At 54.2% G+C, this 115,343-nt stretch carries 101 protein-coding genes, 2 rRNA genes and 1 pseudogene; 55 read left to right on the top strand and 49 right to left on the bottom strand.

Features of this window, described 5'->3' with window-relative positions:
• Positions 1–28 precede the first annotated feature (28 nt).
• The 6 genes from WC7_RS00615 (at position 29) to aceK (ending at position 9,458) form a co-directional block, all read left to right on the top strand.
• A 23S ribosomal RNA gene (locus WC7_RS00615) occupies positions 29–2,935 on the top strand.
• Between the two features lie 97 nt (positions 2,936–3,032).
• A 5S ribosomal RNA gene (gene rrf / locus WC7_RS00610) occupies positions 3,033–3,148 on the top strand.
• 340 nt (positions 3,149–3,488) lie between these two features.
• Entirely contained in the window at positions 3,489–4,418 is a 930-nt protein-coding gene (gene metA / locus WC7_RS00605) for a homoserine O-acetyltransferase MetA (protein WP_016155321.1), read from the top strand.
• A gap of 268 nt (positions 4,419–4,686) precedes the next feature.
• Complete coding sequence (gene aceB / locus WC7_RS00600) at positions 4,687–6,288, top strand: malate synthase A (protein ID WP_016155322.1); 1,602 nt, start codon at positions 4,687–4,689, stop codon at positions 6,286–6,288.
• A 35-nt stretch (positions 6,289–6,323) separates the two neighbouring features.
• Positions 6,324–7,628, top strand: coding sequence for an isocitrate lyase (gene aceA, locus WC7_RS00595; protein WP_016155323.1), 1,305 nt, complete (start codon positions 6,324–6,326; stop codon positions 7,626–7,628).
• Between the two features lie 102 nt (positions 7,629–7,730).
• A complete protein-coding gene (gene aceK, locus WC7_RS00590) occupies positions 7,731–9,458 on the top strand; it encodes a bifunctional isocitrate dehydrogenase kinase/phosphatase (RefSeq protein WP_016155324.1) in 1,728 nt (575 codons plus the stop codon).
• Positions 9,459–9,475: 17 nt separating this feature from the next.
• Here aceK and iclR read toward each other — a convergent pair whose 3' ends face one another.
• On the bottom strand, positions 9,476–10,300 hold the full coding sequence (gene iclR / locus WC7_RS00585) for a glyoxylate bypass operon transcriptional repressor IclR (RefSeq protein WP_016155325.1): 825 nt from the start codon (positions 10,298–10,300) through the stop codon (positions 9,476–9,478).
• 195 nt (positions 10,301–10,495) lie between these two features.
• Between iclR and metH the strand changes: the two genes are divergently transcribed.
• Entirely contained in the window at positions 10,496–14,179 is a 3,684-nt protein-coding gene (gene metH / locus WC7_RS00580; RefSeq protein WP_016155326.1) for a methionine synthase, read from the top strand.
• Between the two features lie 241 nt (positions 14,180–14,420).
• On the top strand, positions 14,421–16,052 hold the full coding sequence (locus tag WC7_RS00575) for a Na/Pi cotransporter family protein (protein WP_016155327.1): 1,632 nt from the start codon (positions 14,421–14,423) through the stop codon (positions 16,050–16,052).
• Positions 16,053–16,108: 56 nt separating this feature from the next.
• Here WC7_RS00575 and pepE read toward each other — a convergent pair whose 3' ends face one another.
• Complete coding sequence (gene pepE, locus WC7_RS00570; RefSeq protein ID WP_016155328.1) at positions 16,109–16,798, bottom strand: dipeptidase PepE; 690 nt, start codon at positions 16,796–16,798, stop codon at positions 16,109–16,111.
• A gap of 156 nt (positions 16,799–16,954) precedes the next feature.
• A complete protein-coding gene (locus WC7_RS00565) occupies positions 16,955–17,374 on the bottom strand; it encodes a rhodanese-like domain-containing protein (RefSeq protein WP_016155329.1) in 420 nt (139 codons plus the stop codon).
• A gap of 84 nt (positions 17,375–17,458) precedes the next feature.
• Here WC7_RS00565 and ftrA point away from each other — a divergent pair, with 84 nt between their 5' ends.
• Together ftrA and rluF are read left to right on the top strand one after the other, a co-directional pair.
• On the top strand, positions 17,459–18,439 hold the full coding sequence (gene ftrA, locus WC7_RS00560) for a transcriptional regulator FtrA (protein ID WP_016155330.1): 981 nt from the start codon (positions 17,459–17,461) through the stop codon (positions 18,437–18,439).
• A gap of 68 nt (positions 18,440–18,507) precedes the next feature.
• Positions 18,508–19,383: a 23S rRNA pseudouridine(2604) synthase RluF gene (rluF, locus tag WC7_RS00555; RefSeq protein WP_016155331.1), complete on the top strand. Its 876-nt coding sequence runs from the start codon at positions 18,508–18,510 to the stop codon at positions 19,381–19,383.
• Here rluF and WC7_RS00550 read toward each other — a convergent pair.
• The 3 genes from WC7_RS00550 to lysC all read right to left on the bottom strand — a co-directional run bounded on the left by WC7_RS00550 (position 19,380) and on the right by lysC (position 22,122).
• Positions 19,380–19,652 (bottom strand): YjbD family protein, encoded by a 273-nt coding sequence (locus tag WC7_RS00550; protein WP_003826541.1) that lies wholly within the window; start codon positions 19,650–19,652, stop codon positions 19,380–19,382. The genes rluF and WC7_RS00550 overlap by 4 nt on opposite strands.
• A 101-nt stretch (positions 19,653–19,753) precedes the next feature.
• Positions 19,754–20,680: a ketopantoate/pantoate/pantothenate transporter PanS gene (panS, locus tag WC7_RS00545; protein WP_016155332.1), complete on the bottom strand. Its 927-nt coding sequence runs from the start codon at positions 20,678–20,680 to the stop codon at positions 19,754–19,756.
• Positions 20,681–20,772: 92 nt separating this feature from the next.
• Positions 20,773–22,122: a lysine-sensitive aspartokinase 3 gene (gene lysC / locus WC7_RS00540; RefSeq protein WP_016155333.1), complete on the bottom strand. Its 1,350-nt coding sequence runs from the start codon at positions 22,120–22,122 to the stop codon at positions 20,773–20,775.
• A 302-nt stretch (positions 22,123–22,424) separates the two neighbouring features.
• Between lysC and pgi the strand changes: the two genes are divergently transcribed.
• The 5 genes from pgi to WC7_RS00515 all read left to right on the top strand — a co-directional run bounded on the left by pgi (position 22,425) and on the right by WC7_RS00515 (position 28,315).
• Positions 22,425–24,071 (top strand): glucose-6-phosphate isomerase, encoded by a 1,647-nt coding sequence (pgi, locus tag WC7_RS00535; RefSeq protein ID WP_016155334.1) that lies wholly within the window; start codon positions 22,425–22,427, stop codon positions 24,069–24,071.
• 469 nt (positions 24,072–24,540) lie between these two features.
• The gene (gene yjbE, locus WC7_RS00530) at positions 24,541–24,783 is read left to right on the top strand and encodes an exopolysaccharide production protein YjbE (RefSeq protein WP_003826562.1); all 243 of its coding nucleotides are present in this window, start codon (positions 24,541–24,543) and stop codon (positions 24,781–24,783) included.
• Positions 24,784–24,846: 63 nt separating this feature from the next.
• The gene (locus WC7_RS00525) at positions 24,847–25,485 is read left to right on the top strand and encodes a YjbF family lipoprotein (RefSeq protein WP_016155335.1); all 639 of its coding nucleotides are present in this window, start codon (positions 24,847–24,849) and stop codon (positions 25,483–25,485) included.
• Positions 25,482–26,219, top strand: coding sequence for a capsule biosynthesis GfcC family protein (locus tag WC7_RS00520; protein ID WP_016155336.1), 738 nt, complete (start codon positions 25,482–25,484; stop codon positions 26,217–26,219). Before WC7_RS00525 ends, WC7_RS00520 begins: the two co-directional genes overlap by 4 nt.
• Entirely contained in the window at positions 26,219–28,315 is a 2,097-nt protein-coding gene (locus tag WC7_RS00515; protein ID WP_016155337.1) for a YjbH domain-containing protein, read from the top strand. The genes WC7_RS00520 and WC7_RS00515 overlap by 1 nt, the downstream gene beginning before the upstream one ends.
• A 34-nt stretch (positions 28,316–28,349) precedes the next feature.
• Here WC7_RS00515 and WC7_RS00510 read toward each other — a convergent pair whose 3' ends face one another.
• Positions 28,350–28,802, bottom strand: a complete 453-nt coding sequence (locus WC7_RS00510) for an acyltransferase (protein WP_016155338.1) — start codon at positions 28,800–28,802, stop codon at positions 28,350–28,352.
• A 138-nt stretch (positions 28,803–28,940) separates the two neighbouring features.
• On the opposite strand from WC7_RS00510, the gene psiE reads away from it, so the two are divergent.
• Complete coding sequence (gene psiE, locus WC7_RS00505; RefSeq protein ID WP_003031674.1) at positions 28,941–29,351, top strand: phosphate-starvation-inducible protein PsiE; 411 nt, start codon at positions 28,941–28,943, stop codon at positions 29,349–29,351.
• 45 nt (positions 29,352–29,396) lie between these two features.
• On the opposite strand, the gene WC7_RS00500 is transcribed toward psiE, so the two are convergent.
• From WC7_RS00500 to malE, 4 genes are all read right to left on the bottom strand, one after another.
• Positions 29,397–29,702, bottom strand: coding sequence for a hypothetical protein (locus WC7_RS00500; protein WP_016155339.1), 306 nt, complete (start codon positions 29,700–29,702; stop codon positions 29,397–29,399).
• Between the two features lie 32 nt (positions 29,703–29,734).
• Positions 29,735–30,625 (bottom strand): maltose ABC transporter permease MalG, encoded by an 891-nt coding sequence (malG, locus tag WC7_RS00495; protein WP_016155340.1) that lies wholly within the window; start codon positions 30,623–30,625, stop codon positions 29,735–29,737.
• A gap of 14 nt (positions 30,626–30,639) precedes the next feature.
• Entirely contained in the window at positions 30,640–32,184 is a 1,545-nt protein-coding gene (gene malF, locus WC7_RS00490) for a maltose ABC transporter permease MalF (protein ID WP_016155341.1), read from the bottom strand.
• 187 nt (positions 32,185–32,371) lie between these two features.
• Positions 32,372–33,562, bottom strand: a complete 1,191-nt coding sequence (malE, locus tag WC7_RS00485) for a maltose/maltodextrin ABC transporter substrate-binding protein MalE (protein WP_016155342.1) — start codon at positions 33,560–33,562, stop codon at positions 32,372–32,374.
• Positions 33,563–33,921: 359 nt separating this feature from the next.
• Here malE and malK point away from each other — a divergent pair, with 359 nt between their 5' ends.
• From malK to ubiA, 5 genes are all read left to right on the top strand, one after another.
• Positions 33,922–35,031, top strand: coding sequence for a maltose/maltodextrin ABC transporter ATP-binding protein MalK (gene malK / locus WC7_RS00480; RefSeq protein ID WP_016155343.1), 1,110 nt, complete (start codon positions 33,922–33,924; stop codon positions 35,029–35,031).
• A 176-nt stretch (positions 35,032–35,207) separates the two neighbouring features.
• Positions 35,208–36,566 (top strand): maltoporin, encoded by a 1,359-nt coding sequence (locus WC7_RS00475; protein WP_016155344.1) that lies wholly within the window; start codon positions 35,208–35,210, stop codon positions 36,564–36,566.
• 113 nt (positions 36,567–36,679) lie between these two features.
• Entirely contained in the window at positions 36,680–37,627 is a 948-nt protein-coding gene (gene malM / locus WC7_RS00470) for a maltose operon protein MalM (protein WP_016155345.1), read from the top strand.
• A gap of 180 nt (positions 37,628–37,807) precedes the next feature.
• Positions 37,808–38,305, top strand: a complete 498-nt coding sequence (gene ubiC, locus WC7_RS00465) for a chorismate lyase (RefSeq protein WP_016155346.1) — start codon at positions 37,808–37,810, stop codon at positions 38,303–38,305.
• Positions 38,306–38,318: 13 nt separating this feature from the next.
• On the top strand, positions 38,319–39,191 hold the full coding sequence (gene ubiA / locus WC7_RS00460) for a 4-hydroxybenzoate octaprenyltransferase (protein WP_003826589.1): 873 nt from the start codon (positions 38,319–38,321) through the stop codon (positions 39,189–39,191).
• A gap of 60 nt (positions 39,192–39,251) precedes the next feature.
• Here ubiA and plsB read toward each other — a convergent pair whose 3' ends face one another.
• Complete coding sequence (gene plsB, locus WC7_RS00455; RefSeq protein ID WP_016155347.1) at positions 39,252–41,672, bottom strand: glycerol-3-phosphate 1-O-acyltransferase PlsB; 2,421 nt, start codon at positions 41,670–41,672, stop codon at positions 39,252–39,254.
• Positions 41,673–41,843: 171 nt separating this feature from the next.
• Here plsB and WC7_RS00450 point away from each other — a divergent pair, with 171 nt between their 5' ends.
• From WC7_RS00450 to WC7_RS00435, 4 genes are all read left to right on the top strand, one after another.
• On the top strand, positions 41,844–42,212 hold the full coding sequence (locus WC7_RS00450; protein WP_003826594.1) for a diacylglycerol kinase: 369 nt from the start codon (positions 41,844–41,846) through the stop codon (positions 42,210–42,212).
• Between the two features lie 109 nt (positions 42,213–42,321).
• The gene (lexA, locus tag WC7_RS00445; RefSeq protein WP_003826596.1) at positions 42,322–42,930 is read left to right on the top strand and encodes a transcriptional repressor LexA; all 609 of its coding nucleotides are present in this window, start codon (positions 42,322–42,324) and stop codon (positions 42,928–42,930) included.
• A 134-nt stretch (positions 42,931–43,064) separates the two neighbouring features.
• Positions 43,065–44,384 (top strand): MATE family efflux transporter DinF, encoded by a 1,320-nt coding sequence (dinF, locus tag WC7_RS00440; RefSeq protein ID WP_016155348.1) that lies wholly within the window; start codon positions 43,065–43,067, stop codon positions 44,382–44,384.
• Positions 44,385–44,519: 135 nt separating this feature from the next.
• A complete protein-coding gene (locus WC7_RS00435; RefSeq protein WP_019077869.1) occupies positions 44,520–44,729 on the top strand; it encodes a CsbD family protein in 210 nt (69 codons plus the stop codon).
• A gap of 48 nt (positions 44,730–44,777) precedes the next feature.
• Here WC7_RS00435 and zur read toward each other — a convergent pair whose 3' ends face one another.
• Positions 44,778–45,296, bottom strand: coding sequence for a zinc uptake transcriptional repressor Zur (gene zur / locus WC7_RS00430; protein ID WP_003031709.1), 519 nt, complete (start codon positions 45,294–45,296; stop codon positions 44,778–44,780).
• Between the two features lie 115 nt (positions 45,297–45,411).
• Between zur and WC7_RS00425 the strand changes: the two genes are divergently transcribed.
• From WC7_RS00425 to pspG, 3 genes are all read left to right on the top strand, one after another.
• On the top strand, positions 45,412–45,900 hold the full coding sequence (locus tag WC7_RS00425; RefSeq protein ID WP_016155350.1) for a cupin domain-containing protein: 489 nt from the start codon (positions 45,412–45,414) through the stop codon (positions 45,898–45,900).
• A 107-nt stretch (positions 45,901–46,007) separates the two neighbouring features.
• Complete coding sequence (gene dusA / locus WC7_RS00420; RefSeq protein ID WP_016155351.1) at positions 46,008–47,006, top strand: tRNA dihydrouridine(20/20a) synthase DusA; 999 nt, start codon at positions 46,008–46,010, stop codon at positions 47,004–47,006.
• A gap of 133 nt (positions 47,007–47,139) precedes the next feature.
• Entirely contained in the window at positions 47,140–47,382 is a 243-nt protein-coding gene (gene pspG, locus WC7_RS00415) for an envelope stress response protein PspG (RefSeq protein WP_016155352.1), read from the top strand.
• Positions 47,383–47,614: 232 nt separating this feature from the next.
• On the opposite strand, the gene WC7_RS00410 is transcribed toward pspG, so the two are convergent.
• Positions 47,615–48,598 carry a quinone oxidoreductase gene (locus WC7_RS00410; protein ID WP_016155353.1) on the bottom strand — a complete coding sequence of 328 codons (984 nt, stop codon included), beginning with the start codon at positions 48,596–48,598 and terminating at the stop codon, positions 47,615–47,617.
• A 64-nt stretch (positions 48,599–48,662) separates the two neighbouring features.
• On the opposite strand from WC7_RS00410, the gene dnaB reads away from it, so the two are divergent.
• The 5 genes from dnaB (at position 48,663) to WC7_RS00385 (ending at position 53,974) form a co-directional block, all read left to right on the top strand.
• Positions 48,663–50,078 (top strand): replicative DNA helicase, encoded by a 1,416-nt coding sequence (gene dnaB / locus WC7_RS00405; protein WP_003826610.1) that lies wholly within the window; start codon positions 48,663–48,665, stop codon positions 50,076–50,078.
• Between the two features lie 47 nt (positions 50,079–50,125).
• Entirely contained in the window at positions 50,126–51,205 is a 1,080-nt protein-coding gene (gene alr / locus WC7_RS00400) for an alanine racemase (RefSeq protein ID WP_016155354.1), read from the top strand.
• A gap of 129 nt (positions 51,206–51,334) precedes the next feature.
• The gene (gene tyrB / locus WC7_RS00395) at positions 51,335–52,528 is read left to right on the top strand and encodes an aromatic amino acid transaminase (RefSeq protein ID WP_016155355.1); all 1,194 of its coding nucleotides are present in this window, start codon (positions 51,335–51,337) and stop codon (positions 52,526–52,528) included.
• A gap of 249 nt (positions 52,529–52,777) precedes the next feature.
• Entirely contained in the window at positions 52,778–53,491 is a 714-nt protein-coding gene (gene aphA / locus WC7_RS00390) for an acid phosphatase AphA (protein ID WP_016155356.1), read from the top strand.
• A gap of 126 nt (positions 53,492–53,617) precedes the next feature.
• On the top strand, positions 53,618–53,974 hold the full coding sequence (locus tag WC7_RS00385; RefSeq protein WP_016155357.1) for an MmcQ/YjbR family DNA-binding protein: 357 nt from the start codon (positions 53,618–53,620) through the stop codon (positions 53,972–53,974).
• 94 nt (positions 53,975–54,068) lie between these two features.
• On the opposite strand, the gene uvrA is transcribed toward WC7_RS00385, so the two are convergent.
• Positions 54,069–56,891: an excinuclease ABC subunit UvrA gene (gene uvrA, locus WC7_RS00380; RefSeq protein WP_016155358.1), complete on the bottom strand. Its 2,823-nt coding sequence runs from the start codon at positions 56,889–56,891 to the stop codon at positions 54,069–54,071.
• A gap of 251 nt (positions 56,892–57,142) precedes the next feature.
• Here uvrA and ssb1 point away from each other — a divergent pair, with 251 nt between their 5' ends.
• Positions 57,143–57,670 carry a single-stranded DNA-binding protein SSB1 gene (ssb1, locus tag WC7_RS00375; RefSeq protein ID WP_016155359.1) on the top strand — a complete coding sequence of 176 codons (528 nt, stop codon included), beginning with the start codon at positions 57,143–57,145 and terminating at the stop codon, positions 57,668–57,670.
• A 66-nt stretch (positions 57,671–57,736) separates the two neighbouring features.
• On the opposite strand, the gene WC7_RS00370 is transcribed toward ssb1, so the two are convergent.
• Positions 57,737–58,018, bottom strand: a complete 282-nt coding sequence (locus WC7_RS00370) for a YjcB family protein (protein WP_016155360.1) — start codon at positions 58,016–58,018, stop codon at positions 57,737–57,739.
• A 551-nt stretch (positions 58,019–58,569) separates the two neighbouring features.
• On the opposite strand from WC7_RS00370, the gene WC7_RS00365 reads away from it, so the two are divergent.
• On the top strand, positions 58,570–60,156 hold the full coding sequence (locus tag WC7_RS00365; RefSeq protein WP_016155361.1) for an EAL domain-containing protein: 1,587 nt from the start codon (positions 58,570–58,572) through the stop codon (positions 60,154–60,156).
• Positions 60,157–60,158: 2 nt separating this feature from the next.
• On the opposite strand, the gene soxS is transcribed toward WC7_RS00365, so the two are convergent.
• Positions 60,159–60,482 carry a superoxide response transcriptional regulator SoxS gene (gene soxS, locus WC7_RS00360; RefSeq protein WP_016155362.1) on the bottom strand — a complete coding sequence of 108 codons (324 nt, stop codon included), beginning with the start codon at positions 60,480–60,482 and terminating at the stop codon, positions 60,159–60,161.
• 86 nt (positions 60,483–60,568) lie between these two features.
• Here soxS and soxR point away from each other — a divergent pair, with 86 nt between their 5' ends.
• The 3 genes from soxR to WC7_RS00345 all read left to right on the top strand — a co-directional run bounded on the left by soxR (position 60,569) and on the right by WC7_RS00345 (position 64,785).
• Positions 60,569–61,027: a redox-sensitive transcriptional activator SoxR gene (gene soxR / locus WC7_RS00355; protein ID WP_016155363.1), complete on the top strand. Its 459-nt coding sequence runs from the start codon at positions 60,569–60,571 to the stop codon at positions 61,025–61,027.
• 604 nt (positions 61,028–61,631) lie between these two features.
• The gene (gene ghxP / locus WC7_RS00350) at positions 61,632–62,981 is read left to right on the top strand and encodes a guanine/hypoxanthine transporter GhxP (protein ID WP_016155364.1); all 1,350 of its coding nucleotides are present in this window, start codon (positions 61,632–61,634) and stop codon (positions 62,979–62,981) included.
• Positions 62,982–63,138: 157 nt separating this feature from the next.
• On the top strand, positions 63,139–64,785 hold the full coding sequence (locus WC7_RS00345; RefSeq protein ID WP_016155365.1) for a Na+/H+ antiporter: 1,647 nt from the start codon (positions 63,139–63,141) through the stop codon (positions 64,783–64,785).
• 84 nt (positions 64,786–64,869) lie between these two features.
• On the opposite strand, the gene WC7_RS00340 is transcribed toward WC7_RS00345, so the two are convergent.
• Positions 64,870–65,760, bottom strand: a complete 891-nt coding sequence (locus WC7_RS00340) for a LysR family transcriptional regulator (RefSeq protein WP_016155366.1) — start codon at positions 65,758–65,760, stop codon at positions 64,870–64,872.
• A gap of 101 nt (positions 65,761–65,861) precedes the next feature.
• Between WC7_RS00340 and WC7_RS00335 the strand changes: the two genes are divergently transcribed.
• Both WC7_RS00335 and WC7_RS00330 read left to right on the top strand, forming a co-directional pair.
• Positions 65,862–66,272 (top strand): CidA/LrgA family protein, encoded by a 411-nt coding sequence (locus WC7_RS00335; RefSeq protein WP_016155367.1) that lies wholly within the window; start codon positions 65,862–65,864, stop codon positions 66,270–66,272.
• Positions 66,265–66,954 (top strand): LrgB family protein, encoded by a 690-nt coding sequence (locus WC7_RS00330; protein WP_016155368.1) that lies wholly within the window; start codon positions 66,265–66,267, stop codon positions 66,952–66,954. The genes WC7_RS00335 and WC7_RS00330 overlap by 8 nt, the downstream gene beginning before the upstream one ends.
• Positions 66,955–66,996: 42 nt before the next feature.
• Here the strand turns inward: WC7_RS00330 and actP are convergent, their stop codons facing one another.
• From actP to acs, 3 genes are all read right to left on the bottom strand, one after another.
• Positions 66,997–68,646 carry a cation/acetate symporter ActP gene (gene actP, locus WC7_RS00325; protein WP_016155369.1) on the bottom strand — a complete coding sequence of 550 codons (1,650 nt, stop codon included), beginning with the start codon at positions 68,644–68,646 and terminating at the stop codon, positions 66,997–66,999.
• Positions 68,643–68,957 carry a DUF485 domain-containing protein gene (locus WC7_RS00320; protein ID WP_016155370.1) on the bottom strand — a complete coding sequence of 105 codons (315 nt, stop codon included), beginning with the start codon at positions 68,955–68,957 and terminating at the stop codon, positions 68,643–68,645. The genes actP and WC7_RS00320 overlap by 4 nt, the downstream gene beginning before the upstream one ends.
• Before the next feature lie 236 nt (positions 68,958–69,193).
• Positions 69,194–71,152, bottom strand: coding sequence for an acetate--CoA ligase (acs, locus tag WC7_RS00315; RefSeq protein ID WP_016155371.1), 1,959 nt, complete (start codon positions 71,150–71,152; stop codon positions 69,194–69,196).
• Positions 71,153–71,586: 434 nt separating this feature from the next.
• On the opposite strand from acs, the gene nrfA reads away from it, so the two are divergent.
• The 8 genes and pseudogenes from nrfA to gltP all read left to right on the top strand — a co-directional run bounded on the left by nrfA (position 71,587) and on the right by gltP (position 79,750).
• A complete protein-coding gene (gene nrfA, locus WC7_RS00310; RefSeq protein WP_016155372.1) occupies positions 71,587–73,023 on the top strand; it encodes an ammonia-forming nitrite reductase cytochrome c552 subunit in 1,437 nt (478 codons plus the stop codon).
• A gap of 44 nt (positions 73,024–73,067) precedes the next feature.
• Positions 73,068–73,634 carry a cytochrome c nitrite reductase pentaheme subunit gene (gene nrfB, locus WC7_RS00305; protein WP_005132587.1) on the top strand — a complete coding sequence of 189 codons (567 nt, stop codon included), beginning with the start codon at positions 73,068–73,070 and terminating at the stop codon, positions 73,632–73,634.
• Positions 73,631–74,302: a cytochrome c nitrite reductase Fe-S protein gene (gene nrfC / locus WC7_RS00300; RefSeq protein WP_016155373.1), complete on the top strand. Its 672-nt coding sequence runs from the start codon at positions 73,631–73,633 to the stop codon at positions 74,300–74,302. Before nrfB ends, nrfC begins: the two co-directional genes overlap by 4 nt.
• Entirely contained in the window at positions 74,299–75,255 is a 957-nt protein-coding gene (nrfD, locus tag WC7_RS00295; protein WP_016155374.1) for a cytochrome c nitrite reductase subunit NrfD, read from the top strand. The genes nrfC and nrfD overlap by 4 nt, the downstream gene beginning before the upstream one ends.
• Positions 75,256–75,263: 8 nt before the next feature.
• On the top strand, positions 75,264–76,991 hold the full coding sequence (locus WC7_RS00290; protein WP_155849814.1) for a heme lyase CcmF/NrfE family subunit: 1,728 nt from the start codon (positions 75,264–75,266) through the stop codon (positions 76,989–76,991).
• A 64-nt stretch (positions 76,992–77,055) separates the two neighbouring features.
• Positions 77,056–77,475: pseudogene (nrfF, locus tag WC7_RS27400) on the top strand (heme lyase NrfEFG subunit NrfF); the annotation flags it as partial.
• Positions 77,472–78,092, top strand: coding sequence for a heme lyase NrfEFG subunit NrfG (gene nrfG, locus WC7_RS00280; protein WP_016155377.1), 621 nt, complete (start codon positions 77,472–77,474; stop codon positions 78,090–78,092). The pseudogene nrfF and the gene nrfG, both read left to right, overlap by 4 nt.
• A 344-nt stretch (positions 78,093–78,436) precedes the next feature.
• Positions 78,437–79,750, top strand: a complete 1,314-nt coding sequence (gene gltP, locus WC7_RS00275) for a glutamate/aspartate:proton symporter GltP (RefSeq protein WP_016155378.1) — start codon at positions 78,437–78,439, stop codon at positions 79,748–79,750.
• Between the two features lie 50 nt (positions 79,751–79,800).
• Here the strand turns inward: gltP and yjcO are convergent, their stop codons facing one another.
• Positions 79,801–80,490 (bottom strand): Sel1 family TPR-like repeat protein YjcO, encoded by a 690-nt coding sequence (gene yjcO, locus WC7_RS00270; protein WP_016155379.1) that lies wholly within the window; start codon positions 80,488–80,490, stop codon positions 79,801–79,803.
• Positions 80,491–80,593: 103 nt separating this feature from the next.
• Positions 80,594–82,741 (bottom strand): formate dehydrogenase subunit alpha, encoded by a 2,148-nt coding sequence (fdhF, locus tag WC7_RS00265; RefSeq protein WP_081000494.1) that lies wholly within the window; start codon positions 82,739–82,741, stop codon positions 80,594–80,596.
• A 288-nt stretch (positions 82,742–83,029) separates the two neighbouring features.
• On the opposite strand from fdhF, the gene WC7_RS00255 reads away from it, so the two are divergent.
• A complete protein-coding gene (locus WC7_RS00255; protein WP_016155381.1) occupies positions 83,030–83,761 on the top strand; it encodes a response regulator in 732 nt (243 codons plus the stop codon).
• 14 nt (positions 83,762–83,775) lie between these two features.
• Here WC7_RS00255 and WC7_RS00250 read toward each other — a convergent pair whose 3' ends face one another.
• The 6 genes from WC7_RS00250 to WC7_RS00225 form a co-directional block, all read right to left on the bottom strand.
• Positions 83,776–84,780: a carbohydrate kinase family protein gene (locus tag WC7_RS00250; protein WP_155849815.1), complete on the bottom strand. Its 1,005-nt coding sequence runs from the start codon at positions 84,778–84,780 to the stop codon at positions 83,776–83,778.
• Complete coding sequence (locus tag WC7_RS00245) at positions 84,777–85,637, bottom strand: ketose 1,6-bisphosphate aldolase (RefSeq protein WP_016155383.1); 861 nt, start codon at positions 85,635–85,637, stop codon at positions 84,777–84,779. Before WC7_RS00245 ends, WC7_RS00250 begins: the two co-directional genes overlap by 4 nt.
• 14 nt (positions 85,638–85,651) lie before the next feature.
• Positions 85,652–86,335, bottom strand: a complete 684-nt coding sequence (locus WC7_RS00240) for a D-lyxose/D-mannose isomerase (RefSeq protein ID WP_016155384.1) — start codon at positions 86,333–86,335, stop codon at positions 85,652–85,654.
• Between the two features lie 120 nt (positions 86,336–86,455).
• Positions 86,456–87,397, bottom strand: a complete 942-nt coding sequence (locus WC7_RS00235) for an ABC transporter substrate-binding protein (RefSeq protein ID WP_016155385.1) — start codon at positions 87,395–87,397, stop codon at positions 86,456–86,458.
• Positions 87,398–87,426: 29 nt separating this feature from the next.
• Positions 87,427–88,422, bottom strand: a complete 996-nt coding sequence (locus tag WC7_RS00230; protein WP_016155386.1) for an ABC transporter permease subunit — start codon at positions 88,420–88,422, stop codon at positions 87,427–87,429.
• Entirely contained in the window at positions 88,415–89,938 is a 1,524-nt protein-coding gene (locus WC7_RS00225) for a sugar ABC transporter ATP-binding protein (protein ID WP_016155387.1), read from the bottom strand. Before WC7_RS00225 ends, WC7_RS00230 begins: the two co-directional genes overlap by 8 nt.
• 114 nt (positions 89,939–90,052) lie before the next feature.
• Here WC7_RS00225 and WC7_RS00220 point away from each other — a divergent pair, with 114 nt between their 5' ends.
• Together WC7_RS00220 and yjdP are read left to right on the top strand one after the other, a co-directional pair.
• Entirely contained in the window at positions 90,053–92,317 is a 2,265-nt protein-coding gene (locus WC7_RS00220; protein ID WP_016155388.1) for a hybrid sensor histidine kinase/response regulator, read from the top strand.
• A 69-nt stretch (positions 92,318–92,386) separates the two neighbouring features.
• Positions 92,387–92,713, top strand: a complete 327-nt coding sequence (gene yjdP / locus WC7_RS00215) for a DDRRRQL repeat protein YjdP (RefSeq protein ID WP_016155389.1) — start codon at positions 92,387–92,389, stop codon at positions 92,711–92,713.
• Between the two features lie 69 nt (positions 92,714–92,782).
• On the opposite strand, the gene phnP is transcribed toward yjdP, so the two are convergent.
• The 16 genes from phnP to WC7_RS00135 all read right to left on the bottom strand — a co-directional run bounded on the left by phnP (position 92,783) and on the right by WC7_RS00135 (position 104,727).
• The gene (gene phnP, locus WC7_RS00210; protein WP_016155390.1) at positions 92,783–93,541 is read right to left on the bottom strand and encodes a phosphonate metabolism protein PhnP; all 759 of its coding nucleotides are present in this window, start codon (positions 93,539–93,541) and stop codon (positions 92,783–92,785) included.
• An 8-nt stretch (positions 93,542–93,549) separates the two neighbouring features.
• Positions 93,550–93,984 carry an aminoalkylphosphonate N-acetyltransferase gene (phnO, locus tag WC7_RS00205; protein ID WP_016155391.1) on the bottom strand — a complete coding sequence of 145 codons (435 nt, stop codon included), beginning with the start codon at positions 93,982–93,984 and terminating at the stop codon, positions 93,550–93,552.
• Positions 93,971–94,525, bottom strand: a complete 555-nt coding sequence (gene phnN / locus WC7_RS00200) for a ribose 1,5-bisphosphokinase (RefSeq protein WP_016155392.1) — start codon at positions 94,523–94,525, stop codon at positions 93,971–93,973. The genes phnO and phnN overlap by 14 nt, the downstream gene beginning before the upstream one ends.
• A 2-nt stretch (positions 94,526–94,527) precedes the next feature.
• On the bottom strand, positions 94,528–95,664 hold the full coding sequence (gene phnM / locus WC7_RS00195; protein ID WP_016155393.1) for an alpha-D-ribose 1-methylphosphonate 5-triphosphate diphosphatase: 1,137 nt from the start codon (positions 95,662–95,664) through the stop codon (positions 94,528–94,530).
• Positions 95,661–96,347 (bottom strand): phosphonate C-P lyase system protein PhnL, encoded by a 687-nt coding sequence (phnL, locus tag WC7_RS00190; protein WP_016155394.1) that lies wholly within the window; start codon positions 96,345–96,347, stop codon positions 95,661–95,663. Before phnL ends, phnM begins: the two co-directional genes overlap by 4 nt.
• Positions 96,348–96,463: 116 nt before the next feature.
• Positions 96,464–97,222 (bottom strand): phosphonate C-P lyase system protein PhnK, encoded by a 759-nt coding sequence (phnK, locus tag WC7_RS00185; RefSeq protein WP_003844769.1) that lies wholly within the window; start codon positions 97,220–97,222, stop codon positions 96,464–96,466.
• Complete coding sequence (phnJ, locus tag WC7_RS00180) at positions 97,219–98,010, bottom strand: alpha-D-ribose 1-methylphosphonate 5-phosphate C-P-lyase PhnJ (protein WP_049259807.1); 792 nt, start codon at positions 98,008–98,010, stop codon at positions 97,219–97,221. The genes phnK and phnJ overlap by 4 nt, the downstream gene beginning before the upstream one ends.
• Before the next feature lie 46 nt (positions 98,011–98,056).
• Positions 98,057–99,124 carry a carbon-phosphorus lyase complex subunit gene (locus WC7_RS00175; RefSeq protein ID WP_016155395.1) on the bottom strand — a complete coding sequence of 356 codons (1,068 nt, stop codon included), beginning with the start codon at positions 99,122–99,124 and terminating at the stop codon, positions 98,057–98,059.
• Positions 99,124–99,708, bottom strand: coding sequence for a phosphonate C-P lyase system protein PhnH (phnH, locus tag WC7_RS00170; RefSeq protein ID WP_003031824.1), 585 nt, complete (start codon positions 99,706–99,708; stop codon positions 99,124–99,126). The genes WC7_RS00175 and phnH overlap by 1 nt, the downstream gene beginning before the upstream one ends.
• Positions 99,705–100,157, bottom strand: coding sequence for a phosphonate C-P lyase system protein PhnG (phnG, locus tag WC7_RS00165; RefSeq protein ID WP_016155396.1), 453 nt, complete (start codon positions 100,155–100,157; stop codon positions 99,705–99,707). Before phnG ends, phnH begins: the two co-directional genes overlap by 4 nt.
• Positions 100,158–100,883 carry a phosphonate metabolism transcriptional regulator PhnF gene (gene phnF, locus WC7_RS00160; protein ID WP_016155397.1) on the bottom strand — a complete coding sequence of 242 codons (726 nt, stop codon included), beginning with the start codon at positions 100,881–100,883 and terminating at the stop codon, positions 100,158–100,160.
• A gap of 20 nt (positions 100,884–100,903) precedes the next feature.
• Positions 100,904–101,683: a phosphonate ABC transporter, permease protein PhnE gene (gene phnE / locus WC7_RS00155; RefSeq protein WP_016155398.1), complete on the bottom strand. Its 780-nt coding sequence runs from the start codon at positions 101,681–101,683 to the stop codon at positions 100,904–100,906.
• 104 nt (positions 101,684–101,787) lie between these two features.
• On the bottom strand, positions 101,788–102,804 hold the full coding sequence (phnD, locus tag WC7_RS00150; RefSeq protein ID WP_016155399.1) for a phosphonate ABC transporter substrate-binding protein: 1,017 nt from the start codon (positions 102,802–102,804) through the stop codon (positions 101,788–101,790).
• Between the two features lie 80 nt (positions 102,805–102,884).
• On the bottom strand, positions 102,885–103,673 hold the full coding sequence (gene phnC / locus WC7_RS00145) for a phosphonate ABC transporter ATP-binding protein (protein WP_016155400.1): 789 nt from the start codon (positions 103,671–103,673) through the stop codon (positions 102,885–102,887).
• A 132-nt stretch (positions 103,674–103,805) separates the two neighbouring features.
• Entirely contained in the window at positions 103,806–104,252 is a 447-nt protein-coding gene (gene yjdN / locus WC7_RS00140) for a VOC family metalloprotein YjdN (protein WP_016155401.1), read from the bottom strand.
• A 139-nt stretch (positions 104,253–104,391) separates the two neighbouring features.
• Entirely contained in the window at positions 104,392–104,727 is a 336-nt protein-coding gene (locus WC7_RS00135) for a zinc ribbon domain-containing protein YjdM (RefSeq protein WP_003031835.1), read from the bottom strand.
• Between the two features lie 539 nt (positions 104,728–105,266).
• Between WC7_RS00135 and crfC the strand changes: the two genes are divergently transcribed.
• Positions 105,267–107,624: a clamp-binding protein CrfC gene (gene crfC, locus WC7_RS00130; protein WP_016155402.1), complete on the top strand. Its 2,358-nt coding sequence runs from the start codon at positions 105,267–105,269 to the stop codon at positions 107,622–107,624.
• A complete protein-coding gene (locus WC7_RS00125; protein ID WP_016155403.1) occupies positions 107,621–108,514 on the top strand; it encodes a diguanylate cyclase regulator RdcB family protein in 894 nt (297 codons plus the stop codon). Before crfC ends, WC7_RS00125 begins: the two co-directional genes overlap by 4 nt.
• 30 nt (positions 108,515–108,544) lie before the next feature.
• Here the strand turns inward: WC7_RS00125 and kdgT are convergent, their stop codons facing one another.
• Positions 108,545–109,543: a 2-keto-3-deoxygluconate transporter gene (gene kdgT / locus WC7_RS00120; RefSeq protein ID WP_016155404.1), complete on the bottom strand. Its 999-nt coding sequence runs from the start codon at positions 109,541–109,543 to the stop codon at positions 108,545–108,547.
• A 699-nt stretch (positions 109,544–110,242) separates the two neighbouring features.
• On the opposite strand from kdgT, the gene proP reads away from it, so the two are divergent.
• Together proP and pmrR are read left to right on the top strand one after the other, a co-directional pair.
• On the top strand, positions 110,243–111,745 hold the full coding sequence (proP, locus tag WC7_RS00115) for a glycine betaine/L-proline transporter ProP (protein WP_016155405.1): 1,503 nt from the start codon (positions 110,243–110,245) through the stop codon (positions 111,743–111,745).
• Positions 111,746–111,827: 82 nt separating this feature from the next.
• Positions 111,828–111,917: an LpxT activity modulator PmrR gene (pmrR, locus tag WC7_RS00110; protein WP_016155406.1), complete on the top strand. Its 90-nt coding sequence runs from the start codon at positions 111,828–111,830 to the stop codon at positions 111,915–111,917.
• Here the strand turns inward: pmrR and pmrB are convergent.
• The 3 genes from pmrB to eptA are packed head-to-tail and all read right to left on the bottom strand — an operon-like array spanning position 111,911 to position 115,304.
• Entirely contained in the window at positions 111,911–112,993 is a 1,083-nt protein-coding gene (gene pmrB / locus WC7_RS00105) for a two-component system sensor histidine kinase PmrB (RefSeq protein ID WP_016155407.1), read from the bottom strand. The two genes, pmrR and pmrB, sit on opposite strands and share 7 nt — an antisense overlap.
• The gene (gene pmrA / locus WC7_RS00100; protein ID WP_016155408.1) at positions 112,994–113,662 is read right to left on the bottom strand and encodes a two-component system response regulator PmrA; all 669 of its coding nucleotides are present in this window, start codon (positions 113,660–113,662) and stop codon (positions 112,994–112,996) included. It abuts the gene before it with no gap.
• Between the two features lie 4 nt (positions 113,663–113,666).
• Positions 113,667–115,304 carry a phosphoethanolamine transferase EptA gene (eptA, locus tag WC7_RS00095; protein WP_016155409.1) on the bottom strand — a complete coding sequence of 546 codons (1,638 nt, stop codon included), beginning with the start codon at positions 115,302–115,304 and terminating at the stop codon, positions 113,667–113,669.
• Positions 115,305–115,343: the final 39 nt, after the last annotated feature.

Here is a 115,343-nt window from a genome sequence, read left to right on the forward strand (position 1 = left end):
TGTTTTACGAAACATCTTCGGGTTGTGAGGTTAAGCGACTAAGCGTACACGGTGGATGCCCTGGCAGTCAGAGGCGATGAAGGACGTGCTAATCTGCGATAAGCGTCGGTAAGGTGATATGAACCGTTATAACCGGCGATTTCCGAATGGGGAAACCCAGTGTGATTCGTCACACTATCATTACGTGAATACATAGCGTAATGAAGCGAACCGGGGGAACTGAAACATCTAAGTACCCCGAGGAAAAGAAATCAACCGAGATTCCCCCAGTAGCGGCGAGCGAACGGGGAGCAGCCCAGAGTCTGAATCAGCATGTGTGGTAGTGGAACGGTCTGGAAAGTCCGGCGATACAGGGTGATAGCCCCGTACACAAAAGTGCATGTGTTGTGAACTCGAAGAGTAGGGCGGGACACGTGGTATCCTGTCTGAATATGGGGGGACCATCCTCCAAGGCTAAATACTCCTGACTGACCGATAGTGAACCAGTACCGTGAGGGAAAGGCGAAAAGAACCCCGGCGAGGGGAGTGAAAAAGAACCTGAAACCGTGTACGTACAAGCAGTGGGAGCCTCTTTATGGGGTGACTGCGTACCTTTTGTATAATGGGTCAGCGACTTATATTCTGTAGCAAGGTTAACCGAATAGGGGAGCCGAAGGGAAACCGAGTCTTAACTGGGCGTTAAGTTGCAGGGTATAGACCCGAAACCCGGTGATCTAGCCATGGGCAGGTTGAAGGTTGGGTAACACTAACTGGAGGACCGAACCGACTAATGTTGAAAAATTAGCGGATGACTTGTGGCTGGGGGTGAAAGGCCAATCAAACCGGGAGATAGCTGGTTCTCCCCGAAAGCTATTTAGGTAGCGCCTCGTGAACTCATCTTCGGGGGTAGAGCACTGTTTCGGCTAGGGGGTCATCCCGACTTACCAACCCGATGCAAACTGCGAATACCGAAGAATGTTATCACGGGAGACACACGGCGGGTGCTAACGTCCGTCGTGAAGAGGGAAACAACCCAGACCGCCAGCTAAGGTCCCAAAGTCATGGTTAAGTGGGAAACGATGTGGGAAGGCACAGACAGCCAGGATGTTGGCTTAGAAGCAGCCATCATTTAAAGAAAGCGTAATAGCTCACTGGTCGAGTCGGCCTGCGCGGAAGATGTAACGGGGCTAAACCATGCACCGAAGCTGCGGCAGCGACACTATGTGTTGTTGGGTAGGGGAGCGTTCTGTAAGCCGTTGAAGGTGTGCTGTGAGGCATGCTGGAGGTATCAGAAGTGCGAATGCTGACATAAGTAACGATAATGCGGGTGAAAAACCCGCACGCCGGAAGACCAAGGGTTCCTGTCCAACGTTAATCGGGGCAGGGTGAGTCGACCCCTAAGGCGAGGCCGAAAGGCGTAGTCGATGGGAAACAGGTTAATATTCCTGTACTTGGTGTTACTGCGAGGGGGGGACGGAGAAGGCTATGTTAGCCGGGCGACGGTTGTCCCGGTTTAAGCATGTAGGCGGAGATTCCAGGTAAATCCGGAGTCTTGTTAACGCTGAGGTGTGATGACGAGGCACTACGGTGCTGAAGTAACAAATGCCCTGCTTCCAGGAAAAGCCTCTAAGCATCAGGTAACACAAAATCGTACCCCAAACCGACACAGGTGGTCAGGTAGAGAATACCAAGGCGCTTGAGAGAACTCGGGTGAAGGAACTAGGCAAAATGGTGCCGTAACTTCGGGAGAAGGCACGCTGATATGTAGGTGAAGTGATTTACTCATGGAGCTGAAATCAGTCGAAGATACCAGCTGGCTGCAACTGTTTATTAAAAACACAGCACTGTGCAAACACGAAAGTGGACGTATACGGTGTGACGCCTGCCCGGTGCCGGAAGGTTAATTGATGGGGTTATCCGTAAGGAGAAGCTCTTGATCGAAGCCCCGGTAAACGGCGGCCGTAACTATAACGGTCCTAAGGTAGCGAAATTCCTTGTCGGGTAAGTTCCGACCTGCACGAATGGCGTAATGATGGCCAGGCTGTCTCCACCCGAGACTCAGTGAAATTGAACTCGCTGTGAAGATGCAGTGTACCCGCGGCAAGACGGAAAGACCCCGTGAACCTTTACTATAGCTTGACACTGAACACTGGTCCTTGATGTGTAGGATAGGTGGGAGGCTTTGAAGTGTGGACGCCAGTCTGCATGGAGCCAACCTTGAAATACCACCCTTTAATGGCTGGTGTTCTAACGTAGACCCGTAATCCGGGTTGCGGACAGTGTCTGGTGGGTAGTTTGACTGGGGCGGTCTCCTCCTAAAGAGTAACGGAGGAGCACGAAGGTTAGCTAATCCTGGTCGGACATCAGGAGGTTAGTGCAAAGGCATAAGCTAGCTTGACTGCGAGAGTGACGGCTCGAGCAGGTGCGAAAGCAGGTCTTAGTGATCCGGTGGTTCTGAATGGAAGGGCCATCGCTCAACGGATAAAAGGTACTCCGGGGATAACAGGCTGATACCGCCCAAGAGTTCATATCGACGGCGGTGTTTGGCACCTCGATGTCGGCTCATCACATCCTGGGGCTGAAGTAGGTCCCAAGGGTATGGCTGTTCGCCATTTAAAGTGGTACGCGAGCTGGGTTTAGAACGTCGTGAGACAGTTCGGTCCCTATCTGCCGTGGGCGCTGGAGAATTGAGGGGGGCTGCTCCTAGTACGAGAGGACCGGAGTGGACGCATCACTGGTGTTCGGGTTGTCATGCCAATGGCATTGCCCGGTAGCTAAATGCGGAAGAGATAAGTGCTGAAAGCATCTAAGCACGAAACTTGCCCCGAGATGAGTTCTCCCTGACCCTTTAAGGGTCCTGAAGGAACGTTGAAGACGACGACGTTGATAGGTCGGGTGTGTAAGCGTAGCGATACGTTGAGCTAACCGATACTAATGAACCGTGAGGCTTAACCTTACAACGCCGAAGATGTTTTGGCGAAGAGACATCGAAATTCAGCTTGATTACAGATTACATCGACAGACCTGAGAGGTGTGTTGATAAACAGAATTTGCCTGGCGGCTGTAGCGCGGTGGTCCCACCTGACCCCATGCCGAACTCAGAAGTGAAACGCCGTAGCGCCGATGGTAGTGTGGGGTCTCCCCATGCGAGAGTAGGGAACTGCCAGGCATCAAATAAGTGAAGAAGCCCATCCTGCCGGATGGGCTTTTTTGCGTCTGCAGGGCAGTCAGAACTGCCGGATGTGGCCTCCCGCCTTATCCAGCCCATTATGTTGTAACCGGTGTGCAGGCCTGAGAGCGCAGCGCACCTGGCTCTCCCGGCAGGACATTGCCTGTTACGCGAACGACGAATAGCATTCTCCTTTTTTCTTTACTGCACTAATCTACAGCAAGGAGCCGTGAAACTTTCTCAACTTGAGGATGCAGGCTCGACATTCGCATGATTCCTGGGTATCTTCAGCTATCTGGATGTCTAAACGTTTAAACGTATGTAGTGAGGTTATCAGGTTATGCCAATTCGCGTGCAGGACGAGCTACCCGCCGTCAATTTCTTGCGTGAGGAAAACGTCTTTGTGATGACGTCATCTCGCGCTTCTGGTCAGGAAATTCGTCCACTGAAGGTGCTCATCCTCAACCTGATGCCCAAGAAGATTGAAACGGAAAACCAGTTCCTGCGTTTACTGTCTAACTCCCCGCTGCAGGTAGATGTTCAGCTATTGCGCATTGATGCCCGCGAGTCACGCAACACCCCTACGGAGCATCTGAATAACTTTTACTGTAATTTCGAGGATATCTGCGATCAGAACTTTGATGGGCTAATCGTGACCGGCGCGCCGTTGGGTCTGGTTGAATTTAATGACGTGGCTTACTGGCCGCAGATTAAACAAGTGCTTGAATGGGCGAAAGATCATGTTACATCGACGCTCTTTGTCTGTTGGGCGGTGCAAGCCGCATTGAATATCCTGTACGGAATTCCCAAGCAAACCCGTACGGATAAACTCTCAGGCGTCTATGAGCACCATATTCTTCATCCTCATGCGCTGCTGACGCGTGGATTTGATGATGCGTTCCTGGCCCCGCATTCGCGCTATGCCGATTTTCCTGCTGCCCTTATCAGGGACTATACCGATCTCGAGATTTTTGCCGAAACAGAAGAGGGAGATGCCTACCTGTTTGCCAGCAAAGATAAACGTATCGCCTTCGTAACGGGCCATCCTGAATATGACGCCCATACACTCGGCAGTGAATATTTTCGTGACGTCGAAGCGGGCTTAACGCCGGAAGTGCCCTATAACTACTTCCCAAAAGATGACCCGCAAAATAAACCGCGGGCAACCTGGCGTAGCCACGGCAATCTGTTGTTTACCAACTGGCTCAACTATTACGTTTACCAGATCACGCCATATGATCTGCGTCACATGAATCCAACGCTGGATTAATCTTCTGTAACAGACGATCCTTAAGCGTTTCAGCATGTTGAATCAGGCACCTTCGGGTGCCTTTTTTATTTCCGAAACGCACCTCACTGTGTAATTAAATTTTATTTATATTGTTATCAATAGGTTAATTAATAATTAAATTAAAAATGGAAATTGTTTTTGATTTTGAAATTTAAATGAGTAGTCTTAGTTGTGCTGAACGAAAACCGCACAACGATCCTTCGTTCGCATTGGGGATGTGTTTGGATCAATGACGAGGAACTACGCAATGAATCAACAGGCAACGACAACCGATGAACTGATCTTCACCAGGCCGCGTGGCGAACAGGAACAGCAGATTCTGACCGCTGAAGCGGTGGAGTTTCTGACCGAGCTGGTGACAAGATTTACGCCAAAGCGGAATAAACTTCTGGCTGCACGTATCCAGCAGCAGCAGGATATTGATGACGGTAAGTTGCCTGACTTTATTTCGGAAACAGCTTCCATTCGCGAAGGTAACTGGAAAATTCGCGGTATTCCTGATGATTTACTGGATCGCCGTGTAGAGATTACCGGACCGGTTGAGCGCAAGATGGTTATCAACGCGCTGAACGCGAACGTCAAAGTCTTTATGGCTGATTTTGAAGATTCGCTGGCTCCTGAGTGGAGCAAAGTTATCGACGGGCAGATCAACTTGCGCGATGCAGTCAATGGCACCATTAGCTACACCAACGAAGCCGGTAAAATTTATCAACTCAAACCCAATCCGGCCCTGTTAGTGTGCCGCGTTCGCGGTCTGCACCTGCCGGAAAAACACGTCACCTGGCGTGGCGAATCGATCCCGGGCAGCCTGTTCGACTTTGCCCTCTATTTCTTCCACAACTACAAAACGTTGCTGGCAAAAGGCAGTGGCCCTTATTTCTATCTACCGAAAACGCAGGCCTGGCAAGAAGCTGCATGGTGGAGTGAAGTGTTCAGCTATGCAGAGGATCGCTTTAATCTGCCGCGCGGCACAATTAAAGCGACCCTGCTGATTGAAACGCTGCCAGCCGTTTTCCAGATGGACGAAATTCTGCACGCGCTGCGTGACCACATTGTGGGCCTGAACTGCGGTCGCTGGGACTACATTTTCAGCTATATCAAAACCCTAAAGAACCACCCGGATCGCGTGTTGCCGGACCGTCAGGTGGTGACGATGGATAAGCCATTCCTCAGTGCGTATTCGCGTCTGCTGATTAAAACCTGTCATAAACGCGGCGCGTTCGCGATGGGCGGCATGGCCGCGTTCATTCCCAGCAAAGATGCGGAACGTAACAACCAGGTTCTGACCAAGGTAAAAGCGGACAAAGCGCTGGAAGCCAATAACGGTCATGACGGCACATGGATTGCCCATCCAGGACTGGCAGATACCGCAATGGCGGTGTTCAACGACGTACTCGGTGAAAACAAAAATCAGCTGTTCGTGACCCGTGAAGAAGATGCGCCGATTACCGCAGAACAATTGCTGGCACCCTGTGAAGGTGAGCGTACTGAAGAAGGCATGCGTGCCAACATTCGTGTCGCGGTGCAGTACATCGAAGCGTGGATCTCCGGTAATGGCTGCGTACCGATTTATGGGCTGATGGAAGATGCGGCCACCGCCGAAATCTCTCGTACTTCCATCTGGCAGTGGATCCACCACCAGAAAACGCTCAGCAACGGCAAACCGGTTACCAAACCGTTGTTCCGCCAGATGCTGGCCGAAGAGATGTTGGTGATTCAGGACGAACTGGGAGAACACCGCTACAGCAGCGGGCGTTTTGATGATGCCGCGCGCCTGATGGAGCAAATCACCACTTCCGACGAGTTAATTGACTTCCTGACGTTACCGGGCTACCGCCTGTTGGCCTAATTTACCCACAATTTATCCTAATGGAGCATCTGCACATGAAAACCCGTACTCAACAAATCGAAGAATTACAGAAAGAATGGACTCAACCGCGCTGGGAAGGCATCACCCGCCCCTATAGCGCGGAGGAAGTGGTGAAATTACGTGGCTCGGTCAACCCGGAATGCACGCTGGCGCAGCTTGGCGCGGCGAAAATGTGGCGTCTGCTACACGGCGAATCGAAGAAAGGTTATATCAACAGCCTCGGTGCGCTGACTGGTGGTCAGGCGCTGCAGCAAGCGAAAGCTGGTATTGAAGCGGTCTACCTTTCAGGCTGGCAGGTGGCGGCAGATGCCAACCTGGCGTCCAGCATGTATCCGGATCAATCGTTGTATCCAGCGAACTCCGTTCCGGCGGTGGTGGACAGGATCAACAACACATTCCGTCGTGCCGATCAGATCCAATGGTCAACTGGTATTGAGCCGAACGATCCGCGCTATGTGGATTACTTCCTGCCGATCGTTGCCGATGCGGAAGCGGGTTTTGGCGGGGTACTGAACGCGTTTGAACTGATGAAATCGATGATTGAGGCTGGTGCAGCGGCCGTTCACTTCGAAGATCAGCTCGCATCGGTGAAAAAATGTGGTCACATGGGCGGCAAAGTCCTGGTGCCGACTCAGGAAGCTATCCAAAAACTGGTGGCAGCGCGTCTGGCTGCAGACGTTATGGGCGTTCCGACGCTGGTGATTGCGCGTACCGATGCTGACGCAGCCGATCTGATTACGTCTGATTGCGACCCATACGATAGCGAGTTCATCACTGGCGAACGTACCAGCGAAGGGTTCTACCGTACGCATGCGGGCATTGAGCAGGCGATCAGCCGTGGCCTGGCCTACGCACCGTATGCGGATCTGGTGTGGTGTGAAACCTCCACACCGGACCTCGAACTGGCGAAGCGCTTTGCCGATGCTATTCATGCGAAATTCCCAGGCAAACTGCTGGCCTACAACTGTTCGCCATCGTTTAACTGGCAGAAAAACCTGGATGACAAAACCATTGCCAGCTTCCAGCAACAGCTGTCCGATATGGGTTACAAATACCAGTTCATTACGCTGGCGGGTATTCACAGCATGTGGTTCAACATGTTCGACCTCGCGCATTCCTATGCGCAGGGTGAAGGCATGCGCCACTACGTTGAGAAGGTTCAGCAGCCGGAATTTGCGGCGGCTAAAGATGGTTACACCTTCGTGTCCCATCAGCAGGAAGTAGGTACAGGCTACTTCGACAAAGTAACCACCATCATTCAGGGCGGCACTTCTTCAGTGACCGCGCTGACCGGCTCGACTGAAGAATCGCAGTTTTGATCAATGCCCGGTGGCGCTGCGCTTACCGGGCCTACGAAGGGATGTAGGCCGGATAAGCGAACGCGCCATCCGGCATGACATTGTGCCGGATGGGAGAAATTGATGACGCGTGGCCTGGAATTACTGATTGCTCAGACGATTTTGCAAGGTTTCGACGCCCAGTACGGGCGTTTTCTGGAAGTGACCTCCGGCGCGCAGCAGCGTTTTGAACATGCCGACTGGCACGCGGTTCAGCAGGCGATGAAAAGCCGTATCCACCTTTACGATCATCATGTGGGTCTGGTGGTGGAGCAACTGCGCTGCATTACTGATGGCAAAAGTACCGACGCGGATTTTTTACTTCGCGTGAAAGAGCATTACACCCGGCTATTGCCAGATTACCCACGCTTCGAGATTGCGGAGAGTTTCTTTAACTCCGTCTATTGCCGGTTATTTGACCACCGCTCGCTGACTCCCGAGCGACTGTTTATTTTCAGCTCTCAGCCAGAGCGCCGTTTTCGCACGATCCCACGCCCGTTGGCGAAAGACTTTTTTCCCGATACCGGCTGGGAGTGGCTGCTTACGCGCGTCCTCAGCGATCTGCCCTTGCGTCTGCCGTGGCAGAACAGACATCGGGATATCCACTACATCATCGAACACCTGACCGAAACGCTGGGAGCGGATGTGTTGCAGCGCAGTCATTTGCAGGTGGCGAACGAACTGTTTTATCGCAACAAGGCCGCCTGGCTGGTCGGTAAGTTGAATACCCCTTCCGGGACGCTGCCGTTTTTACTGCCAATTCACCGTACTGACGAAGGCGAACTGTTTGTCGATACCTGCCTGACCACGACGGCGGAAGCCAGTATCGTGTTTGGCTTCGCCCGCTCGTATTTTATGGTTTACGCCCCGCTGCCCGCCGCGTTAGTGGAGTGGCTGCGCGAGATCCTGCCCGGTAAAACCACCGCTGAATTGTATATGGCGATCGGCTGTCAGAAACACGCGAAGACCGAAAGTTACCGCGAATATCTGCTCTATCTTGCCCATTGCGATGAGCAATTTATCGAAGCGCCGGGGATCCGCGGCATGGTGATGCTGGTATTTACCCTGCCAGGCTTCGACCGCGTCTTTAAAGTCATCAAAGACAAATTTGCGCCGCAAAAAGAGATGTCGGCCGCCCACGTCCGCGCCTGTTATCAACTGGTCAAGGAGCACGATCGTGTCGGGCGGATGGCTGATACTCAGGAGTTCGAGAACTTTGTGCTGGATAAACGGCAAATCGATCCGTCGCTGATGGCGCTGTTGCTACAGGAAGCCCCGGAAAAAATTACCGATCTCGGCGAGCAGATTGTCATTCGCCATTTGTATATCGAACGACGGATGGTGCCGCTCAATATCTGGCTGGAGCAGGTCGAAGGCCAGCAACTGCGCGATGCAATTGAAGAGTACGGCAATGCCATTCGTCAGCTGGCCGCCGCCAATATTTTCCCCGGCGATATGCTGTTTAAGAACTTCGGCGTGACTCGCCACGGGCGCGTGGTGTTCTACGACTACGATGAAATTTGCTACATGACGGAGGTGAATTTCCGTCATATCCCGCCGCCGCGTTACCCGGAAGATGAGATGAGCGCTGAACCGTGGTATAGCGTATCGCCGGGGGATGTCTTCCCGGAAGAGTTTCGTCACTGGCTATGCGCTGACCCGCGTATCGGGCCGCTATTTGAAGAGATGCATGCTGACCTGTTCAGCGCCGACTACTGGCGAGGTCTGCAAACGCGGATCCGTGAAGGACACGTGGAAGATGTTTACGCCTACCGGCGCAAACAGCGGTTTTGCATCAGATTTGCGGCTTGACGCCCGGTAACCCTTTCTTAACGGAATCCGCCGTATGCCAGCGTGACTTCTTTCGCCGCTTTGATCGCCATGGCACCAAATTCGGTCACTCGATCGTCGGTAATGCGCGAAATGGGTCCGGAGATGGAAATAGCGGCAAACGGCTCGCGGTGTTCATCATAAATGCACGACGCCACGCAGCGTAGACCCAGCGCATGCTCCTCATCATCAAAGGAGTAGCCGCGCTTGCGCGTCTGGGCTAAATCCTCTTTCAGATGCACCGGCGACACCAACGTGGCGTGGGTGTATGAGTGCAGCCCTTTACGGTGCAGCAGGCCAGTCACCTGTTCTTCACTCAGTTGGGATAAAAACGCCTTACCCGCACCGGAGGCGTGCATCGGCAGTTTGCCGCCGATAGGCGCGGACATGCGCATCAGCTGGGTACACTGCACCTGGTCGATAATAATGGCCTGATGGTCGCTTTGATCCAGCACGGCCAGGTTTACCGTCTCACCGGAGTCTTCCATCAGCTTGCGCAGGATCGGGTGGACAATCGCCAGCAAATTACGGCTTTGTAAAAAGCTGCTGCCGACGATAAACGCATGCGCACCCACGGCCCAGTGGCCTAATTCACCCACCTGACGGACAAATCCTTGCTGCTGCATGGTGGTCAACAAACGGTGAGTCGTGGAGTTTGGCAAGCCGGCCTGCTGTGCCAGCTCGGTTAGCGCCACGCTGCCGTTGGATTCCGCAATCCACTCCAGTAGCTTCAGGCCGCGGGTCAGAGACTGAACCTGCCCGGTTGCAGGCGTAGTAGCAGCGGCGGGTTTTCTACCGCGTTTCGCGGGGATTGTGGCAACCATGGCGGACTCCTTTTCTGTATCGTGGAAATCATTTTCGTTTTATTCAATTATAATGCAAGAATTCCTGTACTGATCGGATGAGTGAAGCTGAACATGTCTCATGTTGGCCGTTGTTCTCTTTTCCACCTCTCAGGTTTGTGCCAGTATGGTCTGTTGAGTTTTTTTCGGTCTGGTTGAGCGTTGTCGGGAGCGAGTGTGAGCAGCAAAGTTGAACAATTACGTCAGCAGTTAAATGAACGTATTCTGGTGCTGGACGGCGGTATGGGCACCATGATCCAGGGATATCGTCTGAGCGAAGAGGATTTCCGCGGCGAACGCTTTGCCGACTGGCCGTGCGATCTGAAAGGCAACAACGACCTGTTGGTGCTCAGCAAACCTGAGGTGATCGCCGCCATCCATAACGCCTATTTTGAGGCGGGCGCGGATATCATCGAAACCAACACCTTTAACTCCACGACTATCGCCATGGCGGATTACCAGATGGAATCCCTGTCGGCGGAAATCAACTTTGCGGCAGCCAAACTGGCGCGCGCGGCGGCAGACGAATGGACGACACGCACACCGGAAAAACCGCGCTATGTCGCGGGCGTGCTCGGCCCAACCAACCGTACGGCGTCTATCTCGCCTGACGTCAACGACCCGGCTTACCGCAATATTACCTTTGATCAGCTGGTGGCCGCCTACCGTGAATCCACCAAAGCGCTGGTGGAAGGTGGCAGCGACCTGATCCTGATTGAAACCGTCTTCGATACCCTGAACGCCAAAGCCGCTATTTTCGCGGTTAAAACCGAATTTGAAGCGCTGGGCGTTGAGTTGCCGATTATGCTCTCCGGCACCATCACCGATGCTTCCGGGCGTACGCTCTCCGGTCAGACAACCGAAGCGTTCTATAACTCACTGCGCCACGCCGATGCGCTGACCTTCGGTCTGAACTGCGCCTTAGGTCCGGACGAATTGCGCCAGTACGTGCAGGAGCTGTCGCGCATTGCCGAATGCTACGTTACCGCGCACCCGAACGCCGGGTTGCCGAACGCCTTTGGCGAATACGATCTCGATGCCGACACCATGGCGGCGCAAATACGCGAGTGGGCGCAAGCGGGCTTCCTCAACGTGGTCGGCGGCTGCTGCGGCACCACGCCGGAACACATCGCCGCGATGAGCCGCGCAGTGGAAGGCTTGCCGCCGCGCCGCTTGCCGGAAATCCCGGTAGCCTGCCGTCTGTCTGGCCTTGAACCGTTGAATATTGGCGACGATAGCCTGTTTGTGAACGTCGGCGAGCGTACCAACGTCACCGGTTCGGCGAAATTTAAGCGACTGATCAAAGAAGAGAAATACAACGAAGCGCTGGATGTCGCCCGTCAGCAGGTGGAAAGCGGCGCACAGATTATCGATATCAACATGGATGAGGGGATGCTCGACGCCGAAGCGGCGATGGTGCGTTTTCTCAACCTTATCGCCGGTGAGCCGGATATCGCCCGCGTGCCGATTATGATCGACTCCTCGAAATGGGACGTCATCGAAAAAGGGCTGAAGTGCATTCAGGGTAAAGGCATCGTTAACTCCATCTCGATGAAAGAGGGGGTTGAGACCTTTATCCACCACGCGAAGTTGCTGCGACGCTACGGTGCCGCAGTGGTGGTGATGGCCTTTGACGAGCAGGGGCAGGCCGACACCCGCGCGCGTAAAATTGAGATTTGCCGGCGGGCGTACAAAATTCTTACCGAAGAGGTAGGCTTCCCGCCGGAAGATATCATCTTCGACCCGAACATCTTTGCGGTCGCGACCGGGATTGATGAGCACAATAACTACGCCCAGGACTTTATCGGCGCCTGTGAGGACATCAAACGCGAACTACCGCACGCGCTGATCTCCGGCGGCGTCTCCAACGTGTCGTTCTCCTTCCGTGGTAACGACCCGGTTCGTGAAGCCATTCACGCGGTATTCCTTTACTACGCCATTCGCAACGGCATGGACATGGGGATCGTCAACGCCGGACAACTGGCGATTTACGACGACCTGCCCGCCGAGCTGCGCGATGCGGTTGAAGATGTGATCCTCAACCGTCGTGACGATGGCACCGAGCGTCTGCTGGAGCTGGCTGAGAAATACCGCGGTAGCAAAACTGATGACACTGCCAATGCCCAGATGGCGGAATGGCGCAGTTGGGACGTGAAAAAGCGCCTCGAATATTCGCTGGTGAAAGGCATTACCGAATTTATTGAGCAGGATACTGAAGAAGCTCGCCAGCAGGCCGCGCGTCCGATCGAGGTGATTGAAGGGCCGCTGATGGACGGGATGAACGTGGTTGGCGATCTGTTTGGCGAGGGCAAAATGTTCCTGCCGCAGGTGGTGAAATCCGCCCGCGTGATGAAGCAGGCGGTGGCCTACCTCGAACCGTATATTGAGGCCAGCAAAGAGAAAGGCTCCAGCAACGGCAAGATGGTCATTGCTACCGTGAAAGGCGATGTGCACGATATCGGCAAAAACATCGTTGGTGTGGTGCTGCAATGTAACAACTACGAAATCGTCGATCTTGGCGTGATGGTGCCAGCGGAGAAAATCCTCAGAACGGCACGTGAAGTGAATGCCGATCTGATTGGTCTTTCCGGGCTGATTACCCCGTCGCTGGACGAAATGGTCAACGTGGCGAAAGAGATGGAGCGTCAGGGGTTCACTATTCCGTTGCTGATTGGCGGCGCGACCACCTCAAAAGCGCACACGGCGGTGAAAATAGAGCAGAACTACAGTGGTCCGACGGTTTATGTGCAGAACGCCTCGCGTACCGTTGGCGTAGTCGCCGCACTCCTCTCGGACACTCAGCGCGATGACTTTGTCGCCCGTACGCGTAAAGAGTACGAAACCGTGCGTATCCAGCATGCGCGTAAGAAACCGCGTACTCCGCCAGTAACGTTACAGGCTGCCCGCGACAACGATCTGGCCTTCGACTGGGAAAACTACACGCCGCCAGTGGCGCACCGCCTCGGCGTACAGAGTGTTGAAGCCAGCATCGAAACGCTGCGCAACTACATCGACTGGACGCCGTTCTTTATGACCTGGTCGCTGGCCGGGAAATACCCGCGCATCCTCGAAGATGAGGTGGTGGGAGAAGAGGCGAAACGTCTGTTCAAAGACGCCAATGACATGCTGGATAAACTCAGCGCTGAGAAGACCCTGAATCCGCGCGGCGTGGTGGGCTTGTTCCCGGCTAACCGCGTGGGGGACGACATCGAGATTTACCGTGACGAGACGCGTACGCACGTCATCAACGTCAGTCATCACCTGCGCCAGCAGACGGAAAAAGTCGGTTTCGCCAACTACTGCCTGTCTGACTTTGTTGCGCCGAAACTGAGCGGCAAAGCGGATTACATCGGTGCTTTCGCAGTTACCGGCGGTCTGGAGGAAGATGCACTGGCGGACGCCTTCGAAGCCCAGCATGACGACTACAACAAGATCATGGTGAAAGCGATCGCCGACCGCCTGGCGGAAGCGTTCGCGGAATATCTGCACGAGCGCGTGCGTAAAGTCTACTGGGGCTATGCGGCGAATGAGAACCTCAGCAACGAGGAGCTGATCCGCGAAAACTACCAGGGAATTCGCCCGGCACCGGGCTATCCGGCTTGCCCGGAACACACCGAAAAGGCCACCATCTGGGAACTGCTGGATGTAGAAGCGCACACCGGGATGAAGCTCACCGAATCCTTCGCGATGTGGCCAGGTGCGTCGGTTTCCGGCTGGTATTTCAGTCATCCAGACAGCAAGTACTACGCCGTGGCGCAAATCCAGCGCGATCAGGTTGAAGATTACGCCTTCCGTAAAGGCATGAGCGTGGCGGAAGTCGAACGTTGGTTAGCGCCTAATCTGGGCTATGACGCTGACTGATTCACAAAACTGTCATCTTTATTTACAACAAACAGGGCACTCAATGAGTGCCTTGTCTCTTTATTACGTTTAAACCCTTATACTGAAAGAACGTTCATCGGTACTGCTTGCCGGATGGCGGCGTAAACACCTTATCCGGCTACTGGCATATTTTTGTAGGCCTGATAAGCGTGGCGTCATCAGGTGTTATGTCATCACTATGAACCTCAGGAACATATAACGATAAGGAGAACCTGATTCCGTGCTAACTCTGTTACACCTGCTTTCTGCTGTCTCTATGCTGGTTTGGGGTACTCATATTGTGCGCACCGGCGTGATGCGCGTCTTCGGCGCCCGTTTGCGTACCGTACTCAGCCGTAGTGTTGAAAAGAAGCCGCTCGCCTTTTGTGCGGGTATCGGCGTGACGGCGCTGGTGCAAAGCAGCAACGCCACCACCATGCTGGTGACCTCGTTTGTCGCGCAGGACCTCGTCGCGCTCACCCCTGCGCTGGTGATTGTACTCGGCGCCGACGTCGGGACCGCGCTGATGGCACGTATCCTGACCTTCGATCTCTCCTGGCTATCGCCACTGCTGATTTTTATCGGCGTGATCTTCTTTCTCGGACGTAAGCAGTCCCGTGTGGGGCAACTGGGGCGGGTTGGTATTGGACTGGGGTTGATTTTACTGGCGCTGGAACTGATTGTGCAGGCGGTAACACCGATCACCCAGGCTAACGGCGTACAGGTTATTTTCGCCTCGCTCACCGGCGATATCATGCTGGATGCGCTGATTGGTGCGATGTTCGCGATTATCAGTTACTCCAGCCTTGCGGCGGTGCTGCTGACGGCAACGCTGACCGCGGCAGGCATTATCTCGTTCCCGGTGGCGTTGTGTCTGGTGATTGGCGCCAACCTCGGCTCTGGCCTACTGGCGATGCTTAATAACAGCGCCGCTAACGCCGCCGCCCGCCGTGTGGCGCTCGGTAGCCTGCTGTTTAAGCTGGTGGGAAGCCTGATTATCCTGCCGTTTGTTCATCCGTTGGCAAATCTGATGGATGAACTGCCGCTGCCGAAATCTGAACTGGTTATTTACTTCCATGTCTTCTACAACCTGGTGCGCTGCGTGGCGATGGTGCCGTTCGCAGAACCGATGGCGCGTTTTTGTAAGCGCATCATCCGCGATGAGCCGGAGCTGGATGCGCATTTGAAGCCCAAGCATCTGGACGTCAGTGCGCTGGATACGCCGACGCTGGCCCTGGCCAATGCCGCTCGTGAAGCTCTGCGCATCGGCGACGCGATGGAGCAGATGATGGACGGGCTGAAGAAGGTGATGCATGGCGAGCCGCGTGAAGAGAAAGAGCTGCGCAGGATGGCGGACGACATTAACGTGCTATACACGGCAATCAAGCTTTATCTGGCGCGGATGCCAAAGGATGAACTGGCGGAAGAGGAATCACGCCGTTGGGCGGAGATTATCGAAATGTCGCTTAACCTCGAGCAGGCTTCCGATATTGTCGAACGTATGGGCAGTGAGATAGCGGATAAGTCGCTGGCTGCCCGTCGCGCATTCTCCGTGGAAGGATTGAAAGAGCTGGATGCGCTCTTCGATCAACTGCTCAGCAATCTGCAACTGGCGATGTCGGTGTTCTTCTCTGGTGACGTGACCAGCGCCCGTCGTCTGCGCCGTAGCAAGCACCGTTTCCGTATTCTCAACCGTCGGTATTCGCATGCGCACGTTGACCGTCTGCATCAGCAGAACGTGCAGAGCATCGAGACCAGCTCCTTGCACCTGGCGCTGCTGGGCGATATGCAGCGTCTGAACTCGCTGTTTTGTTCCGTGGCCTATAGCGTGCTGGAACAGCCGGATGAGGACGATGAGCGCGACGATTATTGAGTGAGGTGGACCGGTTGGCCGGATAAGGCATTTATGCCGTTATCCGGCAACGTCGGTTAGAAGCAGTGACCTGCTTCGAGGGCAACCGCGTCTTCACCTGCTTTAAAGACGTAAGTAGTGTTCGGACCGCCAAGAACCGCCTGGCCGTTACTCACCTTAATCCAGTTTCCTTCCGGCAAACCAATCACCGTCAGCTCTGGTGCCACAACCAGCAGCTCGCGAATACGCTGTTCACGTGTTTCGCCTTTGTGGCCTTCCGGAAGCGCATTGGTGAAATGTGGGTTAATCTGCAGCGGGAACAGACCCAGGGCATCAAAACCTTTTGGATCGACAATCGGCATGTCGTTGGTGGTGCGGATGGTCTGGCAGGCGAGGTTAGAACCTGCGCTCCAGCCGATGTACAGCGCACCGCGTTTGACGACATCCACAATCGGCGCCAGCAGTCCGCGCTCGCGGCTCTCTTTCAGTAACTGGAAGGTGTTACCCCCGCCGACAATCACCAGTTCTGCGTTTTCAATGGCAGCGATCGGATCGGCAACGGTATGAATGCCAGTAACGTTGACGCCCATTGGCGCAAAGATGGCTGCCGTTTTCGCCGTGTATTCATCCCAGGTTTGCGTCACGCCAGCGAACGGAATAAACACCGCCGTACGGCGACCATTCAGAAGCTCAGCAATCAGCGGTAGCGCATGTTCCATCCAGCCTTTGCCCGGCAGCGTCGAGTTACTCAATAAAAGCAGTTCCATCATTTCTCCATGTAATCAGAAAATTACAAACCGCGCTAATGCTACCACTATCAGCGTAACGCCTTACTGATATGTCTCACGATGTTGGAAGGGGGGAAAGCCGAACGGGTTAACCACAACCTCCTGTTGGAAAAGCCCGTTCAGACTTAACAACGATCAATCTATTGAAACAGCGTCCTTTTGCGTAGTGGCAAACGCCAGGCCTTCGTCCTCCCAGCCCTTAATACCACCAATCATTATTTTCACCGGTCGACCTAGCTGCGCCAACTTCAGCGCCGCGCGATCGGCCCCGTTACAGTGTGGGCCAGCGCAATAGACGACAAACAGTGTGTCCTGTGGCCATTTTTTCAAGGATTCCGTATTTATCTGTCGATGGGGAAGATGAATCGCGCCAGGGATATGACAACGGGAAAAACTCTCTGCACTCCCCACCACATGTAAAAGCACAAAATCTTTGTCGTCAGCAGCCATCGCGGAATGAACGTCAGAACAATCCGTCTCCATATTCAGACGTTGCTGGAAATGGGCGATAGCTTGTGCAGATGAAGCGGCTGGAATATCAGTTACGGTACTCATATTGTTGTTTTCTCTTGTGGTGAAATCAGCTGTTGTGTTACCTCTTATCTCATCAAAAAATTAACCTCGAAACACCCTCTGACCATGACAGATTCCGCCAGGATCATGACAACATCTTCTCGCCCGTTGGTCGTTGCACTCGCTTATGACGGGCTATGTACTTTCGAGTTTGGCGTCGCAGTGGAAGTTTTTGGGCTTCCGCGACCTGAACTGGGAGAGCGCTGGTATCGTTTTGCCGTGGCTTCGGTTGATCAAGGTGAATTAAGGGCAACTGGCGGGGTTCGTATCGTGGTGGACGGTGGATATGAATTGCTGCAGGAAGCAGACACTATTGTCATTCCTGGCTGGCGTGACGTGAGCTCACCGGTCCCGGAAGCATTATGCGATGCGCTTCGTGAAGCACATCAACGCGGTTGTCGAGTCATCTCTATCTGTTCTGGTGTATTTGTTCTGGCTGCGGCAGGTTTGCTGGATGACCGTAAGGCGACGACGCACTGGCGTTACGTCAGTGAACTCCAGCGACGCTTTCCCGCCATCAACGTTGTGGAAGATGTCCTGTATGTCGGTGACCACGACGTGCTCACTTCGGCAGGTAGTGCGGCAGGGATTGATTTATGTTTGCATGTGGTGCGCACTGATTTTGGACTTGAGATTGCCAATAACGTGGCCCGTCGCCTGGTGCTGCAGCCCCACAGGGATGGCAGCCAGACTCAGCAGCAACTGCGTCCTGTTGCCCGCAGTCGGGAAAGCCAGCGTTTTGGTCTTTTGCTTGACTGGTTACATAACAATATCGCGCAGAAGCATACCCTTGACGCTCTGGCCAGCCAGGTCGGTATGAGTCCCCGAACGTTGATGCGGCGATTTCAGGAGTCAACGGGGCTTACTCCCGCACGTTGGCTGATGAATGAACGGCTAAACCGTGCGCAGCAGGCGCTCAATACATCCCATATCAGTATTGAGCAGATCGCGCAGCAAACCGGGTTCGGCAGCGCAAACTCTTTGCGTTACCACTTTCAAAAACGATTTGGTATCAGCCCGCAGGCATTACGTAATCAGATGCGATAGCACATTTTCACGCTCTGCTTTTTTATCCCCCGCAAGGTAGGGTATATTTCGCTGTCAAAGGAGAAATTATGCTGCCCGACTCATCCATCCGATTAAATAAATACATCAGTGAAAGCGGAATCTGCTCGCGCCGCGAGGCGGATCGCTTTATCGAACAAGGGAATGTCTTCCTGAATGGTAAACGCGCCACCATTGGCGATCAGGTGATGCCTGGCGACGTCGTAAAAGTGAATGGTCGGTTGATTGAGCCGCGTGAAGCGGAAGATCTGGTTTTTATCGCGCTGAACAAGCCGGTAGGGATTGTCAGCACCACTGAAGACAGCGAACGCGACAACATTGTTGATTTCGTTAACCACAGCAAGCGCGTGTTCCCAATCGGTCGTCTGGACAAAGATTCCCAGGGACTTATCTTTCTGACCAACCACGGCGACCTGGTGAATAAAATCCTGCGTGCCGGTAACGATCACGAAAAAGAGTATCTGGTGACGGTAGATAAGCCGGTCACTGATGACTTTATCCGTGGGATGAGCGCCGGTGTGCCAATCCTTGGCACCGTCACCAAGAAATGTAAGGTCAAGAAAGAAGCGCCATTTGTGTTTCGCATCACGCTGATTCAGGGGCTGAACCGCCAGATCCGTCGTATGTGCGAGCACTTTGGCTATGAAGTTACTAAGCTTGAGCGTACACGTATCATGAACGTTGGTCTGTCCGGCCTGCCGCTGGGTGAATGGCGCGACCTGACGGATGACGAACTGATCGACCTGTTCAAGCTGATTGAGAACTCGTCCTCAGAAGCCAAACCGAAGGCGAAAGCGAAGCCAAAAACCGCAGGCATTAAGCGCCCGGTGGTGAAAATCGAAAAATCGGCTGAGAAAGAGAAATCGCGCCCGGCGGCAAACGGGAAGCGTTTTACCTCGCCGGGGCGTAAGAAGAAAGGGCGTTAACGTCTGCCGCGCGTTGGGGTATTCGCTGACCAGGAAAATGATGCTTCCGCATCCGGTTTATAAGCCTGCTTTTTCTTCAACTGGCGGGCTTTTTTAGCTTCTGCTTCACGCAAGGCCATCAGTTTATCGATGTACTCTTTCTTGATGCTGTTGGTCTCAGCGTTGGTCAGCAGTCGACCATGCGCAATGCGCGCGCGGTCGAGCAGCGTTTTCAGTTCACGCTGTTCGCGCTCGGTCATCTCTTTTTGGGTAATGCGGGGGAGTGCCATAAGGGTGCCCTCTGTTAGCCGATATCCGCAGTGTACGGCAAAGTGCAGAGGCTGGGTAGGCCGGATAAGGCGTTAGCCGCTATCCGGCCTGCCGCCGCCAATTAGCGGCGTTCTTTTTCTTTAATCGGTTTACCGGACCAGTAACCTGCCAGCAGCGAACCGGAAAGGTTATGCCAGACCGAGAACAACGCGCCGGGCAGCGCCGCAAGCGGGCCAAAGTAGATTTTGCCCAGCGCAGCGGCAAGCCCTGAATTCTGCATGCCCACTTCAATAGCCAACGTACGACAGGTTGACTCGTCGAAACCAAACAGTTTTCCGCCCCAGTAGCCGCCGAGCAAGCCAATGGTGTTATGCAGGATCACGGCGATAATCACCACAAAGCCGACAGACGCAATGTGCGAGGCGGAACCCGCCACGACGGCGCTGATGATCGCCAGGATGCACAGCATAGAAAACGCCGGCAGATACGGTTCCACGGCTTTTACGACGCGTGGGAACAGATGGTGAATGACCAGTCCCAAAGCAATCGGAATGACCACGATCTGCAGAATACTCAGCAGCATACCCATCACATCCACCTGGATATGCGCGTCGACATACAGCCGTGTCAGCAGCGGCGTGGCGACAACGCCGACCAGCGTTGAAACCGATGAAATAGTCACGGAGAGCGCCACATCACCTTTTGCCAGATAGATCATGACGTTCGATGCGGTTCCGCTGGCGACGCTACCGACCAGCACCATCCCTGCCGACAGTTCCGGCGGCATATTAAATGCCAGCGCCAAAATCCATGCGGCGAGCGGCATCACCAGATAGTGCAAGAAAATACCCGCCGCGACCGGAGCGGGGCGTGAGAGTACGCGTTTAAAGTCGTCCACCTTCAGGTGAACGCCCATGCCGAACATGATCAGCATCAGCAACGACGGCACGAATGGCCCGACAGGCGTAAAGGTGGAGGGCGTGTAATACGCAATAACAGAGAGCAGCAGCGCCCATAACGGGAACAGCCGCGTGAGAGTAGCGAGCATGTTATCTTCCTTGCGATTGAAATGTGTTGTGTTGTTATAAAAAAGCCGGGTTCGAGCCCGGCTATAGTTATTGTTTATCGCGTGATGAAATATTATTCAAACAAATTATGATGCAGCTTCTGTACCACCTGTTCGGCTTCGCTACCGGGCACCAGGAAGCACAAGTTATGGCTGGACGCGCCGTAGCAAATCATGCGGATGTTGAACGGCTCCAGTACACCAAACACCTCTTTACCCACGCCGCAGGCTTTGGACAGGTCGTTGCCAATCAACGCCACCAGCGCCAGTCCTTCTTCGACTTCAACCCGGCATAGGGCAGACAGTTCCATCAGCAGAGACTGCGTTAACAGCGTATCGCCGGTGGAGGTTGAACCCGTGGTATCCAGCGTCAGCGCTACGCTGACTTCAGATGTGGTAATTAAATCTACCGAGATATTGTGGCGTGCAAGGATGCCGAACACTTCTGCTAAAAAGCCGCGAGAGTGCAGCATATTCAGGCTATGCAGCGTCAGCAGCGTCTGCTTACGGCGTAGCGCCAGCGCACGGAACAGCGGTGGATTCGCGGTTTTATTGCAGACCAGCGTACCGCCTGCTTTTGGATCCTTGCTGGAGCCAACAAATACCGGGATATCGCTACGTACGGCCGGCAACAGGGTTGCCGGGTGCAGCACTTTCGCGCCAAAGGTCGCCATTTCCGCGGCCTCTTCAAAGGCGATTTCATCAATACGCTGCGCAGCAGGAACAACGCGCGGATCGGTAGTGTAAATGCCTGGAACATCGGTCCAGATATCGACGCGCGTTGCGTGCAGCGCTTCGGCCAGCAGGGCGGCTGTATAATCGCTACCGCCGCGCCCCAACGTGGTGGTGCGGCCTTTGCCTTCGCTGCCGATAAAACCCTGAGTGATTACCAGACCTTCGCTCAGACGCGGGGCCAACTGGAGCGTTGCCAGTTCAGCCAGCGCCGCGACGTCGGGTTCTGCGCGACCAAAACGATCGTTGGTGCGCATCACTTTACGCACGTCAAACCACTGCGCTTGCACGTTGCGTTCACGCAGGATCTCGACGAACAACAGGGTAGACATCAGTTCACCGTGGCTGACCAGTTCGTCGGTCAGGGCGGTTGAGGTCGCCAGTGACGCCGCTTCTGCCAGCGTGGTGATGTTTTCCAGCAGACGTTCAATCTCTTCACGAATTACGTTTGGATAACGCAGGCGTTCCAGAATATTGAACTGAATTTGACGAATGGCGTCGAGTTTTTCGAAGCGCTCGGTTGGCTCCAGCCCTTCAGCCAGTGCGACCAGCAGGTTGGTAATTCCAGCTGAAGCGGAAAGTACCACTACACGGACGTTAGCATCAGAAAGTACCACATCAGCGCTGCGATTCATGGCATCAAAATCCGCCACGCTGGTACCGCCAAACTTGGAGACAACTACATCAGTCATAACTACCTCGTGTCAGGGAATGAATAGAGCGACCATGGCACATAAGGCAGAACGAAAACCGGTGCAGGCGCAAATGCAAATACCGTATTTATAAATAAAATGTGTAGCTTGCACTGTCAACGCTGGGATTATGCGGATTTTTCATGCTGCGTTTCCGTTCAGTAACAGCGCTTATAACATCTATACTTTTTACCCTGGTTCGATGGATACAAGGGCGATGGCATTAAAACAATCACACTTTTCTGTGACTGGCGTTACAATCGATCTCAGTCACAATTCTCAAAATCAGAAGAGTATTGCTAATGAAAAACATCAATCCAACGCAGACCTCAGCCTGGCAGGCACTACAAAAACACTTTGAAAAGATGAAAGACGTTACTATCGCGGATCTGTTCGCGAAAGATAGCGATCGTTTCGCTAAATTTTCCGCGACGTTTGACGATCTGATGCTGGTGGATTTCTCCAAAAACCGCATCACTGAAGAGACGCTGGCTAAACTGCAGGATCTGGCGAAAGAGACCGATTTGGCAGGCGCCATCAAGTCCATGTTCTCCGGTGAGAAAATTAACCGCACTGAAGATCGTGCCGTGCTGCACGTGGCGCTGCGCAACCGTAGCAACACTCCAATCATCGTTGACGGCAAAGATGTGATGCCGGAAGTGAACGCGGTGCTTGAGAAGATGAAATCCTTCTCTGAAGCGATTATCTCCGGAAGCTGGAAAGGCTATACCGGTAAAGCCATTACTGATGTCGTGAACATCGGTATCGGCGGTTCAGACCTCGGCCCGTTCATGGTGACCGAAGCACTGCGCCCGTACAAAAATCACCTGAACATGCATTTTGTGTCTAACGTCGATGGTACGCACATTGCCGAAGTGCTGAAGAAAGTGAATCCGGAGACTACGCTGTTCCTGGTCGCTTCCAAAACCTTCACCACTCAGGAAACCATGACTAACGCCCACAGCGCGCGCGACTGGTTCCTGGCGACCGCTGGCGACAACAAGCACGTTGCCAAACACTTCGCAGCGCTCTCCACTAACGGTAAAGCGGTTGGCGAGTTCGGTATTGATACCGCCAATATGTTCGAGTTCTGGGACTGGGTTGGCGGTCGTTACTCCCTGTGGTCTGCAATCGGTCTGTCCATCATCCTTTCTGTGGGCTTCGACAACTTTGTTGAGCTGCTTTCTGGCGCGCACGCCATGGACAAACACTTTTCCACCACTCCGGCGGAGAAAAACCTGCCGGTGCTGCTGGCGCTGATCGGTATCTGGTACAACAATTTCTTCGGTGCTGAAACCGAAGCGATTCTGCCGTACGACCAGTATATGCACCGTTTCGCGGCCTACTTCCAGCAGGGCAATATGGAATCCAACGGTAAATACGTTGACCGTAACGGCAATGCGGTGGATTACCAGACAGGCCCAATCATCTGGGGTGAGCCGGGTACTAACGGTCAGCATGCGTTCTACCAGCTGATTCACCAGGGTACCAAAATGGTTCCGTGCGATTTCATCGCTCCGGCAATCACCCACAACCCGCTGTCGGATCACCATCCGAAACTGCTGTCTAACTTCTTCGCTCAGACCGAAGCGCTGGCTTTTGGTAAATCTCGTGAAGTGGTTGAGCAGGAATACCGCGACCAGGGTAAAGATCCGGCAACGCTTGACCACGTTGTGCCGTTCAAAGTGTTCGAAGGTAACCGTCCAACTAACTCCATCCTGCTGCGTGAAATCACACCGTTCAGCCTGGGTGCGCTGATTGCGCTGTATGAGCACAAAATCTTCACTCAGGGCGCGATCCTGAATATCTTCACCTTTGACCAGTGGGGCGTTGAGCTGGGCAAACAGCTGGCGAATCGCATTCTGCCAGAGCTGAATGATGATAAAGAAATCACCAGCCATGATTGCTCAACTAACGGTTTGATTAACCGTTATAAGTCCTGGCGTTAATCTGCTTCTTCTTTCGAGCCGCAGCGGTGTTGGCTGCGTTCGTTAACCCCGGTCACATAGCTATCTATGCTCCCGGGGATTAACGATCTTGCCGCCTTGTTGCAATTCGAATGAATTTGCAGATTACTTATAAAAAAAGCCGATATTAATATCGGCTTTTTTATAATCTGGCGCCCGAATATCTACGTTTTTGCTTTACACCTTTATTGAGCTTAATCCTAAAATAATTCATTCAACGTTATCGTGTTTCTGGTGTTTTCAGAATTACCGGGTATTGCGTTTTTGTTTTTATATTTTAACTTTTTGATTGTATTGATTTAATTATCTTTCGTTAATCATTTTATTTCTTGTTATCTAATTATCCTAAATTCCCGCTTGGCGTAATTTGCACACTTTTGCTTGTGTATACTCGATCTCGCCCGAAATTCTTTTGGGTAAATCTCCATTCATACAATGAAGGGAATTTGTGATGAAAAAAGTTCTGTATGGCCTTTGGGCTATATCTGCGCTTGCGGCGACTTCTGTCTATGCTGCCCCCGTTCAGGTGGGTGAGGCTGCAGGGTCGGCTGCCGCGTCGGTTTCGGCAGGAAGTTCCTCCGCAACCAGCGTGAGCACCGTAAGTTCTGCGGTGGGGGTTGCCCTTGCGGCAACCGGTGGCGGCGATGGTTCTAACACCGGAACCACAACCACCACAACTACCAGTACCCAGTAATACCGGTACGTTTAATTCTAACCACACTTCGGTGTGGTTATTTTGCCGCTGCGGAGAAATGTCGTGAAGCGACCAGTGCTGATAATGGTTTGCCTGTTATTACAGGCGTGCTCAGCCACCACCGAAGGGCTGGGCCATTCGCTATGGGATAGCGTGTTTGGTACTCCCGGCGTACAGATGACGGACGATGAAATCAAAAACATGCCCTACGCCAGCCAGTACATGCAGCTAAACGGCGGCCCACAACTGTTTGTGGTACTCGCGTTCGCGGAAAACGGACAGCAGAAATGGGTGACTCAGGATCGGGCCATTCTCGTCACGCAGTCTGGGCGCATGGTGAAAACGCATCTCGGCGGGGATAACCTGATCGAGGTGAATAATCTCGCGGCAGATCCGCTCATCAAACCAAACCAGATAGTCGATGGGGCAACGTGGACCCGCACGATGGGCTGGACCGAACATCAGCAGGTGCGCTATGCCACCGCCCGCTCGGTTTTCGAATGGGATGGCACTGACACCATTAAGGTGGGTAGCGAAGATACGCCAGTACGGATCCTTGATGAAGAAGTCACCACCGATCAAACTCGCTGGCATAACCGCTACTGGATCGACAGCGAAGGGCAGATTCGCCAATCGGAACAGTATCTTGGCGCACGTTACTTCCCGGTGAAAACCACGCTGATTAAGGCGGCAAAATCATGATGAAACGAGCCGTTATGGCGCTGCTATTGAGCCTGAGCGCAGCGTCAGTTTTTGCTGCGGGTAGCGTTAAGGTCTTTACCTCCGCCAGCGAAGAGCCAAAGACGCTGACCGGGGCCGAACATCTGCTCGACCTGGTTGGGCAGCCGCGGTTGAGTAATAGCTGGTGGCCAGGAGCGGTTATCAGCGAAGAGCGGGCAACGACGGAAGCAGAGCGTCAGCAGCAGGCATTACTGGCTCGTCTGGCGATGCTCAGCGCTGAAGAAAGCGGTGACGATGCCGCGGCTATCAACGCATTGCGCCAGCAAATTCAGGCGCTGAAGGTGACCGGCAGACAGAAGATTAATCTCGACCCGGATGTTGTGCGCGTCAGTGAGCGAGGCAACCCGCCGTTGCAGGGCAATTACACGCTGTGGGTCGGACCGCAGCCAACGGATATAACGCTGTTTGGCCTGCTAAGTCATCCGGGTAAACAACCGTTTATACCCGGGCGCGATATCGCCAGCTATCTCGATGAGCAACGTCGGCTCAGCGGCGCAGATCGTAGCTACGCCTGGGTCATCTATCCCGACGGACGCACGCAAAAAGTCCCGGTCGCCTACTGGAACAAACGTCACGTTGAGCCGATGCCCGGCAGCATCATTTTTGTCGGACTCTCTGATGCTGTCTGGCGCAGCACCCCGGATGAAATCAATGCCGACATTCTTCGCACCCTGACCCAGCGGATACCCGAATAATGAGAAAAACTTATCTGCTCAGCTTACTGGCGCTGGGCGTAAGCATTGCCTGCCACGGTGAAACCTGGCCCGCGCCCATTGGACCTTCCCAGTCCGATTTTGGCGGCGTGGGACTGCTGCAAACCCCAACCGCACGCATGGCGCGTGAAGGCGAAATGAGCCTTAACTACCGCGATAACGATCAATACCGTTACTACTCTGCGTCGGTACAACTCTTCCCCTGGCTGGAAACCACCCTGCGCTATACCGATGTGCGTACCAAAAAATACAGCGGCGTGGAGTCGTTTTCTGGCGATCAGACTTATAAAGATAAGGCTTTTGATCTCAAACTTCGCCTGTGGGAAGAGAGCTACTGGATGCCGCAGGTGGCGGTTGGCGCGCGGGATATCGGCGGAACCGGCCTGTTTGATGCGGAGTATGTGGTGGCGAACAAAGCCTGGGGCCCGTTTGATTTCTCTCTCGGCCTTGGCTGGGGATATCTCGGGACCAGCGGCAACGTTAGCAATCCGTTTTGCTCATACAGTGATAAATTCTGCCATCGCGATAACAGCTACAAGCAGGCCGGTTCTATTGACGGTAGCCAGATGTTCCACGGCCCGGCGTCGCTGTTTGGCGGCGTAGAATATCAGACTCCCTGGCAGCCGCTGCGCCTGAAACTGGAGTATGAAGGTAATAATTACCAGCAGGATTTTGCCGGCAAGTTGGATCAGAAGAGCAAGTTTAACGTCGGCGCTATTTATCGCGTCACCGATTGGGCCGACGTTAACCTCAGCTATGAGCGCGGGAACACCTTGATGTTTGGGGTCACGCTGCGGACTAACTTTAACGATCTGCGACCAAACTATAACGACAATACCCGCCCGAGATATCAACCACAGCCGCAGGATGCCATCCTGCAACATTCGGTGGTGGCGAGTCAGTTAACGCTGCTGAAATATAATGCCGGGCTGGCGGATCCTAAAATTCAGGTGCAGGGCGATACGCTGTATGTAACGGGTGAACAGGTGAAATACCGTGATTCGCGCGAAGGGATCGAGCGTGCTAACCGGATCGTGATGAACGATCTTCCCGATGGGATCCGCACGATCCGCATTACGGAAAATCGCCTTAACTTGCCGCAGGTGACGACCGAAACGGAGGTTTCCAGCCTCAAGCGCCATCTGGAAGGCGAGCCGTTGGGCCATGAAACTCAACTGGCACAAAAACGCGTCGAGCCCGTGGTACCGAAAACGACTGAGCAGGGCTGGTATATTGATAAGTCACGCTTCAATTTCCACATCGATCCGGTGCTAAATCAGTCGGTGGGCGGCCCGGAAAACTTCTATATGTATCAGTTGGGCGTGATGGGAACGGCGGATTTGTGGGTTACCGATCATCTGCTGACCACCGGGAGTTTGTTCGCCAACCTCGCCAATAACTATGACAAGTTTAACTACACCAACCCGCCGCAGGATTCGCATTTACCACGCGTGCGTACCCATGTGCGTGAGTATGTGCAAAACGATGTCTACGTGAATAACCTGCAGGCCAACTACTTCCAGTCACTCGGAAATGGGTTCTACGGACAGGTTTACGGGGGCTATCTGGAAACTATGTACGGCGGAGCGGGGGCAGAAGTGCTGTATCGCCCGCTGGACAGCAACTGGGCGTTTGGTGTTGACGCCAACTACGTGAAACAGCGTGACTGGCGCAGCGCGCAGGACATGATGAAGTTCACCGACTACAGCGTGAAGACCGGGCATTTGACGGCTTACTGGAATCCTTCGTTCGCCCAGGATGTACTGGTGAAAGCCAGCGTGGGGCAGTATCTGGCGGGGGATAAGGGCGGAACGCTGGAAGTGGCGAAACGCTTTGACAGCGGCGTAGTGGTGGGCGGCTATGCGACCATCACCGACGCCTCGCCGGATGAGTACGGAGAGGGTGATTTTACCAAAGGGGTGTACGTTTCTGTGCCGCTGGATCTGTTCTCGTCAGGCCCAACCCGCAGTCGTGCGGCGATTGGCTGGACGCCGTTAACACGCGATGGCGGCCAGCAGCTTGGACGTAAGTTTGGTCTGTACGACATGACCAGCGACAGGAGTGAAAACTTCCGCTGATAGATGGCCGGATGGGACCTGCGCTTATCCGGCTCTATAAACGACGTAATAATTTTGCCGGATTTCCCGCATACACGCCTTTCTCGGTGATCGATTTGGTCACCACGCTTCCCGCGCCGACGACCACGCCATCACAGATAGTGACCGCCAGAATGGTCGCTCCGCTGCCGATCGAGACATCGTCGCCAATCGTAATACGTCCCCAACTGTTGCGGTCGGCATTGGGTTTTCCTTCGCGAAACATATCGTTGGCGAACATCACGCCGTGACCGATAAAACAGCGAGCGCCGAGGGTGACATATTCGCAGATGAAGGCGTGCGACTGAATTTTGCTGTCTGCGCCAATCTGCGTATTACCCTGGATTTCAACAAATGGTCCGACAAAAACGTTGTCACCCAATGTGCAGTCGTAGAGATTTGCGGGTTCATAAATTACCACGTTCTCACCGCAGGTAACGTTGCGAACAGCGGATTGTCTTAGCTGCATAATTCATCCTGTGAAATGTGTCGTGGCACTCATCATTCCCTGCTGACCTTTCTTGCACAAAATATAAACAAAAAATGTAGATCTCTGTCACATTTTTGCGTTATACAGGAACCTTGCCACTGAGTAAGAGGTGCTGTTATGACGTCGCTATCTCGTCCACGCGTGGAGTTCATCTCCACTATTTTACAGACCGTGTTGAATCTGGGGTTGCTGAGTCTGGGCCTGATCCTGGTCGTATTCCTCGGGAAAGAAACGCTGCATCTGGCGGATGTGCTATTCGCGCCGGAACAAACCAGCAAATATGAACTGGTGGAAGGGCTGGTGGTTTACTTTCTCTACTTTGAATTTATCGCGCTGATTGTGAAGTACTTTCAGTCAGGTTTTCACTTTCCGCTGCGCTACTTTGTCTATATCGGGATCACTGCGATTGTGCGGTTGATCATTGTCGATCATAAAGCGCCGATGGATGTGCTGATCTATTCTGCGGCGATCCTGCTGCTGGTGATCACCCTGTGGCTGTGTAATTCCAAACGGCTGAAGCGAGAGTAAAAGACAACACGCCGCAATTGGGCTGCGGCGTGTTTTGGGTAAAAATTACTGCGCAGAGGCCGGCTGGGTTTTCTCCGCCGCGGGTTCCCACAGTTCTTCAAATTTATCCACCGTCATGATCGCCAATACGGTAAAGCTAAGGTTGATCACGCCGATGGCGATAACGCCTGCGCCAAACTCATTCTGTTTAATTTGTCGAGTTTCAGGCGAAAAATTGATTTGCAGTGATGGGGGGCACGAAAGGAAATAATCGTAAGCGTAATGCAAAATAACATAAAAAAAGGGCGCTCCGTAGAGCGCCGAATAACAGTCACAGGTTGGGATAACATAAGTTGAGGGTTGCAGTGGCATTGCCCGTTGCCGGGCAGTTACTTCGGTAAAACTTAACCTTTCACACCACCCGCCGTCAGTCCGTTGACCAACCAGCGCTGTGCCAGCAGGAACACCAGAGTGATAGGAATGGCTGAAAGTACAGCTGCGGCGGCAAAGTCGCCCCACAAATAGTTCTGTGGATTGAGGTACTGCTGCATACCTACCGCAAGGGTATAGCTGTTCACATCACGCAGCAGCAGTGATGCGACCGGTACTTCGGTAATTGCGGCAATGAAAGACAGAATAAACACGACCGCCAGAATCGGAACGGAAAGCGGCAGCAACACCAGGCGGAATGCCTGCCATGGCGTTGCGCCATCCAGCGCGGCCGCTTCTTCCAGCGAACCGTCGATGGTTTCGAAATAGCCCTTAATCGTCCACACATGCAGTGCAATACCGCCGAGATAGGCGAAGATCACGCCGCCGTGAGTGTTAAGACCAATAAACGGAATGTACTGGCCCAGGCGGTCAAACAAAGCATACAACGCGACCAGAGACAGCACCGCCGGGAACATCTGGAATATCAGCATCCCTTTCAGCAGGGTTGCTTTGCCCGGGAAGCGCATACGGGCAAAGGCGTAAGCGCAGGTGGTGGAAAGCGTCACGATACCGATCGCGGTAATGGTGGCTACTTTCACCGAGTTCCACAGCCATAACAGCACCGGGAACGGCGGCGGCGTCACGCGGCCATCCGCGTGTTCAACGCTAAAGCCCAGCGCCAGTTTCCAGTGTTCCCAGGAGATGTTTTCCGGGATCAGGCTGCCGGTGGCAAAGTTACCTTCACGCAGCGAGATAGCGATAACCATCAGCAGCGGGAACATGATCGCTGCAATGAAAATCAGCAGCAGCAAGTGCGTTGTTAAGAGACGCAGTTTCTGAGATTTGGGTTGTACCATAGCCATGTTCGTTGTCTCCCTTAATCAAACTTCATACGCGTGGCTTTCAGGTTCACGATGGCCAGCGCACCGACCAGCAGGAAGATCAGCGTGGCAATCGCCGCCGCCAGACCGAAGTCCTGACCACCGCCGCCTTCGAAGGCGATACGGTAGGTGTAGCTCACCAGCAGGTCGGTATAGCCTGCTGGCGTGGTGGTACCAAGACGGTCTGGACCACCGTTGGTCAACAGTTGAATCAGCACGAAGTTGTTAAAGTTAAAGGCGAAGCTGGCGATCATCAGCGGCGTCAGCGGCTTAATCAGCAGTGGCAACGTAATCTTAAAGAAGTTCTGGAACGGACCTGCACCATCCATCGCCGACGCTTCATACAGGTCGTCAGGGATCGCTTTAAGCAGACCCATGCACAGGATCATCATGTACGGGTAACCAAGCCAGGTGTTGACGATAATAATCATCGAACGCGCGGTAGTTGGGTCGCTGAACCAGGCCGGTTTGATGCCAAACAGCGCGCTCAGCATCATGTTGATTTCACCGAAGCTCTGGTTGAAAAGCCCTTTGAAAATCAGAATCGAAATAAACGACGGTACGGCATACGGCAGAATCAGCAGGACACGGTAAATCTCTTTGCCTTTGAGAGACTCCCACTGTACGAGACAGGCCAGTACCATCCCCACGGCCACGGTGAGGATTACGGTCAGAACGGAGAAGACCACCGTCCAGACAAAGATGGCGAAGAACGGTTTCTGAATGCCTTCGTCGGTAAATACGCGGGCGAAGTTGTCCCAACCGATGGCAACGGTATAGCCTGGGCTGAGTTTTTCGTTACCCCAGCTACCGTCAGCGTTAATTGCCTGATAATAACCAATATCGTTGTTGGCGCGGTATTTTACGCCGCTTTGGCTGTTGGTAAGCGTGCCGTCATCAGCGAGCGTATAGAGTGGCTGCGTGCCGGAAAACTGGCGCAGTGAACTCATAATCACTTTGCTTTCATCCGGCAGGATGGCGGTGAGTTGGGTTAACGCCTGGCGATTTTGCGTAATGACACGCAGCGTCGCACGTTCGCCCGCTGGCAGCGCCTCGGCTTCTTTCAACTGCAGTTTCTGTTCGCCGCCAAATTTAAAGGCGTCGGAGAGATAATTCTTGCCGGTTTCTCCGTCGGTGAGGGCCAGTTGCCACTCCGTACCCGCCGGATACAGGCCGAAGTTGTAGGTTTTCCCCGCCTGATAAGAACGGTCCATCAGGACTTCCTGAGCACGTTCAAAGGTCAGTTGGTTGGTGCTGCTGTAGTTGGTAAAGGCAATTGCGATAGTACAAATTAGCGGAAACAGGACAAACAGCCCCATCCCTGCAACGCCTGGGTAAACATAGCGCCAGGCGTAGGCTTTACGGTTAGCAAAAATATACAGGCCAGCAGAGCTTAAAATCAGCGTCATGATGGCAAACAGGTACTCCCCCTGAGCATACATCAAAACAACAAGGTAACCGACCAGCAGCCCAAGCAGACCCATCACTGACCATTTCAGCCGGTCGCTTTGCCACCAGTGTTTCTTTTTAATGACATCCATGGGGATCAATCCTCTTTACGCTTTATCCTTCGCACTACCTCTTTGTTGGCTGCGGAAGCTCACCCCAGTCACTTACTTATGTAAGCTCCTGGGGATTTGCCTCTTTGCCGCCTCGATGTAGCGCGAATGATTTCGCGTAACAACGTATTCAATAAACCTGATTCCCTAAGAAATAAGGGAAACCGTATTACTTGGTGATACGACCTTGTGCATCTTTCAGCGCGGCATCGACGGTCTGACGGCCGCTGGCAGCGTTGATCACTGCGGTACGAACGGCATACCAGAATGCGGACATCTGCGGGATGTTCGGCATGATCTCGCCTTTCTGGGCGTTATCCATGGTGGCCGCGATACGCGGGTCTTTTGCTAACTGATCCTGGAAGGATTTCAGCGCAACCGCGCCCAGCGGTTTGTCCTTATTCACTTCATCCAGACCCTGATCGGTCAGCAGGTAGTTTTCGAGGAACTCTTTTGCCAGTTCTTTGTTCGGGCTGGCAGCGTTGATACCTGCGCTCAGAACGCCCACGAACGGTTTGGACGGTTTACCCTTGAAGGTTGGCAGCAGGGCAACGCCGTAATTCACCTTGCTCTTATCGATGTTGGACCACGCCCACGGACCGTTGATGGTCATCGCGGTGTCACCTTTGTTAAAGGCCGCTTCGGCGATGGAGTAATCGGTATCCGCGTTCATGTGTTTGTTCTTGATCAGATCAACCAGGAAGGTCAGACCCGCTTTTGCGCCCGCGTTGTCCACGCCCACGTCTTTCACGTCGTACTTGCCGTTTTCAAACTTGAACGCGTAACCGCCGTCGGCGGCAATCAGCGGCCAGGTGAAGTACGGTTCTTGCAGGTTGAACATCAGCGCGGATTTTCCTTTCGCCTTCAGTTCTTTATCCAGCGCAGGAATTTCTTCCCAGGTTTTTGGCGGGTTCGGAACGAGGTCTTTGTTGTAAATCAGTGACAGCGCTTCAACCGCGATCGGGTAGGCAATCAGTTTGCCGTTATAGCGTACGGCATCCCAGGTGAACGGATAGAGTTTGTCCTGGAACGCTTTATCTGGGGTGATTTCAGCCAGCAGGCCAGACTGAGCGTAGCCGCCAAAACGGTCATGTGCCCAGAAGATGATGTCCGGGCCGTCGCCAGTCGCGGCAACCTGTGGGAACTTCTCTTCCAGTTTGTCCGGGTGCTCAATGGTGACTTTGATACCGGTGTCTTTCTCGAATTTTTTGCCCACTTCAGCGAGGCCGTTATAGCCTTTGTCGCCGTTAATCCAGATAACCAGCTTACCTTCTTCAATCTTGGCGAGAGCCGAGGCGGAAAACATCATCGTCGTTAATGCAGACAATGCGAGGATGCGTGCGCCAGTTTTGATTTTCATAGTTCCCATCCTGTTTGGTGATTTTGCAGAGGTGGCTTAACGGTTACTAGTTTCTTTATACGACAACCTCTTTCCATCCTCCTTACCCCTACGCCCCACCCGCTCTTTATGTGATCTGTGTTACATAAATGTGAGTATTGCGTACTGGCGCACATAAAAACCCACTGATTTTTGCAGGCTGCATCACGAAATTCCTCCGCGGCGTACGGCCCGGGTCTCAGACGCTGTTCTCTCATCCTCCCGCCTCCTCCCCCATAAAAAAGCCGGGGGTGGAGGATTCACGCAGTCAAGGGATCACGCATAGTCAGCCCATCATGAATGTTGCTGTCGATGGCAGGTTGTAACGAAGGGAGAAGGGCATGGCGAGCGTACAGCTGCGAAATGTAACGAAAGCCTGGGGTGACGTGGTGGTATCGAAAGATATCAATCTCGACATTCACGAAGGGGAATTCGTGGTGTTTGTCGGACCGTCAGGCTGCGGTAAGTCGACCTTGCTGCGTATGATCGCCGGACTTGAAACCATCACCAGTGGCGACCTGTTTATCGGGGAGACCCGGATGAACGACATTCCCCCCGCCGAACGCGGCGTGGGCATGGTCTTTCAGTCCTACGCGTTGTATCCCCATTTATCCGTCGCAGAAAACATGTCGTTTGGCCTCAAACTGGCTGGCGCAAAAAAAGAGGTGATGAATCAGCGCGTGAATCAGGTCGCGGAAGTTCTGCAACTGGCGCACCTGCTGGAGCGTAAACCGAAAGCGCTTTCCGGCGGACAACGTCAGCGTGTGGCGATTGGCCGAACGCTGGTCGCCGAGCCGCGCGTATTCCTACTGGATGAACCGTTGTCGAACCTCGACGCCGCTCTGCGTGTGCAAATGCGTATTGAAATCTCCCGCCTGCATAAACGTCTTGGCCGCACGATGATTTACGTCACCCACGATCAGGTCGAAGCGATGACGCTGGCCGACAAAATTGTGGTGCTGGATGCTGGTCGCGTGGCGCAGGTCGGCAAACCGCTGGAGCTATACCACTATCCGGCTGACCGCTTTGTGGCGGGCTTTATTGGTTCGCCGAAGATGAACTTCCTGCCGGTGAAAGTCACCGGGACGGCCATCGATCAGGTGCAGGTTGAACTGCCCAACCGCCAGCAAATATGGCTACCAGTGGACAGCCATGCGGTACAGGTTGGTGCCAACATGTCTTTAGGTATCCGCCCGGAACATCTGCTGCCCAGCGATATCGCCGATGTCACCCTCGAAGGTGAAGTGCAGGTGGTCGAGCAGCTTGGTCACGAAACTCAAATTCATATCCAGATCCCCGCCATCCGTCAAAACCTGGTTTACCGCCAGAACGACGTGGTGTTGGTAGAAGAGGGTGCCACATTCGCCATCGGCCTGCCGCCAGAGCGTTGCCATCTGTTCCGTGAGGATGGCACTGCATGTCGTCGGTTGCATCAAGAGCCGGGCGTTTAAGGTCCCCATAAAAAACGAAACGCAAAGCCATTCGAAGCTACATCGAGGCGGCAAGTAAATGAATCCCCGGGAGTGTACAAAGAGTACGCGACTGGGGTGAAAGAACGCAGCCAACAAAGAGGCAGCCCGAAGGGGGACGCGTTTAAAGAAAAGCAATGATCTCAGGAGATAGAACGATGATTACTCTGCGCAAACTCCCTCTGGCGGTTGCTGTAGCAGCAGGCATTATGTCTGTTCAGGCAATGGCTGTAGATTTCCACGGTTACGCTCGTTCCGGTATTGGCTGGACAGGGAGTGGCGGTGAACAACAGTGTTTCCAGGCAACCGGTGCACAAAGTAAATACCGTCTCGGTAACGAATGTGAAACCTATGCGGAAATCAAATTAGGTCAGGAAGTGTGGAAAGAAGGCGATAAGAGCTTCTACTTCGACACCAACGTTGCTTACTCCGTCGCACAGCAGAATGACTGGGAAGGCACAGACCCGGCATTCCGTGAAGCAAACGTGCAGGGTAAAAACCTGATTGAATGGCTGCCAGGCTCCACTATCTGGGCCGGTAAGCGCTTCTACCAGCGTCATGACGTACACATGATCGACTTCTACTACTGGGATATTTCAGGTCCTGGCGCCGGTATTGAAAACATCGATCTGGGCTTCGGTAAACTGTCTTTGGCAGCGAGCCGTTCACAGGAAGCGGGCGGTTCATACGCTTTCAGCAGCCAGAATATCTATGATCGTACCAAAGACACCGCGAACGATGTATTTGACGTTCGTTTAGCGCAGTTGGCAACTAACCCGGATGGGATGTTGGAACTGGGCGTTGACTATGGTCGCGCGAATACCACCGATGATTACAGGCTGGCGGACGGCGCATCTAAAGATGGTTGGATGTTCACCGCTGAACATACCCAGAGCATGCTGAAGGGCTACAACAAGTTTGTCGTTCAGTACGCCACAGATTCCATGACCACCCAGGGCAAAGGCCTGAACCAGGGGTCTTATGGTTCTTCCACTACGACCATTGAAGATCCGGTTACTGGCGTTAAAACCAACTATGCCAACAATGTTGTGAATAACAACGGTAGCCTGTTCCGCGTGCTGGACCACGGTGCAATCTCCCTGGGCGACAAGTGGGACCTGATGTACGTCGGTATGTACCAGAACCTCGACATGGATAACGACCTGGGGACCGAATGGTACACCGTCGGTATTCGCCCGATGTATAAATGGACGCCAATCATGAGCACCCTGCTGGAAGTCGGTTACGACAACGTCAAATCTCAGCAGACCAGCGATCGCAACAGCCAGTACAAAATCACCCTGGCCCAACAATGGCAGGCGGGTGACAGCATCTGGTCTCGTCCGGCAATCCGCGTCTTCGCAACCTATGCAAAATGGGATGAAGAGTGGGGTTACATCAAAAATGGTAACGACGTAACCAAATTCGCAGCGGCAACGAACTCTGGTCTCAGCACAACCAGCCGTGGCGACAACGATGAGTGGTCCTTCGGTGCCCAGATGGAAATCTGGTGGTAATTCAGCACTAACCTGACGTAAAGACCGAAAGAGGGGCGCAAGCCCCTCTTGATTACGGTTTAGCGCGCTATTGCCTGGCCACCGCTGAACCCATGCTATCTGAGGTGATAACAATGAAAATGAAGAAAAGTCTCGTTGCCCTTTGTTTATCTGCAGGGTTATTTGCCAGCGCTCCTGGCATCAGCCTGGCCGATGTGAATATTGTTCCGCAGAACACCACCGCGGCCCCATCTATTCCCACTGCGGCGCTGCAGCAGTTAACCTGGACGCCTGTTGATCAATCCAAAACCCAGTCTTCGCCGCTTGCGACAGCGGGTCAGCGTCTGGATGTCGCCGGTATTACCGGCCCGGTCGCTGCGTATAGCGTCCCGGCGAATATTGGCGAGCTCACTCTGACGCTGTCCAGTGAAGTGAATAAACAAACCAGCGTATTTGCGCCAAACGTATTAATTCTTGACCAAAACATGACGCCATCTGCGTTCTTCCCCAGCAGCTATTTTACCTACCAGGAGCCCGGTGTGATGAGTGCCGATCGTCTGGAAGGGGTAATGCGTCTGACGCCAGCGCTGGGTCAGCAAAAACTCTATGTTTTGGTCTTTACCACTGATAAAGATCTCCAGCAGACCACAACCCTGCTTGACCCGGCAAAAGCCTATGCCAAGGGCGTAGGTAACGCTATTCCGGATATTCCAGACCCGATCGCCCGTCATACCACCGACGGTTTACTGAAACTGAAAGTCAAAACCAGCTCCTCCTCCAGTGTTCTGGTCGGGCCGCTATTTGGCTCATCCGGCCCTGGTCCTGTCACGGTGGGCAATACCGCCGCGCCAGCTGTGACCTATGCGGCTCCGGCAGCAGCCGTTGCGGCTCCAGCGCCACAACCGGTGAAGAAAAGTGAGCCGATGCTGAACGACACGGAAAGTTATTTTAACCAGGGCATTAAGGATGCCGTTGCGAAAGGCGATGTCGATAAAGCGCTGAAGCTGCTTGATGAAGCTGAGCGTCTGGGATCCAAATCTGCCCGATCCACCTTTATCAGCAGTGTAAAAGGCAAGGGGTAAACATCGCCCCGCATTGTTGATTTTGCAACAACTGGTGCGTCTCCTGGCGCACCTTTTTTTATCCTTCGGTGCTAATTGTTACACTTATGTTGCTCTGGCGATCACTTAATTGTGTTTGCTCACCCCGTAATGCATTTTCTGCGATACAATGCCTTCAAGTTATAAATCGGAGAGTAAGGCATGCCACACCCTGCGTTAACGCAACTGCGTGCGCTGCGTTATTTTGATGCGATCCCGGCGCTGGACGCCCAACTGCTCGACTGGTTGTTACTGGAAGATTCCATGACTAAACGTTTTGAGCAGCAGGGAAAACAGGTCACCGTAACGTTGATTCGCGAAGCATTCGTTGGGCAAAATGAGGTGCCTGAAGAGCTGCCGCTGCTGCCTAAAGAGTCCCGTTATTGGTTACGTGAGATCCTGTTATGCGCGGATGGTGAACCCTGGCTTGCCGGGCGGACCGTGGTGCCTGAATCAACCTTGTGCGGCCCTGAGCTGGCCTTACAAAATCTGGGAAAAACCCCGCTCGGACGCTACCTGTTTACATCATCGACATTGACCCGAGATTTTATTGAGATTGGCCGCGATGCAGCGCTGTGGGGGCGCCGTTCCCGCCTGCGGCTGAGCGGTAAGCCGCTGATGCTTACCGAGCTTTTTCTACCTGCATCGCCGTTGTACTGAGAGGAAGATAAAGATGGAGTGGAGTCTGACGCAGAATAAGCTGCTGGCATTTCACCGCTTGATGCGTACGGATAAGCCAATCGGTGCCTTACTGCTGCTCTGGCCTACGCTGTGGGCATTGTGGGTGGCAACCCCAGGCATGCCGCAATTGTGGATCCTGGCGGTTTTTGTTGCTGGCGTTTGGTTAATGCGCGCTGCCGGCTGCGTGGTGAATGATTATGCCGACAGGAAATTTGACGGACACGTTAAACGCACCGCAAATCGCCCGTTGCCGAGCGGGGCCGTCACTGAAAAAGAGGCCCGAACGCTGTTCGTCGTATTGGTACTGCTGGCCTTCCTGCTGGTTTTGACGCTCAACACGATGACCATTTTGTTGTCCGTTGCGGCGTTAGCGCTGGCGTGGGTTTACCCGTTCATGAAACGCTATACGCACCTGCCGCAGGTGGTGCTGGGGGCGGCGTTTGGCTGGTCGATCCCGATGGCGTTCGCCGCCGTAAGCGAATCCGTACCGCTGAGCTGCTGGCTGATGTTCCTCGCCAATATTCTCTGGGCGGTGGCCTACGACACCCAATATGCGATGGTTGACCGCGATGATGACCTGAAGATCGGCATTAAATCGACCGCGATTCTGTTCGGTCAAAACGACAAGCTGATCATTGGTATCCTGCAGGTGGGCGTACTGGTGCTGATGGCGCTGGTGGGTTGGCTAAACGGGCTGGGACTGGGTTATTACTGGTCTCTGCTGGTGGCTGGCGCGCTATTTGTATATCAGCAAAAACTGATCGTCAATCGCGAGCGTGATGCCTGTTTTAAAGCGTTTATGAACAATAACTACGTCGGTCTGGTGCTGTTCTTAGGGCTGGCGATGAGCTACTGGCATTTTTGAGTTTGGCTTAGCCTGCAAAATAAAAAACCGGTCATTTCATTTCGACCGGTTTTTTTATGCTTACTCGCCCTGTGTGGCGCTCTCGATGGTCAGACGCACATCTGACGTGACCAGTTCGGCCAACATCTGATAGATCTTCATCGTCTCTTCCGGTTCGGCATCTCCGGTATCGCTGATGAATCCCTCGTCACGCAGCGTCAGCACCAGAGAGCTGAACACGGCTTTATCGAAGAATTCCGGCGCGTTAATGCCGTGCAGTACGGAGAGGCGTTGCGCCACGGTGCGGCTCTCTTTCTCCAGCGTGCCACGGTTGATAGACGGGTTCGCGCTCAGCAGCCAGAAGGTAATGGCGTAGCGTTGCAACGTCTCGCGAGCACCCGCCGCCAACAGCTGTAGCGTACGGGAGCGGGCCGGATTGATATGCAGTTCGTCATCGTTCAGGGTGATCAGTCCCTGGCGCTGCATTTCGCTGGCCAGTTCGTCAATCACTCCGGCGAGTTCATCACGCTCCCAACGTAAGAACAGCTCTGCTTTCAGCATCGGATACAGCGCATCAATATGCTGCTGTAGCGCGGCGCGTGAAATACGACGATGCTGAGTCACAATGGCTGCCATCAACGAAGGCAGAACCAGCATATGCGCAATGTTGTTGCGGTAATACGTCATCAATACCGCCTGCTCGCGCGGCAGAATGATGATGTCACCGATGGTGTCTTTCTCGACCTCAAACTTATTCATCTGTAAGGCGTGGTCGATCAATTCACTGGCGCTCTGCGCAGGAACCGTACAATCCGCCGCGTACGGCACGTTGCGCAGCAGACTCAGATAGCAGTCGAGCTGTTCAGTCAGTTGCTCACGGGTCAGAGAGCGCTGGCGGGAGGCCAACAGCGCGGTACAGCACAGGTTCATGGCATTGGCCGCGCCTGCATTGTTAATGCGCACCATCAGATCGGCGGCAATGTTATTCACCGTCGGCGTCAGCCAGGCTGGGCGAATGGACTCGATAGGATCGATCGATTCACGCCACTCCGGTACATGCTGGTTGAGGTAAGTCATCAATGGCATCGGTTCGCCAAAGTTGACATAACCCTGACCCAGATTACGCAGCTTGCTCAAGCCACGCAGCATTTGCGGCAAACTCTCTTTCTCTTTCGTCGCGCCACGCAGCTCTTTCGCGTACGTGCCTACTTCCATTACGTGCTCATAGCCGATGTAGATGGGTACGAGGGTAATCGGACGCGTACCGCCGCGCAGCATCGCCTGAATGGTCATCGACAGCGTGCCGGTTTTCGGGTCGAGCAGACGCCCGGTACGTGAACGGCCTCCTTCGACAAAGTATTCAACCGAGTAGCCGCGGCTGAACAACTCGCCCAGGTATTCGCGGAAAACGGTGGAATAGAGCTTGTTGCCCTTGAAGGTACGACGAATAAAGAACGCGCCCAGACGACGGAAAATCGGACCTGCTGGCCAGAAGTTCAGGTTGATACCGGCAGCGATGTGCGGCGGAACCAGCCCCTGGTGGTACAGAACGTACGACAGCAGCATATAGTCCATATGGCTGCGGTGGCACGGAACATAGACGATTTCGTGCCCATCGTGCGCCAACTGACGTACACGCTCCGCATTGTGAACGTTAATCCCCTGATACAGACGGTTCCAGGTAAAGCCCAGAATACGGTCTGTCAGACGAATCATCTCGTAGGAGAAGTTGGCGGCAATCTCTTCCATCAGCGCAATGGCATTTTGCTGCGCTTTTTCGTGGGAGATTTTTTTACTGCGCGCTTCATCTTCTACCGCGCGAGCGATAGCTTTTGAGGCCAGCAGTTTATTGAACAGGTCCTGGCGGGCAGGGAGGCGCGGGCCGACTGCGGCCAGACGCTGACGAGCAAAGTGCATGCGCGCCACGCGAGCCAGCTTCTGAGCGATGATTTTATCCGTACCGTGTTCGTCCGCCATGCGACGCAGGGAGACCGACGGGGAGAAGCGGACAAAACTGTCGCGACCCAGCCAGGACACAGCAAAGAATTTCTGTACGCCGTTCAGCATGCGCAGCGGCGGATTGACCTCGCCTTTTTCACGCCCAGGCGCGCGGCCAAACATCACCGAAACCGGCACCATTTGCACATCCAGGTCTGGATTGCTGCGATGCAAGTCGAGATAGTTATGGAACAGCTTAATGGACTCTTCTTTCGGCGTGTAATAGGTGAACACGCGCGGGCCGCCGTGAATAAACACGTAGCGCGGCAGCAGAGTTCCGTCTATCTCCAGCGGTTCCAGGGGATCCGGGAGATCGTGCACCAGACATTGGGCACGCAGCGTCAGCAAGTCTGCTTTTGAATTGTACGGTAGGACGTACATAATGGGACGCGAAGTATCGAGCCCCAATTCCGGGGCAGGTTCTGCCGGAATAGACTTGCTTTTTACCAGGACGCTTAATGGTAAATTCAGTAATTTGTAGTAAATTCGTGGCCAGCCGGACATAAACGATGTAAAGCCTCTGGTTAATAATGCAAATGCGCTGCAAGGATATCAGAAAGTTTAGTGAATTTCTGGTGTATCCGGTCATACTTCGCGCTGCTTTGCCACACCCTGAAACAAACGGGGTAACGTTACAATGAAATTGACGCTAATAATGTAAAAAGGTTCTTTTTGATGGCCAATAATACCACTGGATTCACCCGAATTATCAAAGCTGCAGGCTATTCCTGGAAAGGTTTTCGCGCCGCATGGATCAATGAGGCGGCATTCCGCCAGGAAAGCGTTGCCGTACTGTTGGGCGTAGCCATCGCCTGCTGGCTGGACGTCGATGCCATTACCCGCGTGCTGTTGATTGGTTCCGTGATGCTGGTGATGATCGTTGAAATCCTCAACAGTGCGATTGAGGCGGTGGTTGACCGTATTGGCTCTGAGTATCACGAACTTTCCGGTCGGGCGAAAGATATGGGCTCGGCAGCGGTATTGCTGTCTATTTTTGTCGCTCTGATCACCTGGGGCATCCTGTTGTGGTCGCATTTGCGATAAAGATTCCACAACTGCATAAATCTCCTGTTTTTTGTGCAGTTTGCGGTTCCAAAATCACCTTTAGCTGTATATACTCACAGCATAACTGTATATACACCCAGGGGGCGGAATGAAAGCGTTAACGGCCAGGCAGCAAGAGGTGTTTGATCTCATTAGGGATCACATCAGCCAGACAGGTATGCCACCGACGCGTGCGGAGATCGCGCAGCGTTTGGGGTTCCGTTCCCCAAACGCCGCTGAAGAACACCTGAAAGCGCTTGCGCGTAAAGGCGTCCTTGAAATTGTATCCGGCGCATCGCGCGGTATTCGACTGCTGCAGGAAGAAGAAGAAGGGTTACCGCTTGTCGGACGCGTAGCGGCAGGCGAGCCACTGCTGGCGCAGCAGCACATCGAAGGCCATTATCAGGTCGATCCTTCACTGTTCAAACCGAACGCCGATTTTCTGCTGCGCGTTAGCGGTATGTCGATGAAAGACATCGGTATTATGGACGGTGATTTACTGGCTGTGCATAAAACTCAGGATGTGCGTAACGGTCAGGTCGTTGTTGCCCGTATCGACGACGAAGTCACCGTCAAGCGCCTGAAAAAGCAGGGCAACAAGGTTGAACTCCTGCCTGAAAACAGCGAATTTAAACCTATTGTTGTCGACCTACGCGAGCAAAACTTCACTATTGAAGGGTTGGCGGTAGGCGTCATTCGTAACGGTGAATGGCTGTAATTTTCTGTTGATTCCCTGTAGGCCGGATAAGACGTTTACATCGTTATCCGGCAACTTGCCCGGTGGCGCTACGCTTACCGGGCCTACACAGCATCTTTTTTCAGTACATCTAACTTCTTCTCAGGCTCTCCTGTATGCCTTTCTTTACCTCTTCTGATAAAGCACTCTGGCACCTCGCCTTACCGATGATCTTCTCCAATATCACCATTCCCCTGTTGGGACTGGTGGATACCGCGGTGATTGGTCATCTGGATAGTCCGGTCTATCTTGGCGGCGTTGCTGTTGGCGCCACGGCGACCAGCTTTCTCTTTATGCTGCTACTTTTTTTGCGCATGAGTACCACCGGCCTTACCGCGCAGGCATTTGGCGCAAAAAATCCGCAGGCGCTGGCGCGCGCGTTGGTGCAGCCGCTATTGCTGGCGCTGGGCGCGGGGCTGCTTATCGCACTGTTTCGGACGCCGATTATCGAGCTGGCTCTGCATATTGTCGGCGGAAGTGAGGCGGTACTGGAGCAGGCCCGACGTTTCCTGGAAATCCGCTGGTTAAGCGCACCTGCGTCGCTGGCGAATCTGGTGCTGCTCGGCTGGTTGCTTGGCGTTCAGTATGCGCGCGCGCCAGTTATCCTGTTGATTGTCGGCAATATTCTCAACATTGTGCTCGATTTATGGCTGGTAATGGGCCTGCATATGAACGTGCAGGGGGCGGCGTTAGCGACGGTGATTGCCGAATATGCCACGCTGCTGATTGGCCTGATGATGGTACGCAAAGTCCTGCATATGCGTGGAATTTCGCTGGCAATGTTGAAGCTGGCGTGGCGTGGTAACTTCCGTCGTTTGCTGGCGCTCAACCGCGACATCATGCTGCGTTCGCTGCTGCTACAGCTCTGCTTTGGGGCCATTACGGTTCTGGGCGCGCGTTTGGGAGGCGACATCATCGCGGTTAACGCCGTTCTGATGACTCTGCTGACGTTTACCGCCTACGCGCTGGATGGATTTGCCTATGCCGTGGAAGCGCATTCGGGTCAGGCCTATGGGGCGAGGGATGGCAGCCAGTTGCTTGATGTCTGGCGGGCGGCCTGTCGACAGTCCGGTATTGTGGCTATTCTGTTTTCGCTGGTTTATGCCCTGTTTGGCGAGCAGATTGTTGCGCTGCTGACCTCGCTGCCGCAAATCCAACAGTTGGCCGATCGCTATCTTTTCTGGCAGGTGGTTTTGCCGCTGGTGGGGGTGTGGTGTTATCTGCTCGACGGTATGTTTATTGGAGCGACACGGGCTGCAGAAATGCGCAACAGTATGGCCGTTGCCGCAGCAGGGTTCGCATTAACGCTACTGGCTTTACCGTTGCTGGGAAATCATGGTTTGTGGCTGGCGTTAACCGTTTTTCTCGCGTTGCGTGGGCTTTCCCTGGCCTTTATCTGGCGGCGTCACTGGCGTAATGGAACCTGGTTTGCCTGAGCGGATGGTTAAAAATTCCGAATAGTAAATAAAACCCAGAATCCCTGACTACACTTATTCTCACGTCCAGCAAAAACAGCATGTGTCTGGACATGGCACTCTCGCTATTCACAACCTAACGATGAGGACTTGATGATGAATAAAGACGAAGTCGGCGGTAACTGGAAGCAGTTTAAAGGTAAAGTGAAAGAGCAATGGGGCAAACTGACCGATGATGATATGACGGTCATTGAAGGTAAACGTGACCAACTGGTCGGTAAAGTCCAGGAGCGTTACGGTTACGCGAAAGATCAGGCGGAGAAAGAAGTGACCGATTGGGAAAAACGTAATGATTACCGCTGGTAATTAACCCTTCCCTCCTGAGAGTACAAGGATGTACGCTCTCCCACCCGCTTAACGCCCAACTTTCTTCTTCACCTGAATCGTATGGTCATGCTGGCATTCGCCAGGGTGACGACATGACTCAACCTCCACACAGGCCGGGCACAGTCCATGGGCTTCAATAACGTTATGTCGCAGGGCAAAGCCCATTTTGGCTGCCAGCGTATGCATGATGTCTTCCACGCCTTCCGCGCACTCTTCTTTTACCACACCACAGCGGTCGCAAATGAACATTGCGGAACTGTGAGTTGGCTGATCGAACAGATGGCAAAGCACATAGCTGTTGGTGGATTCCACCTTGTGCACAAACCCTTGTTCCAGCAGAAAATCGAGCGCACGATACACGGTCGGCGGCTTGGCCTGCGGCTCGGTTTCCCGTAACAGGTCAAGTAGGTCGTAAGCGCTGATTGCGCCTTCCTGCAGGCTCATCAGGCGCAGCACTTCGAGGCGTTGTGGGGTAAGCCGTACGTTGCGTTGCGCACAGAGTTTTTCAGCTTGAGCCAATAACTCCTGCGTGGTGGTTTTGTCCATTTGGCGCCTCGATTTGCGTGCAAGGTTAATCCCTTACTTTAACATGTTCTGTTTAAAACACCGAGATCCACCGCGGTGTGCTATACCTGACCCATCGCAATACTGGAAAATAATCATGAAAAGACCCGATTGTATTCGTCACTGGCGTGAAGTTGAGGGGGCTGATGACTCCACCTATCCCGACAGCGATGAGCTGTTTTCCATAGGTGCGCCGCTTGCCCGCAAGCTGGGGTTAGGGCGACTCGGCATTCATCATGAGCGCCTGCCGCCGGGCCGACGCACCTCGTATCCGCACGCTGAAAGCGATGAGGAAGAGTTTATCTATGTGCTGGAGGGATATCCTGAAGCCTGGATTAACGGTTATTTATGGAAGCTGGAACCGGGCGACAGCGTCGGTTTCCCGGCGGGCACCGGCGTGTGTCACACCTTTATCAATAACACCAGTGAAGAGGTACGTCTGCTGGTCGTGGGTGAGGCGAACAAAAAATACAATCGTATTTATTATCCGCTTAATCCGGTTTATGCCGCCACGCGTGAGGACCGTTGGGTCGACCATCCGCCGCAGTTTTTTGGATCTCACGACGGAAAACCGGGGCGTAAATAGCGCTTGTTGGGGAGCAGGGAGGGGGAACCGCGAGGATGTGGCTCACTATCGTAACGGTCTATGCTATAGTAGCGCCCCTTTTTTAACCGGACGCTTGAATATTCGCCATGCTGCCTGAATCTCAGTCTACCGCTTTTCCCGCTCATCGTTTTTCTATCGCGCCGATGCTCGACTGGACGGACAGACATTGCCGCTACTTTTTGCGCTTACTGTCCAGCCAGACGCTGCTCTACACGGAGATGGTAACCACCGGCGCGATCATTCATGGTAAAGGCGATTATCTGGCGTATAGCGAAGAAGAACATCCGGTCGCTTTGCAACTGGGCGGGAGCGATCCGGCTGCGCTGGCGCAGTGCGCAAAGCTTGCTGAACAACGGGGCTATGACGAAATTAACCTCAACGTGGGTTGCCCTTCCGATCGTGTACAGAATGGAATGTTTGGTGCCTGTCTGATGGGAAATGCGCAACTGGTCGCTGATTGCGTCAAAGCGATGCGCGATGTGGTATCGATTCCGGTAACGGTGAAAACCCGTATCGGTATTGATGACCAGGACAGCTACGAATTCCTGTGCGATTTCATCAACATGGTCTCCGGTAACGGTGAATGTGAGATGTTTATCATCCACGCCCGCAAGGCCTGGCTGTCCGGGCTAAGCCCGAAAGAAAACCGCGAAATCCCACCGCTGGATTATGACCGTGTTTATCAGCTAAAGCGCGATTTTCCGCATCTGACGATGTCGATCAACGGTGGCATAAAATCGCTGGAAGAAGCGAAAATCCATCTGCAACATATGGATGGCGTGATGGTGGGGCGCGAAGCTTATCAAAACCCAGGCATTCTGGCGTCCGTTGACCGCGAGATTTTTGCTTTCACCAGCGAAGATGCCGATCCGGTCGCCGTAGTGCGTGCGATGTATCCGTATATTGAGCGTGAACTGAGTAAAGGAACCTATTTGGGGCATGTCACGCGCCATATGCTGGGACTGTTTCAGGGGATTCCAGGGGCACGGCAGTGGCGTCGCTATCTGAGCGAAAATGCGCATAAAGCCGGGGCAGATATTGAGGTTCTGGAACATGCGCTGAAGCTGGTGGCAGACAAACGTTAAGTTTTCGCCAAAAGTTAGTGAATTTCACCACGCCCTGCGCTTCGTCGCGGGGCGTTTGCTTTATAAATCAATATATTAATTTTGGCATGTTTCTTGTAAAGCTATGGAGAGTATTTCATTTCGGGAGAGAGCCATGCTGGAACTACTTTTTGTGATTGGATTTTTTATCATGCTGATGGTCACCGGCGTATCTTTGCTGGGAGTGCTGGCCGCATTGGTGGTAGCCACTGTGGTGATGTTTTTGGGCGGACTATTTGCGTTGATGATTAAACTGTTGCCCTGGCTGTTATTAGCCGTTGCCGTGGTGTGGGTTATCAAGGCGATAAAAGCGCCAAAAGTCCCACAGTATCAGCGCAATAACCGCCGATTTTACTAAGGTATTGAGCGGTGTGTCACAACCTGCAACATTGCCTTTAGAAGCAAATAGGAATTGATTATCAAATCTGTCACTATTGCCAGGTTAACGAATTCATCGAGCTGTACCCTACATACAGCCGAACTAAAAAAAGAAAGGGCTTCCTACGGGAAGCCCTAATTCTTTCTTCCCCCTTCATAATTCAAACCGCAGGTTTGTTGGCGGCTTGAATTATTTAGCGGAAATGAGGGCGTTACGGGATCAACAAACTCGACCCCTGTGTGGCCCGGCTTTCCAGCACTTCATGAGCACGCTGCGCGTCGTGCAGTGCGAACGTTTGGCCCGGTGCGACATCCACTTTGATCACTCCGCTGGCAATCAGCGAGAAAAGCTCATTGCTGGCTTCGGTTAATTCATGGTGGTTGGTGATGTAACCCTGGAGTGAAGGGCGAGTCACGTACAGCGAACCTTTCTGATTCAGAATGCCTAAGTTAACGCCAGTCACCGGTCCGGAAGCATTACCAAAGCTGACCATGAGCCCCCGGCGCTGCAGGCAATCCAGTGAGGCTTCCCAGGTATCTTTCCCCACCGAGTCATACACCACCCGCACTTTTTTACCGCCAGTGATCTCTTTTACACGTTCTACAATGATCTCTTCACGATAGTTAATGACCTGCCATGCGCCGGCCTGCAGCGCAATTTGCGCTTTTTGCGCATTACCGACGGTGCCAATCAGCTTCGCACCCAATGCTTTTGCCCACTGGCAGGCAATCATACCGACGCCGCCTGCAGCCGCATGAAACAAAAACGGTTCATCGGGCTGAATTTCATAGGTCTTACGCAACAGATAAAAAACGGTGAGTCCTTTAAGAAATGAGGCGGCAGCTTGTTCAAACGAGATAGCGTTGGGCAAAATAGCGGTTTTATCAGCCGGGACGTTATGCACTGAGCTATAGGCGCCCAGGGGAGACTGCGCGTAAACCACGCGATCGCCGGCTTTAATGTGCGTCACTTTGCTACCGACTTTACTGACCACGCCTGCGGCTTCGGTACCCAGACCGCTGGGCAGAGAAGGCGGCGGATAAAGACCACTGCGGATATAGGTGTCGATATAGTTGATCCCAATCGCTTTGTTCTCGACCTGGATTTCATTTTCCGCCGGGTCTACGGGCGTAAACTCCACAGCCTTGAGTACATCAGGGCCACCATGCTTGTGAAATTCAATACGTGTTGCCATGCTTCCTCCAAAAGAAATGTGGTAATCTTTCGACCCAATCATTATCTCGGTAACTCCATTCACTATGGCAGGAAATAAACCCTTCAACAAACAACAGACTGATGCTCGTGAGCGCGATCCCCAGGTCGCCGGGCTGAAAGTACCGCCGCACTCGATTGAAGCGGAACAGTCGGTGTTGGGCGGTTTAATGCTGGATAACGAGCGCTGGGACGATGTGGCTGAGCGTGTGGTGGCGGAAGATTTTTATACCCGACCGCACCGGCACATCTTCACCGAAATGCATCGCCTGCAGGAGATGGGAAAACCCATCGATCTGATCACGCTTGCAGAATCGCTGGAAGTTCAGGGGCAACTGGACAGCGTCGGCGGTTTTGCTTACCTGGCTGAGTTATCTAAAAATACGCCAAGTGCAGCGAACATTAGTGCCTATGCGGATATTGTCCGCGAACGTGCCGTTGTTCGTGACATGATTTCGGTGGCGAACGAGATCGCGGAAGCCGGGTTTGATCCGCAAGGCCGTTCCAGTGAAGATCTGCTGGACCTCGCGGAATCCCGCGTCTTTAAAATTGCTGAAAGTCGCGCCAATAAAGACGAAGGTCCGAAAAATATTACCGATGTGCTCGACGCTACCGTCGCGCGTATCGAACAGCTGTTCCAGCAGCCCCACGATGGTGTCACCGGGGTCAACACCGGTTATGACGACCTCAATAAAAAGACTGCTGGTTTGCAGCCGTCAGACTTAATTATCGTCGCCGCGCGTCCGTCGATGGGTAAAACGACATTTGCAATGAACCTCGTCGAAAATGCGGCGATGCTGCAAGATAAGCCGGTTCTTATCTTTAGTCTTGAAATGCCCTCAGAACAGATCATGATGCGTTCCCTGGCCTCACTCTCACGTGTAGACCAAACCAAAATCCGTACCGGTCAACTGGATGATGAAGACTGGGCGCGAATTTCCGGAACAATGGGTATTTTGCTGGAGAAACGAAACATCTATATTGATGACTCCTCCGGCCTGACGCCAACGGAAGTGCGCTCACGTGCCCGTCGTATCGCCCGCGAACACGGTGGTATCGGACTTATCATGATCGACTACCTGCAGCTGATGCGCGTGCCGTCGCTCTCCGACAACCGTACGCTGGAAATTGCTGAAATTTCCCGCTCGCTGAAAGCGTTAGCGAAAGAACTGCATGTGCCGGTGGTGGCGCTGTCGCAGCTTAACCGCTCTCTGGAACAACGCGCCGATAAGCGTCCGGTCAACTCGGATCTGCGTGAGTCCGGCTCCATCGAGCAGGATGCCGACTTAATCATGTTTATCTATCGTGATGAGGTTTATCACGAAAACAGCGACTTGAAAGGCATCGCCGAGATCATTATCGGTAAACAGCGTAACGGCCCGATCGGTACGGTGCGCCTGACGTTTAACGGTCAGTGGTCGCGCTTCGATAACTATGCTGGCCCGCAGTACGACGACGAATAACAACACTGAATCAGGTTACTCAAGCAAATACTTATCAAGGAATACAAATGCAAGCGGCAACTGTAGTCATTAACCGCCGCGCTCTGCGACACAACCTGCAACGTCTGCGTGAACTGGCTCCAGCCAGTAAACTGGTTGCGGTCGTGAAAGCGAACGCTTACGGCCATGGTCTGTTAGAGACCGCGCGAACGCTCCCCGATGCGGACGCTTTTGGTGTCGCTCGTCTTGAAGAAGCCCTGCGGTTGCGAGCGGGAGGGATCACGCAGCCCATCCTGCTGCTGGAAGGATTTTTTGATGCTTCCGATCTGCCGACTATCTCCGCGCAGCGTCTGCATACTGCCGTCCACAACCAGGAGCAGCTTGAAGCTCTGGAAGCCGCGGTACTGGCTGAACCGGTCACCGTCTGGATGAAGCTCGACACGGGAATGCACCGCCTGGGCGTGCGTCCGGAGCAGGCCGAGGCGTTTTATCAGCGCTTGACGCAATGCGAAAACGTGCGCCAGCCGGTCAATATCGTCAGCCACTTTGCGCGCGCGGACGAGCCTGAGTGCGGCGCGACCGAAAAGCAGCTCGATATCTTCAATAGCTTTTGCGCAGGTAAACCGGGTCAGCGTTCGATCGCCGCGTCGGGTGGTATTCTGCTGTGGCCGCAGTCTCACTTCGACTGGGCGCGTCCGGGGCTGATTCTGTATGGCGTATCGCCGTTGGAAAACCACTCTATCGGTGCCGATTTTGGCTGCCAGCCGGTGATGTCGCTCACTTCCAGCCTGATTGCGGTGCGTGAACACAAAGCGGGAGAGCCGGTTGGCTATGGTGGAACCTGGCTGAGCGAGCGCGACACGCGTCTGGGCGTGGTGGCGATGGGCTATGGTGATGGTTATCCGCGCGCAGCGCCGTCTGGGACACCGGTACTGGTCAATGGCCGTGAAGTGCCGATCGTCGGTCGCGTCGCGATGGATATGATTTGCGTCGATTTAGGTCCCGAGGCGCAGGATAAAGCCGGCGATTCGGTTATCCTGTGGGGTGAAGGCCTGCCCGTTGAACGCATTGCTGAAATGACGAAAGTAAGTGCTTACGAACTTATCACGCGCCTGACCTCAAGGGTGGCAATGAAGTATATCGATTAAGTTCATGATGTGCCGGATAAGGCGGTTACGCCGCCATCCGGCAATATTCCTCTCAACATCCTCTCGATCTTCTCCCGCTTCCGGTTTATTGTGTTCTTAACCCCTGCCTGTAAACCTGGAGAACCACACGTGTTTCAAAAAGTTGACGCCTACGCCGGCGACCCGATTTTATCGCTCATGGAGCGTTTCAAAGAAGATTCACGTAGCGACAAAGTGAACCTCAGCATCGGTCTGTACTACAACGAAGACGGCATTATTCCTCAGCTTAAAGCGGTGGCAGAAGCGGAAGCCCGACTGAATGCCAAACCGCATGGCGCTTCGCTGTATCTGCCGATGGAAGGTCTGAACACTTATCGCCATACTATTGCGCCGCTGCTGTTTGGCGCAGAGCATCCGGTTCTCCAGCAGCAGCGCGTCGCAACGATTCAGACGCTGGGCGGCTCCGGTGCGCTAAAGGTTGGCGCAGACTTCCTGAAACGCTATTTCCCTGATTCTGGCGTGTGGGTCAGCGATCCGACCTGGGAAAACCACATCGCGATTTTTGAAGGTGCTGGATTCGAAGTAAGTACTTACCCCTGGTATGACGACACCACCAATGGCGTGCGTTTCAACGACCTGCTGGCCACGCTGAACACCTTACCAGCGCGCAGCATCGTACTGCTGCATCCGTGCTGCCATAACCCGACGGGTGCGGATTTAACCCCCGCGCAATGGGATGGTGTCATTGAGATCCTGAAAGCTCGCGATCTGATCCCGTTCCTGGATATTGCTTACCAGGGTTTCGGCGGTGGAATGGAAGACGATGCCTATGCGATCCGCGCCATTGCCAGCGCCGGATTGCCTGCACTGGTCAGCAACTCATTCTCGAAGATTTTCTCTTTGTACGGCGAACGTGTCGGCGGACTTTCAGTGGTCTGTGAAGACGCTGATGCCGCCAGCCGCGTCCTGGGGCAGCTAAAAGCGACGGTGCGTCGTAACTATTCCAGCCCGCCAAACTTTGGTGCGCAGGTCGTGGCCGCAGTGTTGGGTGATGACGCGCTGAAAGCCAGCTGGCTGGCGGAAGTCGAAGAGATGCGTACCCGTATTCTGGCGATGCGCCAGGCGCTGGTTAACGTATTGAATGCGGAGATCCCTGGTCGTAACTTTGATTACCTGCTGCAACAGCGCGGGATGTTTAGCTATACCGGGCTCAGCGCTGCTCAGGTCGATCGCCTGCGCGATGAGTTCGGTGTGTACCTGATAGCCAGCGGTCGTATGTGCGTGGCCGGGTTGAATCACGGTAACGTGCAACGCGTGGCGAAGGCATTTGCCGCCGTCATGTAACCGGGTTTTTAGGCCTGATAAGCGTCGCGCCATCAGGCATTGTATTGCCGGATGGCGGTGTAATCACCTTATCCGGCCTACTTTCTTTCACCGTGCTATTGGTCTGTTTTCCAATGTGATCATGCTCTTTTTCCAGGACAAAACCAGAGAAAATCCTTCCTTTCCCTCCCCCTAAGGGGTAAGGTCAGATAGTTTTTTGACCAGTTGTTAATAAAAAAATGATAACTAACTGACTACTTAGGGAAAAATATGCGCAAGTTTACGTTGGCACTGAGTGCCGTTTGTTTATTGTTCACGCTAAATCAGCCGGCCCAGGCGTTAGTTTCCTCTCCCTCTCAGCTTAATCCAGGCACCAACGTTGCAAAACTCGCTGAGCAGGCACCCATTCACTGGGTCTCCGTGGCACAAATTGAAAACAGCCTGACCGGACGCCCGCCGATGGCCGTCGGGTTTGATATCGATGACACCGTCCTCTTTTCCAGCCCAGGCTTCTGGCGCGGAAAAAAAACGTATTCTCCGGACAGTGAGGATTACCTGAAAAATCCGGCCTTCTGGGAAAAAATGAACAATGGCTGGGACGAATTCAGCATTCCGAAAGAAGTGGCGCGTCAGTTGATTGATATGCACGTGCGTCGCGGTGACAGCATCTTTTTCGTAACCGGGCGTAGCCAGACGAAGACCGAAACGGTGTCGAAAACGCTGTCCGATAACTTTCACATCCCGGCCGGCAATATGAACCCGGTCATTTTTGCCGGTGATAAGCCGGGTCAGAATACGAAAACGCAGTGGCTGCTGGATAAAAATATCCGCATGTTCTACGGCGACTCTGATAATGACATTACCGCCGCCCGAGATGTGGGTATTCGCGGTATTCGTATTTTACGCGCTTCTAACTCCACTTATAAACCGTTGCCACAGGCCGGCGCGTTTGGTGAAGAGGTGATCGTCAACTCGGAGTATTGAGGACGTTGCTTGCGGTTGTTGTTTTTTTAAACAAATTTGCGTTACCTGCTTTTACCTTTTGCGGACTTGCTGCACACTGAATAAAAGATGTTCTCATTAGGCAATATGCTGGTAAGGGGAATTAAGATGACGAATTCGGAGTTGCTGCAATACTGCATGGCAAAAATGGGCGCCGAGCAGAGCGTACACAGTGACTGGAAGGCCACACAAATCAAAGTCGAAGATGTGCTTTTTGCCATGGTAAAAGAGGTGGAAGAACGCCCGGCGGTGTCACTGAAAACCAGCCCGGAACTGGCAGAGTTGTTACGTCAGCAGCATAGCGATGTACGGCCAAGTCGGCATCTCAATAAGGCGCACTGGAGTACGGTGTATCTGGACGGCTCGCTGCCGGATTCGCAAATCTACTACCTGGTAGACGCCTCTTATCAGCAGGCCGTAAACACGCTGCCGGAAGATAAACGCCGGATACTGGCGCAGTCCTGATCTGTTTTCCGCAATGAGGCGCCAGCGCCTTATCTGGCCTACAAGCAATGATGCATATTTTGTAGGCCTGATAAGCGTAGCGCCATCGGCATGATTACAACAGTGGTTTGAGGAAACGGGCCGTGTGTGAGGCTTCACACTCAGCGACCGTTTCTGGTGTGCCTGAAACCAGAATTTCCCCGCCGCCGCTGCCGCCTTCCGGACCGAGATCGACAATCCAGTCAGCGGTTTTTATCACGTCCAGATTGTGCTCAATCACTACGATGGTGTTGCCCTGATCCCGGAGTTGATGCAGCACGTCCAGCAGTTGCTGAATATCCGCAAAATGCAGACCGGTGGTCGGTTCATCGAGAATATACAGCGTTTGACCGGTACCGCGTTTGGACAGTTCACGCGCCAGCTTCACGCGCTGCGCTTCACCGCCCGAGAGCGTGGTGGCGGACTGACCCAGTCGAATGTACGTCAGACCCACGTCCATCAGCGTTTGCAGCTTACGCGCCAGCGCCGGAACGGCATCGAAGAACTCACGCGCTTCTTCAATCGTCATATCCAGCACTTCGTGGATAGTCTTGCCCTTGTATTTAATCTCCAGAGTTTCGCGGTTATAGCGCTTGCCTTTACACTGATCGCACGGCACGTAGATATCCGGCAGGAAGTGCATTTCGACTTTGATCACGCCGTCGCCCTGACAAGCTTCACAGCGTCCGCCGCGGACGTTAAAGCTGAAACGACCCGGAGTATAACCGCGCGCACGCGACTCCGGCACGCCGGCAAACAGTTCGCGCACTGGCGTAAACACGCCGGTGTAGGTTGCCGGGTTAGAGCGCGGCGTACGGCCAATCGGGCTTTGGTCAATGTCGATCACTTTGTCGAAATGTTCCAGGCCCTGAACATCACGATATGGCGCGGGTTCAGCCAGCGTGGCGCCGTTCAGCGCCGTCTGCGCAATCGGGAACAGCGTGTCGTTAATTAGCGTCGATTTACCCGAACCGGAAACACCGGTAATGCAGGTAAATAAACCAACCGGCAGCGTCAGGGTGACATCTTTCAGGTTGTTACCGCGCGCGCCGGTCAGCTTCAACACTTTTTCCGGGTCTGCCGCCACGCGCTGTTTCGGCACTTCAATCTTGCGCTTACCGCTCATGTACTGGCCGGTCAGCGACTCAGGCACGGCCATGATATCTTTTAGCGTACCTTCGGCAACCACCTGGCCGCCGTGAACGCCCGCGCCGGGGCCGATGTCGATAACGTGGTCAGCGGCGCGAATCGCGTCTTCATCGTGCTCAACCACAATGACGGTATTGCCCAGATTACGCAGGTGGATAAGCGTACCCAACAGACGCTCGTTATCGCGCTGATGCAGACCGATAGACGGTTCATCCAGCACGTACATTACGCCGACCAGACCTGCGCCGATCTGGCTTGCCAGACGAATACGCTGGGCTTCGCCGCCGGAGAGCGTTTCTGCTGAACGCGACAGCGTCAGATAGTTGAGGCCGACGTTGACCAGGAACTTCAGACGATCGCCAATCTCTTTGAGAATTTTCTCTGCAATCTTCGCTCGCTGACCCGCAAGCTTCAGGTTGTTGAAGAAATCCATGGCGTGACCGATGCTCATGTCGGAAATCGCGGGCAGCGGCGTATTTTCGACAAATACGTGGCGGGCTTCCCGGCGTAAACGCGTCCCCTCACAGCTGGCGCAAGGTCGGTTGCTAATGAACTTGGCTAATTCTTCACGTACCGCGCTGGATTCCGTCTCTTTATAACGGCGCTCCATATTGTGCAATACGCCTTCGAACGGATGGCGGCGTACGGACGTATCGCCGCGATCGTTCATGTATTTAAATTCGATATTCTCTTTACCGGAACCGTACAGCACCACTTTATGCACGGCAGGGTTCAGGCTGGCCCATGGGGCTTCGACGTCGAATTTATAGTGTTCTGCCAGTGACTTAAGCATCTGGAAGTAATAGAAGTTACGGCGATCCCAGCCGCGGATAGCACCACCGGCCAGCGACAGTTCCGGATTTTGGATCACCCGGTCAGGATCGAAATACTGCTGCACGCCGAGACCGTCACAGGTCGGGCATGCACCCGCTGGGTTATTGAACGAGAACAGGCGTGGTTCCAGCTCGCGCATGCTGTAGCCGCAGATCGGGCAGGCGAAGTTGGCGGAGAACAGCAACTCTTCCGCTTTCGGATCGTCCATATCGGCGACCACCGCCGTACCACCGGACAGTTCCAGCGCGGTTTCAAAGGATTCTGCCAGTCGCTGGGTGAGATCGTCGCGTACTTTAAAGCGGTCAATCACCACTTCAATAGTGTGTTTCTTTTGCAGTTCAAGCTTGGGCGGATCGGAAAGGTCGCACACTTCACCGTCGATACGGGCGCGGATATAGCCCTGGCCTGCCAGGTTTTCCAGCGTTTTAGTATGCTCGCCTTTACGTTCCTTAATCACCGGCGCCAGCAGCATCAGACGTTTGCCTTCCGGCTGCGACAGAACGTTGTCCACCATCTGGCTAACGGTCTGGGCCGCCAGGGGAACGTCGTGATCCGGGCAGCGCGGTTCGCCAACGCGGGCAAACAGCAGACGCAGATAGTCGTGAATTTCGGTAATCGTACCTACCGTGGATCGCGGGTTGTGGGATGTCGATTTTTGTTCAATTGAGATGGCGGGAGACAGCCCCTCAATGTGGTCGACATCCGGCTTTTCCATCAGCGACAGAAACTGACGCGCGTACGCGGAAAGGGATTCAACGTAACGACGCTGCCCTTCGGCATACAAGGTGTCGAAAGCGAGCGAAGATTTGCCTGAGCCCGAAAGCCCGGTGACGACAATCAGCTTGTCGCGCGGGATGACGAGGTTGATGTTTTTGAGATTATGGGTGCGGGCGCCCCGAACTTCGATCTTATCCATTCATCTTTCCCGGATTAAACGCTTTTTTGCCTGGCTGCATGGTGCTACCGGCGATCACAAACGGTTAATTATGACACAACCTAACCTGAATGGATATACAGTATTGGAATGCAAAACGCAGATGCCTGTGCAACAATGTCTGTCTGGGGTTGTTTACTGGAATCGATCTCGCAACGTAGTAAAAGCGCTATTGGAAATGCTACAATCCCGCGCTTACACTTATTCAGTAACGTTTTTCAGGAGACACGATCATGGCCAGCAGAGGCGTAAACAAGGTGATTCTCGTCGGTAATCTGGGCCAGGACCCGGAAGTACGCTATATGCCGAATGGTGGCGCAGTTGCCAACATTACGCTGGCTACTTCCGAATCTTGGCGTGATAAAGCGACCGGCGAAATGAAAGAGCAGACTGAATGGCACCGTGTGGTGCTGTTCGGCAAACTGGCGGAAGTTGCCAGCGAATATCTGCGTAAAGGTTCCCAGGTCTATATCGAAGGTCAGCTGCGTACCCGCAAATGGACCGATCAATCCGGCGTAGAAAAGTACACCACTGAAGTTGTGGTTAACGTTGGCGGCACCATGCAAATGCTGGGCGGTCGTCAGGGTGGTGGGGCTCCGGCAGGTGGCGGCCAGCAGCAGGGTGGTTGGGGTCAGCCTCAGCAGCCGCAAGGTGGCAATCAGTTCAGCGGCGGCGCGCAGTCTCGCCCGCAGCAGCAGTCGGCTCCGGCAGCGCCGTCTAATGAGCCGCCGATGGATTTCGACGACGATATTCCGTTCTAATCCTTCTGCTTTTCGCTGAAAATTATGGCTACCTCAGGACTGAGGTAGCCATATGCAATTCTGTTATCAGTTCAACACCATCGGCCAGTCTGGCGGTGTATGACTCATCACTTCAACCATTACGGTTTCAATGTTCTTCCAGATTGCGGACATATCCACCAGGGTTATGCCGAGTAATCCGGTCGCAAACCAGCAGGCAAATACCAGCCCTAAACCGCTGCTAATGACGGCCAGGCCAATATAATCTGATTTACGAAAACGGATATTGAGCGTACTGGCTAAAAACATCAGCACTGCACTGAGTAATTGCCACCGCAGAAGAACCACGCCAGTTGTTATCGTTGCCATGAAAAACGTCCTCAGAAAGTCTGGATGCCCAGGACAGCGCGGGGGTGTTCACCGAGGGTGTAGTACTCTGGCTATCGACGGGCAATAACATGAATGAAACATCGTTTCTGTTACATGATTTTTGTGAACTATATCACATATGCTCGTTTGTTCACCAGTGTTGGGCGTGTTTTTTGTAGGATGATAACCATGTTAAATATGTGGTTATATTTAAGGAAGCAATGATACTAAATAATCAATCTTAAAGATGTATTTTTGTTGCCTGTTTTATTTATCCTAAATTCATCGTTAAAAAAATCTAATGAATTTCTTAAATAAAGCCAGGATAGTGCTTATAAAAAATTACTCCTTGGGGATAATAACGTTATGAAATAAGCATAACTTTAAGTTTGCCTTACGGAAAAATAATATCATCATCAACTATTATCAGACTTTTACATAGAGAAGTCTGTTGCTAATACTGATAGATTCATGCAACTTAATCAGTCGGTGTTTATAGCATCTTGCCTTAATGGGTTCTGGCATATACGAAACAGGGAAACAGGGCTGACATGAATCACAGTGCGCGACGCAAGATACTGAAGTTCCTCGGAACATTCATGGTGGTATTGCTCCCCGTGGTGCTGGCGTTATGGTTTGCTCAAATCCGGGCAATGTCCGAAACCCGTAATCAACTTCGCTCTTTTGCGCAACTGGTGTTAAATAAAACTGAATTGGTGATCCAACAAGCCGATTTAGCGCGAGATATGGCCCTGTTGTATCAAGGTAAGATGTGTACCCCGGCACATCAGAAAAATATGCTAGATATTATTCGTGGTCGTTTATATATCAGCGAGCTAATTTATGCGCAGGGCGATCATTTTTTGTGCTCTACGTCGATGGCGCCGCCAGTCGCCTATATTATGCCGACTGCCGACTATAAACGTACGCCGGACATCTCCATCTATTACTATCGCGATACCCCCTTTTTCGCTGGCTACAGAATGACGTATATGCAACGTGGAAACTACGTTGTCGTCATCAACCCATTATCTTACAGCGAAGTTATGTCAGATGACCCGGACCTGTCCTGGGGCGTGTATGACACGGTAACGGGTACTTTTTTCTCTGCCAGCGAAGGGGCGCATATTGCGCAGTTATTGCCGTTGGTGCACGGTGAAGCCTCAACCTTCCAGTTGGACGATCGCTTCTACACCAAAGTGCATTCAGAAAAACGCCCGATTGCGATTATTGTGTCGACCTCGGATAAACGCATACATTCGATTTTCTATCATGAGGCTGCGTTAACGATTCCTTTCGGGATTATCTGCAGCATCCTGATGCTGTTAATGTGGTGGCGCACGCGTCAGGAATACTTATCTCCCCGCCGCTTGTTAAAACGCGCAATCAAAAAACGTCAACTGTGTCTGCACTACCAGCCGATCATTGATATCGAAAACGGTCAGTGCGTAGGGGCTGAGGCTCTGCTGCGCTGGCCGGGCTGTGATGGTGAAGTAATGAGCCCAACCGAGTTTATTCCGCTGGCTGAAAAAGAGGGAATGATTGAGCGGATCACGGATTACGTGATTGAAGAGGTGTTCAACGATTTAGGATATTTTCTTTCGGCGCATCCTCAGCTTTATATCTCGATAAACCTCTCTGCTTCTGACTTTCATTCATCCCGACTTATTGCCCTGATTACCGACAAAAACCGTGAGTACTCTGTGGCGGCCCAGCAAATTAAAGTCGAGGTGACGGAACGCGGGTTTATTGATGTAGATAAAATGACCGCGGTAATCCAGGCGTTTCGTCAGGCGGGTTATGAAGTGGCGTTTGATGATTTTGGGACGGGATATTCCAATCTACACAATTTATCCGCGTTGAATATCGATATCCTGAAGATCGATAAATCGTTTATTAGTACGTTGTCCACCAACAGCACCAGTCACCTGATTGCCGAACATATCATCGAAATGGCGCAAAGCTTACACCTGAAGATGATTGCGGAAGGGGTAGAGACGGTTGAGCAAATCGAGTGGCTGCGCGAACGTGGCGTACAGTATTGTCAGGGCTGGTATTTTGCGAAGGCGCTGCCGCCACAGGAGTTCATGCACTGGATACAACGGTCGCCCGCCATACTGACGCAGAGCGGGCAATAATCTTACAGGCGGTGGCGGTAATCGCTGGGGGTACGATCAAACTCGCGGCGAAACACGCGTGAGAAGGTTTGTTGTGATACGTAACCAAGATCCATCGCGATATCGAAAATAGGTCGCTCGGTCGTCCGCAGTTCAACAGCAGCCAGCAGGAGTCGACGCTGGCGGATATAGTCACCCAACGTCTGGCGCATCACCGTGCGGAACATTCTCTGTAAATACCACTTCGAGTAACCTGATTTTTTCGCCACCGCCTCAATGTTCAGCGGCTGATCGATATGGTCGTCAATCCATTCAATAAGGGTCTGAATAATCTGCTGATGGGACATAGGGCTGCCTCTTTTTCAGTATTCGATTCGTCGTTTTGTCTGTGGGCGAGTATAATTCCTCAAGTTAACTTGAGGTAAAGCGATTTATGGAAAAGAAATTACCCCGAATAAAAGCGCTGCTCACGCCAGGTGAAGTCGCAAAGCGTAGCGGTGTAGCGGTATCAACCCTGCATTTCTATGAAAGCAAAGGGTTAATCAGCAGTATGCGCAACAGCGGCAATCAGCGCCGATACAGACGTGATGTGTTACGTTATGTGGCGATTATCAAGATTGCTCAACGCATCGGGATCCCGTTGGCAACGATCGGTGACGCGCTCGGCGTATTACCTGAAGGACATTCGCTCAGTGCTAAAGAGTGGAAGCAGCTCTCTTCGCAATGGCGTGAAGAGCTGGATCGACGCATTCATACTTTAGTGGCGCTACGCGATGAACTGGATGGGTGTATTGGTTGCGGTTGTTTGTCGCGCAGCGATTGCCCGTTGCGTAACCCAGGCGATCAGCTTGGCGAGAAGGGGACCGGGGCGCGTCTGCTGGAAGATGATTGATGTGAAATATCTGATGGATGGACGGATATAAAACTAAAGCGCCACAGAGGGCGCTTTAGTTTGGTTCCGGTCTTTGTCTTTCACTCTATCCCGCTGGTTCACGGGAGGGTTTCCCCCGACATCAACACCCCTCAGTCGAGCACATTAGGTGAGGTTCCGGTCTGTGTTGATAATGTAATTGTAAGCCACCTCTCTCCATTTACCAGTGAAATGGAGATTTTTTAGCCAAAAAATTTTCCGCATCTTCACCGGTTTTCTTGCGCAAGTTTGCGTGAAAAAGGCACACCGATGTTGTAATAACTCCGCAAAATTTGTTGCCAGACTGCGCATTGACGATAACGTTTGCGCATCGACTGATTATTTATTGCGCGTTATAAGAAGAAATGAGTAAAAAGCGGCAAAGTTCAGTTGAAAACCAGCGTATGATCGCTGGATAATCGTTTGCTTTTTTTTACCACCCGTTTTTTATGCGCGGAGCTAAACGTTTGCTTTTTTGCGACACCCCTATTGACGCAAACCTGGCACATGGAGAAAACGTTTAGCAGGCAGTGGATTGTCCAGCACGCATAATGACGAAAAAATAAACTCTCAGGGGATGTTTTCTATGTCTACGCCTTCAGCGCGTACCGGCGGTTCACTCGACGCCTGGTTTAAAATTTCGCTCCGCGGCAGTACCGTTCGTCAGGAAGTCGTTGCCGGATTAACGACGTTCCTGGCCATGGTCTACTCCGTTATCGTGGTTCCGGGGATGCTGGGTAAAGCCGGATTCCCGCCTGCCGCTGTATTTGTGGCAACCTGTCTGGTTGCGGGCGTCGGTTCTATTGTGATGGGCCTGTGGGCAAACCTGCCGCTGGCGATTGGTTGCGCCATTTCTTTGACGGCGTTTACCGCATTCAGCCTGGTACTGGGACAACATATCAGCGTGCCTGTTGCGCTGGGTGCGGTGTTCCTGATGGGTGTCCTGTTTACCATCATTTCCGCGACCGGTATTCGTAGCTGGATCCTGCGCAATCTACCGCAGGGTGTTGCGCACGGTACGGGGATTGGTATCGGCCTGTTCCTGCTGCTGATTGCGGCAAACGGCGTGGGTCTGGTTATTAAAAACCCGCTGGACGGCCTGCCGGTTGCGCTGGGCGATTTCGATACCTTCCCGGTGATTATGTCGCTGGTAGGTCTGGCGGTGATTATTGGCCTCGAAAAACTGAAAGTACCGGGCGGCATCCTGCTGACTATTATCGGTATTTCCGTAGTGGGTCTGATTTTCGACCCGGCCGTACATTTCTCCGGTATTTTTGCCATGCCGTCTCTGAGCGACGAAAACGGTAACTCGCTGATCGGTAGCCTGGATATTATGGGCGCACTAAACCCGATCGTACTGCCGAGCGTGCTGGCGCTGGTCATGACCGCTGTCTTCGATGCGACCGGAACCATCCGTGCGGTAGCCGGACAGGCGAATCTGCTGGATAAAGACGGACAGATTATTGACGGCGGCAAAGCGCTGACCACCGACTCCCTGAGCAGCGTGTTCTCTGGCCTGGTGGGCGCTGCACCGGCGGCGGTTTATATTGAATCCGCAGCGGGTACGGCGGCAGGCGGCAAAACCGGCCTGACGGCGATCACCGTTGGCGTACTGTTCCTGCTGATCCTGTTCCTCTCTCCGCTCTCTTATCTTGTACCAGTATATGCAACGGCACCTGCGCTGATGTATGTGGGCCTGCTGATGTTGAGCAACGTAGCGAAAATCGACTTTGCTGACTTTGTCGACGCTATGGCGGGGCTGATAACGGCCGTATTTATCGTGCTGACCTGTAACATCGTGACCGGCATTATGATTGGCTTTGCTACCCTAGTGATTGGCCGTATCGTCTCTGGCGAATGGCGCAAACTGAACATCGGCACAGTGGTCATCGCCATCGCGCTGGTGGCCTTCTACGCTGGTGGTTGGGCTATCTAATCCTCATTTGATGAAGATTCTGAAAACGGGTGGCTTTGGCCGCCCGTTTTTATTTTCACAACACTCTCGTTGTCTTTTGCGTTACTCTCAAGTAGATAGAATTGAGGCACGACGCCTCTCATCACTGATCATAAGAAACATCGCAAACAGGGAACGCATGGAAATCTTTTTCACCATACTCATCATGACCCTTGTGGTCTCGCTGTCGGGGGTTTTTACTCGCGTATTGCCATTCCAACTCCCTTTACCCCTTATGCAGATCGCCATCGGCGCCTTGCTGGCGTGGCCGACGTTTGGTTTGCATGTGGAATTCGATCCTGAGCTTTTTCTGGTTCTGTTCATCCCGCCGCTGCTCTTCGCCGATGGCTGGAAGACGCCAACCCGTGAGTTTCTGGAGCACGGGCGAGAGATCTTCGGTCTTGCGCTGGCGCTGGTTCTGGTCACGGTGGTCGGGATTGGCTTTATGATTTACTGGCTGGTGCCGGGGATCCCTCTCATCCCAGCCTTTGCGCTGGCCGCTGTCCTGTCGCCAACCGATGCCGTTGCCCTTTCCGGCATAGTGGGGGAGGGACGCATACCGAAGAAAATCATGGGTATCCTACAGGGTGAAGCGTTGATGAACGACGCCTCCGGTCTGGTATCACTGAAATTTGCCGTCGCCGTGGCGATGGGCACGATGGTGTTTACGGTTGGTGGCGCAACGCTTGAATTCTTCAAGGTAGCGATTGGCGGTATCCTGGCCGGTTTTGTCGTCAGTTGGCTGTACGGGCGCTCCCTGCGTTTTCTCAGCCGCTGGGGTGGTGATGAACCGGCAACGCAAATCGTTCTGCTGTTCCTGCTGCCGTTTGCGTCTTACCTGATTGCGGAACACATCGGTGTTTCCGGCATCCTCGCGGCGGTCGCAGCCGGGATGACGATTACCCGTTCCGGGGTAATGCGCCGGGCGCCGCTGGCGATGCGTTTACGTGCTAACAGCACCTGGGCGATGCTGGAGTTTGTGTTTAACGGCATGGTTTTCTTGCTGTTAGGACTGCAGTTGCCGGGGATTCTGGAGTCTTCTTTGGCGGCGGCAGAAGCCGATCCGAATGTTGAAATCTGGATGCTGTTTACCGATATCGTGCTGATTTACGTGGCGCTGATGCTGGTACGTTTTGGCTGGCTGTGGACGATGAAGAAGTTTAGCCTGCGCTTCCTGAAGAAAAAGCCGATGGAGTTTGGTTCCTGGACGACGCGTGAAATCATGATCGCCTCCTTTGCGGGCGTGCGTGGGGCCATTACCCTCGCCGGTGTGCTCTCTATTCCGTTGCTGTTACCGGATGGTAGCGGCTTCCCGGCGCGATATGAGCTGATCTTCCTTGCCGCGGGCGTGATTCTGTTCTCGCTGTTTGTTGGCGTGGTGATGCTGCCGCTTCTGCTGCAACACCTGGAAGTGGCAGACCACTCGCAGCAGCAGAAAGAGGAACGAATTGCCCGCGCTGCCACGGCGGAAGTGGCGATTGTCGCCATCCAGAAAATGGAGGAGCGTCTGGCCGCAGACACCGAAGAGAACATCGACAATCAGTTGCTCACCGAGGTAAGTTCACGCGTCATCGGTAACCTGCGTCGACGCGTCGACGGACGCAACGACGCAGAAAGCTCGATGCAGGAAGAAAACCTCGAGCGGCGTTTCCGTCTGGCGGCCCTGCGCTCCGAGCGCGCGGAACTTTATCACCTGCGCGCCACGCGGGAAATCAGCAATGAGACGCTGCAAAAACTGCTGCACGATCTGGATTTGCTGGAAGCGCTGTTGATCGAGAACGAATAAACGGTTGTGCCTGATGGCGCTACGCTTATCAGGCCTACGGAATCCAATTGTAGGTCTGATAAGCGTTAAGCCGCATCCGGCATGTTACGACTCTTGCGTTAGCCAGAACCCTTCACAGCATTTGAGCCACGCCTGGGCGCTGTGCGACAGATACACACCTTCGCGCCAAATCATGCCCAACTGCCAGCGTAAATCACTCTCCAAAGGGATCCAGCGCAGCGTCTGCTTATCCAATCGCTGGCAAATCGGCTCCGGTAAAATGGCGATCCCGACTCCGGCTTGCACCATCGCCGCCAGAAAATCCCACTGCCCACTGCGTACCGCGATGCGGGGTTTGACGTTGTGCTGGTTAAACAGCTCAAGCAACTGACGGCTCAACGCGAAATCTTCGTTATAGATAAGCAGGGGATGCTCCGCTAACGCCTCGGGGGAAATGGATTCACACGTTGTCCACTGACCGGAGCGGGGGACCAGCACACAGAGCGGATGGCTAAAAAGCGGTAAGGTCGCCAGGCCGCTCTCTTCTTCAACCGGCAGCGCGGTCATCGCGACATCCAGATCGCCGTTCATCACCGCCTGCTGGACGGTTAAGCCTCCAAATTCAGACACCTTCAGCTCCACGCCGGGATAGCGCTGGCGAAACAGGCTGATAGGCCCGGCCATCAACATACCGACCATGGGCGGGATGCCGAGGCGCAGCACTCCCTTGTTGAGGTGATTAATGTCGCTGAGTTCTGCTTCGAGCTGGCGAAACTCGGCGAGGATCGCCAGGCCGCGTTCGAAAACAACCTGTCCGGTGTCGGTTAACAGCAGTCGCCGACCGTCGCGGATTAACAGCGTGCAGTTAAGCTCGTCTTCAAGGTTCTTCAACATCTTGCTGATAGTGGGCTGGGTGACAAAAAGCTTCTCCGCTGCGCGGGTAAAGCTCTGCTGACGAACCACCTCAACAAAATAGCGCAGCGTTCTGATATCCATGATTATTCCTTAAGACTATGCCTGCAATGAGTTTAATTCATTTCAGTCCTGGACGGGGGCTCTCTATACTGGCGCTCTCTACTTTTTAAGGACATACCCTCATGGCTGTGGCGATAAGCCGCGTGACGCCTGCCGTTATTCATCGACTCCAGATCCCCGTTCAGGTTCTGTTGTACGCAGGTCTATTTGTATTTGCTCAATATCTTGTCTCCTGGCTGCATCTGCCGCTTCCTGCCAACCTGGTTGGGATGGTGCTGATGTTGGCGCTGATTGTCTGCCGGGTTATCCCGCTGAACTGGATTCGCGCAGGCGCTCGCTGGTTACTGGCTGAAATGTTGCTGTTTTTTGTTCCGGCGGTGGTGGCTGTCGTCAACTATACGCAGCTGTTGTTGGTCGATGGTTGGCGCATATTTGCCGTCATTGCGCTAAGTACGTTGATGGTGCTTGGCGCAACGGCGTGGGTCGTGGATAAAGTGTATCGCTATGAAATGAGCAGGCTAAACCGTGAGTAATTTCCAGCTAAGCGTGCTGTGTCTGGTGATTACGCTGGGCATCTATTTTGCCAACAAGCGCCTGTATCGCCGTTTTCGTAAATTACCGCTGATGCCGTTAGTGTTCACTCCGGCGCTGCTGGTCCTGATGCTGGTCTTTGGGCATATCTCCTGGCAAAACTATATTGGTGAATCGCACTGGCTGCTGTGGCTGTTAGGCCCTGCGACCATCGCCTTTGCCGTTCCGGTCTATGACAACCTTGCCGTGATTAAGCGGCACTGGATGTCACTGACGGCGGGCGTAGTGACGGCAACGCTGGTGGCCGTTACCAGTTCCGTGTGGCTGGCGCGTCTGTTTATGTTGCCTGATGAAATCCAGCGTAGCCTGGCGGTGCGCTCCGTCACTACGCCATTTGCGCTGGCGGCAGCAGAGCCGTTGGGCGGGCAACCAGACCTGGTGGCATTGTTCGTGGTAGTGACAGGTGTATTCGGTATGGCAGTTGGCGATGTACTGTTTTTACGGCTTTCTATTCGGGAAGGGATGGCGAAAGGCGCAGGATTTGGCGCAGCATCGCATGGTGCGGGCACGGCGCGCTCTTATGAGCTCGGCCAGCAGGAGGGCGTAGTCGCCAGCCTGGTGATGATGCTTTCCGGCGTGGTGATGGTGCTGGTAGCGCCGCTGGTCGCGATGGTGATGTTCTGAAAAAATGCCCCGGTCGTTAAGACCGGGGAAGAGGAGGAGTGGTTAGTGCGCGCGACCTTGTTCTACGCCGTACCCGGTCTGGGAACGGATGAACTGGGCACGGAACTGCTCGCGTTCGCGATTACCTTCTTCTGAGTTATCGGTAGCAGAGAAGAACCAGATCCCGAGGAACGCTACGCTGATGGAGAACAGCGCCGGATATTCATACGGGAAAATGGCTTTTTCGTGACCAAGGATCTGGACCCAAATCGTCGGGCCAAGCACCATCAGCACCACCGCCGTCAGCAGACCTAACCAGCCGCCCAACATCGCGCCACGCGTGGTCAGTCTTGACCAGTACATGGAGAGCAGAATGATCGGGAAGTTGCAGCTGGCTGCGATAGCAAACGCCAGACCTACCATGAAGGCGATATTCTGGTTCTCAAACAGCACGCCGAGCAGGATGGCAATCACGCCCAGCACCAGTACGGTGATTTTCGACACCTTCAGTTCTTCACGTTCGGTTGCGCCTTTACGGAACACGTTGGCGTACAGGTCGTGAGAAACGGCCGATGCGCCCGCCAGCGTCAGGCCTGCAACCACCGCCAGGATGGTGGCAAACGCCACGGCTGAGATGAAGCCCAGGAACAGGTTACCGCCCACCGCATTCGCCAGGTGAACCGCCGCCATGTTGTTACCGCCGATCAGCGCGCCAGCAGCGTCTTTATACGCCGGATTAGCGCCCACCAGCATGATCGCACCAAAGCCGATGATAAAGGTCAGGATGTAGAAATAACCCATAAAACCGGTGGCATAGAACACGCTCTTACGCGCTTCGCGGGCATCGCTGACCGTGAAGAAGCGCATCAGGATGTGCGGCAAGCCTGCCGTACCAAACATTAGGCCGAGACCTAACGACAGGGCGGAGATCGGATCTTTTACCAGTCCGCCCGGGCTCATAATGGCTGAACCTTTCGGGTGTACCGCCATTGCTTCGGTGAACAGGTTGTTGAAGCTAAAGCCGACGTGCTTCATCACCATAAAGGCCATAAAGCTGGCGCCGAACAGCAGCAGAACGGCTTTGATGATCTGTACCCAGGTGGTCGCCAGCATGCCGCCAAACAGGACGTACATCATCATCAGCACGCCAACCAGTACGACGGCGATGTGATAGTTCAGACCAAACAGCAGCTCAATCAGCTTACCTGCGCCGACCATCTGGGCGATCAGATACAGCGCTACCACCACCAGAGAACCACAGGCCGACAGAATACGGATTGGTCCTTGCTTCAGACGATAAGAAGCAACATCTGCAAAGGTGTAACGACCCAGGTTACGCAGACGCTCAGCAATCAGGAACAGGATAATTGGCCAGCCGACCAGGAAGCCGAGTGAATAGATCAGCCCGTCATAACCGGAGGTAAACACCAGCGCGGAAATCCCGAGGAACGATGCCGCCGACATATAGTCGCCCGCAATCGCCAGCCCGTTCTGGAAACCAGTGATGTTACCGCCGGCGGTGTAGTAGTCATTACGCGAACGTACGCGCTTAGACGCCCAGTAAGTAATACCGAGCGTAAAGATGACGAAAATCAGGAACATGACAATCGCCTGCCAGTTGGTTGGCTGGCGTTGGACTGCACCGCTAATAGCATCCGCCGCGTTTGCGGCGAAGGGCAGCGTGGCGGCAAGCGCCGTCAGGACTCTCTTCATGATGCTTTAACCTCGTGCAGAACCGCATTGTTCAGGCGGTCGAATTCACCGTTTGCCCGCCAGATATAGATCCCGGTCAGGATGAAGGAGATGAGGATCACACCGACCCCAATCGGAATACCCCGGGTGACGCTGGTTCCCGCGTGTAGCGGCGTACCCAGCCAGCCAGGCGCAAAGGCAATCAGTAAAATAAAGCTGATGTAAACTGCCAGCATGATGATGGACAGAATGGTGGCAAACCGTTGCCTTTTTTCAACTAACTCCCTGAAACGCGCACTGTCTTCTATCCGCTGATAAATAGAGTCATTCATCACAGAGTTCTCCAGAGGCCCCCTTCGTCTTTCACGTTGCAAGTGTGTTGGCCGCACTCGCCCACCTCAGTCACATAGTGAACTATGCTCCTGGGGATGCGCTCGCTTGCCGCCTTCCTGCAACGCGAAATCCTTTGGGGTGGGTTATTATATTTTCCCTCCCGGTCAGGGGAGGGGTAGGGGTAGGATTTGTAGGCCCGATAAGCCGCGCACCATCGGGCATTTCACGGTTGTGGTTATGATGGCATCGCGATGGCCTGCTTCTCTTCGAGCAGTTTCTCTACCACGCCAGGATCGGCGAGGGTCGAGGTATCGCCCAGATTGCTGGTATCGCCCGCCGCGATTTTACGCAGAATACGGCGCATGATTTTGCCGGAGCGGGTTTTCGGCAGTGAGTCGGTCCAGTGCAGCACGTCTGGCGTTGCCAGCGGACCAATTTCTTTACGTACCCAGTTGCGCACCTCGGCGTACAGCTCCGGTGATGGCTCTTCGCCGTGATTCAGCGTGACGTAGGCGTAGATCGCCTGGCCTTTAATATTATGCGGAATACCCACCACCGCGGCCTCGGCAATCTTCGGATGCGACACCAGCGCCGATTCGATTTCTGCCGTTCCCAGACGGTGGCCAGAGACGTTCAGCACATCGTCCACACGACCGGTGATCCAGTAATAGCCATCTTCGTCACGACGCGCGCCGTCGCCGCTGAAGTACATATTCTTGAAGGTAGAAAAGTAGGTCTGCTCAAAGCGTTCGTGATCGCCAAACAGCGTTCTCGCCTGGCCCGGCCACGAGTCGGTAATCACCAGGTTGCCTTCGGTCGCGCCTTCCAGCGGATTACCCTCGTTATCGACAATCGCAGGCTGTACGCCAAAGAACGGACGGGTTGCGGAACCCGCTTTCAGCTCGGTGGCGCCCGGCAGCGGGGTGATCATGAATCCACCGGTTTCGGTCTGCCACCAGGTATCGACGACCGGGCATTTTTCGTTGCCGATCTTCTTCCAGTACCACTCCCATGCTTCCGGGTTAATTGGCTCGCCAACGGAACCCAGGATACGCAGCGAGGAGCGGTCAGTGCCTTCAATCGCTTTATCACCTTCTGCCATCAGGGCGCGGATGGCGGTCGGCGCGGTATACAGAATATTGACCTGGTGCTTGTCCACAACCTGCGACATACGCGCCGGGGTTGGCCAGTTTGGCACGCCTTCGAACATCAGCGTGGTTGCGCCGCAGGCCAGCGGACCATACAGCAGGTAGCTGTGCCCGGTTACCCAACCCACGTCAGCGGTACACCAATAAATATCGCCCTGATGGTAGTCAAACACGTACTTAAAGGTGGTTGCGGCGTAGACCAGATATCCGCCGGTGGTATGCAGTACGCCTTTTGGCTTGCCGGTTGAACCGGAGGTATAGAGGATAAACAGCGGATCTTCCGCGTTCATTTCTTCCGGCTGATGTTCCGGGCTGGCTTTCTCGATAAGATCGGACCACCACAGGTCACGGCCTTCCTGCCATTCCGTTTTTCCACCGGTACGTTTGAGGACGACCACATGTTCCACGGTTTTGACGTTCGGGTTTTTCAGCGCATCATCGACGTTCTTTTTCAGCGGGATAGCGCGGCCGGCGCGCACGCCTTCGTCGGCGGTGATCACCAGACGTGAATTGGAGTCGATGATACGCCCGGCGACGGCCTCCGGTGAGAAACCACCGAAGATGACCGAATGCACCGCGCCAATGCGGGCGCAAGCCAGCATAGCAACCGCCGCTTCCGGCACCATCGGCATATAAATGGCCACCACGTCGCCTTTTTTAATGCCTAAATCCAGTAGCGTATTGGCGAAACGGCAAACATCGCGATGCAGTTCGCGATAAGTAATGTTTTTGCTTTGGGTGGCGTCATCGCCTTCCCAGATGATGGCGGTGCGATCGCCATTTGCCTGTAAATGGCGGTCAAGGCAGTTTGCGGCCAGGTTCAGGGTGCCGTCTTCGTACCATTTAATCGACACGTTGCCCGGTGCGAAGGAGGTGTTCTTCACCTGGCTGTATGGCTTGATCCAATCAAGTATCTTTCCCTGCTCGCCCCAAAATGTGTCGGGTTCGTTAACGGATTGCTGGTATTTCTCTTCGTACTGCTCCGGGTTTATCAGGCAACGATCCGCAATGTTTGCGGGAATAGCGTGTTTATGTATTTGGCTCATGGCTTTTGTTCTCCTTGTAGGATGTTAATAATATGTCTCATAAACGTTAAATGTAGGGGCTTTGAGAGTTTTGTTTAGTATTTGCGCGGCAGATCACGCAATAAACGAATTGTGCAAATTAGCGGCAAACTTAATTTTGAAGGGAACTAGCAAAAATTGATTAAATCTCGCGATAACATGTAGTTATCTAAAGGATTATTGAAAAGGTGATCTATCTCTGAATTAGACAAAAGAGTGAGGAGTTAGAGGGGGTTTATAACTCTAAAGTGGTATTTTACATACACTTACAATTGATTAAAGACAACATTTTCAGTGTGGTTTCTTGTTACAAATAGGGTGGAGCAATGTCATGACAGTATTCGTGTGGTTGCTGTTATGGAAAACAATAAAAGAACCGCCATTGCAGATAATGGCGTCATCTGGATGAGACCCCTATGGCAAGGATAAAATCACGCGTACGCCGTTTCTTCAGCCTGTTATTACCTTTATTATTTATTTCTGCTGTTCACGCTGAACAAACTCCTGTACCCGCAAAAACCGTCACCGTTGAAGCGAAGAATGAAACCTTCGCTCCTCAGCATCCCGATCAATATCTCTCCTGGAAAGCCACGTCTGAGCAATCAGCCCGTGAAGATGCGCTGGCAGAAGATCCGCGTCTGGTGATCCTGTGGGCGGGATATCCATTCTCGCGCGATTACAACAAACCGCGTGGACACGCCTATGCCGTGACCGATGTACGTGAAACCTTACGTACCGGCGCACCAAAAACGGCTGAAGACGGCCCGCTGCCGATGGCCTGCTGGAGCTGTAAAAGCCCGGACGTAGCGCGTCTGATCCAGAAAGACGGTGAAGATGGCTACTTCCACGGTAAATGGGCGCGCGGCGGTCCGGAAATTGTTAACAACCTCGGCTGTGCAGATTGCCATAACACTGCGTCACCAGACTTCGCCAAAGGCAAGCCAGAGCTGACGCTATCGCGTCCTTATGCAGAACGCGCGATGGAAGCAATCGGCAAACCGTTTGAGAAAGCCGGTCGCTTTGATCAGCAATCCATGGTCTGCGGTCAGTGCCACGTGGAATACTACTTCGACGGTAAAAACAAAGCCGTTAAGTTCCCGTGGGACGAGGGCATGAAAGTCGAGAACATGGAGAAATACTACGACACCATCGCCTTCTCTGACTGGACCAACTCCCTGTCGAAAACGCCGATGCTGAAAGCGCAGCACCCGGAATATGAAACCTGGAGCGCGGGCATTCACGGCAAGAACAACGTGACCTGTATCGACTGTCACATGCCGAAAGTGCAAAACGCGGAAGGCAAGATCTACACCGACCATAAGATTGGTAACCCGTTCGATAACTTTGCTCAGACCTGTGCGAACTGCCACACCCAGGATAAAGCGTCCCTGCAAAAAGTGGTCGCCGAGCGTAAACAGGCTATTCATGACCTGAAAATCAAGGTCGAAGATCAGCTGGTTCATGCGCACTTCGAAGCGAAAGCCGCATGGGATGCGGGTGCGACTGAAGCGGAAATGAAGCCGATTCTGGAAGATATCCGTCACGCACAATGGCGCTGGGACCTGTCTATCGCCTCACACGGTATTCACATGCACGCTCCGGAAGAGGGTCTGCGGATGCTGGGTAGCGCCATGGATAAAGCCGCCGATGCGCGTACCAAACTGGTCCGTCTGCTGGCGACCAAAGGCATCACCCATGAAATCCCGTTACCGGATATCTCTACCAAAGAGAAAGCCCAGGCGGCGATTGGTCTGAACATGCAGCAAATCAATGCTGAGAAGCAGGACTTCATCAAAACGGTGATTCCGCAGTGGGAAGATCAGGCGCGTAAAAACGGTCTGTTAAGCCAATAACCCCATTTCGCCCCGTCAGGGGCGGATAACTCAACGGAGTGAATATGAGCGTATTACGTTCGTTATTAACTGCTGGGGTGCTGGCGTCAGGCTTGTTCTGGAGCCTGAGTGGAATCACTGCCACGCCAACGCCGCAGGAGTCGGATCAACGCTGGACGGTTACCCAACAGCGTAATCCGGATGCCGCCTGTCTGGATTGTCACAAGCCAGATACCGAAGGCATGCATGGTAAGCATGCAGAAGTCATCAACCCGAATAACAAACTGCCGGTCACCTGCACCAACTGTCACGGCCAGCCGTCACCGAACCACCGTGAAGGGGTGAAGGATGTGATGCGCTTTAATGAGCCGATGTACAACGTTGAACAGCAGAACAGCGTCTGTATGTCCTGCCACCTGCCTGAGCAGCTACAAAAAGCGTTCTGGCCACACGATGTCCACGTAACCAAAGTGGCGTGTGCCAGCTGTCACTCACTGCATCCGAAGCAAGACACGATGCAGACGCTAAGTGATAAAGGACGGATCAAGATTTGCGTCGATTGCCACAGCGATCAGCGTAACAATCCGAACTTTAACCCGGCGTCGGTTCCGTTGCTTAAGGAGCATCCATGAGTTGCTCTCGTCGCCAGTTTATCACCCGCGTCGGCGCGCTGGTGGCAGTGAGCGGGACGGCGGGACGCGTTGTGGCGAAGACGCTGAACATCAACGGCGTACGTTACGGTATGGTACATGATGAGTCACTATGCATCGGCTGTACGGCTTGCATGGATGCTTGTCGGGAAGTAAACAACGTGCCGGAAGGGGTATCGCGTCTGACGATTATTCGCAGCGAGCCGCAGGGGACGTTTCCTGATGTGAAGTATCGCTTCTTCCGTCATTCGTGCCAGCATTGCGACCATGCCCCCTGCGTTGACGTCTGCCCGACGGGGGCATCGTATCGCGATGCCGCCAGCGGTATTGTGGATGTGAACCCGGACCTGTGCGTTGGCTGCCAGTACTGTATCGCCGCGTGTCCTTATCGCGTGCGCTTTATCCATCCGGTTAGCAAAACGGCGGATAAATGCGATTTCTGTCGGAAAACCAATCTGAAAGCGGGCAAGCAGCCCGCCTGCGTTGAGTCGTGTCCGACGAAGGCGCTGACGTTTGGTAATCTGGACGATCCCAACAGCGATATCTCCCGCTTGTTGCTGCAGAAAACCACCTACCGTTACAAGCTGGCGTTGGGCACAAAACCGAAGGTCTACCGCGTTCCCTTTAAATTTGGGGAGGTGAGCCAATGACATCCGCTTCTGCATTTCATTTTGAATCACTGGTGTGGGACTGGCCCATTGCCATTTATCTGTTCCTGATTGGCATCTCCGCCGGACTGGTCACGCTGGCGATTCTGCTGCGTCGTTTCCATCCGGAGGCGGGCGGTTCTGACAGCACGCTGCTACGCACTACGCTGGTGTTAGGGCCGGGGGCGATTATCTTCGGTCTGCTGATTCTGGTGTTCCACCTGACGCGTCCATGGACCTTCTGGAAACTGATGTTCCACTACAGCTTCACTTCGGTGATGTCGATGGGAGTCATGTTGTTCCAGTTGTATATGGTGGTGCTGGTGCTGTGGCTGGCAAAAATCTTTGAAAAAGAGGTGATTGTTCTGCAACAGCGCTGGCTGCCGCGATTAGGGATCGTACAGAAAATGCTGACGTTGATTGCGCCGTTTCATCGCGCGCTGGAGACGTTAATGCTGGTGCTGGCGGTCCTGCTCGGGGCGTACACCGGTTTTCTGCTGTCGGCGCTGAAATCCTACCCGTTCCTGAATAACCCGATCCTGCCGGTGCTGTTCCTGTTCTCCGGGATCTCCTCCGGCGCGGCGGTGGCGCTGATCGCCATGGCGTTACGTCATCGTAGCAATCCGCACAGTACCGAAGCGCACTTTGTGCATCGCATGGAAATCCCGGTGGTATGGCTGGAGATCTTCCTGCTGGCGGCGTTTTTCGTCGGTCTGGCGCTGGGCGATGACGGCAAAATGCGCGCGCTGGCGGCGGCACTGGGCGGCGGATTCTGGACCTGGTGGTTCTGGCTGGGCGTGGCCGGGCTTGGGCTGATACTGCCGATGCTGCTAAAACCTTGGGCCAACCGCAGTTCGACGTTTCATGGCGTGCTGGCAGTGTGCGGCGCCAGCCTGACCGGCGTACTGCTGCTGCGCTTTTTTATTCTCTATGCGGGTCAGCTAACCGTTGCGTAAGGTGATATCTGGACGTTCTCCTTCCTGAAGCCGGTTTTCTGGCACTGTTGCTAAGCCTCGGGGTCAACGTGTTGACCCCGCTTGCCGTGTTGGTGGGTGTCCGCCAGCGCTGGCAAGGCGTAATGCGCCTGGCAAGCGTGGGCATGTGGACGCAATTTTCGCTGCTGCTGCTGGCTTTCGCCATTCTGATATTCTGCTTTCTGACCAGCGACTTTTCGGTGGTCTACGTTGCTCAGCATAGCTACAGCCTGCTGCCGTGGGGATTAAAACTGGCGGCGGTGTGGGGCGGGCATGAAGGATCGCTGCTGCTGTGGGTGCTGTTTCTTTCCGGCTGGAGCGCGCTGTTCGCCTTGCGCTATCGGCGTGATTCCGACCTGCTGTTTCCGTTAACGCTCAGCGTCCTCGCTTTGATAACGGCCCTGCTGCTGCTGTTTGTGGTGGTATGGTCCGATCCGTTCGTGCGTATCTTCCCGCCAGCCATTGAAGGGCGCGATCTTAATCCGATGCTGCAACATCTCGGGTTAATCCTCCATCCGCCGCTGCTGTACCTGGGTTACGGTGGCTTGATGGTGGCGGCAGGCGTGGCGCTGGCCTCGCTGCTGCGCGGTGACTTTAATGCGCAGAGCGCCGGGGTGTGCTGGCGCTGGGCGCTGCCTGGCTGGTGTGCGCTGACGCTGGGGATTATCCTCGGCTCCTGGTGGGCCTACTGCGAGCTGGGCTGGGGCGGCTGGTGGTTCTGGGACCCGGTAGAAAATGCCTCCTTATTACCCTGGCTTTCCGCCAGTGCGCTGCTGCATAGTCTGTTCATCACTCGCCAACGTGGGATCTTCCGCCACTGGTCGCTGCTGCTGGCGATCGTCACGCTGATTTTATCGCTGCTGGGGACGCTGATTGTGCGTTCCGGCATTCTCGTTTCCGTGCACGCTTTTGCGCTGGATAACGTCCGCGCCACGCCGCTGTTTGCGCTGTTTACCGTATTGAGCCTGGCATCGCTCGGGCTTTACGCCTGGCGGGGACAGCAAGTCCGCCAGAATGCGCGTTTTGGCGGCTGGTCGCGCGAGATGCTGATTCTGGTCGCGCTATTACTTTTTTGCGCGGTGCTGCTGATTGTGCTGATTGGCACCCTTTACCCGATGATTTACGGGTTGTTCGGCTGGGGGCGGCTCTCCGTGGGCGCACCGTACTTTAACCGTGCTACGCTGCCCTTTGGCCTGATGATGCTGCTGGTTATCGTGCTGGCGACGATCAGAAGCCGCAAAGTGTCTGTGCGTTGCCAGCTTCCGGCACTGCTGGCGCATGCCGGGGTGCTGGTGTTTGCGGCTGGGATCGTCTTTTCCAGCGGTAGTCGTCAGGAGATAAGCCTGAATCTCAGCCCCGGGCAGCAGGTGGAACTGGCGGGCTATATTTTTCGTTTTGAGCGTCTCGACCTGGAAGCAAAAGGTAACTACACCAGTGAAAAAGCGCAGATCACGCTGTGGCAGAATGAGAAACGCATTGGCAGCCTGGAGCCTGAAAGACGCTTCTATGCCGCGCGCCGTCAACAGATGATGGAGCCGGGGATCCGCTGGAATCTGATGCATGACTGGTATGCGGTAATCGGCGAAAAAACCGGACCGGACCGTTATGCCATGCGCTTGTACGTGCAGACCGGCGTGCGCTGGATTTGGGGCGGGGGACTGTTAATGGTCTGTGGTGCGCTGCTGAGCGGATGGCGAGGGAGAAAGCGCGATGCATAAACTAATCAACGCGTTGCCGGATAGCGGCGAACGGGGTGTGAAAACGGTAGGTCGGATAAGCGCAGCGCCATCCGGCAGAACATGTTTACTCTTAGCTATCATTTTGTTTTTCATCGCCTTCGCGACACATGCCCAGGTTGTGGACACATGGACTTTTGCCAACCCGCAACAACAGGAAAAAGCGTTGTCTATTGCCAGCCAACTGCGCTGTCCACAGTGTCAAAACCAAAACTTGCTGGAATCCAATGCGCCGGTAGCGGTCAGTATGCGCCACCAGGTTTATAGCATGGTGGCGGAAGGGAAAAGTGAAGCCGAGATAACGACGTGGATGACCGATCGCTACGGTGATTTTGTGCGCTACAACCCGCCGTTGAATGAGCAAACGCTGCTGCTGTGGGCGTTGCCGTGCCTGCTGTTATTACTGGTGGGCGTGGTGGTCTGGCGGGTGAGACGGCGCCAGCGCGTAGAGGAGGATGTGCAATGAGCCAGTCCACCCATTCCCCTGCGCCGTTACGCCCACTCCCCGTGAAGTGGCTGACCGCTGCGACGGTGCTGATGGTTGTGGCCTGCATCGGAGGTTACCTGTTGACGCCAAAATGGCAGGCGGTGCGTCAGGAACAGACGCGGTTGGCGGACCCATTACATGCGTTCGCCGATGAAAATATTCAGGAAAAACAGCTGCTTTTGCTGCAATCTCAAATTCGTGCTAATCCACAGGACGGTGTGAAATGGGCGCAACTCGGTGAGTACTATCTTTGGCAAAACGCGTATCATAATGCGCTGCTGGCCTACGAGCAGGCGCTGCGTGTAGGGGGTGAAAATGCTGAGATCTATTCAGCGCTGGCAACGGTATTGTATTACCAGGCCGGGCAGCATATGACACCGCCCACTCGCGAGATGATTGATAAGGCTCTGGCGCTGGACCCGACAGAGGTCACAGCGCTGATGCTGTTAGCCTCAGATGCGTTTATGCAGGCAGACTACGCCCAGGCCATTTCAGGGTGGCAAAAAGTTATGGATTTAAACTCGCCGAGGGTGAACCGGGCACAGCTCATTGACTCTATTAATATGGCGAAGTTGTTGCAGAATCGGCAAAAATAAATTTGTTTCTTTTGTGATTTGTATCATTTGGCCTGTTTAAAAAACAGGCGAACGAACAAATGAGCAAAAAAAACTCACGCCATGACTTCTTCATTTTTGAACATATTAAAATTCTTTTATAACAAAAAGTTATTCATTATTACCCCGACAAAATTGCATTTTTATGCATAAATTCAGCTGAAGGCTCTGTTCCTGGAGGGTTGCGCGAGACAGTACGCAAATGATAATGATAATAAGCGTTAAAAAACTCCATAAACGAACGCAACACAATTCATACCCTTTCAGTATGTACTATTACCACACACCGCATGTGGAATAGCGCTCCATCGAGGAAGTCCGTTGTTATGAAAAATTTGAAAGTCAGCCTGGCATGGCAGATTCTGATCGCTATGGTGCTGGGCATTCTGCTGGGGAGTTACCTGCATTACCATAGTGACAGCCGTGAATGGCTGGTTGTAAACCTGCTGTCACCGGCGGGCGATATCTTTATCCATCTGATCAAAATGATTGTGGTGCCCATTGTTATCTCTACGCTGGTTGTCGGTATCGCCGGGGTCGGTGATGCAAAACAGCTGGGCCGTATTGGCGCCAAAACTATTATCTATTTCGAAGTAATCACCACCGTGGCGATTATCCTGGGTATCACGCTGGCTAATGTGTTCCAGCCAGGTACCGGGGTGGATATGTCGCAACTGGCGACCGTGGATATTTCGAAATATCAAAGCACGACCGCAGAAGTACAGAGCCACGCGCATGGCCTGATGGGGACAATTTTGTCACTGGTGCCAACCAACATCGTCGCATCGATGGCAAAAGGCGATATGCTGCCGATTATCTTCTTCTCGGTGCTGTTCGGTTTAGGTCTGTCTTCCCTGCCGGCAACTCACCGCGAGCCGTTGGTTACCGTATTTCGCTCTATTTCCGAAACCATGTTTAAAGTCACTCACATGGTTATGCGCTACGCGCCAGTCGGCGTTTTCGCGCTGATTGCCGTTACCGTCGCGAACTTCGGTTTTGCCTCCTTGTGGCCGCTGGCGAAGCTGGTGCTGTTGGTGCATTTCGCCATTCTGTTCTTCGCGCTGGTGGTGCTGGGGATCGTGGCGCGCATCTGCGGTTTGAGCATCTGGATCCTGATCCGCATTCTGAAAGACGAGCTGATTCTGGCTTACTCTACCGCCAGCTCCGAGAGCGTACTGCCGCGTATTATTGAGAAGATGGAAGCCTATGGCGCGCCAGCTTCAATCACCAGCTTTGTGGTGCCGACCGGCTACTCATTCAACCTTGATGGTTCAACTCTGTACCAGAGTATCGCCGCTATCTTTATCGCGCAGCTGTACGGTATCGACCTGTCGCTGTGGCAGGAAATCGTGCTGGTGTTGACGCTGATGGTGACCTCGAAAGGGATTGCGGGTGTGCCGGGCGTATCATTCGTGGTGCTGCTGGCTACGCTGGGCAGCGTGGGGATCCCACTGGAAGGCCTGGCGTTTATCGCCGGTGTTGACCGTATCCTCGACATGGCGCGTACCGCGCTGAACGTGGTGGGTAATGCGCTGGCGGTACTGGTTATCGCCAAGTGGGAACACAAATTTGACCGCAAGAAAGCGCTGGCCTATGAGCGCGACGTGCTGGGTAGATTTGATAAGACCGCTAATCAGTAATTCATGACAGCTTGCCGGATAAGCGTAGCGCCATCCGGCAATGCAAATCATTACCCGTTTGTTAACTTATCAAACTCTTCGCAGCCGGTATCGAATCCTTCCATACAGCTCAGATTCAGCCAGTGCAGCGCCTTCTGTTTATTCTTCACGATAAAACCCTGTTCACCGTTTAAGAACATCATCCCTGCCCAGTATTCGGAATAACCGGTGCGGGAAATGGCTGAGCTTCGTTTGAAATACCACGTCGCTTTCTCATCGTCAGCGGGAATGCCCACACCGTTGGCGTAAATCAGGCCGAGCAGCATTTGCGCGTCGACGGCGGAGTCATTTTCCAGGTCTTCGGAGGCGTTTTGCAGCAAGGTAATGGCTTTAGGGTAATCGGTACGTCCAGCCTGGGTGTTGACCAGAATCCGCGCCAGGGTAAGTTCTCCCGCTTTACTGCCTGCTTTGGCTGCTTTTTCCGCCAGCGTTTTAGCCTGGGGGTAATCCAGACTGACCGGATTCGTAATTTTGATTTGCGCCAGTAGCGCGCAGGCGTCGGCATCGCCGTTGTCGGCGGCTTTTTGCGCCCAATACTCGGCTTTGCTCAAATCGCCCGAACTGAACCAGGTATCGGCAAGAAAGTACTGTGCGCGACGGTCCCCTGCCTCAGCGGCCTGTAAGTACTGGCTTCCTGGCTCAGTATCACTGGCATGGGCAAAGAATGTCATAAAGAACATCAATGCAATGAGTTGTTTCATTTTGAGTTTTATTTAGGGTACGGAATGAACAGTATAAAGAGATCGTATGGATAAAAAAACAGCCTCCGGGCGGAGGCTGTTGCAGAACAGTTACGTAAACGGACTAACCCATCGCGCTTTCGCGCAGGCTGGCTTTCAGCTTGGTGTACTCATCAATGACATACTGCTCGGCAGCGCGCTGATCGGCAATGCGTTCAACGTTAACGGCACAGTACTTGTACTCCGGCGTTTTGGTAATCGGGCTTAAGTTCTCGGTTACCAGCTCATTACATGCGCCAATCCACCACTGGTAGGTCATGTAAATCGCGCCTTTGTTTGGACGATCGCTGACTGCTGCACGGGTAATGACCCGGCCTTTACGCGAGTTAACCCACACCAGCTCTTCATCCTGGATGCCCAGGCGTGCTGCGTCGGCGGTGTTGATCTGGGCATAGCCCGGTTCATCCGCCAGCGCGGCCAGCGCCGCACAGTTACCGGTCATCGAACGGCAAGAGTAGTGGCCGACTTCACGCACAGTGGACAGCACCATCGGGTACTCCTCTGTGAGTTTGTCGATTGGCGCTACCCAGTCGCAGGTAAAGAACTGCGCCAGACCGTTCGGGGTATCGAACTTCTCTTTGAAGAGATAAGACGTACCCTGGTCGGTTTCTGAGGTGTCGCGGCAAGGCCACTGGATATAACCCAGTTCGCCCATTTTCTCGTAAGTGGCACCGTAGAAATCCGGGCACAGATGACGCAACTCATCCCAGATTTCCTGGGTGTTGTTGTAGTGCATCGGGTAGCCCATACGGGTGGCGATTTCACTGATAATCTGCCAGTCCGTTTTCAGATCCCACTTCGGCTCAACGGCTTTAAAGAAGCGCTGGAAGCCACGGTCAGCCGCGGAGAAGACGCCTTCATGCTCGCCCCATGACGTAGACGGTAAAATAACGTCTGCGGCAGCGGCAGTTTTGGTCATGAAGATATCCTGCACGATGACCAGTTCCAGATCCTCAAAGCCTTTGCGCACTGCGGAGAGTTCAGCATCGGTCTGTAATGGATCTTCACCCATAATGTACGCCGCGCGGACTTCGCCATGCGCCGCACGGTGCGGCAGTTCACTGATGCGATAGCCGGTATGTGCAGGCAGACTTTCCACGCCCCAGGCTTTAGCGAACTTCTCGCGGTTAGCCGGATCTTTCACATACTGATAGCCCGGATAAGTATCCGGTAGCGCGCCCATGTCGCATGCGCCCTGAACGTTGTTCTGGCCACGAACCGGGTTAACGCCCACGCTTGGCTTACCGAGGTTGCCGGTCAGCATTGCGAGGCTGGTCAGTGAACGCACGGTTTCCACACCCTGATAGAACTGGGTAACACCCATGCCCCACAGGATGGCCGCGCTTTTTGCCGTGGCGTACATACGAGCAGCCTGACGAATATCCTGTGCGCTAACGCCAGTGATATCTTCGACGGACTCCGGCGTGTAGCCTTCGACAATCTTGCTGTACTCTTCGAATCCTTCGGTACGGGAGGCGACGAACGCCTGGTCGTACAGTTTTTCTTCGATGATGACATGACCCATGGCGTTGAGCAGCGCGATGTTCGAGCCGTTTTTCAACGCGATGTGCATATCGGCAATACGCGCGGTTTCAATTTTGCGCGGATCGCAGACGATAATTTTCGCCCCGTTACGTTTAGCGTTAATCACGTGATTCGCCACGATCGGGTGGGAATCCGCCGGGTTGTACCCGAAGATGAACACTAAATCTGTGTTATCAATTTCATTGATAGCATTACTCATTGCGCCGTTACCGACCGATTGGTGCAGACCTGCAACCGAAGGGCCGTGTCAGACGCGAGCGCAGCAGTCAACGTTATTGGTACCAATAACGGCGCGCGCGAATTTTTGCATTACATAGTTGGTTTCGTTACCCGTACCGCGAGATGAACCGGTCGTCTGAATAGCGTCCGGGCCATACTTCGCTTTGATGGCGCTCAGACGAGTGGCGACGTAATCAAGCGCTTCATCCCAGGAAACGGATTCCAGTTTGCCGCCACGCTGGCGACGGATCATTGGGGTTTTCAGACGAGGGGTCAGGATCTGGGTATCATTGATAAAATCCCAGCCATAGTAGCCCTTCAGACACAAGGTACCCTGGTTGGTTTTCCCCTGCGCCGCTTCAGCCCGGACGATTTTGCCGTTATCGACCACCAGGTTGATTTTGCAACCTGATGCGCAATATGGGCAAACCGTGACGACTTTTTTCATCGGTCTCGCTCCAGTTAATCAAATCACGCATACGCGCTTGTCGCTTGAGTTATGCATCTTTTATGCCATGTTTTTATCAGGGGCATTAGTCGATATTACGGGCGAATTTTGCGCAAAACCCTGACGAAAAACAGGCTGTCGTCATATTTGACGTGACGAATCTCCAATACGTGACGGCCCGGCAGTGTGACCGAGGTTATGTTTCCCACACATCCTTGTGCCTTATCGCTGTCACTCTGTGCAGAATCAATCACACTCATTTAAGTTGGCCAGAAATGGGGAAAAACAATGAAGCCAGCCATACTGGTTGTGGATGATGACATCGCTGTCTGCACACTTTTACAGGATGTGCTGAGCGAACACGTCTTTGCAGTGACCGCATGTCACACCGGGCAGGAGGCGCTGCGCTGCATTGAGACTCAGCCGGAAATCGCTCTGGTATTGCTGGACATGATGTTGCCTGATATTAACGGTCTGATGGTGCTGCAGCAGGTGCAAAAGATCAGACCCGGATTACCGGTGGTGATGCTGACCGGGCTTGGCAGCGAGTCGGATGTGGTTGTCGGGTTGGAAATGGGCGCTGACGACTACATCGGTAAACCGTTCAATGCGCGGGTGCTGGTGGCGCGGGTAAAGGCGGTACTCAGACGCGTCGGCGTGTTAACGGCAGAAAGTGGCAGCCCGCAAACCACGGGGCTTTCTTTTAACGGTTGGCATCTCGATACCGCCGGTTGCCAGTTACATAATCCTCAGCAACTGAAGGTGGAGTTGACGCAGGGGGAATACAGCCTGCTGCTGGCGCTGGCCCAAAACGCCCGCCGGGTACTTAGCCGAGAACAGCTGCTGGAACTGACGCGCAGCGACAGCGTTGAGGTGTTTGACCGCACCATTGACGTGCTAATCATGCGGTTACGGCGAAAAATAGAGCACAACCCGCATCAGCCGATGCTGATCAAAACCCTGCGCGGACTGGGCTATGTGTTTGCCGCCGACGTTCAGCATCATGATAAGGCGGCGTAAACGTCTTATCCGGCTTACAAGGATGCTATATCGGCTTTTAACTCTGCCAACGTTTTCGCGCCGTCTATCGCGTTGGCGCACAGCAAACTGGCCCGTGCGCAGGCGTGTGCCAGCCTGACGCTGTCCGTCAGCGACCAGTGTTCATGACAGCCATACAAAAATCCGGCGCAAAACGCATCTCCCGCCCCGACGCTGCCAACGATCTCCTCCGGCGCCAGGTACTGTGACGGGATCCAGACGCCCGGCAGATCCGGCGCTTCACCCCAGGCGCCTTCCGGACAGTGGATAACCACCCGCAGGCGAACGCCCGCATTCAGCAGTTCGCGCGCAGCGGTGGCGATGTGCGCAATATGCAACTCCCCGTTGGGCTGGCGGATCTCCAGCCCGCTGAATTCCCCGGCTTCCAGCTCGTTAATTACCAGATAGTCGAGATGGCGCAGGGCTGGCATCACCAGCGGCTGATAGCGCGGGTCGCCCTTGCGTGAAACCAGATCCAGTGATGTTTCAAAGCCGTTGTCGCGCATTTGCGCCAGCAGCCGTGCGCTACGCGTGCCGTACTCCTCATCCGGCATGTCCAGACTGTCGAGCAGCAGCAGATAGCCAAGATGGAAGATTTTCATCGAGGTATCCAGTTGCTCAAAAGCGGGCAGATCCAGCAGCCGGTTGGCGCCGGGGGAGTGGAAAAAGGTGCGCTGACCGCTGGGATCGGTCATCACCTGTGACATCGACGTGGGGGCGAAAGTCGTGCGCTGCACATGTTGGCGATTAACATGATACTGCTCCAGCATCGCCATGATGTAGTCGCCGTCGCTATCCTGACCGATTAACCCCACCGCCTGCAGCGGCAGTCCGGTGTGCATTTTCGCCAGCGTCAGCAGTACGTTCAGCGGCGCACCGCCCGTCGCGCGTTCGCTACGGATGATTTCCGCCAGCCAGCCGCGTTCCGGCCACTGCACAATTTGATGCACATGATCGACCAGCATGTTGCCTGCGGCGATAACGCCTCTGCGTTCCATCAGACCCGTCCCGCGCTGCCAAAAATACGCATCTGTTCTGAAACGGTATCGGTAATGGCCTCTTCAATGGCGAGCAGCAGTTCGGCGAATTCGTCGTACAGGGGCTGACGATTCGCTATTCTTGTCTCTACCGCTGACAGCGCCGCCTGCGACATGCCGGTATAGAAGTTGATTTTGTGAATGCCGAGTTCAATTGCGCGCTTGAAATCGTCGTTGCTGATGCCGGAACCGCCGTGCAGTACCAGTGGGATCGCCGCCTGCTGGCGAAGGGCGTCCAGACGCGGAAAGTCGAGCACCGGTTCGCCTTTATATTTGCCGTGTGCATTACCAATGGCGACCGCCAGCGCGTCAATCCCGGTTCTGTCGACGAAATCACGCGCCATCATCGGGTCGGTAAATAGCGACTCGTCGGCATGACCATACAACGCGCCGCCCTCATCGCCTCCCACCGCGCCCAGTTCGGCTTCCACCGATACGCCGACGGCGTGACACATCTTCACCACTTCGCGGGTTTGACGAATATTTTCTTCATACTCCAGCGTGGAGCCATCAAACATCACTGAACTGAAACCTAAGCGCAGTGCCCTAACCACCGACTCAAAGTGCAGGCCGTGGTCAAGGTTCAGCACTACCGGAATGTCATGCCGCGCGGCTTCGAACTTGACCGCTTCGACCAGAGAATCCAACGAGATATATTTAAAATGCACCTCGGCGATGTTGATGATAAACGGCGAACGTTCCTGCTTTGCCGCGGCAAACAGCGCGCGCAGGAAGTGTGAGTCCAGAACGTTAAACGCCCCTAAGGCATAGCGGTGCTCGCGGGCATGGGCAAGGCCATCGGCGAGAGATATCAACGGCATAATGCGCTCCTTGGTTAGCGGAACAGGCGATACTCATTACACAGCACCAGCTGCGCCGGTTCGTCTTCTTCAATGTCGTTATAGCGGGCGATCGGTTGCAGAAAATGGTTATCGTGGTCGTCGTCATTAACAGAAGAAACCTCGCCGACCAGCACGTCGCCAAAACCTTCTTCCGCCCAGAAGCTGTGATACAGGCCCGGCGGCAGGCAGATGCTTTCACCCGGCGTCAGGCGCAGTTGACTGCCTGCCGCATGGGTTTGCCGACAGCCGTCAATCACCACGCTCACGTCGCTGTCCTCCGTTTGTTCTCGGATCCCCGCATTCCACAGTTCCACAATTAAATTACCGCCGCCGCGATTGATAATGTCTTCGCGTTTGCGCCAGTGAAAATGCATCGGCGTGACCTGCGCATCGCGAACATGCATGATTTTCTCGGCGTAGCATTTCTCGTAAGGCATTCCTTTCGGCGAGCCATTACGCAGGGTAAACAGCGTTAACCCTTGCGCGGCGAAATTGTTGCCGCCAAACGCGGTGACATCCCAACCGAGCTTAAGGTCGAAAACTTCGCTCCAGGCGGCGGGATCAAGCTTGCGCCATTGGGTCGGCGGGAAACTGGCGAAAGGGGGGAGATGCACGTCGTGCAGAGAGAAAAACTGGCGCGTGTGGCCCAGTATCTCGTTGATAGCGGAACGTTTCATCGGCAGAATCCTCCTTAATATCATGCCGGATGGCGCTGCGCTTATCCGGCCTACAAAATCATACCGATCTTGTAGGTCGGATAAGGCATTTTTGCCGCCATCCGGCGTTGTTGTGGCGGGTTATTTCACCGTCCAACCCTTATAGCTGCCGACGTTGTTTTTATCGATCATCGTCACCGGGATCAGTACGGGCTCTTTCGGGGCGGGTTTCCCCTGCAATATGTCATAGCCGATTTCGACCGCTTTGGCAGCCATCACCTGCGGATCTTGTGCAGGCGTCGCCACAAATAGTGAGTTTTCCCGCTTCAACGCTTCTTCAGCGTCTGGCGATCCGTCTACGCCGACAATAAAGAATTCGCTACGTTGTGCCTGTTTTGCTGCCAGATCGGCACCGATCGCCGTAGGATCGTTAATGGCGAATACGCCGTCGATCTTCGGATTCGCCGCCAGCAGCGCGGTCATGATCTCCAGTCCGCCTTCGCGACTGCCTTTGGCGTTTTGGTTATACGACAGCACCTTGATATCCGGGTGGCGTTTAAACTCGGTCTGGCAGCCTTCGACGCGGTTCTGGACGGCGGAAACCGGCGGCCCGTTGATAATGACGACGTTGCCTTTCCCTTTCAGACGGTCGGTAATGTATTTACAGGCCATTTCACCCGCCTGGGTGTTATCGGAGGTAATGGTCGCATCTGCGCCTTCCGCCGCTACGTCAACGGCAACCACCACAATCCCTGCGTCTTTCGCGCGTTTTACCGCTGGGCCGATGCCTTTGGAGTCGGCGGCGTTAAGAATAATCATGTCGACCTTGGCGGCAATAAAGTTGTCGATTTGCGACACCTGTTGTCCCAGATCGTAGCCGCTGGAAACCAGCGTCACTTTAACGCTATCACCCGCCAGTTTGCGTGCTTCCAGCTCCGCGCCTTTGGTGATCTGCACGAAGAACGGGTTGGCCAGATCGCCCACCGTAACGCCGATCGATTTCAGTTCTTTTGCCTGCACAAACGGAGCTGCAGTAAGCAGTGCGCCAGCACAGAGCGCGGTGACTAAGGGCTTCAATCTCATGCTGTATTCCTCGAAGTAAGATGTTGTTGTTATGCACTTTGATGGTGTCGGGTACGGTATTTGTCGATCAGTACCGCTATGATGATCACCGCCCCTTTGATCACCAGTTGCCAGAAATAGGAGACGCCCATCAGCGTCATGCCGTTATTGAGCGTGGCGATAATCAACGCTCCTACCAGCGTGCCGGTGATGGTGCCGATCCCCCCAACAAAGCTGGTACCGCCGAGGATCACCGCCGCGATGGCGTCCAGCTCGTAACCCATGCCTAAGTTACCGTTGGCGCTGTATAGCCGCGAGGCGCTCATCACCCCGCCAAGACCTGAGAGCACACCGCTCATGCCGTAGACGAACAGCAGCACCAGCCACACTTTGATACCGGTTAAACGAGCGGCCTGCATATTGCCGCCGACCGCATAAATATGAACGCCGAGTGTGGTGCGCCTAAGAATGAACCAGCACATCACCACCACCGCCAGCGCAATGACCACTAGCCACGGAACCGGACCAAGATAGTTGTTACCGATCCACTCAAAGCTGATATTGGAATTGATCACCGTCGTGCCGTCGGCCAGCAGATAGGCCGCGCCGCGCAGCGCCGTATACGTTCCAAGCGTGACGATAAACGGTGGTAGTCCGGCAAAAGCAACCAGCGCGCCGTTAAACAACCCCAGCACCAGACCGAGCATCAGCGCCGCCGGAATCGACAGCATGGCAAACTCAGGGATCAGCGAAACGACCATAGCCGCGACGGCGGTGGTGCCGAGAATCGAGCCAACCGAGAGGTCGATCCCACCGGTCAAAATAATGAAGGTCATGCCTGCCGCCAGCACGATGTTGATCGACGCCTGGCGGGTTATATTCAACAGGTTGCTTTCGGTAAAAAAGTTTGGCGCGATAAAGCCAAACACCGCCACTATCAGGATGAGAATCGGCAAGATGCCGACCGTTTGCATCAGATCGCTCATCAGCAATTTTTTCGCGGAGGCGGATTTCGCCACCTGCTGGGGAGTGGTTGGATTATTCATGGGACACCGCCTGATGATGGGAGTCGTTCACGCCGGTTGCCAGCGTCATAATATTTTCCTGGGTAATACTTTGCCCGTTCAGCTCACCGGCAATGCTGCCTTCCCGCATGACGTATACGCGATCGCTCATACCGACAACTTCCGGCAATTCGCTGGAGATCATCAGGATCGCCACGCCTTTGCGCGCCATGTCGTTCATGATCCGGTAGATCTCGCTTTTGGCGCCAACGTCTACGCCGCGCGTGGGTTCATCGAGGATCAAAATGCGTGGGCCGATCGCGACCCAGCGTGAAATCAGCAGCTTTTGCTGATTACCGCCGGACAGCCCGCCCGCGCGTACCTGGGCGTGCGGAACGCGGATGTTGAGCAATTGGATGGCGTCATCGGAAATAGCCTGCGCCTTTTTGCGATCGAGCATGCCCCAGTTGGCGTCACGTTCCAGCGTCGCCATGGTGATGTTCTCTGCTGCCGCCAGCTCTAAAAACAATCCCTGCTCTTTGCGGTTTTCCGTCAGAAAGCCAATGCCGTGGTCAATCGCCTCGCGAGGGGAGTGGATCACCACCGGTTCACCGTCTACTTCAATCATGCCGCCGATGGCTTTACGCACGCCAAAAATCAGTTGAGCCAGTTCAGAACGCCCGGCGCCGACTAACCCGGCAAGGCCGACGATCTCCCCGGAGCGCACCAGCAAACTGCACGGCTGGACTTTATGGCCGTCGGTCAGGTGGTGGACGTTGAGGCGCGCTTTACCTAAGGGAATATCGCGCTCTTTGTTGAACAAATCGCTTAACGGTCGGCCCACCATCATGCGCACCAGCTCAGAGGCGTTGAGTTTGTCGCGGGTCAGGCTGCCTACATATTGCCCGTCGCGCAGGACGCTGACGCGGTCCGAGAGTTCATACACCTCCGCCATGCGGTGGCTAATGTAGATAATCGCCATCCCCTCATCGCGCAGGCGCATGATCAGTTCAAACAAGCGGTGGGTTTCACGTGAGGAGAGGGCGGCAGTGGGTTCATCCATCACCAGAATGCGGCTGTTACGGTGCAGGGCGCGGGCGATTTCCACCTGCTGCTGTTCGGCGATGGTCAACGTCATCACGCGATCGCTGGCCTTAAACTGGGCGCCGAGCCGGTCGATGACTTTCTGCGACTGCATCACCATCTCTTTACGCTGGCCCAGACCGCCGCGCGACAGCTCGCTGCCAAGAAAGATATTTTCCGCCACCGTCAGGTTCGGCGCGAGCTGCATCTCCTGGTAAATCAGCGTGATGCCTGCGCTGAGCGCGTCTTTTGGCCCGCGAATGTGAAACGGCTGACCGTCGATCAGGATCTCACCGCTGGTGGCGGTATACGCGCCCGCGAGGATCTTCATCAGGGTGCTTTTCCCCGCGCCATTCTCACCCATCAGGGCATGAATCTCACCCGGCCAGACCGTTAAATCGACCCCTTTCAGCGCGTAAAATTTACCAAACGCTTTGGCAATGTTGCGCATCTCCAGAACCGGTGTCCTGCTCATAGCGGATCTCCTGTGGGGTGGCCGATATCAGCAGTCCATCACAGGAATGTAAATGCAAAATGTCAGAAGCCGTTCATATTTGTCATATTGCGATTTTTCTTCACGGAGCGTGATATGCCGCAACCAGGACGTCACTTTTTCGCCAGTGCGCGCGGACGATTGCTGTTCTTCAATCTGCTGGTGGTGACGGTCACGCTGATGGTAAGCGGTGTGGCGGTGCTGGGGTTTCAGCATGCCAGTCAAATCCAGGAACAGGTGCAGCAGCAAACCGTTGACGACATGACCGGCAGCATGAACCTGGCGCGGGATACGGCGAACGTGGCGACGGCGGCGGTGCGGCTGTCGCAGGTGGTCGGCGCGCTGGAATACAAAGGTGAAGCGGAGCGGCTGCAGGAGACGCAACGGGCGCTGAAGCATTCGCTGGAACAGCTGGCTACCGCGCCGTTGGCGCAGCAGGAGCCGGCGCTGGTCGAGCGTATTATCCAGCGCAGCCAGGAGCTACAAAGCAGCGTGGAAGGTATGCTGCAGCGCGGGCAACGGCGACATCTGGAACGTAACGCCCTGCTCAGTTCGCTGTATCAGAATCAAAGTTATTTACGTCATCTGCAAAAGCTGACCGGCGCGCAGGATGACGTGCTGCTGGGGCAGATAGACCGCTTAATTGTTGCCGCCATTGAAACACCCACGCCGCGTTCGGTGGTGAAACAACTGGACGGCGTGATGCCCGCGCTGCCTGTGCAAAATAGCAATCCGCTGATTACCAACATCCTCACCGACTTCAACCAGGAGTTGCATAAGCTGGAGCCGCTCTCTTCTGCGCTTGAGCAGAGTGATTTGGCGATCAACTGGTATATGTTTCATATCAAAGCGCTGGTGGCGATCCTCAACAGCGATATCAACCGGTATGCTTCGCAGGTGGCGCTGATCTCCGAACAGCGGGTGGCGCAAAGCCATCAGGAACTGCAATCCGGCGCGTTGTTTATTTTGGTGTTTGCGCTGTTGGCGGTGGTGATCACCGGTTTTGCCGGCTGGTATATCTACCGTAACCTCGGTTCTAACCTGACGGCCATTTCGCGGGCGATGACCCGGCTGGCGCATGGTGAATCGGACGTTAGCGTCCCGGCCCTGCAGCGGCGCGATGAGCTGGGCGAGCTGGCCCGCGCCTTTAGCGTCTTCGCCCGTAATACGGCATCGCTGGAGCACACCACCCGACTGCTAAAAGAAAAAACCAGCCAGATGGAAATCGACCGCACCGAGCGCCAGGGGCTGGAGGAAGCGCTGTTGCACAGTCAGAAACTGAAGGCGGTAGGGCAACTGACGGGCGGATTAGCGCATGATTTCAATAACCTGCTGGCGGTCATTATTGGCAGCCTGGATCTGGTGAACCCAGACTCTCCCGATGCGCCACGGGTCAATCGGGCGCTAAAAGCCGCCGAGCGCGGGGCGCTCCTTACCCAGCGGCTGCTGGCCTTTTCGCGCAAACAGTCGTTGCATCCCCATGCGGTGGAGCTGAAAACGCTGCTGGAAAATTTGGGCGAACTGATGCGCCACTCTCTTCCGGCTACGTTGACGCTGGAGATTGAAGCCCAGTCTCCCGCCTGGCCCGCGTGGATTGATGTCAGCCAACTGGAGAACGCCATTATCAATCTGGTGATGAATGCCCGTGACGCCATGGACGGGCAGGCGGGCACGATTAAAATCCGTACCTGGAATCAGCGGGTCACGCGCAGCGATGGGCGTAAGCAGGATATGGTGATGCTGGAAGTTGCCGACCAGGGAAGCGGGATGTCGCAGGAGGTGAAAGCTCAGGTCTTCGAGCCGTTTTTCACCACCAAACAGACCGGCAGCGGCAGCGGGCTGGGGCTGTCTATGGTCTACGGTTTTGTGCGCCAGTCCGGTGGCCGCGTGGAGATTGAAAGCGCCCCTGGGCAGGGAACGACGGTCAGATTGCAGCTTCCTCGCGCGGTTGTGCCGGTGCAGACACCGGTGGAGACAATCGCACAGCACACCCCGACTCGCGGTGAAAAACTGGTGCTGGTTCTCGAAGATGAAGCCGATGTGCGCCAGACGTTATGTGAGCAATTACACCTGCTGGGCTACCTGACGTTAGAGGCCGCCAACGGCGAACAGGCTATGCATATGCTGGCGGCTTCATCCGAGATTGATATTTTTATCAGCGACTTAATGCTGCCCGGCGGTTTAAGCGGTGTGGATGTGGTTAATCATGCGCTGGCACATTATCCACAACTGAACATCCTGCTGATTAGCGGCCAGGATTTACGTCCGGCGCATAATCCGGCGCTGCCGGATGTGGCGTTATTGCGTAAGCCCTTCACCCGGGGAGAACTGGCGCAGGCGCTGCGGCATTCGCGTAATTGAGATTCCTCCGCTACCCGCGCAAATACGCTTTGATTACCGTGGGGCGAGTTTCTTGATGAGGCTGGTTTTATGCAACGCTCCGCGACATTCTTACTTTTCACTCTGCTGATGATGACCACCGTATCGGCGCAGGCCGATATTATCGATGACGCCATCGGTAATATTCAGCAGGCGATTAACGATGCATACAAACCGGACAGCGGGCGGGATTATGACGACTCTCGTGATGAAAGCTGGCAGCGACAGATGAGTGACGATCGTCGCCGGCAGTATGATAATCGCCGCCAGTTTGAAGACCGACGCCGCCAACTGGATGACCGCCAGCGCCAGCTCGATCAGGAACGGCGTCAGTTAGAAGACGAAGAGCGCAGAATGGAAGAAGATTATGATCGTTAGCGCAATTTTTCGCTTGCAAGGTTATAAGGAGCAGAGACCTGTTAACAAGTGTTTTAGTGCGATGTAAACCTACCTCAGCACAATCTCCATTCCGTCATACCCGGCTTCGAGCCCTGTCGGTAGCGGATTCTCCATCATCCACAAATCAAACTGATGACTGATATGCGTCAGGATCACCCGTGGGCAGCGGATAACCTCGTTCAAGGCGATAACGGTATTTACATCGCTGTGATTGCGCGGCGGCTCGGCGCGCGGGGCGTGGCTACAGTCGATGATAATCACCTGAGGCTGGTTATTGTGGAGAAACTTCAGCGTCTTGTCGGGAAGTCCGGCGGTATCGGAGAGCCACGCCACGCGGCTGTGCGCGGTCTCCAGCAGATAGCCAAACGTCAGCTTTGAATGGTTGAGCGGGAGTGGCGTCACCTGCAACCCTTGCAGGTTAAACACCACGAATGGCGCGACGGTATGGCTAAAATCGAGGATGCCAGGGTGCTTAAACAGATCGTCGCATCCCTGTTCATCCGGCGGACCGTACACCGGGATAGTCGCCCCCACGCCCCAGCGCAGCGGAAACAGCCCCTGCACGTGATCCATATGGTAGTGGGTGAGCAGAAACTGCTGGAAGCTACCTGCTGGCCAGTCGTCCATCAGATGCGGGATCCCCGCGTCCAGCAGCGTCACCGCATTGTTAAATTTGACCACCCCGCTACAAGGGCGTCGACGGTATTGCGCCTGTAAGCGTGCTCGTTGGCAGGCCGCACAGTCACATCCAAATGCTGGCACCAGTTGCGCACCGCCGGTTCCCGTCAGCGTAATGGTCAGACTCATGGCTCCCCCTACAACGGTTTGGTGAAGCGAAAATGGCTCATGGTATAGCCTTCGCGCTGGTAAAAGCGGTGCGCGTCAAGGCGTTGGGTACTGGTAGAAAGCTCGGTTATTTCTGCGCCCGCTTCGCGCGCGGTGGCTTCAGCCCAGGCCAGTAACTGACTACCCACTTTTAGTCCTCGTGCCTGTGGCATCACCACCAGTTCCTGGATCTCGCCAATCCAGTTGGCGTGGTGCAGATGAAACTGGAGGTGCAGACCGATCAAGCCGACGACCTGTCCGTCGAGCAGCGCCAGCTGGTAGCGCATATTGGGATCTTGCAGATTTGCGGCGTAGCCAGCGCTAAAGGCCTGCAGGTCGAATTGGCCCTGTTTCAACTCACAGATAAGCGCGTAAACCGCATCGGTATCGTATAGCGTGGCGCGGCGTAATTCACAGACAGACATGTTTCTTCTCCTTGCGTCCCATCAGTGTGAGCAGTGTATCGACAGACTGTAGCAAACTTCCATCATTGTTCAGGACGTGGCAGTCATACGGCGTGTAGCGTGCCGCGCGTTCAAGGCGGGCAGCGATTTCCGTTTCGCTCTCCCGCCCACGTGCCTGCAGGCGCTGGCGTAAAATGGCCGGGGAAACCTGTAAGCAAATGGGAAGTAAAGAAGCACCATAACGGGCCTGCGCCTGGGGCAGATGCGCGCGCGAGCCGTTGACCACCACATCAAAACCGGCGTGCAGCCAGAGGTCAATCTCTACGCCGACGCCGTAATAGAAGCCGTTGGCATGCCAGCTCAGCGCCAGCAGGTTCTGCCCGGCGCGGGTAAAAAACTCTGGTTCGCTGAGGGCAATATGGTTTTCATTCCCGGCGTTGGCGGCGCGGGTGATGTAACGGTGCGCCACCAGCAGTTGCGCAGGTTCCTGCTGGCGAAGTTCTGCCAGTAGACTGTCCTTACCGGAGCCAGACGGCCCCATCAGCCAGATCAGTTTCCCCATAGTCAGAATACCCTTTTGCCCTGACGCCAGACGTGGTCGATATGGATGTGATCGCCTTTGCGATGCGCCAGCACCAGATCCGCGCGTTTACCTTCGGCTACAACGCCACGATCGTCGAGATTTAATGCCCGCGCCGGATTGCGGGTCACCAGACGAATGGCCTGCGGCAGCGTAAAGCGGTTGGCGTCATCGTCTGCCACGCGAAATGCCGCATCGAGCAGGCTGGCGGGGTAGTAGTCGGAGGAGAGAATATCCAGCAGCCCCAGCTCAGCCAGCTTATGCGCCGCAACGTTGCCGGAGTGAGAACCGCCGCGCACGATGTTGGGCGCGCCCATCAGTACGTTCATACCATGCTGGCGCGAGGCCTCTGCGGCGGCAAAGGTAGTAGGAAATTCGGCGATCACGCTGCCAAGTTGATGCGATTCCAGCACATGATCGCAGGTGGCATCGTCATGGCTCGCCAGCGCTATCTGGCGCTCACGACACATCTGAGCAATCGCTGTGCGGTTGGGTTGCGACCAACGAGCAGCCAGAGCTAACTGTTCTTCTTCGTAGCGGGCCATTTGCTCGTCGGTAAGTGAATACTTGCCCTGATAATACTCGCGGTACTTCTCGCGATTGGCAAACTGACGCTGGCCGGGGGAGTGGTCCATCAGCGATACCAGCGTCACCGGCTCACGACTGACCAGTTTTTCAAACAGCGGTAGGGTGGTGTGATGCGGCAGCTCGCAGCGCAAATGCAGGCGGTGCTCGGCGCGATTGACCCCGCGCTTTTGCGTCTCTTCCACCGCGTTGATCATCTTCTCCAGATTTTCCAGACGGTCGCCACCGTCGCGCACATCGCCAATCGCCACCGCGTCCAGCACGGTGGTAATGCCGCTGGCGACCATCAGCGCGTCGTGGCTGCTCATCGCCGAGTGGGCGGGCCAGTCTACTTTCGGGCGCGGGGTGAAAAACTTGTCGAGATTGTCGGTATGCAGCTCGATAAGCCCTGGCAGCAGCCAGCCGCCTTCTCCGTCCATCGCTTGGGCCAGTTGGCTCTGACTTTCGGCAAAGGCGCGGATCGTTCCGCCCTCAATTTCCAGCGATCCTTGCACCACTTCATCTTCCAGCACCAGCTTTACATTATTGATAATCATGCTGTTGTTCCCATCAGGTGCAGGCGATCCGCGACGCGGTCGCGCACGGTTTGATCGTGAAAAATGCCGACAATTGCCGCGCCGCGGGCTTTCGCTTCTTCAATCAATGCGACGACGGCGGCGCTGTTTTTGGCGTCCAGCGAGGCGGTGGGCTCATCGAGGAGTAGAATCGGGTAATCGACGATAAACCCTCGGGCGATATTGACGCGCTGCTGTTCGCCCCCGGAAAACGTCGACGGCGCCAGATGCCACAGCCGCTCCGGCACGTTCAGGCGGGTAAGCAGGTTAGCCGCTTTGGCTGCGCACTCCTCGCGCGACACGCCGAGATCCAGCAGCGGCTGCATCACCACATCCAGCGCAGAAATCCTTGGGATCACGCGCAGGAACTGGCTGACCCAGCCGATGGTTGAACGGCGAACTTCCAGTACTTTACGCGCCGGAGCCTGCACCAGATCGACCCATTCGCCGCTGTGGCGGATGTGGATGTGTCCTTCATCCGGCAGATAGTTGGCGTACAGCGAACGCAGCAACGTGGATTTGCCGCTGCCAGAGTGACCGTGCAGCACCACGCATTCGCCTTTTTTAACTTCCAGCGTGGCGTCTTGCAGCACCGGCAGACGCACGCCGTTTTGCTGATGCAGTACGAAGGTTTTACTGACGTTTTCAACGCGGATCGCGTTCATTTTTAGCCTCTTTAAGCATTTTTGCGTTCGATTGCCTGATGGCGCTTCGCTTATCAGGCCTACAACCGATGCCGATCCGTAGGCCGGGTCGCGAAGCGCCACCCGGCAAGACAAAATCAGTTTTGCAAAACAGATGACACCAGCAACTGGGTATACGGATGATGCGGATCGTCGAGTACGCGGTCGGTTAACCCACTTTCCACCACCTGACCCTGCTTCATCACCAGCAAACGGTCGGCCAGCAGGCGCGCTACGCCCAGATCGTGGGTGACAATAACCACTGCCAGATCCAGTTCCACCACAAGACCGCGCAGCAGGTCCAGCAGTTTGGCCTGTACGGAAACGTCCAGACCGCCGGTGGGCTCGTCCATAAACACCAGTTTGGGATGGGTGACGAGGTTGCGGGCGATCTGCAGTCGCTGCTGCATGCCGCCGGAAAAGGTGGTTGGCAGGTCGTCGATACGCGAGGCCGGGATCTCCACTTCTTCCAGCCAACGCTGCGCGGTGGCACGGATGTCGCCGTAGTGGCGCGCCCCGGTGGCCATCAGGCGTTCGCCGATATTGCCGCCAGCGGAGACCTGACGGCGCAGGCCATCCAGCGGATGCTGATGCACCACGCCCCATTCGGTGCGCAGCAGACGGCGACGGTCGGCCTCGTTCATGCCGTACAGCGAACGGTTCTGATACAAAATCTCACCGCTCTGCGGCGTCAGCCGTGAAGAGATCGATTTCAGCAGCGTGGTTTTGCCGGAACCGGACTCGCCGACGATACCCAGCACTTCGCCAGGCCACAGGTCAAAAGAGACATCGCTGAAGCCCTTGCCCGGCGCGTAGAGATGGGTCAGGTTGTTGACTGAAAGCAGCGGTTGCGTCATTTGCTGAGGGCCTCACTCTGTTGGCGGCAGTAGTCGGTGTCGGAGCAGACAAACATGCGTTTGCCGGTGTCATCGAGCACCACTTCATCGAGATAGCTGTGGGTTGAGCCACAGATGGCGCAAGGCTCATCCCAGCTCTGCACGGTAAACGGGTGATCGTCGAAATCGAGGCTTTCCACGCGGGTGTAAGGTGGAACGGCATAGATGCGTTTTTCGCGGCCTGCGCCAAACAGTTGCAGGGCCGGCATCATGTCCATCTTCGGATTGTCGAATTTTGGAATTGGCGACGGGTCCATGACGTAGCGGTCGTTAACCTTCACCGGATAGGCGTAAGTGGTGGCGATATGGCCGAAGCGGGCGATATCTTCATAAAGTTTCACCTGCATGATGCCGTACTCTTCCAGCGCGTGCATGGTGCGGGTTTCCGTTTCGCGCGGCTCGATAAAGCGCAACGGCTCTGGGATCGGGACCTGGAAGATAATGATCTGGTCTTCCACCAGCGGCGTTTCCGGGATGCGGTGGCGGGTCTGGATCAGCGTCGCGTCTTCCGTGCGCTCGGTGGTGTTCACCCCGGTCACGCGTTTAAAGAAGTTGCGAATCGACACGGCGTTAGTGGTGTCATCCGCGCCCTGGTCAATTACCTTCAGCACGTCCGGCTCGCCAATCACGCTGGCGGTGAGCTGAATACCGCCGGTTCCCCAGCCGTAGGGCATCGGCATTTCACGTCCGCCAAACGGCACCTGGTAACCGGGGATCGCCACCGCTTTCAGAATCGCGCGACGGATCATGCGTTTGGTCTGCTCATCAAGATACGCAAAGTTGTAGCCGGAGAGGTTAGTGGTCACGGGTGGCCTCCTGTTGCAGGCGTTTGAGCAGTTCCAGCTCGGCCTGGAAATCGACGTAATGGGGAAGTTTGAGGTGCGAAACAAAACCCGCCGCCTCGACGTTATCCGCATGCGCCAGCACGAACTCTTCGTCCTGCGCCGGTCCCGTGACCGATTCATCGTATTCGGCTGCCTGTAGGGCGCGGTCCACCAGCGCCATCGCCATCGCTTTACGTTCGCTCATGCCGAACACCAGCCCGTAGCCGCGGGTAAAATGGGGGGATTCGTTTTCTGGCGCGACAAAACCGTTGACCATTTCACATTCGGTCATCAGCAGTTCACCGACGTTCACCGCAAATCCCAGCTCTTCCGGTACGGTTTCCAGTGCCACATAGCCGCTGCGGATTTCGGCGGCAAACGGGTGATTGCGCCCGTAGCCGCGTTGGGTGGAGTAGGCCAGCGCCAGCAGATATCCCTCATCGCCGCGCATCAGCTGTTGCAGACGTGAAGCGCGTGAGCAGGGGTAGACCGGTGGCGTGCGGGTGATGTCGTCGGGCGTGGCGCCATTATCCTCTTCACGCTTTGCCAGTCCCTGGTTGGCCAGCAGGGAAAAGACGTGCGGAGAGGCGTCCTGCGCGTCGTCTGCGCTGCGCAGGGGGGGCGTTTCGCCATTGGCCAGCAGGGTAAAATCCAGCAGGCGATGGGTGTAGTCATAAGTGGGACCTAACAACTGCCCGCCGGGAATATCCTTGTAGACCGCAGAGATTCGGCGCTCAAGGCGCATTTCTGCACTGTTAACCGGTTCGCTGACCGCCACCTTTGCCAGCGTAGTGCGGTAGGCGCGGAGCAAAAAGATGGCTTCGACGTTATCGCCGCTGGCCTGCTTCAGCGCCAGCGCGGCCAGTTCGCGGTCGGCGATGCCGCCTTCGGTCATCACCCGGTCGACGGCCAGGTTCATCTGTTGTTCGATTTGCGCCACGCTCAGTTCAGCAATGGTCTCTTCGCCCCGGCGTCGGTTTTCCTGCAGGGCATGGGCGTTGGCTATCGCCTTTTCGCCCCCTTTGACGGCGACATACATCAGCACACCTCCACATGGGTAGTTCGCGGAATAGCCAGCAGGCGTTCGCCGCAGGTGAGGATCAGGTCGACCCCCAGCGGGAACGGATGCGGGCGTTCGGTGAGTTCGTGAATCAGGCATTCCGGTAGCTGTGGCGCGATCATGCGCTCTTCAGCGATACCGGCGCCGGTCAGACGCAGCATGCGTCCACCGCTTAAGCCAGAGACCTGCACAATCAGCGTGGCGCTGGTTTCTGGCGCGACGGCGGAACCGGCGGAGAGGGCGTTAAGCTGTTCGCTGCTGATGCGTTCGTCGGCGACGGCAAAGGCCGCCAACTGCGGCTGATCCACCAGCGGCGCGTTGGTGTGAAAACGCAGATTCTGCCGGGCGATATCGTTATCCATCGACGGCGCAAGCCAGACCGGCGTGTCGCCATCGACCAGGGTCAGTAGCACGCTGGTGGTTGCCAGGCCCAGTGGCTGCCAGCCGTGTTTCAGTTGATGCAGGGCGACGATCACGCCCGGCTCACTCATGGCCTTCAGCAGGCGACGAAAGCTCTGCTGAGCATCCTGAACGGGTAAATTAAAAGCGGTTTGTAAGGTCATGCGTTATCTCCGCGTACCAGCGTGAAGAAGTCGACCCGGCTGGCGTTGACTTCGGCACGGCGCGCGCTAATCAGCGCATCGCGTTCCGCTTCCAGCGGGGCAATTAAGGTTTCCATTAGGCTCTGGAAATGCGTTTGTTCCTGTAGCAGTGCGTCAATGACCGCGCACTGCTCGGCGTGTTGTTTGTTGCGGCCCAGCAGGTAGCTGTAGCCCAGCGTGCCGCTCTTCAGGCGTACCACTGCGCGGGTAAGCGTGGTATCACCGGCAAAGAAGCGGTTGCCGGTGCCGCCCATGCGAGCCTGGAGCTGCATCAGTCCGCTTTCCGGTGCGCGGATAAGTTCATAGTCTGGCGTCAGTTTGAGCGCGTTGATGCGGGCGTTCAGGGCATCGGCATTGCTGTAAGCCAGCGCGCGCATCCAGCGCTGGCGGGTAGCGGTATCGAAATGCATTCAGTGCTCCATAGTGAATTCGATCATGTCGGCGCGGGTCAGGCTGACGGAGTATTCCGCCGCGTGTTCTTCGCCTTCACGGTGGTTCAGGGTGCGCACGCACAGCAGCGGCGCCATATTGGGGATTTCCAGCACTTTGCTCTCTTTAGCCTGTGCGCGGCGGGCGCTGATGCGCGTTTGTGTGCGCAGGAGCGTCAGACCGGACTGTTCGCGCAGGTAGTCGTGCAGTGAGCCGTTGTTAAAGCCCTGCAGCAGCGGCCATAGCGTGAGGTCGGAAAAATAGTGGTCGATCTGGCATAGTGCGATACCGTTTACCCGGCGCAGGGTGCGCAGATGAATCACGTTATCGCCCTCGTTAATGCTGAGCGCATCGGCAATGTGGCTGGAGGCCGGGCGCAGCACCGCCAGCAGTTTTTCGCTGGTGGGGTGGCTGCCCTGGTCCAGCAGGTTCTGGCTAAAGCGCGCCTGGGCATTAAGCGGGTAATCGAATGGGCGCATCAGCACCAGTACGCCGATGCCCTGGCGACGCTGGACCCAACCACGCTCAACCAACTGGTCAATAGCGCGGCGCAGGGTGTGGCGGTTTACCTCGTAGCGCGCGGCAAGCTGATGCTCGGCGGGCAGATAGTCGCCGCAGCGATAATGATGACGAAGCTCCTGCTCAAGTCTCGCGGCAATTTCCTGATAACGCGTTGGATAACTGGTCGGATGTGTAGACAAGTGCATAGCAATCAATGCCTCGCTAATCAGATAAAGTGCTTACGCAAACGCTGGGAAAGGAAATCCAGCAGGCTGACGGTGACGATGATTAACACCATCAGGGCGCAGGTTTGCTGGAACTGAAAGCCGCGAATCGCCTCCCATAAAGTCACGCCAATACCGCCCGCACCCACCATTCCGACCACCGTGGCCGAGCGGACGTTGGATTCAAAGCGATACAGCGAGTAGGAGATAAGCAGCGGCATGACCTGTGGCAGAACGCCGTACAGAATCTCTTCAATTTTGTTGGCCCCGGTGGCGCGAATGCCTTCTACCGGACCCGGCTCAATGGCTTCTACCGCTTCCGAAAGCAGCTTGGACAGCACCCCGGTGGTGTGGATAAACAGTGCCATTACCCCGGCGAACGGACCTAAACCCACGGCGACCACGAACAGCATGGCGAAGACCATTTCATTGATGGCGCGGCAGGCGTCCATCAGGCGACGCATCGGCTGGTAAATCCACCACGGCACGAGGTTATCGGCGCACATCAGGCCAAAGGGAATCGACAGCACAACGGCGAGGGCGGTACCCCAGACGGCAATTTGCAGGGTGACGGCCATTTCACCGAGATAGTCCTGCCATTGACTGAAGTCTGGCGGAAAGAAGTCGGCGGCGAAGGTCGCCATATTGCCGGAATCCTGGATCAGCGTGAGCGGAGCCATTTCGGCACCTTTCCACGAGACCACCAGCACGGCGAGAAGAATGGCCCAGCTCAGCAGTGAGAACCAGCTACGTTTGGGCGGGGCGACGGTGATGGTTTGCATGTTTAGCTCCGTGCGTAGGTTATCGCCGGATGGCAGCGTTTACGCCTTATCCGGCCTACAGAACATCGGCTGTCCGGTAAGCGAAACGCCACCGGGCATCAGGTTTACTGCACCGCTTTAGTCACGCTGGTCATGGCGCCCAGGGCGGCGGTCAAACGGTCAAGGTCGTCGAGCTGCGCTTTCAGCGCCGAGGTTTTGCTGGTTTTCTCTTCCTCGTTCAACCCTTTGTTGCCCTTCACGCCCTGCATCTCTTTAAACAGCGCCAGTTGGCGAATCGGTACCAGTTGCAGGTCGCTGGAGGCACGGAACGGTGCCCATCCCAGGCGTTCCAGTACGGTTTTCTGTTCCGGCGTTTTGCCGTAATTCATAAAGAAGTCGTACACCTTGTCCTTGGTGGTTTCGGAGAGGTTTTTGCGCCAGACGATCGGATCGCCCGGGATCAGCGGTGACTTCCAGATAACCTTCAGCTCTTTCAGTTTTTCCGGCGCGGAGGTTTTCAGCTTGTCGAGGTTTTCGGTGTTGTTGGTGGCGACATCGACCTGTTTGTTGGCGACGGCCAGCGCGTTGGTTTCGTGTCCGGCGTTAACGGTGCGTTTGAAGTCGCTGGCGGAGATGTTGTTTTTGGCGAAGACGTAGTAACCGGGGACGAGGAAGCCTGACGTTGAGTTGGGATCGCCGTTGCCGAATGTCAGATCCTTACGTTTGGCGATCAGATCGTTCAGGTTGTTGATCGGACTGTCTTTGTTAACGATCAACACGCTCCAGTATCCCGGGGAGCCGTCTGCAGCGACGGTTTGGGCAAACACTTGTCCGTTAGCGCGATCTACCGCTTCCATTGCCGAGAGGTTGCCGTACCAGGCGATATCAACTTTGTTAAAACGCATTCCCTGAATGATCCCGGCGTAGTCCGGGGCGAAGAAGGCGTTCACTTTCACGCCCAACGATTTTTCCATGTCCTTCAGGAACGGTTCCCACTGTGGCTTCAGGTTTTGCTGTGATTCGGTCGAAATAATGCCAAAGTTCAGCGCTTTTTCTTGCTCTTCGGCCTGCGCCGGGCTGAACAAGGTGCTGATGCTGAACATGCTGGTAAAGGCCAGCGCGGCAACGGTCTTATAGCTCATGTTGTTTCCTTAATTAGTCTTTGTTCCAGGCTATTTCACTTGCCAGCCTGGCTGCGCCAATAACGCCTGGTTTTTTAGAACTATGCAGCCTGCGCGTTCTGTTCGACGCGGTTCATGCTGCGGTAGAGATGGTCAAAACGATCGTTATCAAAATGCTGGCTGCTGCCATCAAAGAAGACGTTGCCCTGACGAAGCGCGACAATGCGTTCGCAGTAGCGCAGGGCGTAATCCACCTGATGCAGCGTGACGACCACGGTGATGCCGTCGGTCTGGTTAATGTCGCGTAGGGTGTCCATCACGATGCGCGCGGATTCCGGGTCCAGCGAGGCTATCGGCTCGTCGGCAAGGATCACTTTGGCTTGCTGCATCAGCGCGCGGGCAATCGCCACGCGCTGCTGTTGCCCGCCCGAAAGCGTGGAAACGCGCTGGTATGCAAAGTGCGCCATGCCAACGCGGGTCAGCGCCTGTAATGCACGCTGTTTCTGTTCCTGGCTAAACCAGCTAAAACAGGTGCGCCAAAACGGCGTGCTGCCGAGTGCGCCAATCAGGACGTTTTCCAGTACCGTCAGGCGGTTAACCAGATTGAACTGCTGGAAGATGTAGCCGGTGTGGGCGCGGCTTTTGCGGATATCGCGCGCCAGGCGGCCTTCATGTTGAACGGTGCGACCCAGCAGTTCGACGTGGCTACCCGGGGATTTATCACCGACGATCAAACCGCTTAAATGACGTAAAAGGGTGGATTTGCCGGAGCCAGACGGCCCAAGCAGAGCCACCATCTCACCGGAACAGATGTTCAGATCAACCGCATTGAGCGCCTGATGTTGATTGAAGGACTTGGAGAGTTTTTCGACGCGAATAATCGTTTGCATGATGCGGCCTCCCTTAAAAAGTGGCCCCATCGTGGCGGATCAATGTGACGTTTTCGTTAAGGGATGGTTACTTGGTGATGAAGAGTTGAGCGATTTTTGATGACAGTACGGGAGGGCTGGCCTCCCGTTGGATTACTCTGTAGGTTGCTGCTGTTTGACGACGTTGATCATCCACGGTACGCCATACCGATCGCTCACTTTACCGAAACCATGAGCCCAGAAGGTTTCCTGCCAGTCCATTTCGATTTTTCCGTTTGCTGCCAGGTTATCAAACCAGCGTTTGCCTTCGTCGACGTTTTGCGTGTCGAGTACCAGCGTAAAGCCAGAGTAGTGGGCATTTCCGTCGGGGGCGCTATCGCTCATCATGATGTCGCTGCCCGCAACGCGCAGGTTGGCGTGGGCAATGGCGGTATCGGGGAATTTCATGCCTGAAGGGCAACCCTCTTCGCTGTTCTGCGCCGGTTTGGGCATTTCACCGAAGTTGATTTTGTAGAGTAGCTCAGCGCCTAATGTTTTTTGGTAGTAGGCGATAGCATCAGCGCAGTTGCCTGCGAAGGAGATATAGGGACTTAACGGCATAATCTTTACCTCAGGTAAAAGAAACCAGTTAAGTGTAGTTATCGTCTGCAAAAATAAGCCAGGCGGGAAGTATGAGCTTCCCGCCTGGCAGATGAGCTGGCATCGGCCTGATTGACGTAGCGCCATCAGGCAATTTGCATCAGTTCTTTTTCACAAACTCAGATTTCAGCTTCATAGGGCCAAAGCCATCGATTTTGCAATCGATGTTGTGGTCGCCTTCAACCAGACGGATGTTCTTCACTTTGGTCCCGATCTTCAACATGGAAGAGCTACCTTTTACCTTCAGGTCTTTCACTACGGTAACGCTGTCGCCGTCAGCCAGCAGGTTGCCGTTGGCATCTTTAACGATCAGTTCGTCGCTGTCCTGAGCCGGTTCAGCATCGTTCCATTCGTGAGCGCATTCCGGGCAGATGAACATGCCGTTATCTTCGTAAGTGTATTCGGAGTTGCATTGTGGGCAGTGTGGTAATGACATGTGGATTTCCTCAAAAGTCAGCAGGGGCAAATGCGCCCAAAAATGGCAGATTGCCGAAAAAGGCCGCAATTATACATAAAATCCCTGCTTTTGTCGGGACTACTGCGTGATTATGCAAAATGATCTGCTGTAAAGACCCTTTGCTTTTACCTCAATGAAAGTATGGCGGAATATTTTTTAAGGGAAATTGCTACGCTTAGGTATTTAAGATAAGGTGAGGCGAAATATCTGATATTCATAGGTAACGTTGCTTACGGATGCCTAAGCCATTGTGATTGAATATCATTGACCCCCTTAATTTTAGTAGGGGAATTACGCGGGTATTTTTTAAAACTGAACTACGCTGTTTATCTTTCTTACTTATTACATAAGTGAGAGGCATCCGGCCAGCGGTTATACGCCAAATTTATTTTAATAATATCAGTTGGTTGTTTTGATTTTAATTATTTCTACACGTAATTATAAAAGCCAAAAAATCTATAAATAAAACGATTGGGCTAAATAAAAGTAATGCCATTTGCGTTAAGGAAGAATTTTCCATGCACACACAGACAATATATGAATTAAGTCAGGAAGCGGAACGCTTGCTGATGCTCTCGCTTGAACATCTCAGGCAATTGCAAAAATTGCCTATGACGTCGTTGGATGATGTCGCGCTAAAACAAGGAGAGCATAGCAGACAGGTGGTTCAGCCCCTGCATTTCAGCGTGCGTGGCATGGATGTCCAGCAGGCAACGCTCAATAATGAACTGCGTAAGATTACGCGTCTGGAAATGGTGCTGGCGATTGTCGGTACCATGAAAGCGGGAAAATCGACGACGATTAACGCGATTGTAGGGACCGAAGTTTTACCTAATCGTAATCGTCCCATGACGGCGCTACCAACGCTAATTCGCCATACGCCGGGGCAGAAAGAGCCGGTGTTGCATTTTTCACATGTCACGCCTATCGATGCCTTAATGAAGGTTTTACAGCAGCGCGTACGCGAGTGCGATCGCCAGCGTCTTACGCAGACCCTGGAAATTGATAAGGATATGAATGTCCTGCTGCAGCATATTGAAAACGGCGTGGCATTTGAGCGGTATTATCTTGGCGCACAGCCTATTTTCCATTGCCTTAAAAGTCTGAATGACCTGGTGCGTTTGTCAAAAGCACTGGAAGTGGATTTTCCTTTTGCCGCCTATGCCGCGATTGAGCATATTCCGGTTATCGAGGTCGAATTTGTCCATTTGGCCGGTCAGGCGAGCTATCCTGGGCAATTAACCCTGCTGGATACGCCGGGGCCGAATGAGGCCGGGCAACCGCACTTACAGAAGATGCTGAATGAACAGTTGGCGCGGGCTTCTGCGGTACTGGTGGTGATGGATTACACCCAACTGAAATCGATTTCCGATGAAGAAGTGCGCCACGCGATCATGGCGGTCGGCAAGTCAGTGCCGCTGTATGCGCTGGTGAACAAATTCGATCAGAAAGACCGCAACAGTGACGATGAAGAGCAGGTGCGGGCATTAATTTCCGGCACGCTGATGCAAGGTGGGATTGCCCCGGAGCGAATCTATCCGGTTTCTTCGATGTGGGGATATCTGGCGAACAGGGCGCGTCATGAGCTGATGGCTCGCGGGCGTCTGCCGGATCACCAGGTGCAACGTTGGGTACAGGATTTTGCCGAAGCGGCGCTTGGCCGACGCTGGTGCACCAACGATCTTGAGGATACGGAGCACATCCGCCATGCAGCCGATCTGTTGTGGGAGGATTCGCTGTTTGAGCAGCCGATCCAGAAAGTGATTCATGCCGCTTACGCCAATGCTTCGCTGTATGCGCTACGCTCAGCGTCGCATAAGTTATTGAACTATGCGCAAAGCGCGCACGAATATCTGGAGTTTCGCGCCCATGGGTTAACGGTTGCCTATGAAAAACTGCGGCTGAACATCACGCATATTGAAGAGGATATGCAGCAGTTAGAAGTGAGTCAGGGGCGGGTGAGTGATGAAGTCAGTCATGAGGTCGAGCTGGCGCTGGAGGCTGCCGCGGCCTATCTCAATGAGCAACAGACTGAGATTCTGTGTGGCATCAACACGTTCTTTATCAAAGAAAACGTCCTGATGATGTCACAACATGGCCAGGGGGCTGGCGTTTCCTCGGCAGAAATGGCCGGAGAAATGCTGGTGTTGCACGATGAAGGGCAGGCGAAAATCGTGCTGGATAAAATGCGCTCGTCCTGTGAAGTTGTCTTGCTGGCAGCGCAGGAAAGCATCAGTCGGGATTTAGCTCTGCGCTTTGAACAGCTTGAGTCGACGCTGTCCCGGGCGCTAAATGACGCCATGCGCCCCATTGAGCAGCGGGTGAAAGAGGAGCTGAACCACGCTGGTTTTCGTGCGCGGATCCGTTTTCCGGCGTTTCATGCGGCGATGTTTAACTTCAACACCCGCCAGTTGTTCAACGAGGCCATTGAGCAGGATATTCCGGCGGAAAATGCGCCGTCAACTGGCGGTGTGGTGCGTGATACCTTCTCTCGCTGGTTGAATCAGCCCAACTGGGGATGGAATGAGTACGTCGAAACAAAAACGCGTTATCTCATTGATATGGGCGCACTGCATAAGAACCTTGTGCACTATGTCACCCAGTTTTGCCAACAAATTCGTAAAGCTTTAGCTGCGCAGGTCGATATTTCCGTTACGGCAGGCATGGCCACGTTTTTTGCTGATTTTTCACTGTGTTTGACGCAATTACAGGCGAGCCTGCGTGAGAGTCTGACCCTGCGCCAGCAAAATGAATCTGCGGTGAATGCCTTGAACGAACAACTGCAGCATCGCATTACGACTGCGGCATGGCTTTATGAAGATTCCCGTTTGCTGCGCGACGATATCAATACCCTTTTTGCAACCGAGCACACATGACTAACGTGTTACTGGAAGGCCCCGGGCGGACGCTGGAGTGTGTCTACCCGAAGTTTATGGTCGATCTGGTTCAGGGAGATGAAACCAAACGTTCCGGCGGTTTTCTGCAACAACAGCAGCGGCTGCGTGCGCGTCTGACGCAGGAGGTGTTATCCCAGACGCAACTGCGAGCATGGGTGTTGGCAGGTGTGTCCAGCGAGCATCTGGTGATGCGTCTAAAACTGGTGGAAAAACTGGCGGGCATGATCGATCCGGGCCATCTGGCGCTGGTACGGATCGCCGAAGGGTTGATGTTTTTACAACAAACCGAACACCCGCGTGGACTCTCCACGCCCGGTCTTCTGCAGCAGATAAATTCACTCGCTGACTGGTTTACCCAGCGCGGCGCTTATAAAGAGAAGGCGGTGACGCAACGCGGCCTGACGGTGCAAGCGGGCGAACATAGCGAGCAAATTTTTACCCGCTGGCGGGCTGGCGCGTATGACGGCTGGTCGTTACCTGGACGCTGTTTTGTGGCGTTAGAGGAGCTGCGTTGGGGAGCCTTTGGTGACGCCTGCCGGTTAGCAAATGCCGATGTGGTATCAATGCTAAAAGACAACCTGCGAACGATGGCTGCTCAGGCGCTGGCAGACAGCGTGAATGCGGCCCCCGCCACGCGTCATTACTATCATCATTGGCTCAGCACGCCGGTTGTTGGCGGCTCGGGTGAGCACAACGATATGTTGAGCTGGCTCGGAGACTGGTGCGATGCGCAGCGTCATCCGGTGAGCTGGTCGGTGACGCAGCGTTGGCAAAATGTGGCGTTGGGCATGCCGAGATTGTGTTCGGCGAAGCGCCTGGTTGATGCGATGGTTGAGGAGATTTTTGCACCGTCCCCGCTCATCAATTGAGCAGGAACGGTGAGTGGGATAAAGGCAGGTTTAGTGGTTCAGGGAGTCTGCCGGGGTAGCCGCCGTCTCATTGACGACAGGGTTTTTATTAAAACGTTTGGCATACAGCGCGGTGATAATCGGCACCAGAATCGCGGTGACTATCACGCTGGCGGCAACCAGCGCCGTAGCGGATGCGGCAACCGGTTCAAATGCCGGGTTAATCTGGGCGATAATCACCGGGTTTGCCACTGCAGCGCCGGCCGCAGAAGAGGCTGCTACGCCTGCCGTACCGTTCCCGCCACCAATAACGCGGTCAGCAATAATCAGCGGAATACCGGTGATGACGATAACCGCGACGCCCAGCAGGATGCCCAGCAGACCCGTATCAACGATGACGCTCAGGTTAATCGTGTTGCCCAGCGCGAAGCCGAAGAACGGGATCAGCACCGGCGTGGCTTTACTGAAGAAGGAACGCAGATCGTGATCCAGGTTACCCAACGCAAAACCAATCAGGAACGGTAATACCGCGCCGACAAAATGGTGTGGTTCGAAGGACGCCAGACCCGCGGAGCCGAGGATCACCATGGTCATTAACGGACCGGATTCCAGAGACATCAACACAAATGCGCCAGACTCTTCTTTGGTTCCGTACTGGTTCATCAGGCTGGCGTACAAACCGCCGTTGGTCATGTCCATCGCTGAAACAATTGCCAGTACCGAAAGACCGGCAAAGAACCCGGTTTGAATACCGGTATCAGGAATAAATGAAGCAGCAATCATTGCCACTACCCATGCCACGGCTATTTTAGTTAATACCAGTGTGCCGGATTTGCGTAATACCGTGCCGGTTGCTCGTAAATCAATCGATGCACCGATACAAAAAAACCACACTGCCAGAATCGGCACCGTTCCGCTGATCATTCCTTTGGTAAACGAACCGAAATACGCACCGGTATCCGGAGCTAACGTATTTAACACTGCGCCTAATAACAGAGGAATCAACATCATTCCGCCAGGGATGCGTTCAATCGTGGCTTTAATTTTCATAAGCGTCCTCATCTCTTGTCGCAGGTAATACACGCGAAAGAAAATAAAAATTAATAAATTCAAATGGTTACTGGTATTTCTTAACAAAGAAAACAGCTATCTCTTTGTTTTATAAAATCTAACGCGGCATACGTTGAGCGTGTTGCTGCTCCCAGGGATATTGCGTCTGGAATTAGTTTGCATTCATGGGAACATTGATTCAATCAAAATAAAACGATGTTTTAGTTATCTTCATCACATATTCCGAGCAAAAGTTCCTGAGTGCTCTGATTATTAAAAAAGCTGTGATCTTTTTGTGAAGAGATTAGGTGGGTTTTTGGCTAGCAGAATAATAGTGACTGTTGTGATTGTTGGTGCAACAAAGCGATTTATTCTTGTATTTAATTGCCAGAAAATCGCAAGCATTACATGTTAAAAAGTTGACTAAGAATGACCTGATTTACGCATGTTGACGAAATGGAAATCTATATGTGAAGTTGATCACAAATTTAAACACTGTTAGGGTAAAGAGGTCATTAACCGCCCAATCAGGCGTCAACAGGTTCGGTTGTACTGCTCGTTTCTCGTCAGTGTAAGTAAACCTGCTACGCTTGTTACAGGGAATGCGTCTGTGCATTCCCCGCTCGGTGATGACCTTGACGCAGGGGCGTTGAGGGACTCGATCTGTAGCGTGACAGGGCTAAGTCTATGAGGACGAGTATGCTAAAAAGGAAAAAAATAAAACCAATTACGCTGCGCGACGTTACCATCATTGATGACGGTAAACTGCGAAAAGCCATTACCGCGGCGTCGTTAGGTAATGCGATGGAGTGGTTTGATTTTGGTGTTTATGGGTTTGTTGCTTACGCATTAGGTAAAGTGTTCTTCCCGGGGGCTGACCCCAGCGTACAGATGGTTGCTGCACTTGCCACCTTCTCTGTTCCCTTTCTGATTCGACCGCTTGGCGGATTGTTCTTCGGTATGCTTGGCGATAAATACGGTCGTCAGAAGATCCTCGCTATCACCATTGTGATTATGTCGATAAGTACCTTCTGTATCGGTCTCATTCCCTCGTATGCCTCGATTGGTATCTGGGCGCCGATTCTGCTGTTGCTGTGTAAAATGGCGCAGGGGTTCTCGGTCGGCGGAGAGTATACCGGGGCGTCGATTTTTGTCGCAGAGTACTCGCCAGACCGTAAGCGCGGATTTATGGGCAGCTGGCTGGACTTCGGCTCGATTGCCGGGTTTGTGCTGGGTGCGGGCGTGGTAGTCCTGATCTCAACTATCGTCGGCGAAGAAAACTTCCTTGAGTGGGGCTGGCGTATTCCGTTCTTCCTGGCGCTACCGTTAGGGCTTATTGGCCTGTACCTGCGTCATGCACTGGAAGAGACTCCGGCGTTCCAGCAGCACGTGGATAAACTGGAGCAGGGCGATCGTCAGGGACTGCAGGACGGTCCGAAGGTGTCGTTTAAAGAGATTGCGACCAGGCACTGGCGCAGCCTGCTGGCATGTATTGGTCTGGTGATTGCCACCAACGTCACCTACTACATGCTGCTCACCTATATGCCGAGCTACCTGTCGCATAACCTGCATTACTCTGAAGACCACGGCGTGCTGATTATTATCGCCATCATGATTGGTATGCTGTTTGTGCAGCCGGTGATGGGTCTGCTCAGCGACCGCTTCGGACGCCGTCCGTTTGTGATTATGGGCAGTATTGCGCTGTTTGTGCTGGCTATTCCGGCATTTATTCTGATTAACAGTAACGTCATCGGCCTGATTTTCGCCGGGTTGCTGATGCTGGCGGTGATCCTCAACTGCTTTACCGGGGTGATGGCGTCAACGTTACCAGCGATGTTCCCGACGCATATTCGCTACAGTGCCCTGGCCGCAGCGTTTAATATCTCGGTATTGGTCGCCGGTCTGACACCGACGTTGGCCGCATGGCTGGTGGAAAGCTCGCAGAATCTGATGATGCCTGCTTATTATCTGATGGTGATTGCGGTGATAGGTTTAATTACCGGCGTGACCATGAAAGAGACGGCTAATCAGCCGCTGAAGGGGGCTACGCCTGCCGCTTCGGATATTCATGAAGCGAAAGAGCTCCTCGGCGAGCACTACGATAATATTGAGCATAAAATCGAAGATATCGATCAGGAAATTGCTGAGCTGCAGCTTAAGCGTACGCGCCTGGTGCAGCAGCATCCGCGGATTGATGAGTAATCATGTGATTTATCATATCCACTTAAGGTTGGCTTAATCTGTGTCAGGCAAACTCTCCTCCAGAGTATTGGAGGAGAGTGTCATGAAAAACCGCATTTATGAAAGTTTGACCACCGTGTGCAGCGTGCTGATCGTCAGCAGCTTTTTGTACGTTTGGGTGAGTTCTTACTGACCTTTCGCTAATTCCACCCAAGCGCGAGTACCGGTGGTTCCCTGACGATTTTGCAAATAGAAATGCCCGTGATGTAACTGGGTGATACGACTGACAATGCTCAGCCCCAGCCCAATCCCGCCAAAACGGCTGTCCATACGCACAAACGCTTTACTCAGCTCCCCGCATTTACTCTCATCAATGCCAGGGCCTTCATCTTCGACGGCGATAACGGCATCATGCTCTGTATTCAGGCTAATCGTAATATGGGTGCCTTCCGGGCTGTAACGATGCGCGTTCTCCACCAGATTTCGCAGCAGCATTCGTAATAGTGTCGCATCGCCACGTACGACAACGTCCGCCGTGCTTTGCGGTAGGAGCAGCGTCTGCTGACGCTGGTCCAGCATGGTGCTGAGTTCATCGTAGGAGGGCAAAATCACGTCCTCCAGCAGTTTGACGTGCTGGTAGCTCCCGGCCGAGAACGACTGTCCAACGCGGGCGAGTTGCAGCAGTTGCGACACGCTGTCCATCATTTGGTCAAGGCGGGCAATTAACGGTGAAACGTCGACCTTATGGGTTTTGGATAGTAATTCCAGATGCAGGCGAACGCCTGACAGTGGAGTGCGCAGTTCGTGGGCGACATCGGCGGTAAATAAGCGCTCGTTTTCAATGGTGCTCGTCAGCCGCGTCACCAGCTCGTTGAGCGCTGAGACGACCGCCTGGATCTCAACGGTTGAACTGTGAACTTCAATCGGAGCAAGGTTATCGGCTGCCCGCGTTTCTAACTCTTTTTGCAGATCCGCCAGCGGGCGAGTAATACGCCGCACTGCCTGGTAGCAAATCAGCAGCGTCAGGCTGACCATAAAGATACCGGGGACGATCAGGCTGGCGATGGCCTCGCGGATTTCATGCAGGATGTGGCGATCGTTGTTACGATTTTCGCGTAACGCCTGTTCGAATAGCTGTATTTGTTCGGTGCTTTCGTGCCACAACCAGAAGGTGCTAATCAACTGGAAGACCAGCAGAATAAGACCGATGGTCAGCATCAGGCGATGACGCAGCGGGAGCGGTTTTTTTAGATATTGCAGTAGCTTCACTTAGCTTTCCTCAGTGGCAACCAGCATATAGCCAAATCCCCTGACTGTGCGGATACGTGATTTACCCACTTTGTCCCGCAGGTTGTGAATGTGCACTTCCAGCGTATTGGTCGACGGTTCGTTATCCCAGCTGTAGATGTCGTTATACAGGATCTCCCGGTGTACCGGGCTGCCCGCTTTAAGCATCAGGCGCGACAGGAGTGCGTATTCTTTCGGCGTTAAGATAACCTCTTGTCCATCCATCCACACCTGGCGACGACCGATATTCAGCGTCAGGTTACTGACAATGAGTTCACTTTCACCCTGATTGTTATGACGACGCAGCAGCGCCCGGATGCGGGCATGCAGTTCTTCCAGTGCGAACGGTTTGACCAGATAGTCATCGGCGCCAACGTCCAGCCCGCTGACCCGGTCTTTCACCGTATCGCGGGCGGTGAGGATAAGCACTGGCACGGTGTATTTTTTCTGTCTGATGCGGTTCAGGAAGTGCAGGCCGTCTTCATCCGGTAAGCCCAGGTCCAGAACCACCAGACTGTAATGGCCGGTCTCCAGACACTGCTCCGCGGCACGGGCCGTTGATACGCCGTCGCAGGCATAGCCTTCTGTTTGCGCGGCGAGTATCAGTCCCTGTAATAACAACGTATCGTCTTCAACAATCAGAATTTTCATTCGTTTAGCCTCCCCGGCAGGGTTGCAGAATATCATCTGCCGCCTGATATTTCTGTGTTTGCACGCCTGTTAATCCCAGCAGGGTTGAGAAGAAATTATCCTGTGAGAAGTCCTCTGAGCCTGCCCGTTTTTGCAAACATGCCTGAGAGACTTGATAGCGTTGCTGATAATCTTCTGAGAGCCACAGCAGCATCGGCACATGTTTTTGCGTATCTGGTGCAATCGAATACGGCAGGCCGTGTAAATAGATGCCATTTTCCCCTAAGGATTCACCGTGATCGGAAAGGTAGACCAGGCTGGTGGTAAAATTATCCTGATGCTCTTTCAGTATATTGATTGCTTTATCAACAATATAGTCGACGTAAAGAATGGTGTTGTCATAGGTATTGACCAACTGTTGCTGTGAACACGTCTGGATTTCGTTGGTGTCACAGGTTGGCGTAAATTTCTTGAACTGCGCAGGATAGCGGTTGTAATAGGTCGGACCGTGGCTGCCGATGGTGTGCAGCACAATCACGCCGTCGCCTTGCAGGTTATTAATGTACTCTTCCAGCCCGTGGAACAGCACGTCATCGTAGCATTCCCCGTCAATACACTGCCCTGGCAGGTTCAGCTTAGTCATATTCTGGTGCGGTACCCGGTCGCATGCCCCTTTGCAGCCGCCGTCGTTATCGTTCCACAGAACGTTAATTCCCGCCCGCTGAATAATGTCGAGCACGCCTTCCTGATGCTGCGCCAGTTCTTCATCGTAGTGCGCGCGTGGCATACCCGAGAACATGCAGGGGACAGATACTGCCGTTGCCGTTCCGCAGGATGTGGTGCGGGGGAAATAGACTACATCATCTTTTTCCAGCAACGGGTTGGTCTGGCGCGAATAGCCTGACAGCGAGAAGTTATCGCCGCGTGAGGTCTCGCCGAGAACCACAATCGTCAGGTTCTTACGCTTTTCTTTCACCATCAACGGATTGCGATGGGCGTCTTCGCCAATGCGCACCAGCGGCAGGTGGGCCAGCCTTTGGTGTGAATACCAGGAAGAGGTCGCCACAATGCTGTTGGATGGGCTGAGGGATTTCACCAGTTCTTTATTGTTGCGAAACAGTGAGGCGTAATCTTTGTAGAAGAACGCGGCGACCAGCACGATCAGCAGCGCGGAGATCAGAATATTCGCGCCACGGAACAGTACGCTGCGCATGGCCGGGGCGATCGGTTTGATTCTTATCCAGCAGGCAATGAGCGCGGCGAGAATGCCGCTCACTCCGAGCGTGATGAGCATTTGCGGCGTCAGCAAAGCAAAGGTTTCGGCGGGTGTGGTGTCCATCATATTGGCGATCATCGAGCGGTCAATGATGATGCCGTAGGTCATGATGAAATATTGGGCCGATGCGCCAACCAGAATGAAAACGCAGGCCACCAGGCGATTAAGCCACAGGAATGAGGCCAGCGTCAGCACAATGTTCATGACGCTGAAAGCGACGACCGGCATCGACAAAAACACCAGCACGTTACGCACGGAATCCAGCGGCAGGGCTTGCAGCACTTGTTTATAGAACGCAATGTTCAGGAAAGTCGCAAGATAAAATGAGATCAGGAGAAGCCAGCTGATTAGCCCGAGAGTGGGTCTTTTAAACAGGTGCTTTAACATTAAGGGGGTTCCATCGACTAAGTGCTACAAATCCTCTCA

The sequence above is a fragment of the Citrobacter sp. KTE151 genome (assembly GCF_000398845.1).
Taxonomy (GTDB): Bacteria; Pseudomonadota; Gammaproteobacteria; order Enterobacterales; family Enterobacteriaceae; genus Citrobacter; species Citrobacter braakii.

Coding starts and splice junctions, on each gene's coding strand:
- iclR (WP_016155325.1), bottom strand. CDS start 10,300: ATGGTTGCCACAATCCCCGCGAAACGCGGTAGAAAACCCGCCGCTGCT.
- WC7_RS00245 (WP_016155383.1), bottom strand. CDS start 85,637: ATGCCGTTGATATCTCTCGCCGATGGCCTTGCCCATGCCCGCGAGCAC.
- aceA (WP_016155323.1), top strand. CDS start 6,324: ATGAAAACCCGTACTCAACAAATCGAAGAATTACAGAAAGAATGGACT.
- WC7_RS00410 (WP_016155353.1), bottom strand. CDS start 48,598: ATGGCAACACGTATTGAATTTCACAAGCATGGTGGCCCTGATGTACTC.
- WC7_RS00565 (WP_016155329.1), bottom strand. CDS start 17,374: ATGAGTACCGTAACTGATATTCCAGCCGCTTCATCTGCACAAGCTATC.
- WC7_RS00220 (WP_016155388.1), top strand. CDS start 90,053: ATGCCGCAACCAGGACGTCACTTTTTCGCCAGTGCGCGCGGACGATTG.
- malF (WP_016155341.1), bottom strand. CDS start 32,184: ATGGATGTCATTAAAAAGAAACACTGGTGGCAAAGCGACCGGCTGAAA.
- WC7_RS00475 (WP_016155344.1), top strand. CDS start 35,208: ATGATTACTCTGCGCAAACTCCCTCTGGCGGTTGCTGTAGCAGCAGGC.
- dnaB (WP_003826610.1), top strand. CDS start 48,663: ATGGCAGGAAATAAACCCTTCAACAAACAACAGACTGATGCTCGTGAG.
- dinF (WP_016155348.1), top strand. CDS start 43,065: ATGCCTTTCTTTACCTCTTCTGATAAAGCACTCTGGCACCTCGCCTTA.
- phnG (WP_016155396.1), bottom strand. CDS start 100,157: ATGCATTTCGATACCGCTACCCGCCAGCGCTGGATGCGCGCGCTGGCT.
- WC7_RS00335 (WP_016155367.1), top strand. CDS start 65,862: ATGGCTGTGGCGATAAGCCGCGTGACGCCTGCCGTTATTCATCGACTC.
- WC7_RS00225 (WP_016155387.1), bottom strand. CDS start 89,938: ATGAGCAGGACACCGGTTCTGGAGATGCGCAACATTGCCAAAGCGTTT.
- nrfD (WP_016155374.1), top strand. CDS start 74,299: ATGACATCCGCTTCTGCATTTCATTTTGAATCACTGGTGTGGGACTGG.
- WC7_RS00550 (WP_003826541.1), bottom strand. CDS start 19,652: ATGGCACTCCCCCGCATTACCCAAAAAGAGATGACCGAGCGCGAACAG.
- malG (WP_016155340.1), bottom strand. CDS start 30,625: ATGGCTATGGTACAACCCAAATCTCAGAAACTGCGTCTCTTAACAACG.
- phnP (WP_016155390.1), bottom strand. CDS start 93,541: ATGAGTCTGACCATTACGCTGACGGGAACCGGCGGTGCGCAACTGGTG.
- WC7_RS00255 (WP_016155381.1), top strand. CDS start 83,030: ATGAAGCCAGCCATACTGGTTGTGGATGATGACATCGCTGTCTGCACA.
- WC7_RS00385 (WP_016155357.1), top strand. CDS start 53,618: ATGACGAATTCGGAGTTGCTGCAATACTGCATGGCAAAAATGGGCGCC.
- phnD (WP_016155399.1), bottom strand. CDS start 102,804: ATGAGCTATAAGACCGTTGCCGCGCTGGCCTTTACCAGCATGTTCAGC.
- phnK (WP_003844769.1), bottom strand. CDS start 97,222: ATGACGCAACCGCTGCTTTCAGTCAACAACCTGACCCATCTCTACGCG.
- phnF (WP_016155397.1), bottom strand. CDS start 100,883: ATGCACTTGTCTACACATCCGACCAGTTATCCAACGCGTTATCAGGAA.
- phnO (WP_016155391.1), bottom strand. CDS start 93,984: ATGTCTGTCTGTGAATTACGCCGCGCCACGCTATACGATACCGATGCG.
- ssb1 (WP_016155359.1), top strand. CDS start 57,143: ATGGCCAGCAGAGGCGTAAACAAGGTGATTCTCGTCGGTAATCTGGGC.
- nrfC (WP_016155373.1), top strand. CDS start 73,631: ATGAGTTGCTCTCGTCGCCAGTTTATCACCCGCGTCGGCGCGCTGGTG.
- soxR (WP_016155363.1), top strand. CDS start 60,569: ATGGAAAAGAAATTACCCCGAATAAAAGCGCTGCTCACGCCAGGTGAA.
- nrfB (WP_005132587.1), top strand. CDS start 73,068: ATGAGCGTATTACGTTCGTTATTAACTGCTGGGGTGCTGGCGTCAGGC.
- lysC (WP_016155333.1), bottom strand. CDS start 22,122: ATGACTGATGTAGTTGTCTCCAAGTTTGGCGGTACCAGCGTGGCGGAT.
- phnH (WP_003031824.1), bottom strand. CDS start 99,708: ATGACCTTACAAACCGCTTTTAATTTACCCGTTCAGGATGCTCAGCAG.
- WC7_RS00450 (WP_003826594.1), top strand. CDS start 41,844: ATGGCCAATAATACCACTGGATTCACCCGAATTATCAAAGCTGCAGGC.
- WC7_RS00135 (WP_003031835.1), bottom strand. CDS start 104,727: ATGTCATTACCACACTGCCCACAATGCAACTCCGAATACACTTACGAA.
- rluF (WP_016155331.1), top strand. CDS start 18,508: ATGCTGCCCGACTCATCCATCCGATTAAATAAATACATCAGTGAAAGC.
- WC7_RS00240 (WP_016155384.1), bottom strand. CDS start 86,335: ATGAAACGTTCCGCTATCAACGAGATACTGGGCCACACGCGCCAGTTT.
- yjcO (WP_016155379.1), bottom strand. CDS start 80,490: ATGAAACAACTCATTGCATTGATGTTCTTTATGACATTCTTTGCCCAT.
- phnE (WP_016155398.1), bottom strand. CDS start 101,683: ATGCAAACCATCACCGTCGCCCCGCCCAAACGTAGCTGGTTCTCACTG.
- WC7_RS00320 (WP_016155370.1), bottom strand. CDS start 68,957: ATGAATGACTCTATTTATCAGCGGATAGAAGACAGTGCGCGTTTCAGG.
- WC7_RS00500 (WP_016155339.1), bottom strand. CDS start 29,702: ATGCCACTGCAACCCTCAACTTATGTTATCCCAACCTGTGACTGTTAT.
- malK (WP_016155343.1), top strand. CDS start 33,922: ATGGCGAGCGTACAGCTGCGAAATGTAACGAAAGCCTGGGGTGACGTG.
- phnM (WP_016155393.1), bottom strand. CDS start 95,664: ATGATTATCAATAATGTAAAGCTGGTGCTGGAAGATGAAGTGGTGCAA.
- WC7_RS00235 (WP_016155385.1), bottom strand. CDS start 87,397: ATGAGATTGAAGCCCTTAGTCACCGCGCTCTGTGCTGGCGCACTGCTT.
- WC7_RS00365 (WP_016155361.1), top strand. CDS start 58,570: ATGAATCACAGTGCGCGACGCAAGATACTGAAGTTCCTCGGAACATTC.
- malM (WP_016155345.1), top strand. CDS start 36,680: ATGAAAATGAAGAAAAGTCTCGTTGCCCTTTGTTTATCTGCAGGGTTA.
- plsB (WP_016155347.1), bottom strand. CDS start 41,672: ATGTCCGGCTGGCCACGAATTTACTACAAATTACTGAATTTACCATTA.
- WC7_RS00230 (WP_016155386.1), bottom strand. CDS start 88,422: ATGAATAATCCAACCACTCCCCAGCAGGTGGCGAAATCCGCCTCCGCG.
- ftrA (WP_016155330.1), top strand. CDS start 17,459: ATGACAGATTCCGCCAGGATCATGACAACATCTTCTCGCCCGTTGGTC.
- ubiC (WP_016155346.1), top strand. CDS start 37,808: ATGCCACACCCTGCGTTAACGCAACTGCGTGCGCTGCGTTATTTTGAT.
- phnL (WP_016155394.1), bottom strand. CDS start 96,347: ATGAACGCGATCCGCGTTGAAAACGTCAGTAAAACCTTCGTACTGCAT.
- WC7_RS00125 (WP_016155403.1), top strand. CDS start 107,621: ATGACTAACGTGTTACTGGAAGGCCCCGGGCGGACGCTGGAGTGTGTC.
- phnN (WP_016155392.1), bottom strand. CDS start 94,525: ATGGGGAAACTGATCTGGCTGATGGGGCCGTCTGGCTCCGGTAAGGAC.
- pepE (WP_016155328.1), bottom strand. CDS start 16,798: ATGGAACTGCTTTTATTGAGTAACTCGACGCTGCCGGGCAAAGGCTGG.
- soxS (WP_016155362.1), bottom strand. CDS start 60,482: ATGTCCCATCAGCAGATTATTCAGACCCTTATTGAATGGATTGACGAC.
- panS (WP_016155332.1), bottom strand. CDS start 20,680: ATGCTCGCTACTCTCACGCGGCTGTTCCCGTTATGGGCGCTGCTGCTC.
- dusA (WP_016155351.1), top strand. CDS start 46,008: ATGCTGCCTGAATCTCAGTCTACCGCTTTTCCCGCTCATCGTTTTTCT.
- nrfG (WP_016155377.1), top strand. CDS start 77,472: ATGAGCCAGTCCACCCATTCCCCTGCGCCGTTACGCCCACTCCCCGTG.
- ubiA (WP_003826589.1), top strand. CDS start 38,319: ATGGAGTGGAGTCTGACGCAGAATAAGCTGCTGGCATTTCACCGCTTG.
- yjdP (WP_016155389.1), top strand. CDS start 92,387: ATGCAACGCTCCGCGACATTCTTACTTTTCACTCTGCTGATGATGACC.
- eptA (WP_016155409.1), bottom strand. CDS start 115,304: ATGTTAAAGCACCTGTTTAAAAGACCCACTCTCGGGCTAATCAGCTGG.
- kdgT (WP_016155404.1), bottom strand. CDS start 109,543: ATGAAAATTAAAGCCACGATTGAACGCATCCCTGGCGGAATGATGTTG.
- pgi (WP_016155334.1), top strand. CDS start 22,425: ATGAAAAACATCAATCCAACGCAGACCTCAGCCTGGCAGGCACTACAA.
- WC7_RS00340 (WP_016155366.1), bottom strand. CDS start 65,760: ATGGATATCAGAACGCTGCGCTATTTTGTTGAGGTGGTTCGTCAGCAG.
- pmrA (WP_016155408.1), bottom strand. CDS start 113,662: ATGAAAATTCTGATTGTTGAAGACGATACGTTGTTATTACAGGGACTG.
- yjbE (WP_003826562.1), top strand. CDS start 24,541: ATGAAAAAAGTTCTGTATGGCCTTTGGGCTATATCTGCGCTTGCGGCG.
- pspG (WP_016155352.1), top strand. CDS start 47,140: ATGCTGGAACTACTTTTTGTGATTGGATTTTTTATCATGCTGATGGTC.
- crfC (WP_016155402.1), top strand. CDS start 105,267: ATGCACACACAGACAATATATGAATTAAGTCAGGAAGCGGAACGCTTG.
- aceB (WP_016155322.1), top strand. CDS start 4,687: ATGAATCAACAGGCAACGACAACCGATGAACTGATCTTCACCAGGCCG.
- aceK (WP_016155324.1), top strand. CDS start 7,731: ATGACGCGTGGCCTGGAATTACTGATTGCTCAGACGATTTTGCAAGGT.
- lexA (WP_003826596.1), top strand. CDS start 42,322: ATGAAAGCGTTAACGGCCAGGCAGCAAGAGGTGTTTGATCTCATTAGG.
- pmrR (WP_016155406.1), top strand. CDS start 111,828: ATGAAAAACCGCATTTATGAAAGTTTGACCACCGTGTGCAGCGTGCTG.
- aphA (WP_016155356.1), top strand. CDS start 52,778: ATGCGCAAGTTTACGTTGGCACTGAGTGCCGTTTGTTTATTGTTCACG.
- actP (WP_016155369.1), bottom strand. CDS start 68,646: ATGAAGAGAGTCCTGACGGCGCTTGCCGCCACGCTGCCCTTCGCCGCA.
- alr (WP_016155354.1), top strand. CDS start 50,126: ATGCAAGCGGCAACTGTAGTCATTAACCGCCGCGCTCTGCGACACAAC.
- phnJ (WP_049259807.1), bottom strand. CDS start 98,010: ATGATCCGTCGCGCGATTCTGAAAGCGGTGGCGATCCCCGGTTACCAG.
- yjdN (WP_016155401.1), bottom strand. CDS start 104,252: ATGCCGTTAAGTCCCTATATCTCCTTCGCAGGCAACTGCGCTGATGCT.
- metA (WP_016155321.1), top strand. CDS start 3,489: ATGCCAATTCGCGTGCAGGACGAGCTACCCGCCGTCAATTTCTTGCGT.
- proP (WP_016155405.1), top strand. CDS start 110,243: ATGCTAAAAAGGAAAAAAATAAAACCAATTACGCTGCGCGACGTTACC.
- WC7_RS00370 (WP_016155360.1), bottom strand. CDS start 58,018: ATGGCAACGATAACAACTGGCGTGGTTCTTCTGCGGTGGCAATTACTC.
- WC7_RS00425 (WP_016155350.1), top strand. CDS start 45,412: ATGAAAAGACCCGATTGTATTCGTCACTGGCGTGAAGTTGAGGGGGCT.
- WC7_RS00345 (WP_016155365.1), top strand. CDS start 63,139: ATGGAAATCTTTTTCACCATACTCATCATGACCCTTGTGGTCTCGCTG.
- nrfA (WP_016155372.1), top strand. CDS start 71,587: ATGGCAAGGATAAAATCACGCGTACGCCGTTTCTTCAGCCTGTTATTA.
- psiE (WP_003031674.1), top strand. CDS start 28,941: ATGACGTCGCTATCTCGTCCACGCGTGGAGTTCATCTCCACTATTTTA.
- WC7_RS00515 (WP_016155337.1), top strand. CDS start 26,219: ATGAGAAAAACTTATCTGCTCAGCTTACTGGCGCTGGGCGTAAGCATT.
- uvrA (WP_016155358.1), bottom strand. CDS start 56,891: ATGGATAAGATCGAAGTTCGGGGCGCCCGCACCCATAATCTCAAAAAC.
- WC7_RS00175 (WP_016155395.1), bottom strand. CDS start 99,124: ATGTATGTCGCCGTCAAAGGGGGCGAAAAGGCGATAGCCAACGCCCAT.
- phnC (WP_016155400.1), bottom strand. CDS start 103,673: ATGCAAACGATTATTCGCGTCGAAAAACTCTCCAAGTCCTTCAATCAA.
- ghxP (WP_016155364.1), top strand. CDS start 61,632: ATGTCTACGCCTTCAGCGCGTACCGGCGGTTCACTCGACGCCTGGTTT.
- zur (WP_003031709.1), bottom strand. CDS start 45,296: ATGGACAAAACCACCACGCAGGAGTTATTGGCTCAAGCTGAAAAACTC.
- WC7_RS00435 (WP_019077869.1), top strand. CDS start 44,520: ATGAATAAAGACGAAGTCGGCGGTAACTGGAAGCAGTTTAAAGGTAAA.
- gltP (WP_016155378.1), top strand. CDS start 78,437: ATGAAAAATTTGAAAGTCAGCCTGGCATGGCAGATTCTGATCGCTATG.
- malE (WP_016155342.1), bottom strand. CDS start 33,562: ATGAAAATCAAAACTGGCGCACGCATCCTCGCATTGTCTGCATTAACG.
- acs (WP_016155371.1), bottom strand. CDS start 71,152: ATGAGCCAAATACATAAACACGCTATTCCCGCAAACATTGCGGATCGT.
- WC7_RS00520 (WP_016155336.1), top strand. CDS start 25,482: ATGATGAAACGAGCCGTTATGGCGCTGCTATTGAGCCTGAGCGCAGCG.
- WC7_RS00510 (WP_016155338.1), bottom strand. CDS start 28,802: ATGCAGCTAAGACAATCCGCTGTTCGCAACGTTACCTGCGGTGAGAAC.